This is a genomic window from Ignavibacteriales bacterium, from assembly GCA_016700155.1.
Lineage (GTDB): Bacteria > Bacteroidota > Ignavibacteria > Ignavibacteriales > Ignavibacteriaceae.
The window spans coordinates 2,652,888-2,768,230 of sequence record CP065001.1; the positions used below are offsets into that span (position 1 = coordinate 2,652,888).

Below are 115,343 nucleotides of genomic sequence, written 5' to 3' on the forward strand. Positions count from 1 at the left end.
ACCCAATTGAAATCCGTTATACTCATATCATAGTTTGTTTACTTCAACTTTTTTATTCAGGATGTGAAAAAACAATTGAACCGGATAATTCTTTTAATGTCCAAGGTACGGTTTATATAAAAGTTGGTGCTGCTGAACTGCCGATTTCAGGTGCAATTATTTCCATCAATAACAAAGTTGACACAACCGATGATCAGGGGCATTTCACTTTTTCAGAAATACCTGCAGGAGAACAAACTATCCACATAACACATACTGACTATGCCCCCAAAGATACAGTTATAACACTAACCCGGAATCTGAATGTTAAATTGCCAATGTTTGAAGTTTCTGACTATATTCTGCCAAACTCAATGGGTAATAGCTGGACTTATTTAATTGCGGATTCATCAGGAACGGTAACAGATACGGTTTATTCCAATGTAATAGGAAAGGTGGTTGGACCTAATCAAGAATTAATAACACAAATCCGTTACGGAACACGTTCTGAAATGTGGTACGATGAATTGCTTTCATTTAATAACAGAAAAATATATAAACACAGGGATGCTGTAAGTCTCTATAAAGTGAAGTTGTGTGAAGAAAATTTAAGTGTTGGACAAGCATGGAATTCACAATATCAGAATGTTCTGTTTGATACTGTTCGTGTTGAAGAAATTCTTGATGTCGTAGGTTACACTGAAACTTACAATGACTGTTACAGAATCAGGCATACTTCTTATATTTTTAGTTTTGAAATAGTTGTAGATGTTACTGACTACTACTTAAAACCAGGAATAGGGTTTGTAAAGATATATCACTTCAATGATATTTTTCCTTTTAATGACCCACAATATTATTGGATGAAATTGTTATCGTATTCTATAATAATTGTTGATTAGAATTTTTGAAACATTGTTGATTCTTTTTTCCATCTCAACCTTTCTTGCAGAGTGAGTAGCAGCCTTTCTAGAAAAATGAACCACAGGAATATTTTAACATCTGTCATAGTAAATTTTTTCGTTTCAACCCTTACTGTTTTATATTTACACACACATTCACACTAACTATGAGGCTAAAATGAAAATTAAGATAATACTTGTTGTTATTCTCTGTTCAGTTGCTCTTACTGCACAACATAAAAAGCGCGACAAGCATAACGACGATCGCGTTATGTCCCCAAAGGTAAAGATGACAAAGATCATCTCCGCACTTGAAACACTCGAACGGGATTTTCTTACCAAATTAAGTTACCGTGATTATTCAAGAAGTAAAGATTTACTGATCGAAATTCACGACCTGCTTCTCTCCTTACCAATTGAAGATGAACAATACGACCCCGTTGAACCAATGGCTATGAATGAAGTGGACTTTCAACAACTATACAACAGTGTTAAGAATGAATCTTATGAGTCAGATCAGTTATCAATCATAGAAATATCTGCGCGCTACAATTATTTTTCAGTTGCACAATTGGTGCGACTCTTAGAATTATTTTCATACTCAAACGGAAAAGTTGAGATGGTAAGAATTCTCTATCCCAATGTTATTGATAAGTATAACGCGCATCAGCTTATCAATGCCTTAACTTATTCATCAGACAAAGAAAAAGTAAAAGCAATCATTGATTCAAACCCGTAAAAGTGAAATCAGTTGAGTTAGTTTTCAGATCATAAATCACCACAATTATCAGTCAGATCAGTGTACTATTGCCTCATCCCGCTAGTGAAAAACTGTGCGGGATTTTCTTTATGTTTGAAGAAGATATTATTAAACTTTTTTTATGAGGAATTAAGTAAATGAAAATCTTCATCGCATTAATTATAATTATGACACAACTAAATTTTACTCAGACAATTTCTTCCCCGGATTCAAAACTCTCACTTTCCGTTTCACTTGATAACAACGGTAGACTTTTTTACGAAATGGAACGCAGCAATAAAAATGTTATAAACAAAAGCGGACTTGGCATTGAACTCTCAGGTTTACCGGATCTTGTTGATGGATTTAAAATTACTTCGGCCGAGACATCAACATTTTACGAGGAATGGAATCCTGTCTGGGGTGAAGTGAATACTATCGTCAATCATTATAATGAATTAAAAGTTCACCTTAATCAAACCGGAACAGAAAGAATTGTAATAGTCATTTTCAGATTGTTCAACGACGGACTTGGCTTCCGGTATGAATTCCCTTCACAGGATAGTCTGAAATACTTTACAGTGATGGAAGAAAAATCCCAATTTGCTTTAACTGGAGATCACAAAGCCTGGTGGCTTCCCGGTGACTATGACAGCCAGGAATACACCTATACAACCTCAAAACTTAGTGAAGTTGATGCGACCAAAGGAAGAAATTTTGATGATATAATTGTAAAGTCTATCACTGAACCGAATATCGTTCAAACACCTTTGATGTTGAAAACTACAGACGGACTTTATATCAACATTCACGAAGCTTCGTTATTAGATTATCCTGCTTACTATATGGTTATCGATCAGAAGAGTTTTACGCTTACATCTCATCTTGCACCGGATGCTGTCGGAAACAAAGCATATTTACAGACACCTTGTAAAACACCGTGGAGAACTTTCATTGTAAGTGATAAAGCTGAAGATATACTTACATCGAAATTAATTCTTAACCTAAATGAACCGACAAAGTTTGAAGATGTAAGCTGGATTAAGCCCGTTAAGTATATCGGTATCTGGTGGGGAATGCACGTTGGTACGATGAGCTGGAATTATGCAAACGTGAGCAACATAAAGTTAGATGATACTGATTGGAGTAAGTTAACTCCTAACGGCAAACACGGCGCAACAACTGAAAACACAAAAAAGTATATCGACTTTGCAGCAAAACATAATATAGACGGAGTTCTTGTTGAAGGCTGGAATGTAGGTTGGGAAGACTGGTTCGGTCAATGGAAGGAAGAAGTTTTTGATTTCGTAACTCCATACCCTGATTTTGATGTTGAAGAACTTCAAAAGTATGCTAAAGAAAAAAGCGTGAAGTTAATTATGCATCACGAAACATCTGCTTCGGTTACAAATTATGAAAGAAGAATGGATGAAGCTTTTACATTCATGAAGAAGCATGGTTATGACGCTGTTAAAACAGGTTACGTTGGAAAAATAATTCCACGCGGTGAGCACCACGATTCACAGTGGATGATACAACATTATACAAGAGTACTTGAAAAAGCCGCGAAGTATAAGATCAGTATTGATTCACATGAATCCGTAAGACCAACAGGATTACACCGCACATACCCAAACTGGCTTGCAGCAGAAGCAGCACGCGGAAATGAATTTAACGCCTGGAGCAGCGGTAATCCGCCAGAACATGAAACAATTCTTGCATTCACAAGATTTATGGGTGGACCAATGGACTACACTCCGGGAATTTTCCAGATGAAGATGGATGTTTATGATCCAAACAAAAAAACTGAACAGGTTCATACAACACTCGCAAAACAGTTGGCGCTTTATGTTACGCTGTACAGCCCGCTTCAAATGGCTGCTGACCTTATAGAGAATTATGAAAAATATCCCGATGCATTTCAGTTCATTGAGGATGTTCCTGTCGATTGGTCTGATTCAAAAATAATTGATGCAGAACCCGGTGATCATATTATCACAGCAAGAAAAGACAAAAACTCTGATGACTGGTATCTTGGTGCAATAAGTGATGAAGAGCGCAGATCATTCAATATCAAACTTGATTTTCTCAGTAAGGATAAAAAGTTCGTCGCAGAAATTTATCGTGATGGCGATAAAGCTGATTGGTTGAATAATCCTCAGGATTATAAAATTGAAAAAAAGAATGTAACAAATTCATCAACACTTGAAATCAAACTTGCACCCGGTGGCGGTCAGGCAATAAGATTTAAAGTAGTTCAATAGCACTTTTTTTCTATCACCCTTATTAGAGATAATAAGGGTGATAGTTTTATTTATCTAAATATTCTTTCTTCCGAAACTTTTTTTGTCCCCGATCATCTGCCAGTTAAACAGAGATAAAATTTTATAATGCAATTGACTCTTAAAATAATAGCTGTATTTCTTGCAATTTATTTTTCCGCCTGTACTGCAAGCGATCACTCACTTTCAGAAAGTGATAAACAGCTTCAAAAAAAAATTGTTGGAAGTTGGGAAGCTAAAAACAGGGGTATGATTCAATTAAATTCTGACGGGACTTTCACTGATACTTTACTTACTCCCCTCTTGTTTGCAGAAAACACATACGTTGTTAATTATGTATTAAGTGGAAAGTTTGAAATCAAAGATGGTAATCTTCTTTTTTATGAAGCAGGTATTGAATACTCACGTGATATTGTTAATAAACCGTTAAAAGATTTGGTTTACATCTTTGACCCGAGACGTATTTCTTTTGAAGATAATTTTTTGATGCTGCAGGAATTCAGAATGTTTTTTTCAGATTCAATCGGACAGAAAAGTATTTACGGGAAATGGGAACATGAAAATTATGCTTGTGTTTATGAACATAACTCAAAGCAGAACTATAAATGCGGTAAGATAAATGAGACTTTCATTTTTAACTCTGATTTAACCTGCAGATACGAAAGGAAGTACTTGTTTAATACTTCATTGAATGATGAATCAAACTCTAAATCATATTATTACAAACATCCTCACCTGGAAATTGATTCTCTTGAAAATGCTCTTGTAGTATTTAATGAAAATAAAATGATATGGTTCCAGAATGATCCCGTATTTTATACGAGACGGAATGAAGAGAAAGAATAAGAATAAGACAAAGAAATTAACAGACTTTATTTCAATTCAACTTTAGCTGCAAATACCTGTTTTTGAGATTGTGTATTGACTCCCTCAACAAATGTTATAAGTTCATTTTCACCTGGAGAAATATTCACTTCAATTTCATCACCGTAAAAGCTTTCTGATAAGAAAGAGACTGTTATACTTTTTATAGTATGAGAAGCATACTGTTCCAATGTAAAAGCATCAAGTACCATCTCAACATACTTAACATTATTCACGTGATGATTAATATCAAGATCATTGTACCTGAATTTTTTAGCAAACAGAATTTGTTTTAGTTGAGGAATTAAAATTTTTGATGGCTGTTCATCAACACCAATGAGTTCAGGATTATAAGGAATCGGAGCTGGCAGATTCTGAATACCTGTGACACGTTTTGTTTTCATATTGATGGGAAGCCAGGCTGTTGTAGCACGACACATTATTTTTTCATTCATATCCTTAATTCTGAAATCACGAATCGAATACAACTTGTAGCTGCATTTGGGCCACGTATTCAAAAGTAACTCCTGACCATAAACAGGATACTCATCTATCTCAACTTTAACCCAGGATAAAATCCATGCCAATTCAAGCGGCAGAAGGTGTTCATAACCCAAACCAAGCTGATCAGCGTTTGAAGCCGCTGTATCCTGCATGTAATTGAATATGCTGCTTATCTTTAATTGCTTTTGAAAATCCGAATCGTATGTACTGACAATTCTTTTTTCTTCATATAGTTTGTGCACGTAATGCCTCGTTTCAAAGTCTATCAGAAAATTAATTTTATGATGAATAACATTGCAACCGGGTGCTTTAAATTACACATAATTTTCAAATCATCTTTTAGAATTATTTGCTGTTGCATCGACAGGATCTCAAATCTTTTCCTTGCAGATTAAAACACCCCGCGTTATATTCGACCGTCATTCCAAACAATAACTCGACAACTGATGATTAAAATGAGCAAACTGCTGCTGATCTTTTTGTTGATTGCAATGCAATCAGGCGTTGAATTATATGGTCAGAACAGCCATGCAAAGTTTAAAAGAATTAATATTGAAGATGGTCTTTCACAAAACCAGATATTCTGTATTTACAAGGATAAACTCGGGCTGTTATGGTTCGGAACCCAGGATGGATTGAATCTCTATGATGGTTATAAATTTAAAGTATTTAGGCATCAACCCGGTAATGTGAATAGTCTTCCCGACTATGCCGTAAACACAATTTGCGAAACTGATACAGGAATTTTCTGGATTGGCACGAGGGAAGGTATGAGCCGGTTCGATCTAAGGACTGAAACTTTTCTGCATTTCAGACATAACCCCGACTCCTCAAATTCACTGGTTGATAATATTGTCTGGCAAATTCTTCCTGATGAAAAAGGAAATCTTTGGATTGCCACACGGAATGGACTAAGCAGATATAATCCTTTGAAAAATAAATTTTCAAATTTTAAACACCAGAAAACAGGAAATATTTCTTTAAGCAATAATTTTGTTTTCAGCCTGGCGAGAGACAGTCAAAACAATATCTGGATTGGCGGAAGAGGCGGACTGGATAAATATGATCCTGTTACTAACAGAATCTTTAACTACAAGATAGATCCAGAAAATCCGGATAACATTGTCGCTAACGGAATTGTGTCATTGCACTTGCAGGAAAAGATTCTTTGGGTTGGTTCTTATTCAGGATTTTACTCTGTTGATACCGAACAGGAAAATATTTCATTCAGAAAACATCTTTCACAGGAAAGTCATCTTACAGTCAGAAGTATTTTTTCAGGAAGCGACGGTACTGTATGGGCAGGTTCAATTGAGGATGGATTGATTCGCTATAACCCTTCAACAGTAAAGCAAATAACTTATAAAGCATCCCGTAATCCCGAAAGCATCAGCGAACAATACATCACTTCCCTCTTAATGGATGATGACTACGTATTATGGATCGGGACTTATACAACGGGAATAAACAAATACAATATTTCTTCAGAGAAGATCAGGACAATTGAATTCAATCAAAGTATAAATGATGAATACCCTGAAGTTTCCGCAGTGCTAGAAGATAAAAACAAAACGTTATGGATTGGTACAGGCAGCGGAAGAATTTTTAAAGTAACAGATCAGTTCAGCAGTGATTATAAGATTCATCAGCAAATTGCCACGCAAGACCTGATATCATACTTCGGCGGAGTCGAAGTAAGATCCATGATCCAGGCAAAAGATGGAACAATATGGGCTGGTACATTTGGCGATGGCATATATCTGTTTCGCGATGATGGGACAAAGAGTTCGCATATTAATTTTGATCCGCAGAATAAAAATTCAATCCCCAATAATTTTATTCACTCAATTTTTGAATCCGAGGATGGTCATATCTGGATCGGAACAGGTGCCGGTGGTTTATGTGAATATAATCCTGAAGCGAAAAAATTTATTCTTTACAAAAACATACCAAATGATTCAACCTCTCTTTCCAGTAATGAAATAGCGGCAATATGTGAAGATGGATATGGCAGCATCTGGGCGGGTTCAACAACGGGTGGTTTAAATCGGCTTAACAGGCAAACCGGAAGATTTGAAAGATTCACACATGACGTTACAAATTTAAACTCACTTACTTCAAACAGAGTTATTTGTTTGTATGTCGATAGCAAAGCACAAACATGGATAGGCACCTTCGGAGGCGGATTAAATTTATGGAAACCGGAGACAAAATCTTTTACGCACTTCACGACAATGCATGGTCTTCCAAGTAATATAATTAACTCAATTGTAGAGGATACAGACGGCAATTTATGGATCAGTACGGACAAAGGGATTTCTAAATTTATTGTATCAGAAAATCTATTCAAGAATTACGATGTGAATGATGGACTGCAGGGAAATGAATTTATACAAAATGCCGGTTATGCAAGTAAAATTACCGGTATGCTTTATTTCGGAGGCAAAAACGGATTAAACATTATCGACCCAAAAAATCTTAACACAAAAACAAAACCCGCGAATATTGTACTGACTGATTTCAGAATATTTAATAAATCAATTGCGCCGGGCGTGGAATCAGAGCTTAAAGAAAATGTTTACTACACAAAAGAAATAACTTTATCTCACGATCAGAATTTTTTCACATTTGAATTTGCATCACTTGATTTCAGCAATCCTGAAAAAAATCTTTATGCATATAAGATGGAAGGGTTTAACAGGGATTGGGTGCAGGCAGGAAATCAGAGGTTTGCTACATATACTAATCTGGATCCGGGTGAATATACTTTTTATGTTAAAGCTACTAACAGCAGCGGCGTGTGGAATGAAGCAGGGCTTTCTGTAAAAATTATTTTACTGCCTCCCTGGTGGCAAACGTGGTGGGCTTATTTACTATACGGTGTATTTTTCATAACCATATTGTATTCATTCAGGCAGTATGAAATGAAACGCGTCCGGTTAAGGAATGAACTCAGGCTGAAAGATTTTGAAGCGAACAAACTTCAGGAAGTTGATCAGCTTAAGTCACACTTCTTCGCAAATATATCTCATGAGTTCCGAACCCCTTTGACTCTGATCCTTGGACTGATTCAAAATTTTGAACAGCGATTAGTAAACAAGAATGACATCAATGACCTTGGTGTAATGAAGCGGAATGCTTACAGGCTTCTTCAATTAATAAACCAGTTGCTTGAGTTATCAAAAATTGAAGCAGGAAAATCTAAACTCACAGCATCTGAAAAAGATATTGTAAGTTTTGTGAAAAGAGTGTTTGTATCATTTGCCTCTTTAGCCGAACAGAAAAAAATAAAATTATCTTTTAACAACTCACCCATTAACAGTGCTTCGACAGATGTTATTAATCTTTTCTTTGATCAGGATAAGATGGAAAAAATTATATCCAACCTGATTTCAAATGCAGTTAAATACACACCGGAAGGAAATGAAATTGAAATCAAAGTAACATCACTGAACAATTCGGCTTTAATAAGTGTATTGAATACCGGTATAACAATATCGAAAGCTGATCTTAGCCATTTGTTTGAGCGATACTACAAAGTGCATAAAGCAGAAGAAGGTTTGTTTGAAGGGACAGGTATAGGGTTGGCTTTAGTAAAAGAGCTTGTCGAGATGCACAAAGGGACAATCAGTGTTTCCAGTGAATATGATATCACAGAGTTTAAACTATCATTCCCAATGGGAAGAAATCACCTAAGTAATAATGATATTTCAGACGAAAAGATTATTGAAAATATTAATGAGCAATTCTCTTCAATAGAAAAATCTGCGATTAATACTAACATCGAAGAAGTGTCTGATAAACTAAAAACTGACCGTGACGTTATACTTGTGGTTGAAGATCATTCCGACCTGAGAAAATATATTAAGGATAATCTTTCATCATCATTTAAAGTCATAGAAAGCATAGATGGCAAAGATGGACTTGATAAAGCATTAGAGTTTATTCCTGATCTTATCATTTCTGACGTGATGATGCCGAAAATGGATGGCTTCCAGTTATGCAAAAAAATCAAAACTAATGACAAGACAAATCACATACCTCTGATATTACTGACTGCAAAAGCCGCAATGGAAGATAAACTTGGCGGGTTGGAACTCGGCGCAGATGATTACCTGATTAAACCATTTAACCCGGAAGAACTCAGGTTAAGAGTTAAGAATCTGATCACGACAAGAGAACAATTAAGAACTAAATTTACTTCTGAGATGATCCTGAAACCTGCCGAAGTAATTGTACCTTCATCACAGGTTCAGTTTATTGAGAGATTAAAATCTATAATCGAAATAAATATGGAAGATGAATCTTTCAGTGTCGATAAATTAGCTTCAGAAATTGGGATGAGCCGATCACAGCTTCATAGGAAATTAAAAGCTGTAACAAACCAATCAACAACAGAATTTATAAGAAATTTCAGATTACAAAGAGCGGCGCAATTCATTTTACAGGATGCAGGTTCAATGGCTGAAATTGCTTACAAGGTCGGATTCAACAGCCAGGCATATTTTAATAAATCTTTTCACGAACTATTCGGATGCTCACCCTCTGAGTATAGAAGCAGACAAAATGAACAACATAACAACCTTAGCTGACCATTAAAAAGAATGATGCAACGATAGTTAAAACTATTACAACATCTGTTAAAACCCATCTAAATCTGCATTTTCTTTGCATCAATAATTAAAAACATTGCAACCATTCTGAAATATTAGCTCTCCTTCAGCCACTAAATTTGCAGCCGTAATTTTTCTGGGTTCGATGATTTGTGGATCCGAAACAAACACAGCAAACGTCTCTCAGAAATTCTAAATCAATATAAATCAATCATTAATTCAGGAGGTTTCTATGAAACGCCATCTCGTTTTTCTCTATGGAGTAGTCAGTTACTTCATTTTCTTTGGAGTCTTTTGCTATCTGCCGGGATTCCTTGGAAATTTTTTAGTTCCCAAATCAATTGATTCTGCTGCGTCAGTTCCTTTTGCAGAAGCACTATTAATTAATTCGGGATTACTTGCACTCTTTGCTGTTCAGCATAGTGTTATGGCAAGAAAAGGTTTCAAACAAATGATAACTAAGTTAATCCCAAATGCAGCAGAGCGCAGTACTTATGTGCTGTTCTCAAGCATCGCTGTTATTTTATTGTACTGGTTATGGCAGCCGATGGGAGTAACTATCTGGAATGTTCAGGATCCCGTGTTTGCTGTAGTACTTAACGGTCTGATGCTGTTTGGCGGACTAATGGTATTGGTAACAACTTTTCTAATCAATCACTTTGATCTGTTTGGATTAAGACAGGTTTGGTTTTACTGGAGAAAGCAGGAATACAAACCATTGGGATTTGTTACACCCGGTCCCTACAAACTTGTTCGTCATCCTCTCTATCTCGGTTGGCTGATTATGTTCTGGTCAACACCTGTTATGACAATTGCTCACCTTGTGTTTGCCATTGCAACAACTTCATATATTCTTGTAGCTATAATCCTTGAAGAAAAAGACCTGCTTAAAGAACATGGAAAAAAATATGAGAACTACAGAAAGTCCGTCCCGATGTTATTTCCTGTCGGGAAAAAAACTAAAACAACCTCACCGGCATTTGGTGAAGTTGAATAAACATATCATAATCAAAAGTAGTGAGGCTGTAAGTGATTTGCAGCTTCACTCGGTTTAATGAGGTATTAATGAACCAGATAGAAGCGGCACTTGAAAAATTATCTTCCAGAAATTTTATCATAAGATTTTACAAGTACTATATAATTGACAGCATACTAATTGCAAAACGTGAGGGATTTAAATCTCTTTTAAAACAGCGGGGCTGGAAAGTTTTTGCAGTAATCGTTTCGTACTACACAATCAGGGATACGATACTTTATATACTGATTCCTTTACTGATAGCACACAATATTCTTTAACAAAAAATTATTATAACTTAGGAGAAGTCATGTTCGCATTAAATAATTATGATCCCTTTATCGATACGGAGACAAATACAATGAATAATAATCCATATCCTGATTCAGAAGATGAAAGAGATGATCAGCTTGCAAGCCTGCTCGGTTTAACAAAAGAATTCAGTTTGGAATATTTGACTGGACTCAATGAAAGAAATGTTTATCCTGACCAGGAAGCTTTAAACAATCTTGAAAAGTTCAATGAGCCTTTACAGGAAGACCCGATAGATCCTGCACAAACAATAGAGATGCTTCACAAACTCGGATCGCCGGCAACAACTGCAAATGCCGGAAGAAGATATTACGGATTTGTAATAGGTGGAAGTCAACCGGCAGCATTAGCCGCAAACTGGCTTGCCGGTGCATGGGATCAAAATGCAGGTCTTAATGTAACATCACCGGTTAGTGCCAGACTGGAAGATATTGCTGCAAAATGGTTGGTAAGGATTTTACCTGTTGCAAGTGAATCAGCCGTTGGTTTTACGACCGGAGTGACAATGGCAAACTTCTGCGGACTTGCCGCAGCCCGTCATTATGTACTAAAGAAACATGGATGGGATGTACAGGAATTCGGATTGAATGGTGCCCCGCAGATAAAAGTTGTAGTCAGCCAGGACGCACACGGCAGTCTGATGAAAGCAATAAGTCTGCTTGGACTTGGAAGAGGAAGAGTAATTAAAGTTCCCGTTGATGACCAGGGAAAAATCATAGCAGAAAAATTTCCTGATGTTGATGCAAATACAATTGTTTGCCTGCAAGCCGGTAACGTCAATACAGGTTCATTCGATCCTGCAGACAAGATAATCCCTGTTGCAAAATCTAAAGGAGCGTGGATACACGTTGACGGAGCTTTTGGTTTATGGGCGGGTGCATCAAAGTCTTATTCTCATTTAACCAACGGGTATGAACTTGCTGATTCATGGGCAACAGATGCACACAAATGGCTTAACGTGCCTTATGATTCAGGACTCGTTTTCTGCAAGCGTTCAGATGATCTGAGAGCAGCGATGTCAGTTTCAGGAGATTATTTAGATCAAACGGGTGGAAGAATCCCTTATCAATTCACTCCTGAACTTTCACGTAAAGCCCGCGGAGTAGAGATATGGGCAGCACTAAAAACTCTTGGTATTAGCGGGATTGATAATCTTATTACCAGAACATGCGACTTCGCAAAATTATTCAGTGATATCTTGCTTTCGAATGGAATTAAAATACTTAATGATGTTGTATTGAACCAGGTACTTGTATCTTTTGGAAGTGATGAAATTACAAGTAAGGTAATGAAATTAATTCAAAGTGACGGCACCTGTTATTGCAGCGGCACTAACTGGAATGGAAAGTCTGCAATGAGAATAAGTATTTCATCATGGGCTACAACCCAAAAGGATATTGAGCAGAGCGCTGATGCTATTATCAGAATATTCAATTCAGTTAAGTCATAACCTGAAAATGAAAAGAATAATTAATCCTGTATCAGATTCAATCAGATCTATCGAATCAATTAAGATGAATCCATTTACATTATCATTCGATTCGACAGAGATGAATAAGACTTTTGCGAATTACCAGTCATGCAAATCACTAAAACTTTTTCGACTAAGTATGCTGCTTGCAATTGTTCTTTATGTTGTATTCGGATATCTGCGCGATAACTTTATTACTTCTTCTGAAACAGAGTTCCGTATCATACAAATTTGCGGTATAATTTATTTTACTGCCGCGACGCTTATCAGCTTTACAAAATTTTTTATTAAAAATTATCAGCCTGTTCTGCTGGTACTGATGCTTGGCGGCGGATTAAATGTGATGCTATTCTCAATTTATGGCGGGCATTCTCTTTATGTGGGAATTATTCTTTCAGTGATGTACGCGCACAGTCTTCTGCGAATGAGATTTATATTTGCCTCAATTGCAACATGGGTTATCGCAATCAGCTATGAAATAATACTATTTAATTTTATTTCTCTGCCAGCAGCCGAAGTTTTCACAAGTTCATTTTATGTGTTATCTGCTAACCTGCTTGGAATGTTTGCAAGTTATGGCATTGAGTATTATATGAGAACAGTATTTTTAAAGTCCAGCCTGCTTGAAGAAAAATCAAAAGAACTGGAAAAGGAGTACCTAAGAAAAACTAATGAACTTGAATCTGCCAGACGATTACAATTATCTATGCTTCCTCAAACAATACCACAGCATCCGGAACTTGATATTGCGGTAATGATGAGTACTGCTTCTGAGATAGGCGGAGATTATTATGATTTTCATTTAAGTGATGACGGCGTACTTACTTTTGCAATCGGTGATGCAACCGGGCACGGTGCGCAGGCAGGTGCAATGGTAACAGCAATTAAATCATTATTCTCTAACTACTCGATGTGCATGGATCCTGCAGAGTTTTTAAGGAAAGCAAATCATTTTTTAAGGCAGATAAATTTACCTAAACTTTATATGTCACTAGCAGTCGGGAAAATAAAAGATGGCGCTCTCCATCTTTCAGCAGTCGGTCTTCCACCATTGCTACACTATTGTTCTGAAACAAAACGCATAAAAAAAATTCCAATGAAAGGTCTGCCGCTTGGCAGTGTTGGCGAGATACGGGTGCTGAAACACGAAATAAGATTAGCACCAAATGATACAATTTTACTTATGACTGACGGTTTGCCTGAACATTTCAATTCGAAGCGTGAAATGTTTGGGTATGAAAGAATATATCGAATGATGGAATCATCAAGCTATAAACACGTTGATGATTTTATGAAAGAATTTAAATACAGAATTAAAAAATGGAATGAATCCGATCAGCATGACGACATTACAATGATACTGATTAAGAAAAAAAGTTCGATAGTGAAGTTTAACGCTGATACTTCTTCGGGAAAAACTCAGCAAGCCTCCGGTCATTTTCCAGAAATAAATTTTGAACCTGATGCTGTTGTGATATAAATTTTTCTTACGATGCTTATTCCAAATGGTATGTATTTAATATAATTTTAGAATAACTAATAAGAGAAATTTATGTTTATCACATTGCTGCTTGTAACATTTGGTATAGCCTTACTTGTTTCCTTCCTCCTCGTCAAAATTTTCACTTCACCGATCAATAAAATCCTTGAGCGGATAATCGCTGATACAATAAGCATCGCGTGGTCAAAGTATCTTCGCTTTGCTATGTATGTAACAGGCATTTCAAGCGGGGTAAGGATATGGCAGCTTGAAGTATATATAACACCGGAAGACGGAACATCTGTCCGCGCTTTGACTTCAGAAAGATGGATACTGGAAGTCTACCGCACAATCATAGAAACCATGCAGGGAATTGCCTGGATGCTGCTGGTATTCTTTATTTTTGCACTTATCGCATTTGTAATAGTCAGAGTCTTTGAGCTTAAAAGAAAACTAAAAGATGAGAAAGTATCTGACTAATATTTACTCAACAATTACCCGTATACCTTCTGAGTGACTTGAAAACTCAGGTGCATACATACATTGAAGAGTGGTAATCCCATTTGAGAAATCTCCTTTATGATTTACTCTTAACGGATACTCAAATACATAAGTACCTTTTGGCATTCGTTCAATAAAGAAGTTTGTGGCAAAATCTCTTGTGTTTTCATAATGCCAAAGTCCATCCTGGTATTTATGTGTCGATAAAACATTAATAGGTTCAAACCCTGATGCGCGCATATCTTTTAGATGAACATATTCCATATCCCTGTCAACACGTATTTCAATTCTTACAATTATTTTATCACCGGGTTTTAATTTAGTTGACTCATCAACAGGAGTAATTTTCTTTCCGGCTTCTGAATCAAGTTCAAGAAATAGTTTTTTATTTACTTTAAGTTTTGTATCTGCCTGCGTTATCTTATCAAGCTGCTCAAAATATTGCCAGTATAATGAGCCCCAGGCAACTACATCGTTATTATTCGTCACGGTTACATTTGACATCTCAGGTTTTATCTCATCACCTTTCCACGAAGTTTTGAAATATCCTGTCCCATCTTCAATGTGAATGTCAGGATTATTCTCAAGCAATAATTTTTCTCCGCCAATTATTATATCCGGTAATTTAGTTTCTGCAAGCCAGTCTGATCCTCTCAACAAAAGTGCATAACAAGCTTCGGCAGTTGCTTTGGTTGTCTTCCAATCCTGTACCTGTTTTTGTTTCAACAGCCAGGTTTTCATCTGATCGACTGAGTTTTGATCGTTCGTAATTTCATTGAAAGCTTCAATCAACAGTGCCTGCGATTCAATTGGTGATTCGTACCAGTACCATCCGTATTCCTGTTTGAAGTACATCCCCATTTCATCATTGTACACTGCGTTCTCTAAAATAGATTTAATAATATCCTTTGAAGTTTGTACTTCATTAAACCTGTATAAAGCAAGCGCGATCATTCCCTGCATATACTTGTTATTTGGCAGCCAGTATTTGACTGCCTGTGATTTCCAGTACTCAAATGCATCCTTATGCTGATCCATAACAGGAAGATCAATAAAATAACTTCTTCCATATAAGTACTGAATAATTATCTGGGTTAAATTATCCGCACTCAACATGAACTTGTACTTTTTAAGATTCATATAGTACTCATGCATTCTTGCATCAGTATAATAAACTGCTTTTCTTACCATCTCCCACGTGGATGGATTCTGGCGGAAATTTTTAATTCCAAGCTTATCCAGATGTCCCATTCCTGAAACAATATATTGGGTGATATACCAGCTATCCGGACACCCCTTAAACCAGGACCAGCCTCCGTTTGAATACTGATTTAGTTTTAAAATCTGCTCAGCTTTGGTTTTTTCTGCAGACATTTTATTAAGATCAAACAGTAATGCAATTCTTTTTTTCCGTTCAGATTCATTTTGCGCATGAAGCACCCAGGGTGTTTCTTCAAGTAGAATATTTTTTAGCTCCTGGTTCTTCTCAAGGTTAGAAAGTAAAGCATCTTTATCAATCGTCTCCCACGATTTAAAAACTTCTTTAATCTTAGGATCAGTATTAACAATGTGCGAAGCAATACTGTTTGCATAATACTTGCTGAATGTTTGTTCATTGCATTCATACGGGTATTCCATAAGATATGGAAGTGCCTGAATTGCATACCAAGCAGGGTTTGAAGTGAACTCCAGTGACAAATTATAATTCTGTAATGTTGATGAAGTATTATTCTTCATTTTTTCCAGTACGAATGTTTTAGTCTCTTTTCCTTTAACCGGTAAAGGCAGTGTTTCTGTAACTAACATCCTGTTTGGTATTATTGGTAAGGAATTTTCTTCGCCGTCAGAAAAGTCCCCCGACTTTGCGAGCACACGATATACTATTGCATCAGTTTTTCCAACGGGAATTTTTAGTTTCCATTCCAAACCCTTACTCATTGCTGAATCAACATTGAACGATTTTATGTTATCAACATTCCCGAATACATTGTCAACCGGCTGCATAGTAAATGCGTCAAACAATTGAAGAGTTGCTGCCCCGGTTATATTACCTTTAGCGAGATTTGTTACTCTGGCTGTGAAAAATATTTCATCCCCTTCTCTTAAAAACCTTGGCGGGTGAGGCAGAACCATTAAATCCTTTTGAGTGATAGCTTCTGCGGTGACGAACTTATTTCGCATATCCTTGGTATGTGCAAACGCCATAAACTTCCATCGGGTTAGTGCTTCGGGAGATGTGAATGATATTATTACTTCGCCATCTTCATTTGTTCTTAATTCAGGATAGAAGAACGCAGTTTCATTCAGATTTGTTCTTACTTTTATATTATCAAAATTTGCTTCCGGTGGAGGTGGTGGTATGATACCTGTCTGCGAGGAAACAACTGAACTTACTCCTCTAACGGGAAGGTTTTCAATTTCATCAGCAACAATTATTGAACTTGCGTTGGTGACATTTTTGTTAATCTCTCCTCTCGCCCCTCTGACATAAATTTCATCAAGATCTTCAGATGATTTAAGATAACCACTGTCATCAACCTTTATTAAAGATACTTTTCCTTTTTTCTTTTTCTTCTTCGGGATGTCAACATATAAGTACCTGTTTTTGTAGTCGAATCCGTCAAAAGAAAAGCCAAAGCGATTAAGTGTCGGATATGGAATTACCAGGTTTAACGTAAATGGTTCATTAAAATTCTTTTGATAGAGAAATGAGTTTATTTTGGTAAATGAATTATTGCTTCGCCATTCAAGAATCGAATAATAAGTCCTGAAATAGTGTGAGCCCCAGTTGTGAGAAGTGAATTTATCCAGGGACATATCATACATTGATGCTAAAACTTCAGCAGAGACCTCATCTCCATCTGCATCACTGATTTTTAATTTCCACTCTTCAGGTTTACCGGGAATCATTTTATTCCTGAATGTTTCAAATGAGATGTTCAAATTTTTATTTGTCCATGGCACAAAAACAGTATTTGAGAATTGATGGAATTCGTTATCTGCTGTAAACCAGAATTGAACTGCAATATTTCCACGGTGTTCTTCTTCAATTTTAATTTCAATTTCTTTCTGTTCATCATTTAAGAGTATTTTGTCACTCTCAAGGATGATTCCATTTTGTTCAAGCTCATAGTAAACATTAACATTATTAAGTGCAGAACCAAAATAAAAAGCAGCAGTTTCACCTGGTTCATATTGTCTGTTATCAAAATAAAACCAGGATGCTTCTCTTAATGGAATTTTTTCGGAGTCCGGATTAAATAGTGTAAAGTATTTGTTTAACTTAATCGGTGTTCCGTTCTTATCATTTGCAGACAGAATCAGTTCATATTTTCCGGGCTTCCAGTTTTCAATGTTATCAAAATTAATCTTCGAATTTTCTTTGGTCAGAAAACTACTTTCAAAAACTATTAATTCTTTTTCCCAGTTATAAAATTCAGCTTCATCACTATAAGAATCATTATCGAATGTACTATAATATTCATCCTTTGAATAAATATAAGTATCCGGTTTCTCCCACAATCTTTTTCTGAAAATTCTTTCGGGAGTTTTTAATTTATAAACTTCCACCTTCACCGTTGCGGGTTCAAATGTACCATTCAGATTTTTTGTTGATACTCCGCATTCTGAGTTACTTTCCTGATTTATTATTTCCGGCAGCTCCACATCAGCCATCAATGATATATATCCGGCAATTACATTTGTTTGTGCTGAATGTGTTTCTCCGGTTACATCCACTACATCAGCAGTAATGGAAAAACTGAATTCCGGATTGGTTTCTCGAAGAATTGCTAAGTCAGGTACAGTTTCAAACTCTATTGTATAACGACCTTCAGCATCTGTTTTTGTAATGCCATTAATAATTTCAGTAGCGGGTCTGTTACTTCTGCACCAGATATAATAGTTTCTCCACCTCCAACTGTAATATGGAAATGAAGTATTTCTTACAACCCTGTATTTGACTTCAACATCATTAAGATTTGCCCCGGAAAATGTTTGTGCGACACCTGTTACTTTTACTTTATCATTTAACGAATAACTTCCTTTGACCGGTTCAAATTTTACTTCGAACTTTGGTCTTTTGTATTCTTCAACTCTGAATCTTGCCGCATATTTTTCATCAACCATTAAAGTGTAAAACCCACCAATCTTACCAAATGGAATAACAAACTTACCGTTAAATGTTCCGAACTCATTTGTAGTTAATGTGGTATCAGTGATCTTCTGCATGTTTGCGTCATAAAAACTTACTACTGATGAATGATTCTCTAAAACTCCCTGTTCTTTATCACCATTCGTTTGATACATCAACCCTTTAAAATATACTGTCTGTCCGGGACGATATATTGATCTATCTGTAAAGAACATAGACTGAGTATACGTTTTAACATACTGATCTTTAAAACGATAGTAACTGTCATAAAGATCATCGGAGGCAAACCGGTCGTTGTCTTTTAGAAAAAACAATTTAAATGGTCCTGATGATTTTTTACTTAAGTCGAATTCTGTTTCGCCATTATCGTTAGTTAATAGACTGTCAAGTAACAAGTATCTATACTTCCTTAAAGAATCATCATAGTATTGTGAATAGACTTTAATTTTAACTCCGCCTATTGGGAGCCCTCTTTTTCTATCAAAAGTAAAAATGCTTAGCTTGCCATCGAGTAATTCACGTTTAAGAAACCCGATGTTTGTAACCCAGGTCCGTGCATAGGCGATTGCATTCTTTTCAACTACAAAATTGTTGTCAGTCGCAGCCAATATCATGTATCTTCCTGCTGGTAAAGCCGGAATGATTACCTCTGCTCGATGTTTTTGATAGTCGCCCGGGTTGGGCAGAACCTGAGTCCATTCTTTCACTCTTTGATAATTAAGATAATTTTCTATTTCACGATAATATTCATAAGAAATACTTGTTAACTCTTCTGCTTCATCCAATTTGATTACTCTGAAAAAAAGTTTGTGAACATTCTTGTAGGTTATCAATGCTCTGAATGGCTGTCCTTCAATGTTTGCATTTTCAACCTGGAATTCTATTGACTTCTGAAATATTTCTCTTTTAAGATAGTCACATTGTGTAGTGCCATAAGAATCGGGGAATGTTGAGATGATACTGTCGCAAATTTCCAACGCGCGTTTGGTGTCCCATTTATGCTGGTCAGATGCAGATGCATCATATTTTGCACCTTCTTCTTTATAGTACTTTGCTATGTTGTACCAGATTATCGATGAATGAGGAATTCCCGCAAATCGTAATGACATATTCTGCAGTGAAGCAAAGTAATAGGTTCTTTTACTTGTGTATACACTATTTCGTAAAACAAAATTTAATCTTGCTACATCAATATCTAATAGTGCTTCCCTATTGCCAGTGGCAAGATGAAATTGAATTAGGTCCTGGTATAATTTTATGGCATAATACTTAAGTGATAGCGAGTCCTGTGTACTATAATTTATTTTGATGAATTCTTCCGCATCGGAAAAATCATCCGGGCTATTAAGTATGAATTTATAAACAGGTTGTGTTAAAGAAGATTCTTCATTATTAAAAAATATAAGTGCTTCGTGTGCAAGCACATCATACAGGGTCGGACGAAGATTTGAATACTGAGTATCGCTGTAGTCCAGAATATCTTCAAAAGTAAGTACAGGAATTTTTTGAAGCTTTTCTTTTTCACTGATTGCTTCCAGGTAAAGCCTGGTAATTTCTTTAACAATCCGATTAAGATCCCAGGTTAAGAAATCTTCATTATCAAAGTTTACTGTTTCGGTTCGTTGTTGATATTTATAGCGATTGTTCCTGTAATATTGCCAGTACATATCAGCAAGAATTGATTTGAGAATAGCTTTAGATGGAAATTCAGAATCGCTGATCTCTTTCTTTACATCATTAACAATTTTAACCTGGCTGTTTTCTTCAGTGTAATTTGCAAATTTAAGCTTGTACAAAACTGATTTGATAAATTGTGGATGTACATTTTCTTTTTTTGATCGTTTATAAATCTTTTCAACTATTTCCAGGGCTGAGCGCGATAACCCTGACTGTTCAAGAGAATCTACCTTCTCCCATAATCCGTCATAATCCGTTTTCTGCGGCTTTTTTATACTATATACACTCTTTGTGTTTGTGAAATCAAGTTGTGAGCTAAATGTGAATGAAAAGAAAATTACCGGAAGGACGACGATGAGTATTCTTTTAAACCGCATACTTCTCTCCCTATTTATTACCCGTGTATTATATAAATTCCGCTAATAACATGAGCGGAAAGTTCAGTAAAGTCAAGCCCTGATTAAAGCAATCATTTCTTTAACCGCCTCATTCATTCCAACAAAAACTGCGCGGGCTACAACAGCCTGACCAATACTTACTTCATCTATATCAGTAAGTTCGCGAAAAATTTTGATGTTGGAATAATTAAGTCCATGCCCGGCATTTACACCAAGCCCGAGCTTTTTTGCATGCTTTGAAGCAACCCTGATTTTTTCAAGTTCATCAAATTGTTCTTCTTCTGATAATGCATTTGCAAAAACTCCGGTGTGAATTTCTATATAATCACTTTCAATCTCTGCTGCTGCGTCTATCTGGTTTATTTCAGGTTCAATAAAAAGTGATATTTCTATTTCATGCTTATGAAGTTGTTTTATTGTATCAGAAAGAAGCTGAATGTTATCAAGAACATTTATTCCGCCTTCAGTAGTTAGTTCTAATCTTTTTTCCGGAACTATTGTGGCGAGTTCAGGTCCAACATCACATGCAATTTTTATAATCTCTTCAGTTGCTGCCATTTCAAGATCAAGTTTTGTTGTGATGAGTTCACGCAGCAATCTTAAATCTCTTTCATTAATATGTCTTCTGTCTTCCCTGAGATGAACAACAATTCCATCAACACCCGCCTGCTCTGCTATAAGTGCGGCAGTAACAGGATCAGGCTGCATTTCTCCTCTTGCATTCCTTAATGTTGCTATGTGATCAACGTTCAATGCGAATCTCATTTTATCCTCAGAAAATTTTTGAAAGAATATTAATGAATGAACTTATCCCGATTCCATAATCATCAGCTCTGAATCTTAATGATGAAAATAAATCGATACTAAAAATTACACTCATATGAACTATAACACAATACAGAAATGATCTTGTTCGTAATGCGAGTATCCCTAATGCAATTCCCGCGATGATTGAGCCGAATGTTTCCGGTGCAGGTTTGCCATTGTGCAAAATCAGGAATGGTATCATCTGAATCAAAACGGAGTAGTATCCAAATTTCGGCTCAAGTCCGAAAAGCATGAATCCTCGCCAGATAAACTCCCACGAAAACATATACATCAGCATTCCTGCTTCGAAGATGAGGAAAATTTCCCAGCTAGATTTTGCTGATGGCAAATGAGGATATGTTTTACTGAATTCCGGGAGAGATGAAGCAATCCAGACTAACGGAAGCATTATTACTAAAAATAAAAATGTAATCTTTAGTCCAATCTTATAATCACCCGGAATGAATCCGTAATCTTTTATTTTCTCTTTCAGAAAAAGTTTGATGATGATTAAAGGGAGTACAAAAAAAGTAAAGAAGTCGCCAATGAACCAGTAAAGGTATTCAATCAAATAAACATGTTGATGAAACTGGTAATCACTGAACAGGTTTGCTCTGAAAAATTTTCTGGATGTGAAATACCATGATACTGTTTGAAGAATTGCGACAGAAAGAAAGACTATCACAACCTTCCTATCCAGTTGTTTTATGATCAGCCAGAGTTTTTTTAATTCATTTTTCATTTTTTTGAACTTTTTACGTAGAGGCATCATACATTGCCTTAACATCTGTAAATATAAGCAAAATAAGACGTTAAAGATATGAGACAATCCCAGGGACTTGACATCTTCCACTGACAATATTAAATTAGCACTCGCTTTTTAAGAGTGCTAACATTTCAAATTAAAACAATAAAAAGGAGTAAAAAATGGGTAAACTAAAGTTAAATCCATTAGCTGACAGGGTTATTGTAAAACCAAATGAAGCTGAAGAAAAAACCAAGGGCGGAATCATCCTTCCAGATACTGCTAAAGAAAAACCGGTTGAAGGAACCGTAGTTGCTGCCGGTTCTGGTAAAGTTGCCGATGATGGAAAACAGGTTAAGATGGAAGTAAAAGTTGGTGATAAGGTTCTGTATGGAAAATACAGCGGAACAGAAGTAACAATTGACGGCGAAGAATATCTCATCATGCGTGAGAGTGATATTTTCGCAATTATCGGTTAATAATTTTTTTTTGAATAAATCTAAAGGAGAAATAAAATGTCTTCAAAATTAATTGAGTTTGATAGCGAAGCGCGTGGTAAGATAAAAAAAGGTGTAGATAAATTAGCTAACGCAGTTAAGGTTACCTTAGGACCAAAGGGTCGTAATGTAATCCTTGAAAAGAAATTCGGTGCGCCTACTGTAACCAAAGACGGTGTTTCAGTTGCTAAAGAAATTGAACTCGAAGATGCTGTGGAAAATATGGGTGCCCAGATGGTTCGCGAAGTTGCATCCAAAACTAGTGATGTTGCGGGTGATGGAACAACAACAGCTACAGTTCTTGCTCAGGCAATTTATCGTGAAGGATTAAAGAACGTTACAGCAGGCGCAAATCCAATGGATCTGAAAAGAGGAATTGACCTGGCTGTAAATAAAGTAATTGATTACCTGAAATCTGTAAGCAAAGAAGTTGAAGGACGCAATGAGATTGCACAGGTTGGTTCAATTTCAGCAAACAATGATAAGTCAATCGGTGACTTGATTGCAGACGCTATGGAAAAAGTCGGTAAAGATGGTGTTATCACAGTTGAAGAAGCAAAAGGAACAGAGACAGCTTTAGAAGTTGTTGAAGGTATGCAGTTCGATCGCGGATATATCTCTCCCTACTTTGTTACCGATACAGAAAAGATGGAATCAATTCTTGAAGATCCTTTCATCTTAATTCACGACAAAAAAATCTCTGCAATGAAAGACCTTTTACCTGTACTTGAAAAAGTTGCACAGCAAGGACGTTCAATGTTGATCATTGCTGAAGATCTTGAAGGTGAAGCACTCGCTACATTAGTTGTAAACAAAATTCGCGGCACACTGAAAATCGCTGCTGTTAAAGCTCCCGGATTCGGTGACAGAAGAAAAGCAATGCTGGAAGATATTGCAATACTTACAGGCGGAACTGTAATTTCAGAAGAACGCGGATTCAAACTTGAGAACGCAACTGTTTCATACCTTGGAACTGCGAAGAAAATTGTCATTGATAAAGACAATACAACAATAGTTGAAGGTGCCGGACAGACAGATGATATCAAAAAACGCATTAACGAAATAAAAGCTCAGATAGAAAAAACAACATCTGACTATGACAAAGAAAAACTACAGGAAAGATTAGCAAAACTTTCAGGTGGTGTTGCAGTACTAAAAATTGGTGCTTCAACAGAAGTTGAAATGAAAGAAAAGAAAGCAAGAGTAGAAGATGCTTTACACGCAACCAGAGCAGCAGTTGAAGAAGGTATAGTTGCAGGCGGCGGTGTGGCTTTCGTAAGAGCAATTTCAGTTCTTGATAAAGTTACAGGCGAAAACACAGACCAGACAACGGGTGTTAAAATAATCCAGAAAGCTCTTGAAGAACCGTTAAGACAAATAGTAAACAATGCCGGCATCGATGGTTCAGTTGTTCTTGCTAAAGTTAAAGAAGGTAAAGACGATTACGGATTTAACGCAGCTTCAGAACATTACGAAAACCTGATTAAAGCTGGTGTTATCGATCCTACAAAAGTTACAAGAACAGCACTTGAAAATGCAGCTTCTGTATCATCACTCTTAATTACAACTGAAGCAGTTGTTTACGAAAAGAAAGAAAAAGAAGCTCCGGCTCCAGCTATGCCAGGCGGTATGGGTGGAATGGACGGAATGTATTAAAATATATTTCGTGATAAAGTTAAAGGCGGATACCATCTCCGCCTTTTTCTATTTTAAATCATGAACTCAGTAAGATTCAATATTCTGCAGTTCATTAATTTTTTTCTCAACCGCTCTTATTTCATTTAACTCATCAAGGATCATTCTTCTCTTTAAATAGAAATCTTCCTGAAGATAACTGGCAATGCTTGTATCATGAGATGAGGGACATCTTAAGATCATTCCGGCATTATGAATCGCAGCTTGTGAATCCCCCGTGTTGCTGATAATTATGTCATCCGCAATATCAACAGTACCTATATCCTGTAACGAAGGAATCTGTTCGAGCAGATTTTTATACTCAAAATATTTTTCAATTTGTCTTCTTGTAACTGCATAGATTTGGTGAAGTATTTCAACCTTCCGATCCGCCTTATCAACAAATTTCTTAAAGTTTATGCTGCCGGCGAGGCCATGCGGTATTCTCTTATTTTCTATTAATTCTTTGAAGAGTTTTCTTAATTGTCCAGGTTTAATAAAAATATCATCATCAATTATTATAAAATTATTGTTGCTATCAGAGAGTGCTATTTCCCAACGGTTGCCTACTCCTTCCCTTTTCGATTGCTCAATCAGCATTACCCTGCTGTCCTTGAATTTCATGTAGTCAGTCAATTTGTAGTCAACGGGATTGTTATTTGATATGATCACCCTGCTTATAAAAGAGCATTTAAGCGCGGACTTAACAATCGGTTCAATATTCCGGATCCGTTTATACGATAGTAAAACCAGTGTTATACTTTCCCTGGAAGCAAAGTGAACTTTTTTTCCAAAGTGAATTCTTAGAATCCATACCCAGTACAGTAACCACTTGCCCAGAAATTTAGCTGAGTCCTTCATTTTCACTGGATTTAATTTTCCATACGAAAGCTTGTAATTGTACTTAATGATCCTGAACATTTGATACCTGTCAATAAATTTCAGCGTTTGGAACTTTTCCTTTGTGTAACTCGATTTAATTGAAAACTAATTTGCTGTAATATTTTGAACCATTCTTCTCAATTATTCTCAAACGAATGAATTGAAATACTAATTAAGTATATTAACTATTGAATTTAATTGTTTTTACAGGGCATAAATTTTGTTTAACTAACCAAACTAAATTTATTGATTTTATAGTTCATTTTATATGCCACATTTTATCCAGAAAAAAATCTTTAATTGAAATCAGTGGAAAATTCTTTCGCCAAAGCTATATATCAAAAGGTCGATGATCTGATTGAAAATTCTGAAAAGAAAACTCTGAAGATCAGATTACTACTTTATTTACGATGCATCCGGATCAAAGAAGTAATACTCATAGGCGGTGTAACTTTTCTGGGACTCCTTTTCTCAGTTCAAAATCTTTCATTTGCGCTGCTAATGGATTGGGCTCTTGTAATGATCTCCACATATCTTCTGCTGGGACATGTTTATCTTTACAATGACTGGCAGGGTTATGCTTATGATAGAAATGATCTGAATAAACAGGACAAACCTGTTGTGAGCGGAAAAATCTCTTTAACAGAAATAAAAATTCTGGCTATAATATTACTTCTGGTTTCGTTATCCATTGCGTTATATTTTTCTGTCTGGATGATGATCGTTGGACTCACTATAGCCTTTCTGAATTTTATATACAGCAACAATAAAATATTTCTTAAAAGTGTACCGGTTATGTCTTCAATGCTTCATGGAGTTGGGGCAACACTCGGATTTAAATTCGGTACATTATACCAGGGTGAATGGACTGCGTCAGCAACTCTGTTCGGTATATATTTCGGAATAGTTTATGCAGCCGGACATTTAAATCACGAAATCACAGACTTCGAATCTGATAAGAACTCAGGTGTCCCGACACACGCTGTGGTATTCGGAAAAACCAAAGCGTTCAAGGCAAGTTTTATTCTGTTTTCAGTTTCATTCCTTTACATTACTGCACTTTCATTTTACAATATACTTCCAAGGCTTCTTATAGCCGGAGTCTCTCTAGCTTATCCTATTTATGTGTTCTTCTACATGAATACGCTAAAACAAAATTTGAGTCACGGTTCAATGATAAACTTCAGAACACAATACCGTATGCTTTATTTGCTGTGGGGTATTTTTCTGGCAATTTGTATCGCCATATAATTCTGAATATTAAAGAGCTTTAACTTGACCCATCAATCAAAAAATATCCGGAATGAAGTGCTATTTATTATTGGATTTGTGATTGCACTTCATATCCCCTTCCTATCACAGGCATATCACGTAGATGACTGGGTTTATCTTACTGCCGCACAAAAATTTTTGGAAAAAGGATATAGCTCCTTCCATGGATTTAGTGAGCAGATGGGAATCAGTGTACCCAATTTTTATATTACTCATCCGTTGTTATGGCCATGGATAGTGTCGGTTTTTCTTGAGATTGTACAAACACTCAATGAAAATTATATACATCTCCTCGTTATACCATTTTCAATTATAGCTGCGTTATCAGCCCTATCGATTGCAAAACGGTTTACCGAAAATTATTTGATTGTAACGATACTCCTTATTGTCAGTCCTGCGTTTATGTTAATGTCACATGTTGTTATGACGGATATTCCAACACTTGCGTTTTTCCTGATGTCGGTTGGATTTTTTCTTTATGGAATTGAAAATGAATCAACCTCGCGATTAATATTATCAGGATTTTCTGCCACAATGGCGTGGGCTGTTTCCTACCAGGCACTTTTTCTTATTGTGTTGTTCCCTGCCTATCTTAAGATCACAGGCAAAAGTCTCAATTTTAAAAATCTTATTCCAGTTTTTATCCCAGTTTTCTTTTTTGTTTTATGGTGTGTTGATACTGCAATTACTTTTGGTATCCCGCATCCATTCGTCTCCATACTATGGGGTGAAGCAAAAGATGTTTACAGCATCGGGAATTTTCTTCCGAAATTAATTTCAAATATAAATGCGATCGGTGCAGTTGTCATTTTCTCTTTGAGTATTCTGCTCGTCTATTCATCACAAAAGTTTTACAGAGCAATCATACTTTTATTTCTGCCAATGATTTTTCTGTTAACACTCTTGTTTATGGAAGGATATTACATTTCACATAAAATATTATTTTCATTCTTTCTTACGAGTGGAATAATAATTTTTATACGGACTATCATTCTTTTGAAGAAATCAATTTCAGAAAAAAACACAGCGCACCTATTTTTAGCTTTTTGGGCACTAAGTTTTTTTACCGCTATTGCTGCAATTCTGCCGTTGGGAATTGCCAGATATCTTTTACCTGGAGTACTTCCATTGATCATAATTTTTGTAAATGACATTCGGGAATATTTTCCTGTCGGCTATAAAAAAGTGGCATTGTCAGGAATTGCATCAACTTTAATCCTTGCAATCTTATTATCGATGGCTGATTACAAGTATGCAAATGTTTATAAACAATTCGCTGATGAGATAAAGGATAAGTTTCCGGAAAAAAATATCTGGTTTTCGGGGGAGTCAGGATTTCGTCTTTATATGCAAAACAAGGGATTCAGATACTTGCTTATAAATGATGAGCGACCTGTGAAGGGAGATATAATTGTAATCCCGACAGAAATATGGCCGGTAAAGCTTGCGGTAATAAAGGACAGGTCTATACTCCTTGAGCGTATAGCCTACACTTCTGAATTTCCTTTTAGAATTTTGAACCAGGAAGCAAGAGCCGGTTTTTATACTCACATCGGGGCTATGCTGCCTTATTCAATTTCCAGAAGCCGGTTTGAAGAATTTTCTATATACCTTGTTGAAAAATCTGCAATTAACTGATGAGTCTTGATTAATGTACATTGAATTAATTGCAGTCGGAGGAATTTTTTGGACAATCACATATATCCTTATAATAATAAAGGGTTTTAAAGATAAGACCTATGGAATGCCTGCCGCTGCACTCGTAGGAAATATTACCTGGGAATTTTTATACACAGTAAAGTACATTCCTCCAGATATTCAATTTTACAACAACATTGTCTGGTTATCATTCGATTGTATAATTCTATATCAACTTTTTAAATACTGGAGAACTGATATTACCGGAATTTCTCCCCGAATATTTTATCCTTCGATGATCCTGTTTCTTATAACCGGATTATTAATTCATTACTTTATTGCAAAAGAGTTTACGCCTGCGATTGGAGCTGCATATTCCGGATTCGGTCAGAATTTATTAGTGTCTATTCTTTTTCCATTTATGCTTTTTAGAAGGCAATCATTAAAAGGTCAATCCTTAAGTATTGCAATTTCAAAAATGATTGGTACAGCAGGACCCGCAATTGCTTTTTATAAATACCCGGTAGACCTTGCCGGTTCCAAACTAATGGCGTTTATGTTCGTGACTATTTTTATTTTTGATTTGCTTTATCTTATTTGTGTTATTTTAGTCAGATATGGAAAGTTATTTTCATCACAAAAAAGAGAAATTGTTTCAGGATATTAAAAGGTTTAATGAATAAAAGAACTCCCATACTCAGCATAATAGTTCCGATTTATAATGAAGAGAAAACTCTTTCTCTCTGCATAGATAAAGTGAGAAAAATTGAAGATGAAAATCTTAGACTGGAAATTATTCTTGTCGATGATTGTTCAACTGATAACAGCCTTGTTGAAGCAAAGGCAATTGAAAAAAAGTACGGGAACATTAAATTAGTCAGTCATACAACAAACCAGGGCAAAGGTGCTGCTATAAGAACCGGTATCGCTCACACCTCAGGTGATTTTGTAGCAATACAGGATGCTGATCTTGAATATGATCCTAATGAATTAAAAAAATTAATTGTTCCCCTTGTAAATGATGAGGCTGATGTAGTTTTAGGTTCAAGGTATCTTACAGGCGATCTTCATCGTGTGCTTTACTTCTGGCATACACAAGGCAACAGGCTACTTACTTTTCTGTCCAATATGTTCACTGATCTGAATCTGACTGATATGGAAACGTGTTATAAAGTATTCAGAGCTGAAGTAATTAAATCAATTGAAATAGAAGAGAACCGGTTTGGCTTTGAACCGGAAATCATTGCAAAGATTTCACAGATGCGTGTAAGAATTTTTGAGATGGGAATTTCTTACAGAGGCAGAACATACGAGGAAGGGAAAAAAATTGGTTTTAAAGATGCGATAAGAACCTTGTATTGTATACTTCACTATAACGGACACTCTGCACCTATTCCACTTCAGTTTATGATTTACGTAGTCCTCGGAGGAATAGCAGCACTAGTAAATCTGTTTGTATTTATAAGTTTATACTCGATAAATTTACCTGTAGAATATGCAGCACCTATCGCATTTGCCGCGGGTGCAATTGTAAACTATTTATTGATCATCGCCCTGCTGTTCCGTCATAAAGCGAGATGGAGTACTCCGGTAGAATTGTTGCTTTACACATTGATTGTCGCACTGGTCGGTCTATTCGACCTTGGAATTACAATTACGCTGATTGAATCAGGCATATCTCCTCAACTATCAAAAATAATCGCGAGTATACTTGGTGTACTTCTGAATTTCAGCGCAAGAAGGTTTATAGTTTTTCCTGAACCGACACCGGGACCCTGGAAGCCGCAGAATCCGTTCGTTACAAAAGGACAGTAGAATGATCAAGGAGCGGGCTGACAGTAAATCACTTCAAAAATTCATTTCAATATCTCTAGTTCTTTTTTTATTAACAAATCTTGTGTTCGCGGTTTTTCAAGTTAACAATTCACCTTATGATCACGACGAACTACAGCATGTTCACATCGGATGGAATGTGCACAACGGCAAAATTATTTATAAAGATTTTTTTGAGCACCACGGTCCTGTATTTGCATTTTTTAATAGTTTCCATTTCGACATCTTTGCATTGCAGCCGGAGACTGATACTATAGTCACATTGCGGTATGCGAGTTTTATTTCTCTGATTGCAATTTTGTGTATTACTTTTTTGATTGGTCGTGAGATATTTCAATCGAATTTTGCTGGTCTCTTTGCATCTGCATTACTCTCCGGTTTGCTATTCATCCGCGAAGCATCGACAGAGGTCCGACCTGATGTACTGCAAAATGTTTTTTGGCTTGGCGGAGTTTTTATATTTCTTCACGCAATGCGTAAAGAAAAAACCTCACTTCCTTTTTTCTCCGGAATCGTACTTGGTTTAGCAGTCACAACGAACTCAAAAGCCTTTGTGGGTGTATTTGCAATCTACATTTATCTTGCATTGAGCTGGTTTCTGTTCAAAGAAAATCGAAACAGAATAAATAAAGAAGGGTTAATGATTGCATTAGGAATTATACTCATGTTTACAGTGATTGCATCCTACTTCATAATTAACAATGCATTTGACGAATATATCTTTTACAATTTTGAATTCAATTTAATCGCGCTGATGGAGTATCACTCCCGAAATTTACGCGAACTTGCGGGAGTGTTTATAAAATCACAAACTGTTTTTGTTCTGTCAGGAATTGCGGCAGTAGCATTTTTATTATCCGCATTAATCAAATCAAGATTTAAGGTAAACGATAAAAAATATTTATTCTTATTTGTTATTACACTTGTCTCTTCAACTACAATTTTTCTTGGTTTGTACAAACAGCAATACATTCTTTTTCTTCCTTTTATATCAATATTAATCTTTTACATTTTTAAGATATTCATCGACAAAGCCCACATAAATAAGAGATATATTTATTACTCAATGATATTTGTTATCCTGTTATACGGTAATATTTTGTATTCCGCTATAGAAGACACTCCATTTAAAAAGACTACTGAACAAAAAAATCAAAACGCATTGACCCGGTTTGTAATTGATAATACTGATAGATCCGATCCTGTCTTTTTTCTCTGGAATAACTGCGGCGGTTACATGTTCAATGAAGATGTTCAGTACTTCTGGCTGGAGAATGAAGGGTTCAAATCTTTTTATAACAGAATAGTTGGATATGAAGTCTTCGGAGACAGATTGATTGAAAAGTTCGAGAAGAAAAATGTCCGGTATATTGTCTCGCCTGAAAAACATTTGAAGAATGTCTTGTCAGAAAAAGCATTCACCTACATCTTAAATAACTTTTCAAATGAAAATGAATTTAATGGGTGCCTGTGGATTAGAAAACATTAATTCACCCTTCAGTTTTTAATTCATTCCATTCATCTTAAATTATACAATAAAAAATTACAGGATTAGCGATGGATGAATTCATATTAGCAGCGATTGCAGAAGCCAGGAAAGGCTCGCGAACGGGAGGAATTCCAATTGGTTCAGTGCTGGTTAAAGATAAAAAAATAATCGGCAGAGGTTATAATAAACGAGTACAGGAAAACAATCCCGTATTACATGCTGAAATCGATTGCCTTACTTCCGCCGGAAGAATAGGATCATATGAAGGAACCATTCTTTACTCAACCTTAATGCCCTGTTATTTATGTGCCGGCGCAATAGTACAGTTCGGCATAAAAAAAGTTATTGCAGGTGAATCAAAAAACTTTCCGGGTGCTGTGGAATTCCTTAAAGCTCATGGAGTTGAAGTGGTTGATATGGAGAATGAAGAGTGTATAGGTATGATGAAGGATTTCATCAGTTATAACGAAAAATTATGGAATGAAGATATCGGGAAAACTTAAAGGCAAAACTAAGATGCAGTTTTATTTCTACTCTATATCTTCTTTATAGGTTGAAACCGAAAGTGTGTCGATGATTTTATCCCTCTCAACTATAACCGCACTAAGTTTATTGCCGGTATAAACTGAAGTATCGATGTAGACAGCATTGTTTGACTTCATAAATGTAACTTCCTGCTGACGGGTATGACCGACAATCTGCAGTTTATCAATATTAAGCAGCTCATCCCGCGTCCACAAAATACCGTGTTCACTCATAAGTTCAGATCTTAAGAATGGATCGAGTGATTCAATTTTATCAAAAAAGTTCTTACCAAGTTTTGATTTATAGTGAGTGGAAATTCCTGCGTGAGAGATGAAACAATCCCGCAGATAATAGAATAATGGAGCATTAATAATTCGATCAAGATGCTGTGAAATGCTGTCGAATCTTCCGCTGTAAGAGTTTATAGTTTTTTCAGATCCATTGTACATCCATATTCTGCCAAGTTCATGGGATGAATCTTTGATAAAATAATAGAACATAAGATCGTGATTGCCAGCCGTAAAATTAATTTTTTCATTTATTATGAATTCAAGGACTTCATAACTGAAGTTACCCCTGTCGACAAGATCACCAACGGTGTAAATATTAATGTACGGATACTTTTTTCTAATCTTTGAAACAAGTTCCTTGAGTGTATTGAGACACCCATGTATATCACCAATTACTGCAACCATAAGGAACTATATAAAGAAATTCTTTTTAGCGTAAAAAGTTAACTCGTCTCTGAAAGAAGGGTGTGCAATATTAATCAATGCCCTTGCCCTTTCCTGAACTGTTTTGCCGAACAGATATGCAATACCATATTCGGTAACTACATAATGTACATCACCTCTTGAAGTAACAACTCCCGCACCCGGTTTTAACTGAGTGACTATCCGTGAAATGGTATTGTCTTTAGTAGCTGAAGGAAGTGCTATGATAGGCTTTCCGCCTTCGGACCTTGCAGCGCCTCTGATAAAATCAACCTGTCCGCCAATTCCGCTGTACAGTCTGCTGCCTATTGAATCAGAACATACCTGACCTGTCAAATCTATTTCTATAGCAGAATTTATAGCTGTCATTTTATAGTTTTTTGCTATTACAAAAGGATCGTTCACATATTCCTGAGGATGAAATTCAATGACAGGATTATTGTGAATGAAGTCATAAGTTTTTCTGGTACCAAGAACAAATCCTGCTATAATTTTTCCGGGGTGAAGTGTTTTTCTTTCGCCATTAATAATTCCGTTTTCGACTAACTCAATCAACCCATCGGAAAACATTTCAGTATGAACACCAAGATCTTTACGGTCTCCAAGATATTTTAAAACAGAGTCGGGAATTGCTCCAATACCCATTTGCAAAGTGGCGCCATCTTCAATCAGACTGGCAACCTGTTCTCCAATTTTATCATATACTTCAATTAATTCTTTTCCTGCATTTGGATCAACCTGTGGAAGTTCCTTAATTGCTTCATCGTGTTCAACGAGATAATGAATTTTATTTATATGAATAAAGCAGTCGCCCAATGCTCTTGGCATTTCACTGTTTATCTGAGCAATAATTATCTTTGCCCTATCAGCAGCGGCTTTAATTGTACCGACATCGACACCATAACTGCAGAATCCATGTTCATCCGGTGGTGAAAGGTTGAGAAGACATACATCAACATCGATTACACCTTTCTTAAACATCAAAGGAACCTCTGAAAGGAAGATAGGAATAAATTCAGCACGACCTTCGTTCACAGCTTTACGCGTGTTTGCACCGATGAAAAATGCTTTGTGTTTAAAGTGTTTTTCCATTCCCTGTTGTGTATACGGCAGTTCTCCAACAATTAGTATGTGGTAAACAGTTACATCCTGCAATTCATCTTTGCGTCTAACCATTGCTTTTACAAGCTCAAGCGGAACAGCACATCCGGGCTGTACAACAACATTGTCGCCGGACTTTATCACTTTAACTGCTTCATCAGCCGTTACCGTTTTTTGATTGTAGATTCTGAGAATATTTGTAGGCAGTGTATGTTTTGTTCTTTTTTCTTCCAAGGTCAGCATAGTTTATTTTATAAAATTTCCTGTTTAAGAATTAATTTGTAGAAAACACTCTGAGTCTTCTGTATTCAATATTAAAAATATTTGCAATAGGTTCATTTGAACAATAGCCGCGGTATGTGCAGACACCTTTTGCTAATCCGTCATCACCAAGCAGGGCTTCCGATAATCCATTATCGGCAATAGTATGAATATAATTTAACGCAGCATTATTAAGTCCATAACTTGCGGTTCTTGCAACCAATGCAGGCATATTCGGCACACAATAATGAATTACATCGTGCATAGTATAAACCGGACTTGATAATGTTGTAATTCTACTGGTTTCTATACATCCGCCTTGATCAATTGAAACATCAACGATCACTGAACCTTTTTTCATCTCTTTGACCATTTCTTCAGTTACGAGGTGCGGTGTTTTTTCACCTTTAATTAATACCGCGCCAATTAAAACATCTGCAAACTTAACACCACGGGTTATGGTGTAAGGATTTGCCATGACTGTGGTAACTCGTTTCTTAAATAGTGAATCTATCTTTCGCAGCCTGCTTAAATCCTTATCAATAACTATTACCTGGGCTCCTCTACCAACAGCAGCGCGTGCGGCAGTAGTACCAACAACACCGGCACCGAGGATAACCACAGCGGCAGGTGCTACGCCCGGAATTCCGCCAAGAAGAATCCCCCTTCCGCCTTTGGTTGAACTTTCCAGATATTTTTCAGAAACCTGAATACATAGCTGTCCGGCAATTTCACTCATTGAATGAAGCACTGGAAGTCCTACTGTATTTTCAATCAGTTCATAAGCAATTGCTGTAATATTTTTTTTGAGAAGCTGATCTATTACATTTTTTTTCCCGACGGCAAGATGTAACGATGAGAAAAGTATCTGGTTATCCTGAAGTAAAGAACACTCCTGTTCACTTAGAGGTGCTACTTTAACCATCATTTCGGCGCGTCCGTATGCTTCTTCCGTGCTGTAAACAATGTTGGCTCCGGTCTTTATATAATCTTCGTCACTGAAATGACTTCCCTCGCCTGCACCACTCTGAATATAAACTGTATGACCTGCCCTGACCAGTGAATCGACTCCTGCCGGGGCTAATGCAATTCTTTTTTCCTCATGAAGTGTTTCTTTGGGGATCCCTATTCTCATCTATAAACTCTCCTTTTAAGTGCTGCAAAATTACCGATAACTGTTGTGACATTCAACCGCGAAGAGCGGCTTATAAGTCGATTTTGTTGTTTCAATTAACTGGAGTAAGTGGTTTTTTACCGGACAGAACCGCCGCGATATTTTTCGCTGCCAGCATAGCCATAGCATTTCGGGCTTCGATTGTTGCACTACCGATATGCGGGAGTAACACAACGTTGTTTAATGCTGATAGTTTCGGGTTTATGTTTGGTTCATTTTCAAAAACATCCAATCCGGCAGCAAAAATTTTATTTTCTTTTAACAATTTAATTAATGCTTTTTCTTCAATCACTTCCCCCCTTGAAGTGTTAATTAGAATTGCGGAAGACTTTAACAATGATAATCTTTCAGCATTAAGCATATATTTAGTTTTCGAATTTAAAGGTAGGTGTACTGAAATAATATCTGCATTCATCAAAAGTTTTTCCAGGGATACTCTCTTTGCCGTGATTTCATTTTCCATTTTTTTATTTGCAATATCTGAGAAATAAATGATACTGCAGCCGAAAGCTTTTGCCCGCTGTGCAACTGCATTCCCGATCCTGCCTGCGCCTATAATTCCAAATGTTTTATTCTTCAGTTCCATTCCAAGCAACAACTCAGGTTGCCAGCCTTTAAATTTTCTTTTAATAATCATTGAATGACCTTCAATCACTCTCCTTGCGCAGGAAAGTACTAATGTCATAGTCAGGTCAGCGGTTGAATCAGTTAAAACATCCGGAGTGTTAGTTACAACGATACCTTTTTTCTTAGCATAATCGATATCAATATTGTTGAAGCCGACGGCATAATTAGCAATCACCTTGCAGCGGGTTAACTTATTGATCACATCCTTATCGAATTTATCTGTGAGCAGTGCAACTATACCATCTGCATCTTTTGATTTTCTAATAAGTTCATCTCTCGAAAGAGGTCTGTTCTTATTGTTTATTAAAATCTCAAATCCGTTTTGCCGCAGAAAGTCTATTGCGACTGATGGTATTTTTCGTGTGACAAGAATCTTCATTTTATCTAAAACAATTGTTTAACAATAAATAATGCCGCAAGGATTCCAATTATGTCTGCAATAAGTCCTGCAGGAAGTGCATGTCTTGTCTTCTTAATATTAACAGCCCCGAAATAAACCGCCAGCACATAAAATGTAGTTTCAGTACTTCCGTAAAAAGTTGATACAAGTACACCCATAAAAGAATCCGCACCGTGAACTGAAATTATTTCTGTCATTATCCCGAGTGAACCACTTCCGGATAGCGGTCTCATCAAAGCCATTGGCAGCGCTTCTGCAGGCATTCCGATCATACTTAAGACCGGCTCCAATAGATCAACTAACCAATCCATTGCACCGCCCGCTCTGAAAATTCCAATTGCCATTAACATTGCTACAAGGTAAGGGATTATTCTGATGGCGATGTTGAATCCTTCTTTTGCACCTTCAATAAACTGCTCGTACACTTTTACTTTTTTTACAGCACCATAGACGATGAAAGAAATTATAAGAAACGGGATAGCAAAAAATGAAATTGTCTGAATAACATTCTTTACAGACTCCGGATTAAATAGCGACGACAAAACCATTAGCAAGCCGCTTCCACCGAAATAAAGAATAACGAAAGCTGCAATGATTATTGCAAGAATGCTAAAAATTATTTTAAGAGTGCCGGTATTCTTCTGCGATTTGAGCGAAGTATTATTAGAAGAAAACTTTTCAAATATTTTTGCAGACGTTACTCCTGCAATTGTGGCACAACAGGATGCAAATAAGGAAGTACCTATAATTATTGCCGGGTCAGAACTTCCTGATGCTGCTCGAATAGCGATTGCCGTTGCTGGAATCAAAGTGATACCCGCTGTGTTGATAGCTAAAAAAGTTATCATCGCGTTTGATGCGGTAGTTTTATCCGGATTAATTTGATTCAACTCTTCCATTGCTTTTAACCCGAAAGGTGTTGCAGCATTCCCGAGCCCGAGTGTATTTGCTGAGATGTTCATAATCATAGAACCAATTGACGGATGATCAGGAGGAACATCTGGAAAAAGTCGCTTGGTTATAGGTTTGACTATCTTCGCAATTAATGAAATGAGTCCGGCTTCTTCAGCTATTTTCATAACCCCAAGCCAGAGTGCCATTATTCCAATTAACCCTAGCGCAATGTTTACAGCTACAGATGCGTAGTTAAGAACTTCATCAGTAACATTCTTTAATTTTATAAAACTAACACTTTCCAGTTTGATTGATGAGACTGCTTTACCTGTTGAATCAAGACTGAAAGATTTTATCGTAGCCGTTATATCATCTTTTTCTCCTGAAGCTTCTGCAATTTCTTTTAGCAGCTTTGTTGCTGAGTCATTCACCCTAAGTATAGCTGCCCAAGTTGTTTTATTTGAATCAGTCTTTATAAAACTTTTAAAAGTTATATCGTTTTCAGACTCATCATTAAATGAATTTTTATATGCACCCGAACCAAGAATAACTTCGTAATTGAGTTTTGGGTTTTCAGAATCAATTTTCCTGACACTGACTTCTATCGATTTGTCGTTAGCGAATTTGTTTTTGTTGCTGTCACTTAAATCAGTGACTAATGCAGTACCAATACCAAGTACAATTAAAGCTAACCAGACATAGTTAAGCATAGTTATCCTTAATAAAGTTTTCGTGTGAATGGGAAAGAATGGTTACCATTCTTGTTCGCTGCAATGATTCTTAATTCAGAATACTTTTTTTCTTTTTTCAAATCTACTGAAAGAACATTTGTTAGAGTATCATAACCGAATTCCGACTTAACAGAATCAGTATAAACTTTGATTGAATTAATATCTATCCCCGACGAATCGGAAATGAAAAAAGTTTCAGTAACCGTTGAATCGTTTTCCGATCTGCTTCTAAATTTAATTTCAGGAATACCTGCTTTAAAATATCTGCATAAACCTTTAAAGATTCCCCAGGCTTCTATTTTATTAAAGAACTCATCAGCTAATTTTTGTTCCTGGATTTTGTGAGTATGAAATCCGCATTCAACAAGCACTGCGGGAATTTCAGTCAGCCTTAACACTGAAAAACCATCGCCGGGATAAACTGAGTAATCAGAGTAAGTTCCATCGAATGAACCCGGTCCGCCGGAATTTCTCATTGCATAAGCAAGATCACGCTGAATGAATTTTGCGATATCCCTTTCACAAGGTTCATAGTTATAATTTTCTGCCAGGGAATGAAAGTAAGTAGAAGTATAATTTGTATAATCATCGCCCTCCAGCGGAGGTGCGTTGTGATGAATGCTTATGAAAATATCTGCCCCGCTTTTGTTTGCCATTTCTGATCTTAACTTTAGCGGAACAGTTTCATCCAGCTCACGTGACATTTGAACAACAGCCCCCGCAAGGATAAATAATTTTTTAAGTTCAAGTGACACACTTAAATTTACATCCGCTTCAATGGCAAGTCCCTGATAGCCCCTGTTTTTACGGTCCTCGCCGCCATGCCCGGGATCAATAAATATCATTTTGTTTTTTATGTAAGGAGAATAGACTTCGATAAAAGCTGATAATTTTTCCAGTGAGTTTAACTCCGGCGGTACATCATAATAAAGCGAACTTACAGACGAACACGATACAAGTGATAGCAAAAAGATCAGGCAGAGAATTTTCAAAGCCTGTTTCAAATCATCCCCCGATTTCTTCAACCGCCTGAATTTCTTCCGTATCTATAATCACGATACGCTCCGTACCACTAAATTCAATTTCCTGCTGAGTGCTGCTGTCAGAAAACTTCTTTATATAATTTTTCTTTAGATCATCAATAAGTTTTACATCATCAACTTTTCTTAAAACACCGGTTATGGTTATTGAGACAAAATGGTAAATAGGAGAATTTTTTGCTTTTGAAGTTTTCCTGTTTTCACCGGGACGAATAATTCCAAAACTAACGAGGTGATCAAACTTAATGCTGTTAAATATCTCTTCCTCATCATTAAAAAAAACGTAGATGTTCTTATCCATGTAAAGATAGTTCGTCGGAAGCTGTATTATCTGGTCTTCATCATTCAATACAGCGAGCAATCCCGCTGAGTTTGAATTAAGTTCTTTTTCTATTATTTCAAGGTCTCGTATTTGTGTGATTTGCTTTTGCATAATCTGTCATCCGGTTTAATTGTACTTGCCGATTTAACTTTTAACACACCTGCCGTTATTTATAGAAAAGTTACAAGATGCACAATGTGTCAGGTTCTTTGAATAATTCCCGGCTCTTGTATTCTGAATAAATTCTTCAATCAGCGTTTGTGTTTTTAGAATTTCTTTCTGATCTATATCAAGCCGTATTTCTTTTTCAGGAAATTTTATGAAGATAAGCCTGCTCTGAATCCGGGTAATCTTCTTAAATAACCTGCTTACAATATAGGAATAAAATTTTAATTGATTTAAATAGTGTTCGGATCGCTGAACAATTTCATCTTCTGTGATATTGTCTGTTTTGTAATCGATAATTTCAATTGAATCATCACTAAAAATTATTTTGTCAATAATCCCGTATAGATAAAAATCTTTTTCTTTAACATAAACCTCGTACTCATTTTCAAATCTATCACTTGCTTTTATTTTTTTATATGATGAAGAGCCAAGATAGTTTTCCAGGACAGGTTTTATTTCAGTATATAAATTATCATTCAAGTATTCATCAGCAGTGTTCCGTTCATTTTGCAATTCCTCCTTCAAGAAAGAATCAGCTTCTGATAAATCTTTTTCAAGTTGTAGAAATTTGTGAATGATCCTTCCGCGCAGCGCTGAATAGTCCTGATCCCGATGTTCCTCCTGCTGATCTTCATATTTTTTATTATTTGTTTCCTCAGAATAATTGAACTCTTGTGTAAATGCTTTTGCGGTATTTCCATAACGCCGGGTTAATGATGCTAACGCCTTGTACCCGATCTCATACATCAGTTCATATTTTACAGGGCACTGCATATACATTGAAAACCTGGATGCGGAAATTATTTCTCCTTCAGTTGAATCGACAATTCTGTCAAGATTAAAAACATGATCGACGCTATCTCTTTTCATTCCTGCTGGTGAGTCAATCATTTTTATATTCCTGGTAATTGGTATTCCGTATTTAAGTTGTTTTGTTTTTGTTGAGTATCCTTTAGAATTTTTTTCAAGAAAAGTCAGATCATTTTTTATTTCAACTTTGTCACCGGTCAGCTCTTTACCAAGACCGTCAGCAATCATTTGCATGAATGAATCGTTAGGGAAACTATAATTTTCATCCGCGGAACAGGAAATTACCAGGTGGTTTTTCGCTCTTGTCGCACCGACATAAAGCAGCCGCTTAAGTTCAGCAGATTCCCGTTTCCTGGCAAGCAAATCCACAAACGGAATTAAAGGCGCGGCAAAATATTCCCCAGAATAATTTTGATTAAGAGGAATTTTAGTGAGTATCCCGAATTCTTTATTGACAGAAACCGATTTTGCTTTTACAGAATCTATCATTGGAGTTGTTTCACATTTGTACAGAACCACAACAGGAAATTCCAATCCCTTCGATTGATGAAGCGTCATAACTTTAACTGATTCCGATTCATCGCTCAATGCCGCCTGTGATTCATCTTCCATCGATTCAAGTGAGTCTTTTAGAAAATCAACATAGTCGTACAAAGTGTTATAACCGTTTTCCGAAAAATCTATGCTAAGCCGGTTTAGTTTTTCAAGATTTGCACGCTCCTGCTCACCGCCTGCTGTTGAATTGATAACCGGAATAAATACGGAGTCATTCAGAATATTTCTTAATGTTGATGTAAGATCATTTGTACGTGAGAACAGAATGTCCTCTTTTATTTTACTTACATGAACCCTGTATTTTTTTTCATGTTCAGAAAACGAAATAAATTTTTGCCATAGATTCGATTCTTCCTCCAAAGATATTTCAAATATTTTTGTATCTGGTATTAAGAAGAAAGGTGATCTCAAAATTCCAAGAAGGGCGGCATCATTATCCTGGTTCAGCAGGAATGAAAAATAATTATAGATATCATAGATGATCTGTCTCTGGTAAAATCCTGTTCCTCCGACAATCGTAAACGGGATCTTATACTTTATAAAAGCAGATTCAAGTTCACTGAAATGTTTCCGCTTCCTTACCAGTATTGATATGTCTTTATACTCAATTTTATTCTCCTGTGAGACATCATTAACCAACGTCAGGATTTTTTTTACAACAAGTCCGGCTTCTGAGTTATCATTACTCTGTTTTTCATTCGCATCCATCGCAATGAGAAATTCAACATTGCCGAAAGGCTTTTCGGGGCGGGCACAAACTAGATCCGTATGGTGTACATCATTATAATATTCAACCGGTGATTCAAATAAATTTTTGAAAATATAGTTCACGAAAAGACACACTGCGGGTGCCATCCTGAAACTATCCGGCAGGCTCAATAAATATTTTTCACCTGCGGATTGTTTAATATCCTTTTGTGTGCGGTTGAATACTTCAAGCTCAGCATCTCTGAATCGATAGATACTTTGTTTTTCATCACCGACAACAAACAGGTTTCCCTTTTTCAGATGATCAAGAATAGGCAGGAAAATATTGTACTGAATTTCATTAGTGTCCTGGTATTCATCAACCATGATATACTTAAACTTCTCACTTAATGCTTTGCGCACACTTTCTGATTCAATAATTTTTTGAGTCAGCAAAAGAATGTCCTCATAGTCTAGCGCACCGACTTCTTTTTTTCTCTCGTTGTAAAGTTCAACTGTCCTTATGATGTGTCCCGAAATATTCTTACCAAATCGTGCCAGTGATAATTCCTTTTGCCTGTCCTCATCAGAAATTGAAACACGAGACAGAACCGTAAGTAATTCTTCAATTATTACGATTTGATCCTGAACTTGTTCACTGAGTTTTTGTGAAAGATACCCTCTTTTTTTAAGAGTAAAACTTTTTGTCGCTATCACATCACACAAATCCAGGAGAAGTTTCAATTTTACTTCTGAGTTTTTAGCCGTCTTAATTTTTTTTAACAATGGAATTGAACTTAAGGCAACTTCATTTTTTTTGTCAGTGCTCAGAACTGTTTCATTAACTTCTTCAATAGACTTAATGGATTCATTAAGGTCATTGATTATAAACCTATCCGCTAATTCTATGAATGACTTGTGAAAGAAGTCCGCAATTTCATCTTCACTTTTTGAATAAAGATTATGTACAAGATTAAAAACGTTCTTCCTGTTTTTCACAAGACCGGAAAGCTCACGTACAAAAATATCTTTCGATGCAAAAATTCTGATTAACTCTTTTAATTTTTCAGGTTCATTGCCGGATAGTGATTGCTTTATAAGATCTTCCACGCAAAGCTCAATCAGTTCGTCTGATTCAATTTCATCAATGGCAGTAAAATTCGCATCTAAACCTGCTTCAACCGGAAATTCTCTCAGGATGTCCATACAAAAAGAATGTATGGTTGAGATGGAAGCTGATACAAGCTGCCGTCTTATTCTTTCAAGACGTTTAAGTATGGTTTGATCTTTTTCTATTGAGACTCGTTCATCGATCTGCTTTACAATCTTTGTATAAAGTTCACTCGCGGCTTTTTCTGTAAAAGTTATTGCCGCAATATTTCTCAAAGGAAGGTCTTCATTTAAAGCTATTTCAAGGTAACGTTTGGAGAGTATAAATGTTTTGCCTGAACCCGCATTTGCAGTAAGTGACAGATGGTTTGAATAATCTAATGCAGACTTTTGATGTGGTGTTAAGATATTAACTTCAGCCATTAGCATCCGCATTTTTATTTTTTATTGGCAGTAAAATTTTGAAAGTAGTGCCTTTGTCTGAATCATCGAGTAAAATACTTCCGCCGATTCCTTCAAGAAATCTTTTTATAAGCTTTAGTCCGATACCCATACCTTTTTCTTTAGTCGTAAAATTCTGTTCGAATATTTTACCTCTGATACTCTCAGGAATTCCGGTCCCGTTATCTTTAAAGTAAACTATTATTTGATCTTCAATACGGATCAGATTAATATTGATTGAATCAGCATTTGCCTGGATACTGTTCCTTACCAGGTTAATAAACATTCTCCTGAAGTTGGATTTGTCGCCCTCGATTATTACGGACTCAAAATTATGTTCAAAATTTATTTTAATTCTTTCTTCAACAAATAAATTAATCACATCGTTTATGACAGGAACAATGTCTATCTGTTCAAGTTTATAGCTGGGCATCCTTGCAAAGCTGGAAAATTCAGAAGCAATAAGATTCAATGTGTCTATCTGATTTAGTATTGTCTGAGATATTTTCTCGAACAATTGATCAAAGTTTTTCTTTTCCCTGAATGATGCCATTAACTGCTGCACAGCAAGCTTCATTGGCGTCAGCGGATTTTTAATTTCATGCGCGACCTGTTTAGCCATTTCCTTCCACGCATTTTCACGTTCAAGTTCTGCAAGTTCAACCTGGTTTTTCTGCAGTTCACCGGTCATCATATTAAACCTGTCAAACAGTTCTTTTATTTCACCTCTTTCGTTCCCTTCAAGCTGAATGCTCAGGTCTCCGTTTGCAACAGCCTCTGCAGCCTTTGTAAGCCTTCGTACCGGTGCTGATATCCTGTTAGCCATAATTGTACTGATAATTATAATTATCAGAACAGCGAATGAATAAACACCAAATAGAAAAACATCTACATCTATTGTACTGAAGGTTACTTTAATTTTATTAAATGCATCCGTTACATTCAGAACATAGTTAGTTCCATTGATATTCACTCTTTTGTAAAACGAGTCATAGGAATAGTTGTCAATCGTTTCCTTAAGAAAAAATTCCCTGTAGCTCAAGTAATTCAAAAAATAATACGCATCTGAATTTATGCGGCTGTTAAACAATCCTGCCCTGTAATAACCCGGCTGGGAATTATAAAAGACAGCGGTTCCGTCAAATACAGTGTAAGATATTTTTAATTCTTTGGATACGTTCTCAAATATAGTTTGGAGGTTTCTGTCTTTGTGTTTGGTTAATTGAGTGTTGATATGATTTTCAATGTAGTTCGTTCTTTCATTCAGTTCATTAATGATCGATGTTGTTGTCCGCTCCTGGACAATTTCCCTGTTATAAAGTGCGAGAAGTCCTACCGGTATAATTGAAACAAATAAAAACGCAACAAGTAACTGATTTTTGAAACTATACCTGAACTCGCTGCGATTGGAAAAAATTATTATCAATAGCAGCAGTAATATGAATATACTTTGTGTTATAAATATTTTAAAGAAATTGAACAGGTTCCATGTAAAATGTTTTTCACGGACGGAAACAGAAATAATATTCGTACTGTTTTCATATTCAGTTTTGTAAGCATAAGTAAGATAATTTTCATCATTCATATTTAAATTAAGCCAGGCTTCATTATCCCCTGTAAAATCAGCTTTAAGTACAGGTTGTGTCTGTTCCCTTGACGGATAGATTTCACCGGAAGCTTCAACCAGTTTTGAATCTGAAAATCTGAAAATATTTAACTGCTCATAGTCTATTACTGAATTGACGAGATTTTTTTTGGATCTCAGGAATTCAGGAATATCCGCCACAGACCTTGTTCCGGTGGCATACTGAATAGAACCTGAAATGTAACCGAGCAATATTCTTCCCTCAGTTACCGGAACAATTCCATCGAACAATTTAAGATTTGTATCATCATCCGGAACATTTTCGGTTAATGTAATTCCTGAAATTTTCTGTATCGAAGTACCTTGAGGTAATTTAGTTATCGCATTCATCCCGGCAGAAAAACTTCCAAGATAATCACCGTTCCTGTCGAATAATGTTATTGCTGAAATCAGTGATTCACGCTGCATCGAGCTCTTACTCCAAATTGCAAAAGCAAGCGCATCAAAATTTGTATTCCGTTTTGGAAATGCACCAACCACATCCGGGTTAGTTGAAGCTTCGCTGAGTGATTCTTCAAGCAGAAATTTTACAAGGTTATCATCCGAACGTGTTATTTCAAATGTTGTGGTCTTTAATGATTCGCGTTCAAGTTCAAGGTTAAAATAATTAAGCAATGAGATGCTGATGATTGAACCGGCAAGCCCGGCATATACATAATTGTAAAGTGAGGTTGTATTAACAAAGCATAAATGATAGGCAAGAAGGTACAAAACAGTTATCAGCACAAACATAAGAAGCGGGGTTAGCAGCGGCTGCTTTTGAACTATTAAAAATACCTGTCCTGAAACTTGCAGGAAAATAAAAATCAGAAGGACTAATATCCCCTGCTTTAAATGCAAAGAAACTTTTATATACCGAAGCACCAGCCCTATCAATGGGCTTATCAAAAAAGCCACTGCAGTCCCAATCAACAGAATGTTGAGACTCATAAGCATTACTTCAGGGGCGGGAATTATTTCAGTACCTCTGAAGTACCGCAAAGCAGAATCGAAAACAACGCTTTTAACACTTGCAGCAAATCCGCGAATAACAAGCAGTGATAGAACTATCGATAAGAAAAGAAAAATAAATCTCAGGAATTTCTTTTTGCTTTGATATGTAAGTTCCGAAAGATAGCCTGTCAGGTATTGAAATGTTTTTATGCCGACGATCAAAAGAAGAATACTTGTTACGAATAATTCCATCGGTGATTTAACGATACCCCATCCAAATGGAGAAGAAAAGTTGGAAGGATCTACAAAAGCTCCCTCTAAAAACCTTGAAGGAAATTCAACCAAAAATAAAATTGCCCTTAATGCTGTAATGTACAGTGTAAATAATATTAATCTTATGAAGCGTGAATTTATTTTTGAAAAGTCTTTCCGGAATCCCAGACCTATGAAAATGCATGCCATCAAAGCCAGCAGAGATTGAATCTGTGAAAAAGAATTGTTGATTGAATTTACTCTGCCTGAAAGGGATGGTTTAAGAAAACTAACCAGACCGATTTTATTGAACTTGTTATTAAGAATGTCGAATGAATACTTTCTGCCGTCTTTAGATTTTTGAGTATATGGCACATAGTCAATTTCGAACTGTGTATAATATTTATCTGAAATTTCTTTTGTAAAACTGATCTCTTTGTAATACTCATTCAGGAATGAATAATGTTTTTCGAACGGAACTGAGAAAGCGACAAAGAAAATATCTGTATCGATGTGCAATGTGTCGATGACGGATAGATAGGTCTGAAGTCCTGACTCATAAAAATAAGTTTCACCAAAGGGATAGCTTAGCGGAAATAATTCCTCCTGCGGAATTGCGATAATTGAATTCCACGCAATAAGTTTAGCGTTAGGGGCAAATACTTCGACTGAATAATCTTCAAATTCTTTATTGTTTACGGTCTTGATTAATAATCCGTATGACTGATTGCCGGGCTTCAAAATACGATGAAGCTTTTTTGTTAACTGTGTTTTAACCTCAATAAGTTGATGCTCTTTCTCCTTAAAACTTTTGAAAACATCATTCTCAATTTCCTGGATGGCAATCGAAAGCTCCTTGTTCCAGTTTGTTTCTGTCTTCTCGATAAGCAATGGCGCTGTAATTCCGGAAACCAGTATCAGGACTAAAACAAAAAAGACGATAGTGAAATATTTTCTATCGCCTTTAAATCTGTTCAGGATTCTTTTTAGCATCAGTTAAATGTTATCTGTGATATTTTCCAGCGGTTGCCTGTTTTTTTAAGTGAGATATATACACGGGCTGTATCGCGTTTACCTTTCAGATCATAACTGTAAACTCCTGTAGCATAAGGTGAAGTTTCATCATTTCTGATATTATTAAACCTGAATGATGTGATCTGGTAAACCTTAAAATATTCCTCGAGTACATAATAAGCCTGGTTAGAACTGTAATAACCGCTGACTCCGTTTGATAAACTCAGGTATGTCTGCGGACTGAAATACCCTGACAGCGCGGCAACATTACTTTCAGAAATACCGGTTTGAATTTCATCAAACACAATTTGTGATTCGGATTTCTGATTATTCAATCGGTTCTTATCAACAAGACTATTCCCCTGCCCAAAAATAATTTGTGCAGGGGATGTAATTAAAAGGATTGTCAATAATATGTGAAGAGTTCTAATCATCATTATCTCTTGATTAAATTTAATCAATAATTAAGATGAAATCTATAAACAACTTTTCAAAAAACTTTTTAACACTCACTGGTTTGAACTTATTTCAGTTCTTGTTCTGTTGCTTCTTGAAAGCGGACCTCTTTCATCCGGAACTGCCTTTAGCTTAAGTTCCCTGTTGCCCTCAACTAACTGATACGCCCAGTCGAATACTATGCGGTCACCTGTTATCGCTTTTACCCTGATCTTTGCATAGTGGTTATCCCAGGTCCAGATTACGTATGTATGTCCGACTCTTGCAATTTCATCCTTTGTTGAAGACCATCCGCTTGTAGGAGCGAAAGGTATATCATAGATATCATTTGTCGGTCCCATATCCCTGATGTCAGTATCATTGTAAACATCCAGGTAAAAAGTGCCCTGGTAATTTTCAAAGAAGAAATCAGCGTCATTATCGTCAAAAGGAACAACAAGATAGTCTGAGAATGAATAACCCGAATTGTCAGGAAATCTCCTGAAGTCGAAAATTGCCTGGTTAAATCCTTCAGGTCTTGGAGTTGCGTAAACAACATCAACGCTCAGTTCACTTTCATTGCCATTATAGTCATATGCGGTTACAGCATAGTAAAGTGTCAGACCGTTACTTGCTCCGTCATCAATAAAATAATTTGAAGATGTTGAGCCGATAAGTGTGTACTTTCCGTCATACGAATAAGCGTAGTAAACGTTGTAACCGGCAAGGTCGCCTTCCCTGTTGTCATCCCAGTAAAGGTCGACGCGGTTATCGCCGTTTAATACAACAATGTTTCTTGGTTCAGCCGGTGGAGTATAATCGAAATATGAATCGTTAATATCACACGCGTTAAATAAAAACAGTGTGGTTAAGATTGACAGGTATAATATTTTGTTTTTCATGATAATCACCTTTATTTAAGTTCTGTTGGTGATTACCCAATTAAGATGCCACTAAAAAACAGCTTTAATGACTGTTAATGCAGGATTTTTCGCAGGGAATTGTATAGATGTTTATACAATATGAATTTTAAAATGAGCAGTTAAATCCAGGTGCTTTTAGCGCCTGCAATTAAAGTACACTAAACTCGCCGCCTATAAAGATCTTTCCTTTATTGATTACTGCAGCGGGTTTACCCGTCAGCAATCTCTTATGGAAAGGTGAATTTATTGAAAGCGATTTGGACTTATGAATATCCGCAGTCCAGACTTCATCAATATCTATAATACTAATGTTTGCTGTTTCACCCTCTTTAATTTGAGGGACAGGAAGATTAAGGATTTTTCTCGGATTGATTGAAAGTTTTTCAATGATCTGTTCAAGTGATAAAACTTTTTTATGGTAAAGTTCTGTGAAAGCCAATCCCACTTGTGTTTCAAGTCCAATAATTCCGTTTGGTGCGTATTCAAACTCAGCTTCTTTTTCTTCAATTGAATGTGGTGCGTGATCACTTGCTATGCAATCAATTGTGCCGTCTTTTAATCCGGCAAGAATCTCATCAACATCTGCCTGAGTTCGAAGAGGAGGATTCATCTTTGTATTAGTATCATAAGTTTTAACCGCATCATCAGTCAGTGTAAAGTGATGAGGTGTTACTTCAGCAGTTACGTTAATGCCTCTTGCCTTAGCTTCCCTTACAAGTTCAACAGACCTCTTTGTACTTATATGTGCGATGTGAACTTTACCACCTGTGTATTCAGCCATCATTATATCGCGCATCACGATCAGGTCTTCTGCAACTGAAGGAATTGGAGGTAAGCCGAGTAACGTCGAGTTTATACTTTCATTCATCGCACCGCCTGCGAGAGATTCATCTTCACAATGTTCAATTACCGGCAGATTATACATTTTAGAATATTCAAGTGCGCGTTTTAGTATTGATGCTGTTTTAATCGCAATTCCATCATCAGAAAAACCAACCGCGCCGGCTTCATACAACTCAGCCATTGGAGAAATCGTTTCTCCTTTTCTTGACATTGTAGCTGCGCCAACAGGATAAACATCAACAAGATGATTCATCGCTTTGTCTTTTATTAATGTTATCACTTCCGCGGAATCAATAGCGGGTTCTGTGTTAGGCATACAGGCGAGTCCAGTAAATCCCCCGTTTGCCGCCGCGTTGCATCCGGTTACGACAGTTTCTTCATCTTCTCTTCCGGGTTCGCGTAAGTGTACGTGCATATCGAATAATCCAGGAACCACATATTTATTCTTCAACTCAAATTCTTTTGCGCCTTCAGATTCTTTCTTTTCAAGCTTACCTATCTTTTGTATAACTCCGTCAACTATCAGAACATCAACATTTTTTTCATTCAACTTCTGATGGGGATTAAAAACATTTACATCTTTAAGAACTATCTTCATTTAAATTCCTGTTTAGTTTAAAGTACCGAGTAAATACAGGACCGCCATCCTTACAGCGACCCCGTTTGTAACTTGTTTTAAAATTATCTGGTTCATTCCGTCAGCAACTTCCGATGATATTTCAACACCGCGGTTAATTGGTCCGGGATGAAGCAGCAAAATATCTTTGCCGTTCTTATCAAGCCGCTGCTGGGTAATACCAAAATATTTTGTGTATTCCCTTATTGATGGAAAATATTCTCTCGCTTTTCGTTCAAGCTGGATGCGGAGAACATTCAACACATCATTCTCCTGTATCGCTTCATCGATGTTGTGGATAACATCCACACCGAGTTCTTCCATATATCTCGGTATCATTGTCGAAGGTCCGCACACGGAAACTTTTGCACCCATAGTTTTCAACCCGAAAATATTTGAAAGAGCAACACGGCTGTGCGCAACATCACCGACTATACAGACTTTAAGTCCGGCAAGCTTGCCTAGTTTTTCTCTTATCGAATACATATCAAGTAAAGCCTGAGTTGGGTGTTCGTGAATTCCGTCTCCCGCGTTGATTATGTTTGAATCACAGATCTTTGTAAGGAATAGCGGAGTACCTGCAGCGGCGTGTCTAACAACCACCATATCGACTTTCATCGCTTCGATATTTTTCATTGTATCTTTCAGTGTTTCACCTTTGCTTACACTGCTTGTCGAAACGCTGAAGTTTACCGCGTCGGCTGATAATCTTTTTTCAGCGAGTTCGAAAGAGATCCTTGTTCTTGTAGAGTTTTCATAAAACAGGTTCACTACAGTTTTTCCCTGCAATGTCGGAACTCTTTTAATAGGTCTTTCAAGAACTTCCCTGAACGTTGTTGCTGTATCAAGTATTAACTGGATATCTTCTTTAGGTACACCCTGCAACCCTAACAAATGCCTGCTGGATAACGACATATTCTCCTTAACTAATTTTGTTTTGCTTCAACAAGGTAGATCGCGTCTTCGCCGTCAACCTCGTTCATTTTAACTTTAATTTCTTCATTGGTTGAAGTAGGAATATTTTTTCCTACATAGTCTGCTCTTATAGGAAGTTCGCGGTGACCCCTGTCAACAAGTATAAAAAGCTGTATTGATGAAGGTCTTCCCATATCCATTATTGCGTTAAGCGCGGAACGGACTGTTCTTCCTGTGTAAAGTACATCATCGATAAGGATAATATCTTTTTCGTTGATGTCGAATGTTATGTCTGATACCGAAACTTCCGGCTGTTTTAATCTTGTCCGGAAATCATCACGGTAAAGTGTTATGTCAAGAACGCCGAGCGGCAGTTCTATCTTTTCAATCTCTTTTATTTTTTCGAAGATGCGCCTTGCAAGGAACTCGCCGCGTGTTCTCATTCCCATAAGCACAAGATTTTTTGAACCTTTATTCTTTTCAAGTATCTCGTGGGCTATTCTTGTGATGATTCTTTGCAGACCGGCTTCGTCGATTACTTTTGATTTTATGCTCATATATAAAAAATCCTCCTTGGAATAGTTCCGTGGAGGTTCCTTTTCTGTTTGTTATTTTTTTTCATCCTTATCGATCTCTCCGGATTGATTTAAAGGTTATCAAATTTTTACTGATGAAACTTAGAAGAAAAGTTGTTTAAAGTAAAGACAGGGGGTGAGAGTTTTACCACAGAGACACGGAGACACAGAGAAGTTTTTGCCGTAGATTGTTATTGATGTGCTTTAGGGTTTGAGTAAGGAAATCATTTTTAACCCGAAGACGCAGGGAATTTGTTTTCTGGGATATCTTTGACTAATTGCAGAAGTTATGTTTTATACGGTAAAATACTCAAATAATCTGGTTTAATGTTCAAATATTTTTCATATAACTTATACAGATCTGATTCTACTAAGAGAGTAGTTAGATCATTTACATTTCTCGATTGTTCGAAAGAAGCAAGTAAAGTTTGCGATTGACCTCTTGAATAATTGCAGAGATCTTTGAAATAATAATTTAAAAAGACCACGGAATTATTAAGTATTTTAACCGCTAACTCCTCATTCCATATTCTAATATCAAATGGAATTTCATTCTTATCATTTCCAAATTGAGCAAGAAGTGCCCCATTCTCAAAAATACCTCGTTCAACCTTTGGGTGTGCATAATTATTTCTAATTCTTATGAGATTTTTAAGAATGCTGTATTCGTTTCGAGATTTATCGATCAAATTTTTTTTTATAGAATACAGATAAAAATTATACTTACCGATGACATCCATTCTTTCAACTTCATTATAAACTTCTAAAGGTAGATTTAATGAACTAATACAAATATTTGCAGCACACTCAATACTTAATATTGTTGAAACTATTGACGCTCTAATTAATGATCCTTTTACAAATTGTGTTGCTTCAGAAGCAGTTTCAATGAGTTTAATTGAATCCCAAAAAAGTGTTAAGTATTTTTTATTTAATGCTGTATCTGAATTTTCCATTTTATTTCGTTTTTTTAATCATAAAGTCGCAATTATTTTTATTTAAATGTTCACCAGCACCTAACTTTTGCTATTTGATTTATTGTTTAAGATTATTGCACTGAATTATTAAAGGAACTCTGCTTATTGAATCGCTCGAACTATTTTTTTTCTATTTACAGTATTGCCTTCACATAAATTGAATAAAAACTTTGAATAAACAATTAACCTCAGGCTTTGGCCCTCTCTACTTCCCTTACAGTTAATAAGTAACCAAGAACATCTAAATAAACATACTTAATTACTCCATATTCAATGGGCACTGCATCACTTTTCAAGACATAGGTGCCAGCAATTTTATCTCTAAGAGTTTGCTTTGTAGATTCACCGGTTAACCAAATCATGTCTAAAATTAATTCCAGCGGACCAATGACTAACAGAGCGAAACGTAGTATCATTTTTAAAATGACGGTCGACTGCCATCTAAACCAACGACTTTTACTTTTAGAATAATATAAGCGAGAGTACCGGTGCCGGAAGCTTTAAGAATTGTAAGATATATAAAGACAACAACGAAACCTGTTATTATTAAATAATTATCAGGTAATTGGAACATCTCAAAAAGTAATAAAATAATTACGCCAAATATTAGAAGAGCCAGGCAATCAATTATAATAATTAGTATTCTTTTCCAAAGACCGATATGATCGTCTTTAGAATAAATTACCCCCATATTTGAGTTTTTAAGTGACCCAGTTTTATTATCAGAGTTTTCCATTTTATAGTCCCCTATCAACTAGTGCTAAGCCATAATACTGTGTTTAGATTAATTAAAAAATTCTATGTATTTAATTTTCTAAAGAACTCTATTCAAATAATCTGTCAAAACTATTTTTTTCTTTTTACGGTATTGACTGTCCGCCTTTGGCGAAACTCTTTGCTTATTAAAGAAGTTAGACGATTTTTAGTTATTACTTTTTATATCCGATATTATTATAACTTCCCTAAAACTTTCTTCATCAACTTCTTTGCATACTTCATATCTATAACCAAATCGCATTCCAGAAGGCACGGCTAAATCTCGAATAAATTCTTCACCAAAAGTTTGTGATAAATACTCACTTGCTGGATATTCAGAAATTTTACATAAACCCAGGAAATGAATATAACAGGTTTCTGTTAATGCTATTAACCGATTATCTTTGATAGCCCATAAACCATATAAATCGTTTACTGCAAAAATGAACACATCAGGATTATCTTCTACATAATCAAGTAAATGTTCTGCCACATAATCATTGCCACCATGATTTGAAGGTAGATATGAGAAACCAAGACTATCGCTTATTCTTTTAATTTCATTTTCTGGATAGGTAACAACTATCCTACCAACTTTTCTTTCAAATTCATTATATAGTAGAACTGATTGGAAATTGAAATCATTTTTGAAATTAATTAAATACTCAAAACTATCCCCACATTTGTATTCCTTGGCATTATCATTTAACCAAAACACAGGAATTGATAATAGTTTTAACTCATCAATTTTATATTTTTCACGACTAAAAGGGTATTCAAAGAACATCTCCTTCTTTTCATACTTTTCTTGTAATTCCTTTTTAGCAACTTTATTATACTCATTCATATTTAATGAGAAATACAAAGTATCTGGTTGAGAATAAAGATTAACATCCAGAATTATAAAAAATGCAAGAATTATTTTCATTTTAGTTTTTTATTGAAACGCTTAACTATTCCTGAGTCCGAATTGATTCTCAATCCGGTCGTTATTCACGAATTATTTTCTGAACTATAAACTCTTAACTATTTTTTTCTCCCGATCCGCTTTCCACATACAAGCCAAACCTGTACAACTGCCTCAAAGCACTGCCCCGGGATTTCTGGATAAACTAACTGGGGGCGACATAAATGCAATAGCAACTTAAAGCAACCCGGAACAAAGGGCAAATGGAAAATGGGAAATGGATGATGTAAGATGTATGAGGGTTGAGGAAAGGAAAGTTTTAGGCAAGAGAGAAGTGGGCGATGAGCAGTAGGCAATAGGCAGTAGGCAAATCTTTTTGAAAGTGATAACAATTTTATTTTAAATGTCTTATCAGTTGAAATCATAATCATCATAAAGCCCGGATGTTGGAGTGCTGATCAGTGTACTATAAGGCATAGGAGAAGGCAAAGGCGGAGGAGGTGTTTGAATGTATGGCTGATTGATTGAATGGACTCCGTCCAGTTCTTCACCAAATTAATTTCTTATTGAGTCATATTATCTTATTGTGTAACTTGAAACAGTTTTTTAAATCACACCATCAATCAACCCGGAGGAATCAGATGTTTAGATTTACTCTTTTGATCTTTTTCACTTTTGCGTTTTGCGCTCAGGTGTTCTCACAGGCAGATATAACCACACGACTCTATGATAAAATGCTGGACAGCAATCCAAATGACTACATCAAAACACTTGTTATGTTAAAAGACCAGGTGGATCTTGAACGATTGGACAAACAATTGTATGAAGAAAAGATACTGCCGGCGGAACGATCCCAGATTGTTATCCGCGCTTTGATGGATAAAGCTGAGAAAACACAATCACAATTAATTGAATACTTCACACAGAAAAGTAATGAAGGAAAAGTATTTTCTTTCAGATCATTCTGGATAGCTAATATGTTTGCCATCGAAGCAAAACGTGAAGTGATCAGTGAACTCTCAGCAAATGCCGATGTAGAACTGCTCGACCTTGATGATGAACTTGACTGGGACAGACCGATAAATGTTTCGCCTTCACCAATTGAAAACTCACTCGCATCAGAGCCGGGTTTAAATATTATCAAAGCAAATCAACTGTGGGCTTTGGGTTATACTGGTGCGGGAAGACTTGTAATGCACATTGATACAGGTGTAAATGTTAATCACGCAGCGTTAGGTCCAAAGTGGCGCGGCAACAACGGCGCGCAATGGTATCATGCATGGTTCGATCCTATTTCTCCGGCAAGCTCGCTTCCTTTTGACTGCGGTTCACACGGCACACATACAATGGGTATAATGTGCGGTATGGTTCCGGGTGATACTGTCGGTGTTGCGCCTGATGCTCAATGGATATCTGCAGGAATTACGGATTGCCCCGGAGCGAATTATCCTTCAATGAACATTGCTGCTTTTCAGTGGGCGATGAATCCGGACAGTAACATTGCTACTACAAATGATATTCCTGATGCGATCAGTTGTTCGTGGCAGGATCCGAATTCCAACCCGCAATGCACAAGTATTTACGTCCAGACGATGAACGCACTTGAGACTGCGGGAATTGGTGTTGTATTCTCAGCGGGAAATTCCGGTCCGGGTGCTTCAACTATTACTCCTCCAAAAAATATTAATACTGATGAAGTTACGATAATGTGCGTCGGCAACATTGACGGCGCTTTGTACCTTGCAGGAAATACAAACCCGATCAGGTCAACATCAAGCCGCGGACCTTCAACTTGCGGCGGTATTGGTTCACTGCTAATAAAACCTGAAGTTGTCGCACCGGGAACAAATGTCCGCTCAACAATACCTACCGGTTACGGAAATATGACCGGTACATCAATGGCTTCCCCTCATGTAGGCGGAGCTATTGCTTTGTTAAAGCAGGTCGCACCGAATTTAACCGGCCACCAGATAAAGATGGCTTTGTACAACACCGCGATCGATCTTGGTACCATTGGTGAAGATAATACATACGGTAACGGGTTGATTGATGTATATGCCGCTTACCAGGTTATCCTGAGTCAGATACCTGTTGAGTTGAGTTCGTTCTCAGCAAATGTAGTCCGGGATGAAGTTCATCTTAACTGGTCAACTGCAAGCGAAACAAATAACTCCGGGTTTATGATCCAGAAAAAATTAAAATCTGAAAATGAATGGAGTGACAGAATATTTATAAATGGCGCAGGCACAACAACAGAGCAGATCGATTATTCTTTTATCGATGAAGAAAAAAATCCCGGGGTTTACCAGTACCGATTAAAACAATTTGATTATGACGGAACAGTTGAGTTGAGTGATCTGGTTGAAGTTGAAGTGTTTTCACCGACTAAATATTCTTTGCTGCAGAACTATCCAAACCCGTTTAACCCCACTACAGTAATTGAATTTTCATTGCCTGAAAAAGCACACGTAACTCTGAACATATACAATGCGCTTGGTGAGTTTGTAAGAACATTAGCAAATGATGAGGCTGAATCCGGGTATTACCGTGCTTACTTTAATGCTATTGATCTGCCGTCGGGATTATATGTTTACCAGATAACAGCAGTCGGTGAAGCATCAACCTTTACGGACAGTAAGAAGATGATGCTTGTTAAGTAATGTACAATGTATAATCCTCCAAAGCAGGTTGTTGCACGACTGTCATTTCGATGGCGCAGCCGAGAAATCTCAGACCTTAGAATGATTGAGATTTCTCAGTCGAGGACTCCTTCGAAATGACATTTTAGAAGTTATGCAACTGCCTGTAAAGGCGGACAGGTACAAAAAAGGCGATTCAATTGAATCGCCTTTTATATTCCAACTATTGCGAACGGACTAAGCCATTCCCATCAATCAAATTTTATTTTACCAGCAGTACACCATCTTTCATCAATAATTTTCCATCAAGATAGACAGTCGGTTTTTTAACTACACCGTCAAGATGAATCGGAACATTTACGCTGCCGCCCATTGATACATTATTGCCAACAGCTATATGAATCGTGCCCATAACTTTTTCATCTTCGAGTAAGATGCCGCTTAACTTTGCGCTGTCATTTGTGCCGATACCAAATTCAGCAATGTTGCGCGCTTCTTTTCCTACAGCATCGAGCTGTTGTTTAAGTTTTTTTGCAATTGTTCCGCCAGTGATTTTTGTAGCATAACCTTTTTCAACTTCAATCCTGATGTTGACATTTTTGATAAGTCCTAATCCTGCCATTGAACCATCAACAACAAACACTCCATTTGATGTTCCTTCAACGGGAGCTAAGAATGTTTCACCAGTAGGAAGATTTCCGCTTTCACCTTTTGCATGAAATAATCCTTTGCTTGCGTAAGATTTTCTTCCTGCAATGCTGAATGAAATATCGGTTCCGGCAGGTGCAGTTACACGAACGTGTTTTCCTTTTTCAAGAATACCTTTAAGTTTTACTGAGAGTTTTGAGATCTTATTATAGTCTGCATTCATCCCGCGAATCATCACATCTTTTGTGATACCGGGAAAAGTTGCAACGCGTACACCCTTTGCTGAAGCGGCTCTCCGTGCGTTTGTGTGTGTAAGTGATTTTGCAGTCGGACAAAAAACCACATCGAACTTTTGCATTAAGTCGGCAACTGCTTCAGGTGGTTCTTCTCCATTAATCTTTCCTGATTTCATTTCGACGAGAAGTGCTTTGTAACCAAGCCTTACAGCATTGGAATAAAGTGAGTATCCGATTTCATGTTTAAGTTCATCTGTGATGACAAGGATTGATTCATTTTTCTTAACGCCCATACAATCTTTAATTGCAATGGTTGAGGCTGAATCTAATTTGGTAAGTTTCATAATTACCCCTCTGAGAATGGTTTAAGGTTTTATAAAGGAAAACCGATGTTCAATTGAATCAGTGCGCTGAATCCGCCTGCTTCAATAAAGTTTTCCATTATTTCATTTGAGTTTTCATTTTTTGTTAGGAAAGTTGTTTCATTCAGTTTCATCCTATCTATTGACAATACGGTATACCCTGCACTTCCTTCAATGCTGATGTATCCTTCAATTATAGAGAAGATAAATCCTGTCCCGACAGAATAACCGAGTGTAGATTCAGATGTATATTTTTTCACATCGGTATCGGCGCCGGGAAAATTTTCTGTGCTTGTTAATGATACATTATTAAAATGAAGTGCCCCATCAACAATTTTCCAGCTAAGTGCGTTTGAGATAGGGATACCGAGATCAATACCGACACCCCAGTTCCTCAATGCAAGATCAAAGGTGGTGTTTTTTATTCCCGTCTGAAATTTTTCAAGTGACTCGTGTTTTTCTTTTAATGATTGATAAAATCCTTTTGCTGTTAATATTACTCCGGTAAACTGTGCCCTGAAAAAATTTATTCCAACCCTGTAGCCGGAAGCTTTGCCGAAACTTTCCATCGGAGAAGTCAGCGAATCACTTCGGAGTTCATTATAAACAACAATATAATCATTCAATCCTTTGGGATTGAAATTCTGAATATTGTAACCTCCGTAACCACCCACAAAACCAAGACATCCAAAGCCGAATGATTGAGAATGCAGTTTCAAAGGGCTAATTACTATAAGGCAAAAGCAAAATATTATCAGTTTATTTATTTTCATTTCTACTGTTTGTTACCTAAAACAATTTACCAATTACAATTAAAAGATAACAGGCTTTTTCAGGTAATGTCTTTTAATTACGCTTTCCCTTTTTCAAGACCATGTCCACCGGGTCCGCTTTCAGATTTTCTTAAAAGGAATGCAAACAACAATCCTAGAAATCCCAGTGAAGAAAATATCCACATGCCAAGATTGTAGCCACCGGGGTTTGTTGCACTCGCACTTGATACATCATTTGCATAACCAATTAATAAATTGAATCCTGCCAGACCGATATTCTGTATCATCGTCATCAACCCATAGGCCGTACCTAGCTTTGGTGAATCCACAATTAATGCAACTGACGGCCACATTACAGCAGGTATAAGTGAAAATGCAATACCCATCATACTCATTGGAAGAATTAAGTAAAGAGGTATTGCTGCATCAATATCAAAAAACTTTATTGTTATGTTGATGAAGTCACCCTCACCCATTACATCTGGTTTACCAAACTGGTAAGCCATCATCAAATAAACAGGAATTATCAGAAGTGAACCGAACATCATTAACAAAGATCTCTTCCCAATTTTATCAGCTAACAATCCAAACAACGGTGTGAATATCATTGCGGCTAATGTAAGTATGCTTGAAAGATTTCCACCGACTTCTCTTGTTGTACCGTGTGCATCCTGAAAAAATTTAATAGCGAAAGTCTGGAATGGGAACATCGCAGAGTAAAACGTTACGCACAGTGCGGTGATGAACCAGAACGATTTTCCAAATTTGAATATCTCTTTAAATTCAATTTTATCCTGCTCACCGTCTTTAGGCATTGAATATTTTTTTACAGCGTAAACATCAACAGCGTAATAAAATAGTATGCAGACTATTGCAAAAACACCGGCTCCAACTGATATCCATAAAGGTGATTGCCAGTATTCGTATAATCCCTTTCCCCATGAAGGAGAATTTAATGCTAGGAATTGTCCCAATCTTGCAACCGTTAAATTAAGACCAAATGCAAAAGATAATTGTTTTCCTTTAAACCATCTGGCAATTATTGTAGTGATTGCAACTATCATTGATTCTGCGCCAAGACCAAAAATTAATCTGCCGGTTGCCATTAGAAATAAATCACCTTTGATTGCAGTTACAAGTGCGCCGACAGCAATCAGTGCAGTGAAAATAAAAACTGATTTTCTTGTCCCGATCCTGTCAATAATAATTCCGCCGATTAACACCATGAAAACATTCGGGATGCTGTAAATAGCATTAAGCAGACCAATATCTGAATCCGAAAATTTTAATTGTGTGGCGAGAAGATCAGCGAGCGGACTAATGCTGTCATAAATATAATAGTTGCCGAACATAGCAAGGCTGACAAGCAGTAATGCAACCCATCTTATCAGTTTAGAAGGTTCTTTCATTTCTGTCGACTGATTCATGTTATTCAATGTTAATGTGGAAAAAGAAAGCAGGCATCATTTTAATCTGATACCTGCTTAATGAATTAAACGGTCGGAATATTTTTTAGAACGGTTGTCAACTGTTCCCAGAATTTTGGAACAGTATCGATCTTTAATCTTTCATCCGGTGAGTGAACGCCGAACATTGTTGGTCCGAAAGAGATCATATCCATATTCGGATATTTTTCTTTTATGATTCCGCATTCAAGTCCTGCGTGAATAGCCTTTACTTCCGGTTCTTTTCCGTAAAGATTTTCAAATGACTGTTTGAACACCTGTAAAACTCCTGAATGAATATCAGGCTGCCATCCCGGGTAACCATCATTATAAACAATCTCAGCACCGGCAAGTGTGAATACTGATGATACCATATTGCGTATATCATTTATTTCCGATGCGACGGAACTTCTCTGACTTGTAACGATGTTTATTCTTTTAGCTTCGGTTGTAATAACTGCAAGACTTGTTGAGGTCTCTACTAATCCCGCAATATCAGGAGACATTTTTATTACTCCGTGAGGCACAGCATACAAAGCATTCAGTAAGTGTCTCTGGAGCTTTTCATCCATAACTTTTTCAGGAGCCTGGAATTTTTCAAGATGAACTATCATATCCGGTTCAACTGAAACATATTCTGCTTTTACTGTTTCATTGTACTTGCCGACATATTTCTTAAAATGTTTTTCATCAGCTTTTGGAACAAGAACTACCGCATAAGCCTCTCTCGGAATAGCATTGTGTTTGTTGCCGCCATTGATCGAAGCAACGCGAACGGTTTTATCTTTTCCGTACATCCATAAAAGTCTTGCTAAGATTTTTATTGCATTGCCAAGACCTGAATGAATTTCCAATCCTGAGTGACCGCCTTTTAATCCTTCAACTTTTAATTCAAAAGCTGAATAATTTCTTGGGGTTTTTTCCTGTTTCAATTTAAAGTTTGCCTGAGTGTTAACTCCTCCTGCACAGCCTATGTAAAGTGAACCTTCTTCTTCAGAGTCCATATTGATAAGGATATCACCTTTCAGCCAGCCTTTTTTCAAACTTGATGCGCCGGTTAACCCGGTTTCTTCATCAAGAGTGAACAGACATTCGATAGGTCCGTGTTCAATATCTTTTGATTCAAGAACTGCAAGTGCTGCTGCTACACCTATTCCGTTGTCAGCGCCGAGTGTGGTTCCTCTTGCTTTCACCCATTCACCATCGATATAAATATCAAGCGGGTCATTTTCAAAATCGTGTTCAACACCGCGGTTCTTTTCGCACACCATATCGATGTGTCCCTGCAGTGTTACTGTTTTCAGATTTTCTTTACCTGGTGTTGCGGGTTTGCGGATAACTATGTTTCCGAATTTATCCTTTTCGGTCTGCAATCCTAAACTTTTTCCAAAATTCACAACATACTCGGCGATTTTTTCTTCCTGTTTTGAAGGACGCGGGTATCTTGTGATTTCTTCAAACTGATTCCAGACGATAGCGGGATTTAGATGACCTAATATGTTTCCCATAATTTTCTCCTATCTGTTTAATTCGTTAAATGATATTAGTCTTTGTTCATAAAGCTGAAACAAAAATTTGCTTACTCTTTCTTCAGCGGGCTGAATTTCATCTTTAAATTTTTCAGATGCTTCCTTAACAATTTGATGAACTTTATTTTTTCCATCCATTTTCATCCATACGAAAGAACCAAGTTTATCAAGCTTAATCCTGAACACATCACTTTTAAGTTTTGGTGAAATAAACTTAACAGCAAATTTATTTTTGAATTTTGGTATAAGCACTGTGACAAGATCCGCTTCATCAACTTCTTCTTTATGAAGTTTGACCGGGGTCATGTCCAGTGTATTGCTGTTTTTTAAAATCTTTTTTCGTTCGCTGAATGAAAGTTCTGACATAAAATTCTGTATAAAAATATTATGTCAGTCTGTGATGCAGACTGACATAATAATAAGTGAACTCAATTTTTATTTTACATTGATACCTGAGGCGGAGCCGGATCATCCGGTTTGCCTGCATTGTTAACAGGTATTTTTATTAAGAGCCATGCAATAAATGCAAACACTACCAGACTTATTATAAATGTCGGTTCAGCAAAGAAACTGAATAACGGAACTTCGAAGAATGCAAATCCTGCAAACAGAAGTCCGATTAATGCTTCACCGGCAATAAGTCCTGCGGCGATGAGTATTCCGTTATTTTCAACTCTTGATTTTTGAGCATCGTTGAATTTCTTCTTTTCATTTATTCTTTCAACAACACCTTTTATTAAACCGCCGACAAATATTGCGAATGTAGTTCCGAGCGGAAGATACATACCAACAGAAACAAGCATCGGGCTTTTAACATTCATCATAATAAAGCCGACACCCATTAACATTCCTGTAAAGATGAGTATCCATTCCATTTGTCCGGCAACAATACCGTTTGATAAGATTGCCATCAAGCTTGCCTGTGGCGCCGGTAGTTTATCTCCGCCAAATCCTGTTCCGCCTGATTTGATATCACCTTCGTGAAGTATCAATAGAGGTATGAACATAATTGCCGCGGAAACAACAACACCTATAATATCACCAAGCTGCATTTTCCATGGTGTACCGCCAAGTATGTGTCCGGCTTTTAAGTCCTGAAGCATTTCACCCGCAACTGCGGCTGCAACGCATACAACGGCTGCAACTCCGAGAACTGCTGCTACTCCCTGCATACCTTTCATACCGAGTGCAACCATAAGGATAGCTGCAACAACTAATGTTGAAAGTGTCAGTCCGCTTATAGGGTTGTTACTTGAACCGATTATACCGACAAGGTATCCTGATACTGCGGCAAAGAAAAATCCCGCGATGATCATAACAATTGTTGCGACAAGCGCTGCAGCAATATCCTGCGCGAAATAATTGTAAATGAAAAATGTAGCGACTGCTGTACCGAGAATTCCGATCATCACCCATTTAAAGCTGATGTCTTTTTCGGTTCTTTGTACATCAACGGAAACACCGGAAGCTGCTTTTTTAACATCACCGATTGATCTTGCGATACCGGTCATTAAACTTTTTCTCATCTTCCAGAGAGTGAATGATGCACCGACAAGCATTCCGCCGATTGCTATCGGTCTTACATAATCTTTCCATACCTGAACCATAGCTGTTGACCAGTCAAAATCAGGTGTAACTTCGGCGCCGTTTAAATATTTGAAGTACGCTATGATTGGTGCAAGTAAACCCCATGCTAAAACACCGCCGCTGAAGTTTAAAGCTGCAAGGCGCGGACCGATAATGTAACCGACACCCATATATGCGGGACTTACATCAGGCGATCTGAAAAGAACGTGACCGTTGCCTAATGTTATAAGTGATGTCCACGAAGTTGCAAATAATTTAAATTGACCGAGTGACTGTATCAGCGCTCCGATACCCATTGCACTGAATAAAAATTTTGAACCGCCTGCTCCATGTCTTCCTGCTTTGTGGATTTCTGCTGCCGCAACTGATTCAGGGAAAGGTAATTCAACATCTTCAACCATTACTCTTCTCAAAAGTGCAACGAACATAATTCCGAGAATACCGCCCGCAACCATAATAGCTGCAGATATCATATAGTTTGCAGTTGTATAGAATGGATTCCATATTCCTGCAATAAAAAATGCCGGTAATGTAAAGATGGCACCTGCGGCGATTGATTCACCGATTGAACCAACTGTTCTTGTAAAGTTTTCTTCTAAGATTGAGCCCTTCATTAATTTGATGAGAGCCATACCTATAACTGCAGCAGGATAAGTTGCTGCTATCGTCATTCCTGCTTTCAGTCCGAGGTATGCATTGGCGGCACCAAGCACCACAGCCAAAACTAAACCGATGATTAAAGCACGAATTGTAAATTCCGCCATGTTTGTCTCAGGGGAAACGAAAGGTACGAAGGGTTTCTTTTCGCTCATATTCACTCCTTCTGATCGTGAGAAAGTTAAAATTTCAGAAATAAAACTATAAAAATTTTATTCAATAAACGCTCAAATATAAAGAGGAATTAACAGGTCTCCAATATCTATTTTCAAAAAGATGGGGTATATCGCTATACTTCAGAACTTTATTTTGCGCATTCCAATGTGACACAAAGCAAAATCATACTTTACAGGATCATCGGCATCAAACTTCTTTAAATTATGAGTTATCTCTTCAGCCATTTTCCAGCTTACATTTTTTTGAGATGTGAGCTTAAGATGTTTGCTGATCTTTGCAATATGCGTATCGACAGGAATGATAAGTTTGTCAGCGGGAATTTCATTCCATATTCCAAAATCGAGTTCATCTTTACGAACCATCCATCGAAGAAATAAATTCATTCTCTTACACGCACTTCCCTTTTCGGGTGAAGGAAACATAAATTTAATTCCGTGAGTGGGTTTTCCAAATAATCTTAAGTATTCTTCTAAAAAATATTGGGAAAAATTTGTAATCCCGTTTTTTACATTTACATCAGATGAGGTATATCCATTAAGAAATAATTCTTTAAGTGAGCCATGTTTTTTGATTGTCTTGTTGAGCAAAATAAAAAGTGCATTAACATCCGCTTCAGAGTAAAACCTATGTTTGAGATTAATTTTATATCGACTGTTTAATGCGATGATATGTTTATAAGGAACCGGTTGTAGAAAACTGTTAAGCGCGTTTAGAGTATTTAAAATCTGCTTTACATTTCCATAAGCAAATATTGATGACAGGAATCCCATTACTTCGATGTCATTTTCTTTTTTATATAGATGAAGAAACTGCAGTGGGTCAGGTTCGATCTGTGTTTTGTCGAAAGCTTTAAAGTGATATTCGAGTTTCTGTTTGAGGGTTTTGTGATTCATAAAATTCGGATGTGAATATAGGAATTGTCAGAGTCAAAACCTTTGATGCAGTCCGGTAGCCGCAGGCTTCAGCCTGCGGACGTTCAACCGGATAATATTCAAAAACTCCCGCACTCTCTCAACCTGAAGGTTGAGGCTACTTCATAGAAAACTATTTCAACAGAATCATTTTCCTTGTCTGTTCAAACGCACCTGCCTGAATTTTATAAAGATAAATTCCGCTGGTTAGTCTGCCAGCATCGAGACTGACCTCGTGTACACCGGAATTTTGTTCCTTGTTTACCAATGTCAGTATTTCTTCTCCCAGTACGTCATATACTTTCAAAGTAACGTAAGAAGCTTCCGGCAGTTGATAGCTTATTGTAGTTACAGGGTTAAACGGGTTGGGATAATTCTGATCAAGTTTAAAACTATTGCCGACTATGAGATTAATTTCTATTTCTTCTGAATAGTTTACATCACCATTATAATCGATTTGCTTTAACCTGTACTTATAAACTCCGCTGTTTTCAGGTTTGTCAGCAAAACTATAAGAGTTATTCTGTGATGTCGTTCCTTTGCCTTCAACAAAGCCTATCGTGATGTATTCAGTTGAACCACCCTGTTTTGATTTTAAGATTGAAGCTCTTTGAACTTCAAATCCCCTGTTATTTAATTCAGAAGAGGTGCGCCAGAATAAATTAACACTACCGTTATCAATACCTGAAGTGAATTCGCTTAACTCAACGGGAAGTATATAACTGGAATCATTTATTATTGCAGTCCACACACTCAGACTGCTTCCGTCAAGCCGCATCCATATAGGGTAAACCATTCCGTTAAATGCGGCAATGTTTGAGTAATCACCAAAGAAAATTCCTGAACTTGGAGTAAATGGAGATTCACTTACTTTAAAGTTCATAAAAGTTTCACCGCCGTCAATTGATCTTGCAACATAAACATCTGTTGCTGATCCTGTTGTGTTTCTCCTGTCATAAAAAACTACATAGATAATTCCGGTTTTGGGATCAACGGTCATCCATGGAAAAAACTGATGTCGATCAGTAACATCATCATTAACTTTTTTCGCTGCTGACCATGTGTTTCCGCCGTCAGTTGATTTGCTCATGAACACATCGGAGTTAGTTGTACCGTTTCTCTGATCTCCCCAGCAGATATAAATATTTCCGCGGTTGGGAGAAAAGCTAATATCACACGCGGTGATTGGCATTCCGTTACAGCGGTAAATTCCGGGAACATTAAAATCCCAGCCGCCCGGCATACTGTTAACAAAAATATCTGAACCGAAAGTAACTCCGCCATTAGTTGATTTATCAAAAACAATTCCTAACGGTCCAGCCCAGCTTACATAAATTTCACCGTTTGGTCCCACCGCAGGAACAGCGCCCTCTACTGTTTCATCGCTGTCAATACAATTGCCACCGCGTTCACTTAGTCTAAGCGGGGTTGACCAGGTAATTCCCTGATCGGTAGATCTTGAAAATAAAATTCGTGAACTGTCTGCAGAGGATGAACTTCCGTAATCATCAAACTCTGTCCACGATGTATAAATATTTCCGCGGTAAGGTGAACGGGTCAAATCAACAGCAAGCCATTCTTTATCCTGGTTTTTAGGATACGTATAACCAACACCCGCGCCATCATTCCAGCTGATACCATGATCCGTTGAGCGCTGGATTACGATTCTGTCAATCCAGTAACCGCTGATAGGATTTGAAAGATGAGAATAGTACAGGTAACCAAGACTATCAAATATCACAACAGGGTCACCCCAAACACCGAGCGTTGAACTAAGTTCATTCTGTATCCAGGTTGTGCCGCCGTTTGTTGAGCGGTAGAAATAATTAATGTTGGCTCCCGCCGCAAGTATGTTGGGATTAACAGGATTTATCGCAATGGTTACTTCTTCCGGATCATTAAATCCAACACTGCTTACACGGACGTTAGGGTATTGCGCAAATATTATTGAAGTGAGGATAAGCGAGAAGCAAAGCACACTAAATGTTGTTTGTAAAAAATTCATCAGTTCACCCTTTTTATATTTAATTAAATTCAACTAGCATAAAAATAAATCAACGCATAATTCACTGAACCTATTCATAGATCATCCGGTCTTTCTTCTGCAAACTTAAAGAATTTTAGAACTTAACTAAACAATTTTCTTTTCGATTATTAATCACTAATACATTGCTAATTACACAGGTAAAAAATATTTTTGAATTGTTGTTCATCGTTACTTTAAACATTTAATGCAAAATAAATTTTTAATATTTTTCATCCTGGTTGGAATTGCCTCAATTTCAGGGCAGACACTAACACAAACTTCTGATGAATTTCAGTACCTGCAGACAAAGTTAAATTTGCAAAATAATCCGAGTGGCACATCACAGATTCAATTCAAGTCATCACTAATGTCATTAAGAAATTTTCGTGGTGATGATTTTAGCCAGAAATTTTTAAAGGATAAAAGATTCTACGATGGCGCAATTCTTAGCGATGGAACAACCTGGCGGGATAATTCTGATGTAAGCAGTACAAAACTTTACAGCATATTCGGAGTGATTGCTTTGGCAGATGCTCTTGGTTATCTGAAATTAAAAGAGATGTGGTACAAGAACGAAACAACAAAATTCCACGCAATAGATTTTCATGCCGATGGTTTAAAATACCAGTTGATGGATAAATACGGTCACGGACTTCATGCATATTTCGTAAGTGATCTTACAACAAAAGCATACCGCTGGGCGGGAGTTTCGGGCAATGAATCAATTCTCTACGGCTCACTTACCGGCTGGTTATGGATGCTGCAGATAGAAGTAATGGACGGATTTTTTGCTGACTGGGGTTTTAGCTGGGGCGATCTTCTTGCTAACACCGCCGGAGCGGGTTTCTCGGCACTCAATCAGATTTATCCGGATGAGTTTGGCGGACTTCAGCCTAAATTCAGTTACCATACGTCAGACGCGTTGAAGAATCATCTGTATAACAATGGCGCTACAAATCCAGTTGATGATTATGAAGGTCTAACTTTCTGGCTCGGAGTAAATCCATATCATTATCTTCCATCTTCAATTAAGGAAGCTGTTCCCGTTTGGCTAAGACCACTTGGTGTTGCAGTTGGTTACAGTGCGGAAGGTATTGCTAACAGTCCGCAAGGCGGAAGAAGAGAAATTTTTATCGGGCTTGATATTGACCTGCGTCAGATAAATGTCGGTGAAAGCAACTTCTTAAAATTTTTATTGACAGAACTTAATTTTGTAAGACTTCCTTTGCCTGCTGTAAGATTAACTCCAACGGGGATTTGGTACGGGTTATATTTTTAGAATATTTTTTTAAGCATTACATCATCTCATATAAACTGTGACTACAGCCTGATTTATTTTTTTTCCAACTGTAACTATTATATCACCGTTCATATCAACACCATAATACATAGTTGTATTTTGAAAACTAAATGGTTCACCAATCTGAACAGCAGTTATTCCATTATGGTGTTGCACACTGCCAAATTCTCCAACTACACAAAAATCATTTTGACTGTTTCCTGATACATCGTGTATGAAGCTGCGCGATGGAAATCCTCCCGGGTAGTTACCTTCAACACCATTAAGAAACCTCCACCTATTATTTCTGTACCTGTAAATAAAACTTCCACCCATTATCACGCTGCCTCCCTCATCCACCCAAAGCCCACTGAATATTCCATACAATTGTGATATAAATAATTTGCTTGTGTCAACCTGATTATCCGAATATCCATCTATTATTTTTTCTGCTGTCTGAACACCGTTCAGTTTTAGTACGATGCTTTCACTTGTTAAATAACTTCCGCCACTTGCATAAACATCACCCTCCGAGTTACCATGAACCTTGATTAATGGCAATGTTGTCCCACTTTCAATCCTTATCCACTGGCTGCCGTTGTAGTAGGCTATCGTACCAAGTGTACCAACAAAATAGATATCTGATGAGGAAGAGCCCCATATTTTAGTTAAATATCCGTCCTGTTGGGTTAGTATTCCCATATCAAACAAATGATATTGCTGCCAGTTTGTTCCATCACCTTTAATTGGTACACCTGAGGATAACCATATTTCACTATTAGCTAGAGCAAATATTCCATATAATGGAGGAGTTATTAAGTTCCCTCTATATAAAACCGAAATCTTTTTGACTTCCCATTCATTACCATCCCAATGCACAGCATTATATGCGTGCGGATCAGGATTCCCAAGTGAGTCATTCATAAAAATTTCACCAACTGCCCAGATATTATTATCATCAATAATAGCTACATCATAAAGTACACTGCTGCTGTGCTGTCCAAACTCAAATGTTTGCCAGGTGTAGTTGTGGCTGGTGGTGTCCATTGTAGTCACGCTAACTTCGTTGCTCGAATGGTTGATTGACTGAATGACTGATTGAAAGTTGTAGGTTTGGTTTGGCAGGAGTGAATCGATGTAGAGCGTTGTATCACTGCTGTTAAATGAGAAGAATGTTTTTATAACTGTGCTGTCTTTCTTCAGTTCAAGATCAACAGGCAGGGTTATGTTTTCTAACTTCAGGTTCAGCCAGGCTTCTGTACAGCTTACATCTTCAACCGCGAGGTTTATTTTTGGTTGAGGTGGCGGAGGAATCACGGCTGTATCTTCTTTGCAGGAAGGGATGCTGAATAAGAGTAAGATAAAGCTTGCCCGCCGCAACATTCGTGGAGGCGGGATTAAGAAAAAATAATTTTTCAGTCTACCCATCGTTTAAATTTTTCTTAATCCAAATTACAAGAAGGAAATGAAAGAATCACGCACTTATTTTTAACTTTGCGATTTCTCTGCGCTACTGAGCCTGGTTTGAATTCAGCTTTGCGATCTTTGCGGTAAAGAAAAAGGCAATGGGACACTGATAATACAGATGAAACTGATTTTCACTGATCTGAGACTTTAACTCATTGTTAATACAACAAATTTTTTCAATTCTTTTTATTCAATTATATTTAGTCTATTCTTGAACAGAAATTGATTCTTTAAATGGATAAAAAATATCTTGTACTAAATCTATTTCCCGAATACAGGCCCGACCTGGAAGATCTTCCATGGAATATTCCGCTTAATGAGTGGACTGATAAACACGCTAAGTTCCTTGATATAAGAAAAGGAGTTTCTAAGCATACTGTCCGTTTCATAAAAACAAAAGATTATGCTTTTGCAATTAAACAGACATCCCCGCTCAATGCATACTTTGAAAGCGAAACTTTTTCACGTCTGCTAGAAAAAGGAATTCACACTCTTATTCCTGCCGGTTATATTTTTTATAAAAAAGATTTGTTCGAAGAAAAGACTAATGAAAAAGATGCTCTGTCATTCCTCGTAACAATACTTGAGGGAAAATCAATCCCGCATTCAATCCTGTTCAAATGGGATTTTTCTGAAACCAGCCGTAAGTCCATTTACAGAGCTGCAGCAGAGCTATTGGCGGAACTTCATTATAAAAATATTTTCTGGGGCGATGCTTCCCTTTCGAATATTCTTATCAAGTTTATTAAATCAAAAGATGAAAAAGGAAAAACAAAAACTGAGTTAAAAGCTTTTCTTTCTGATTCGGAAACTATTCAATTCTTAAAAAATATTTCCGCTGAACTGAAACAAAAAGACCTGCAAAGATTTTTTGAATCAATGAAAAACATAAGCCAGGAACTGCCGGATAAATCTGATTCCGTTGTAAAGGATGACCAGGAGTTTTTCAGGACAGAGTATCAGAATAATTATTCGCTTCTTACAAAAGCGGCTGACTTCGAAAACAAAACCGGTCTGAACATACGGAAACATTTTTACAGGTTTACTGATCAGTACTCAGTTGATTCTATCTTCAAACAAATCGAAGAACATAAATGGTACCTGAGTGAGAAAGCCGGACACGAAATAGATATCAAGGACGCGGCGAATGAATGGGTGAAAAAAATTTATAAGCCAATCATTAATGAATTCAATAAGATTAAGCTGTTCGATTATTTTCCGGATACAAATTCTGTTAAACTTTATGCGGATATAATGGCTCATAAATATTATCTGAGCATTGAAAAAGGTGAAGACATCGGCATTGAAACGGCTATACGAAGTTATGGTGAAAAATATTCAAATAAGGAACAATCGATATTCACCAAATTTATTGAGAGACTTTTAAAACGAATTACCAAAATAGTTCCTCCTAATTACAATCTTTAAAATGAAACATCCGCTATTAATAGACTTTGACGGTGTAATTAATCTGAATGGGAAAATTGCCCCGGATGCAAAATCTTTTTTAGGATATCTTGTAAAAGAAAAAATTCCTTCTTTAATTCTCAGCAACTCAACACTTAAATCTTCGGCAGATATTCAGAAGTATTTGGAAGTGAATGGAATAGATTTAAATATTCCTTCTATCACAACTGTGGATGCTTCAGTTGAATTTCTTAAGAAGCACTATAAAACCGCAAGCGTTTACTGCGGTGAAAAAGTCAAACATCATTTTTCTGATATACCTGATTCAGAAAATCCCGAAGCAATACTTATCGGTGATCTTGAACAAAACTGGACTTATGAAATTCTGAATGAAATGCTTTTGAAAGTTTTAAACGGCGCTGAAATTATTGCGATGCAGAAGAATCGTTATTGGAAGAAAGATGAAAAGATTCTGATGGATGCAGGTTCATTTGTCTCGGCACTTGAATTTGCCTCATCAAAAAAATCATTGCTGATAGGTAAACCATCGGAACTATATTACAGCAATGCTCTTGCCGAACTTGGATTCACAAATAATGAAACTTTTTTTATGCTGGGTGATGCTGTTGAAAGTGATATTGTTCCGGTTCAGCGAATGAATGGAAAAGGTATTTTGATTTATTCTGGCAAAACCAAATATCCTTTTAAAGAGAAAACTGTGAAACCTGACTACGAAACTTTTAATTTAACTGATGTGATTAGAATTTTATCCGAACTGTAAACTCAATCTGAGTTTATTTGCCTGTCATCAAGCCTAGAGTTCCTTCAAAAAAACCATTGCCGTTGTTTCTTTTATTTCTTTCAAGTGCAAGTTCAACAATTCTCTGTAAAGCTGTACCGTATGTAAAACCCGCAGCTTCCGCCGAACGCATAAATCCGGCGCCTTCAGTAAGGTCGGGATTTGGATTGACTTCGAGAACATACAGTTCACCTTTGTGAGACAGGCGCATATCAATCCTCGCGTAATCTCTGCATCCCATAATCTTGAATGCCTTCAGCGCGTTATCTTTGGCTTTAGCTTCAATACGTTTTGGAAGTTTTGCCGGACATATAGGAATTGTTTTATGATAAGATTCATGCAGCGGATCCCATTTTGCCTGGTAGCTTACAATGTTAAAAAGATGTCCGGGCATTTTTTCAAAACTGATTTCACTGATGGGAAGTGTAACCGGGTTTTTATCTCCCAGCACCGCAACATTAAGTTCTCTTCCATCAATAAATTCTTCAATCAAAGATGGCTGTAAAAAATGATGATGCACATATTCAATACGTCTGCTTAGCTGCCTGTCGTTTGATACTATCGATTCATTCTCAATTCCAACACTTGCATCTTCGTATGCCGGTTTAACTATAATTGGAAATTTGAGTTTATGGTTCAATCTCTTAACGGGTTTATTAACAAGCATAAACTCAGGTGTCTTTATGCCTGAAGCTTTCAAAATTCTTTTAGCAAGAACTTTGTTCTGGCAGTTAGCTAACGCATCTGAAGGTGCCCCCGTAAAAGGAATTCCTATCAGCTCAAGTAAACCGACGATATTCATTTCAAGGCGTGCATTATCTTTATAAAGTTCAATGAAATTGAAAAGCACATCCGGCTGATTTTTTTTTATTTCCCTCAGAAGCAGGTTTAGATTATCGCTTATATTTAAAGTATATGCGTCAAGCCCTAACTTCCTTAGTGATTCAGCAATAATTTCAAATTCTTCGATAGGTGTAAGCTCATCGACTTCAAAATATGGAATGAAGTCCAATTCTTTAACTTCATGGTCTACAGATTTGGCGTAAAAATCCGGGTGAGCTTCGTTATATACAATTGCAACTTTTGTTTTTGTTCTCATTCTAAAATAAAAATAAAGAAAAATAGCATTTCAGCAAAATTTTATAGAATTTTATACTCAACTAAAACACTATCAAAATTAAAATTCAGTTTTTAAGATGAGTTTTTATCCACAACCCTACAAATACCAGTGCGGACCTTTCGCCCTGAAATACGGGCTTATAATGCTCGGTCTTTTCGAAAATGAAAAAGAAATTGCAAAACGTGCCGGAAGTACATGGTGGTACGGTACCGATGAAATCGGTTTAGCTAAAGCTGCAAAAAGTTTTGATTGCAGGATGAAATATTTCAGAAGGGAAACTCCTGAGGAAGCGATCAAAGCATTAAATGATCATTTGAAAAAAGGATTACCATGCATATTAAGTGTCGATAACTGGGAACACTGGTTTACAGTTATTAACGCTCAGCATAATAAATATATAACGGTTGACAGCGGGCTTGATAAAGTTATTGTGATTTATTCGGCAAACCAGATATTAAGAAGATGGAAATATGTTGATTCGGAAACGGGGTTTGCAAGTTATGATGGTTACGCACTCTCATCAAACTTTAAATCACTTACAAAGGCAAAGTTCTCATTAGAAAAAGCTAAGTATGTAATGCGGGATCAGAACCGTCATCTTGCGGAACAGTGGGATACTTACTTTAATGATTTAATTACTATCTGCCGCCCACGTACGGCTCAGGCTAAAAGGACAATTTCATTCAATGAATTTTTAAGACGACATGAAAAACTTCTTATTAAGGAAGTAGCAAACTGGCATGGAACACCTACTTACCGTGAGCTGGCAAAAATTTTAAAGAACATGCAGTTCGTTGCTGAAGTTTATGATCTTATTATTCACGCTGAAGATCAAAAGAAAGCACTGATCGACCTGGCTTCTATACTTATGATGTATGCATGCGGTAAATACGGTATGGATCCGATTTATGAATAAACTTTTTATTTAGGAGTCACAATGGAAAATTCAATGAAAAGAAACAGTAAGATCCTCGTAAGGGATACTACTGCCCTGCTGATCATCGATATTCAGGAAAAGATTTTAAAAGTGATGACTGATCCTGATTCTGTTATCATTAATACAATCAAACTTATAAAAGGATTTAAGATTTTAAACATTCCGATTTTCTTTACCGAACAATATCCTAAAGGACTGGGAATAACAGCAGCACCTCTTAAAAAAGAACTTGAAGGATTAAGCGCTATTCAAAAAATGAGTTTCAGTTGTTTTGGTGCGCCCAACTTTTTTACAAGACTTAATGACAATAACGTAACTCAGGTTGTCGTTGCAGGTGTGGAATCACACGTTTGCGTACAGCAGACAGTACTTGATTTAATTGCAAATAATTTCCAGGTTAATGTTGCCGCGGATGCAGTTTCATCAAGAAAAGAAAGTGATTACAAATTCGCACTGGACAGAATGAAAAGCCACGGTGTGGAAGTGACCACCACCGAAGCGATTTTGTTTGAACTGTTAAATGAAAGCGGCACTGAAGAATTCAAACAAATTTCAAAAATTGTAAAGTAGATTTGGAATAATTCAGTTTAGCTTTGAAAGTTTTTGTTTAAGTAGTTTTCAATCTTCCCTCTCCGGATTTTTTAATTATAAAGCGAGGTATTAAATGAACCATAACATAAATGGTATTCACCATATCACAGCTATTGCGGGCAATCCTCAATCGAATTATAATTTTTATGTTAAGAATCTTGGATTACGTTTTATCAAAAAGACTGTGAACTTTGATGACCCGTATACTTATCATCTTTATTATGGTGATGAAGCCGGGAACCCCGGAACCATTCTCACATTCTTTCCATGGTTAAACGCAGTAAAAGGAAAAAAAGGCAGCGGACAGATAACAACAATTTCTTTTTCTATCCTGCCATCTTCAATTGACTTCTGGATGAACAGGCTTCGCGAATTAAACATTGAAACGACAGGTCCGTTCAAAAGATTTAATGAAGATGTAATTATTTTTTATGATGAAGATGAGTTTGAACTTGAACTGGTTGCATCATTAAATGAAAAAAGGAAAGGATGGGCAAACGGTGATATTCCTGTCGAACACTCGATAAAAGGATTTTACGGTGTTACAACATCTTTGACGGAATATTCGCAAACTCAAAAACTTTTAACAGAAGTGATGGGATTCAAAAAGATTTCGGAAGAACAAAACAGGATCCGGTTCGAAAGTAATGATGCGGGACCTAGCTCTTATTATGATATCTTACATCTTCCGGGAAATATTCATGGCAGAATGGGAATTGGTGCTGTTCACCATATTGCATGGAGAACTCATAATGATGAAACACAGTCAGCGGTAAGAAATAATCTGTTATCGTTTGATATGCATGTAACTCCGATTGTTGACAGGAACTATTTCCATTCAATTTATTTCCGTGAACCGGGAAATGTTTTGTTTGAAGTTGCAACCGATCCCCCGGGCTTTACAGTTGATGAACCTCTAGAGCAGCTTGGCAGACAATTGAAACTTCCATCCTGGTACGAAAATGACAGGCAGTCAATTGAGAAAGCCTTGCCGCAACTAATCACGGAATAAAATTATGAACACTGTTCTTACTGATCCACATAAAGATCAGCCTGTTCTGTTTAAAGGTGAATCAAAATCACCCAAAGCAGGAATGATATTGATTCACGGCAGAGGCGCGGATGCAGAAAGTATCTTGACCTTAACCGATTTATTCGACGTGAAAGATTTTATTTATGCTGCCCCTCAGGCTTTTAATAATACTTGGTATCCATACAGCTTTCTAACTCCCATCAGCGATAATGAACCCGGAATAACTTCAGGTCTTAATAAAATAAAAACAACCATTAATTCATTAAATGAAAAAGGCATTGATACAGGGAAAATTTTCCTGCTTGGTTTTTCACAAGGCGCGTGCCTGGCACTTGAATATGCTTCAAGATATCCGCAAAAGTTTGGCGGTGTAATCGGCTTAAGCGGTGGTTTAATAGGACCTGATGGTTTGGAAAGAAAACAAAACGGATCACTTATTAAAACAAAAATATTTATCGGCTGCAGCGATATTGACCCTCACATTCCGTTACAAAGAGTTCATTATACTGCTGACTTCCTTCAACAAGCAGGAGGAGAAGTCATAAAAAAAATATATCCGAATTTAGGTCACACAATAAATGATGATGAACTTCATCACATAAATAAGATTATGAATGAAGTCTGAAATGCGGGCAAAAAAAAGGTTGCCATCACAAAGGAATGACAACCTCATGAGAAAAATCTAATCGAATACCGCTTCAAGTTTCTGATAACTGGAATGCATTTCATCCAGTTTTTGATTCATTATCTCCGGGTCTTCACTTTCAACCGATGATATAAATATTTTTGTGTTACCTATTAACTCGACTACTGCTTTATCAAACTGATCCTGTTTGGCGGATAATCTTGAAGGAAGTTTAGCATCTTTTAATGCTTCTGCTTTTAACATTAATCCGGAAGTTAACCCTTTCACTTTATCTAATTCATTACCCGGAAGGTAGTGATGATAAATCATGTACAAATCTTTATGGTATTCTTCAACTTCCTTTAAAACCGGGCGAATTGTTCGAACAAGATTTTCATAATTTGAATGAAGTACTTCTGCTGCTTTTAACAGACGCGCATCATCATCACCCATGCTTGCGGAAACATATTCCTCAACAGACATTTTGAATTTATTAATTCCTTCACTCCATTTGCTTTCCTTATCCCTAAGGATTCCCGGTAATTCAACCTCATAAATTTTTTGAGCAGAGTTTTTTACATCATCTGAAAAATCTCTGAGTAATTGATAGTTCTTTTCGGGAAATGCTTCGTGCCAGATGGGATAAATAACTTCGTGAAAATCTGATAGCGCCGGAATGTTTTTATCTGTTTCGTGCTCATACTCCTGCGCATAATTACTCTGCAGACACAAAATCAGGATTACAAAAAATGCATTTAGAAATAATGATACTTTCATGGCTCTCCCTTAAATAATATTAATTTATATATGACAAATGAGACAATTAAAGTTCAGAAAAAGTTTTATCTTTTCAAGACTCATACATAGAAAAAAGACAACTATGAGAATGACACAAAATTGATATACATAATTTAGCTTTTTTTTCAATTACACTACGTCTGTTCAACGGTTTGATTTTTGTTAACAGAAAAAAATTAAAGTAACTAAAAATAGATGATCAGAAATATTTTTATAACAGCAATAATTCTAGCAGCTAACTTACCGCTTTATTCACAGGCGTCATCGTTTGCTCCACAAATTGAAATATTAAAATGGAGATGGGGATATAATTCAGCCTTCTCATTTACATTTGATGACGGGTTGCTAAGTCAAACTCAGTATGCTGCGCCCGTTCTTGACCAATTCGGGTTTAAAGGAACTTTCTATGTTCTTCCGCCATTTTTAAAAGAATCTTCACCTGCAATCTGGCGATACGGGTACTGGCCTGATTATCAGGTAGTTAGTTGGAATGGGCATGAGGTTGGATCACATACATTGAATCACCCATACCTCACTTCGTTACCAGCAGGCGATACATTAACTCCAAATACAATTCATTATGAATTATATCATTCTCAACAGCAGATCAATAACAGATTAAATACTCGGTGTGTTTCTATCGCTTATCCTTATTCTGATCATAACCCCTTGGTCGATTCACTGACCAAAATTTACTTTAAATCAGGAAGAAGTGTCGGACCATTCCCCAACCATGACAGTTCGATTCAATTTTATTCCTTAACATCATATCCAGTCACATTTAGTTTACCTCGCAACTCAACTTCAGATGATCTTGATGAACTGAATGATTTTATCTGTTGGACGGAAAACTCAATAACTGATAGTTCATGGGGAATAATCATGATCCATGAAGTTGTTCCGTTCGCGCAAGTCCCGGACCTGCTGAATCAAGGGTTGTATGAACCTATGTCAACTGAGTGGTTATCAGCTTATTGCACCTGGTTGGAAGCTAAGAGCAACAATGCTGAAGTATGGGTGGAAACTGCAGGCAATGTTATCAAATACATTAAAGAAAGAAATAATACAAGCAGCCAGATTATTTCTTCTAATGAGGATGAAATCAAATTCAGATTGATTCACAACCTGGAGCCTGATATTTATAACTACAACCTGACTTTACTCGCGGGCATTCCGGACCAATGGGAAAGCTGTTATTTAAACCAGGCATCAAGATATGACTCACTTGTGGTGTTTCAATCACATTTAGGAAATACTGTGATGGTAGACGCGATTCCTGATGGAACTGAAATTACATTAAGCAGAAATACTTTGACAAATATTGACGAAGCAACACCTGAAAATTTTTCTTTCAAACTAAATCAGAACTATCCTAATCCATTCAATCCGGTTACTACGATCACTTACCAATTGTATTCACCATCGAATATTACTTTAAAGATATACGATGTTCTTGGAAATGAATTGAAGGAATTGTTTGAAGGTTATAAAACTTCTGGTTCATACGAAGTAAAATTTGATGCCCATGAATTTCCTTCCGGCATTTACTTTTATAGACTAAGTGATGGCAATTCAACAAAAACAATGAAGATGATTTTGCTCAAATAGAATTAACTCGGACATATATTTAGCCGGTTATAGTTTTAAGTTTGCGCCTGCCTGAAAATTGTCTCTTTTTCAGAGTCTGCTTCTTTATGTAACATAAAAAAATATTACACTTAGTAAGTTTTCCAGCCTTATTTCTGCAATTATTACCCTGTTTTCAAATGTATTTAAATCCTGAGGTCTTTAATCCCCTTTTAACTTTCTGGCATATCTGTTGCATAAATAATACTTGTTAACTAAGAAATATTAATCAAGAGAATATATTATTCATTAAACTGAAACTCTAAAACCAAAAAACCTCAAGGCATACAGACATTGAATCCCTTTGTCCAAAATAAGGAACGACTATTCGGTGAGATACTTACCACTTATTTCAATCAGCATGAAATAACAGAATTTTCTGAAAAATACCTTACTGAAATATCCATCAAGAAAAAACTCCCTTCTGGTACAAGTGTTTCAAATAAAAACCAGATCCAGCTTGAATTGAAAGATGACACATCTTTCAGAAGTAACGTAGACCTGTTAATTACATTTGCTTCCACAAAATTAGATAATCATAAATTTCTTGAATTCTTGTTAACGGCAGGACAAGCATCAATTACGGCAGGAGAATTTATTCTTGCAGTTGATATCCACGAAAAAATACTTTCAACTACCAGAAAGATCCCCCAGCTATCAGACATAACTGCAAACGCGTATCTCGCTTTAGGCGAACTTTACAGCAGGCAGGCACTATGGAAAGAAAGTAAATTAAACATAAATAAAGCGGATAAACTTTTCAGCAAACTTAGTGACCTTAAAGGCAGATCAAAGTGTGAAAACCTGCTCGGGACAATTTACGGCGACTATGGAAACATGCATAAGTCCAAAGCACATTTTGAAAAAAGTTTGAAGTATCTTGATAAAACAGACGACACAGCCTTGCGGGGGAAGGTTGAAATAAATTTAGGCATTACGCATACAGTACAGGAAAATTTTGATATAGCACTCTCCTACTTTAAACGTGCGATAGTAAATTTTCAACGTATAGGCGACTTGAAAAGAATATCTGAAATTCATCATAACATTGGAATGGTTCATCTCAAAAAAAATTATTATGAAGATGCACTAATAGAATTTGATCAGAGTATTTCCGCGGCACTTCAGGCAGGATTTCTACCTACATTGAGTATCACTTATATAAGCAAAGCTTACCTCTTTACGCTGCTTGAAGATTTTGTTCTTGCCGGTGCCTTTGCAGAAAAAGCAATGGATATTGCTTACAAAATAAATGACAAACTAACCATCGCTGAAGTCTATAAAGTCAAAGGTATAATCGAAAGGAATCTTAATAATTTTGATCTGTCTGAGAATTACCTTTTAACAAGTCTGCGTTTAAACAATGAACTGAATAATAAACTCAACCAGGCAGAAACATCTTACGAACTGGGTGTTCTTTATAAAGATATAAAGAGAAAGAAAGACAGCCATTATTATCTTAACACCGCTCTTCAATACTATAAAAAGATTAATGCCGCGGCAGAAATTGAGAATATCAGGACCTGTTTACAGAATTAACTATCGCACACTGCATTTTATTTCTTCCATCTTATCTACTTAAAATTCCATTATTTAGTTGGTTGCTATTAAGAATTCAGGCTAAGCTTCGATAATATTGTGTTAAGAAATTGTTAAATTTCACATCATTATTTGAGGAGGCTAATTTGAAAAGATTAATTCTGACTATTTGTTTAATCACAGCTCAATTTATTATTAATGTTCAGGCTCAGGATTCATCCCTACTGAAAGAATTAAAGGAAAACTTTAAGAAAAAATATTTTAATGTCGGACTGTTTTTTCAGACAGTTGCAGATTACCAGGGTGAAAGAATATTATCCGGTGGAAATGGTTTTAATCTAACCAACATCAGGCTGACAATCTCAGGTGAACTTGATGAAGGGTTCGGATATTCGATGCAGACTAATTTCATCAACTCAAAACCAATTCTTGATGCTATGATCTATCATAAATTCTCCGATGCAATTCGAGTAGATGCAGGTCAATTTAAAGCGTCATTCAGCAGTGAGTATCTAACCAGTGACCCGCAGCTTGACTTTGTCGGCAGATCACAGGCAACAAGTACGTATTCACCCAAAAGGCAAATAGGTTTCCAGGTAAGAGCTAATGTGGTTGAAAAAGTTTTATCCCTGGTTGCCGGTATGTATAATGGAAATGGTATTAACACAACCAACGATGATGATAAATTTATGTATGTAGGAAGAGTTGTATTAACACCCGAACTCGGTGAAAATACAAAACTGACAGTAGCAGGAAATGCCGCATACAACAGTCTTACAACCTCAGCCTTTGAAGGCAACAGAATTACCGCAGGCGGAGATTTCAGATTGACTGTAAGTGACCTGATGTTATCTGGCGAGTTTATTATAGAAAGTTCTGAACCTGATTCAGGCGAGACAATAAGTAATTCCGGTTTGCAGTTGACAGCAGGATACCATATTACAAAAAATGTTCAGCTTCTTGGAAGATATGATTTACTTAATCCCGATGATATGATTGGTGATAAAAATTCACTGGCAATATTCGGTTGTAACTACTGGCCGACTGAAGCGACTAAAATTCAGTTTAACTATATAGTTAATACGGATAATTCAGAATTAAAATACAATCAGATTTTAGTTGCAGGTCAATTAGCTTTCTAACATTAAACACATCACGGATAAAATTATTTTTATCCGTGATGTTAAAATATACTACTACATCATTCTTGGTAAATCATAACCCGCAAATGCAATAGCACCTACAACTATTCCTATAACAACATAAATCACTATCATAATTAACAGCAGAACCACATAGTATCCCACAAGTTTATCGGCAGGTGAATCTTTAAGTGTTTTCATTCCCAGATAAAGAAGATATAAGGAATACAACCCAAGGATTGACAATATTGATAGAACGGGAAGTATCGAAAAGATTCCTGCAATCCAGGCTGCTGTGGATGAAAATATTGTCACTTTGAGAGAAGCGTTAAAATTTTTTGATGCACCGAATGATGGCGCCAGAGCATCCATAACCAATGCCACTACATAAACACTAACCAACGAAAGTATATAGTATAAAACTGCATAAATTAATCCGCTGCCTATTGGGTACTTGAAATTAATTGATGTGAATGGAACACTCACACCGATCAGTGAATTTCCTATAAAACTTGCAGCAGCCGGAATTGCTGCCAGTATAACTGCATATCCTGTGTACATTTCTGCAGTTGTAAGGTTTTCATTTTTTATTACTTCCCATTCTGTTTTGGGAGTAATAAGAATATTCTTAGCTCTGTCAATTAAGTTCATACTCATCTCCTGAATATTGGTTAATAATAGGGCTGGTTAAATAACTGGGTAATTGTCTGAACATTGGTAAGAATCATACTTGAACACCTGTCTTTCTATACTAAGTTTTAGTTAATGACCCGGTCATGTAGCGGGTAGAAAATAAATAATAGGTTTTTCACAAACAAGAACCATCTTGTAAATACTGCAGGTGTTTGGAAATTCATTCTCAAAAAACTAATTTGAAAATGTAATTACTTTCATAAAATTATGATATAAACTGAGGAAAGCATGAATCCTTTAATAGCTCACATAGAAATTCCATCAACTGATCTTGAACGATCAAAAAAATATTATTCAGATGTATTCGGGTGGGATTTCAGGGATTTTGGAAACGGATATAAGTTATTTAATAATCATAACGGCATAATGGTTGGATTACGAAAAGTGGATTCTGTAGCTAGCGGTAATACAACCGTATTTCATGTTGCGGTGCGGGATATAGAAAAGGTAATGACAAAGTGCAGCGATGCCGGCGGTAAAATTTTTAAATCAAAAACTGTAATACCTGCAATGGGCTGGTATGCACTGATTAATGATATTGATGGTAATGTTGTAGGATTGTATCAAAAAAATTAAAGCCGGAATATACTTCCGGCTTCAACATTATTTCTGTGATTTTATGATCTTATAGCTATGGGTTATATTCACACTTTTGATAAGCATCGCTGTTACTGCACAGTAAGTGTTGATTGACAGGTCTATTGCCCTTTCAACATCTTTTTCCTGGATATCGTCCCCATAAAAAAGATACTCCAGATTGATATCAGTAAATACCTGCGGATGAGTTTCAGCGAGTTCAGCAGTTATATTCATTTCAAATGAATCCATCTTCACTTTTTTCTTGTTCAGTATACTTATAACATCACTGCAAGTACATCCTCCTAATGCAAGTAGAACTAATTCTTTTGGTCTTACTCCTGCACCGCTTCCTCCGAAAGTCTCAGGACCATCCATTGTGATCCAGTGGCTTGAATCGGTCTTGCCTGTTAGTGTAATACCCTTCAACTGTTTGATGAACGCTTTTCTTGTTGCCATTGTTTTCCCGGAATAATTATTTAACAATTTCTGTTTATAAGATGTTTCAATTTAATTTGAGATTCATCTTAACCTAAAAAATAATATTTAACTTTTGTAAGATAAATTTATTTGACATATTCGGTTTGAAATTTGATTTACAATAACGGAGTAAGAATGAATAATCATACTTATAAACACATTGAGCTTACAGGAACTTCATCCGAAAGCATTGAGAACGCAATTCAAAACGCGATAACAAAAGCTTATCAGACAGTTAGAAATATCAGGTGGTTTGAAGTTACTGAAACACGCGGGCATGTTGACAATGGCTTGGTTGCACATTGGCAGGTAACAATTAAAATCGGCTTTACACTTGAAGATTGATTTTTTAGAGATTAGGATTTTTTTAACTGCAATCCATTTTAATTCTCATTAGAGATTTTTAACTTTTAATAGTAGTATAAAATAATTTCGGTTCAATGCGATACTCCTTTCTTATACTGGCTATATTCTCACTACTTCTGATATCCTGCAGCGATATTCCTGAAAGAGGCAAAAAAATATTGGGTACAAATTATAAGTTCACCAACCAAAACGAATTGGAGATAGAACTCGATTCACTTTTAAAAAATAAAATTACTTTAATGGGTTTTATCTATACTCATTGCCCTGATATCTGTCCTATGACCACGCACAATATGTATCTCACTCAAAAATTAATTGATGAAAACAACATTAAGAATTTAAGGTTTATACTTGTTACTTTTGACCCTATTCGTGATAATCCATCCGTACTTAAATCATTTGCATCTGTCCGCGATATTGATACTAATAGATGGAACCTGTTAACCGGAGAGCCTGAATCTGTTAGAAGATTTAATAAGATGATGGGAATTAATTCTATAGCCGCAGATTCAAGTTATTCTGAAGATGGTGAACTTAATTACTACATAATTCACACTGACCGGATCACATTAATTGATAAAGATGGTTTTATAAGAAGTGAGTATAAGGGCAGTTTAGCTGACCCCCAATTGATTTTTGATGATATAAAAAAAATCGGAGAATAAAATGTTTTATAACCTGCTGACTTTAATACTTGGATTACTTGTTTATCAACAATCAGATGAATTGAAAATAAAAGAGCCATGGATAAGACCAGGCGCAAAAGATATGTCGACCGCATTTTATTTTATTGTTGAGAACCAATCCGATAAACCTGATACTCTGTACAAGGTATCATCGGAACTGGCTGGCAAAGTAGAAATTCATGAAACATATATGAAGGATGATATGATGGGGATGCGAGAAGTTGAACAAATCGTAATCCCTCCAAAGTCAGAGTTTCACTTTAAGCCTCGTGCACATCATGTAATGTTAATGAAATTAAAAAATGATCTTAAGAATGGTGATACCGGAAAAATAAAACTCTATTTCAAATCAGCGGGAGAATATGAACTTAGTGTGCAGGTAAAAAGTCCTAAATAAAATTTTACAAAATATTGATGTAATAAAACTGGGGATAAAAAATCTGGTTTGATTACTATTTTTTTATAAATATTAGTATATTAAAAAAAATTCTGGTGCCACTTTAACTTAGGGATGCCAATCCCGCATGTACAATCTGTACATAAACACATTGTAATGAAGACTAACTATTTCAAATGTCCGTAACATAATTCAATTTACCTGCCTGACAAACCAGAGTGGAATTGTTGTACAGGTAAAACTTCTTAATAACTGTTAACAAAACAAATGAATAGGAGGGTCTATGCGGCCTAAAACACTTTCTATTTTTTCACTCATAATTTTCCTGAGTATATGTGTGGGATATGCCCAGGATAACCAGGACTGGAAATGGTCCCATCAATCACCCCAGGGTAACACATTGCGCTGGGTAAAAATGTGGGATGATAACAACTGGTATATCGTTGGTTATAGCGGCACTTTTATGAAAACAACAGATGCAGGTGCAACCTGGACATTCAGTCACAAAAATGGGCAGCTTGATTCTGCCAATGGCAATTATGAAAGCATTTATGATGCACATTTTTTTGACATGAATAACGGCTTTGTAACTGGTGGCGGAGGTCATATTGCTAAAACGACCGATGGTGGAACAACGTGGACACCTATTGTCACAGGTTTTTCAACGGCAATAACCTGGTACCAGATCTATTTTATGGATGCGAATACCGGATATGTGTCCGGCACCACGAGTGGCAGACTCGCTAAAACAACTGATGGTGGAAATACCTGGACATTAAATACTACTATTGCATCAGGTACTTATTATGATGTGTATACTCCTAACGATACAATTGTTGTTGTTGCGACTACATCAGGTAATGTAAGACGTTCAACAGATGGCGGAGTTACCTGGGCAACCGTAAGTACGGGGCTTACATCATCACTCTATGCTCTTCAGTTTATGAGCCCTGATTATGGCTGGGCTGCCGGTTCATCAGGACGTGCAAAATATACCACTGATGTCGGTGCAACATGGACAGATGTAAGCACTGGTTTACCTGCAGAATCATTTTATGATATTGACTTCGTTACTGAATCAAATCAAACTCTTATGGAAGGATTTGAAGGAACTACTTTCCCTCCGGCTGGCTGGAAAGCTGTTGATGTTCTTGGTGCCAATGTATGGAACAGAAGTACAACCCAGGCATATTCTGGTGCTGCCAGTGCTTTTGTAAACTACCAATCAACTGGCGGCGAGGACTGGCTTATAACTCCACAACTTTCAATTGTTGCCGGTGATTCAATAAAATTCTGGGCTAGAAAAAATTTCTCATCTGCGTTTCCGCCTGATTCATTATTGATCCGTGTATCAACAACAGATACTGCGCTTGCAAGTTTCGGTGCACCTATAATTGCTATCGATGTTGCAAATCTTACAGCATCAACATGGATTCAGTTTATGGCGGATCTTTCGGCTTATGCAGGTCAGAGCATTTATATAGCTTTCCATCATAAAGATTCTGATGGAAATGGAGTATGGGTTGATGATGTTGAAGTCGGAACTCCTGTTGTTCAAACAGCTGTCTATTTAACCGGCGATGCATTCAATATTCATAAAACAATTGATAATGGGACAACCTGGACACCGGTTGATTTCCTTGCACCTGTAGGTGACCAGCCCTGGACAAGCACTTATTATTCTACCTCGTTTCTTGATGGTAAATTTGTTACCGTCGGCGCTAATGGTTTGATGAATTCAGTGACAATTGGACAAACTCCTGACGCGCTAACAACATATATCAAGGCTGGAACATTATACGATGTTTGGGCTGAGAGCATTACAGGGAACGCAATTGCTGTTGGCTCTCCCGGTATAACAGGATCCATTTTTGATCAGATAATGTACACAACAGACGGTGGTGCAAACTGGGATATTTCTACCACTACTTTAAGACCTTCACAACACCAAACAACTGAGTATGTTTCTGATATAATTATTGATACTGAAGGTGAGACAGGAGAAATCATTGAAACAGATTTAGTTCCAAATTCATTTGCTACTTTCAGAGCCATCGATATGATTAATCCGACAACAGGATTTATTTCAGGAACACTTGGTGCGGTTTACAGAACAACTAATAGCGGTGTTAGCTGGGATTCTATTCCAACACCTGTTGCATCCACAGTTACTCTTTACGATGTGGATTTTGTCGATGCAAACACAGGATGGATTGTCGGTTCATCCGGTACATGCTATAAAACTACCGATGGCGGAACAACCTGGACTCAGCAAACAGCAACCACCACCAGCATCATTTATTCTATTTCAATGGTGAATGCCAATTTTGGTTGGTTAGGCGGCTCAAGTGGTGTTGTTAACATTACAACCGATGGGGGCACAACCTGGACTGCTCAAACAAGCGGTATGGGAACTTCAACCATTTATGGATTACATGCTGTTGATGTAAACACTGCTTACATTTCAGGAGCCAGCGGAAAAATTACTAAAACCACTGATGGTGGTGCACTCTGGAATCTTTTAACATTACCTTCTGCAGTTGGAACTTCAATATTGTATACCGTTCATTTCAGAGATGCCAACTATGGTGCAGCAGCTGGTTCATTGGGTAAGGTGATCTATACGATGGATGGCGGTGCAACCTGGACATTAGATAATACCAGTGGCAGTACAATTTATGGAGTACGTGTTGCCAGTGAAGGCACTAACACTACGGCTGCTTATACCGCAGGAAGTCTTGCTTATGTACATAAAAACTCAGTCTTTACAGTACCTGTTGAATTGAGTTCATTTACCGCTAATGTTTTAGAGAATACTGTGGTATTGAACTGGTCAACAGCCTCTGAAACCAACAATCATGGTTTCAGTGTTGAAAGAAAAATTAAAAACTCTGACTGGACCAATGTTGCATTTATCGAAGGTCAGGGAAATACAACATCAACTACTGATTACTCATTCAGGGATGAAAATCTTCCTGTTGGAGTTTATGAGTATCGTCTGCGTCAGATTGATTTGGATGGCACATATAAATATTTCAATCTTAGTGAGTCCGTTGAGATAGGATCCCCGGATAAATTTGCTCTCGAGCAGAATTATCCAAATCCGTTTAACCCGTCAACTAAAATAAAGTATAGTATAGCAAAAGCATCTCAGGTTGTTTTGAAGATCTACAATATACTGGGTGCTGAAGTTTATACACTTGTTAACGAGTTCCAGGAGGCAGGTAATTATAATCGTGAATTCTCTGCTGTTCAGGATGGACTTAACTTAAGCAGCGGTGTTTATTTCTACAGGCTTGATGCAGGTAATTTCTCAGAGACAAAAAAATTCATTCTGATGAAATAAGCAATTCCATCTCTCTCATAAAAAAAGCCGTCCGGAATATGGACGGCTTTTTTATTAATTAGTCACAAACACTTTATTCCACCCAAAAAAATAAAATTAATTCAGCTATTTACTTTTTATTTTTCTTACTATATTTAGCCGCACTTGATAACCGAAAATAATTTTCCATTCAAGTTTGATAAATTCAATTATACCTGTTAAGGTAAAACAAAAATTTGTCTCAAATGTTTTTATTAAACACACTCCGTAGTACGTAACACGAGAACCCGGGGAAAAACTAACCGAGTTATTGATTTAACAAACAAAACCAATAAAAGGAGGCTCTATGCGTTTATTGTCACTTCTCGTCATTTCATCCTTTTTATTCCTACTGTCAATTAATATTCGAGCTCAGGAAAATCAGGATTGGAAATGGTCTCACCAAACACCACAAGGCAACACATTGCGTTGGGTAAAAATGTGGGATGCTAATAACTGGTACGCCATTGGATTTGGCGGAACATTTATGAAAACAACTGATGCCGGCACAACCTGGTATTTTCATCATCAGGCAGGTGTACCAAGTACGAATGGTTCAACTAGTGCATTATATGAGGCTCACTTCTTTGATATGAATACTGGTGTCGCCGTAGGAACAGGTGGAGCAACCAGAACAACAGATGGTGGATTAACATGGACAGTAACAACCGGTATACCAACTGCTGCAACAATGTATCAGTTATATTTCCTGGATAATAATATTGGATACTGCGCAGGCACAACTAGTGGCAGATTTGCTAGAACATCAGATGGCGGTCAAACCTGGACAATTAATACTGTACTACCTTCAGGAACATACTATGATTGTTATTCCCCAAATGATACTTTCTATGTTGTATCATCTACATCCGGAAATATTAGAACTTCTACCGATGCCGGATTGACATGGTCAGCTACGATAAATACTGGTGCATCTTTTACAATATATAAATTGGAATTTCGTGATCCATTGAATGGATGGGTTGCTGGCTCAACAGGACAGGCAAGATATACAACAGATGGCGGCGCCACCTGGAATGCTGCAAATACAGGATTACCAACGTCAACTATTTTTTATGATCTTGATTTACAAACAGTAACAGCTCAGACTTTGGATGAAGGATTTGAAGGCACCACATTCCCTCCGGCAGGGTGGAAAGCTGTTGATGTACTGGGTGCAAATGTTTGGAACAGAAGTACAACACAAGCACATTCAGGCACCGCAAGCGCATTTGTTAATTATCAATCCACAGGAGGTGAAGACTGGCTGCTTACTCCTCAATTATCTATTGTTGCAGGTGATTCAGTTAAATTCTGGGTAAGAAAAAATTTCTCATCTGCTTTTCCTCCTGATTCATTGCTTATTCGCGTATCAACAACAGATACTGCATTAGCAAGCTTTGGTGCAGCAATAATAGCAATAGATGTAGCAAACTTAACTGCTTCAACATGGCTGCAATTCTCTGCTGACCTATCTGCATATGCCGGACAAAGTATCTACCTCGCTTTTCATCATAAAGACAGTGATGGAAATGGTGTTTGGGTTGACGATGTTGAAGTTGGAACTCCAACCGTAGTTAATGAAGTTTATTTGACCGGTAACTCTTTTGATATTTATAAAACTATCGATAATGGATTAAACTGGACTATGGTGGAATTTCTAAATCCATCACAACCATGGACAAGCACTTACTATGCAACTGAGGTTAACGGAAACAGTCTGCTTACTGCAGGAGCTTTCGGATTGATTAACTCCGTTTCAAATGGCGGTACACCAACAGCGCATACTCAATTTGTTCGTGCTGGTGCATTGTATGACGTTTGGGCGGCTCCAGGAGGTGACAAAGTTATTGCGGTTGGCGCACCCTCTTCAACAGGTTCCAGCTTTGATCAGATAACCTATACCACCAATGGTGGAGGAAGTTGGAATTCTGCAACAACAACTTTACGACCAAACACACAATTAAACGGAACTATTCATATTGATGAACAAATATCACCTGCAGAAATAACTAAAGAAAATGAGACTGACTTATTAATGGTTGCTAATTCATATTCGACATTCAGAAGCATCGATATGGTGAATCCAGATACCGGATATGTTGTTGGTTCATTAGGTGCTGTTTATCGTACAACGAATGGAGGAACAAGCTGGGACTCATTAACAACTCCAATTGCAGGTACAGCAAGTTTGTATAAGGTTGATTTTGTTGACTACAACACAGGCTGGATTTTTTCAAATACTTCAGATGCTACTGGAACCATTTGGAAAACAACCGATGCCGGAACAACATGGTCACAGCAGATACTCACGGGTGCCGCTGGTAATGATCAAAGAATCTATAATGCCAGTATGCTGGATGCAAACACTGGCTGGATAGTGAATTACACACCGAGACCATACAGAACCACTGATGGCGGCGCAACATGGGAACTTCAAACATTAGTTGATGGATTCGGCGGTTTCTTGTATGATATCCAAATGATTGATGCCAATCTTGGTTTTGCCTGCGGATCATCCCGCAGACTTTATAAGACCACAAATGGGGGTGCAAACTGGGATACTCTTACTGCGCCCACAACTTCTGTAACATTCCAGGCACTACATTTTAGGGACGAAAATTATGGCGTTGTTACAGGAACTGGTGGTGTTACCTTACTTACAACTGATGGTGGATTAACATGGACAGTGGCTCAACTAAACAATGCAGGAGCTACTATGAATTCAATTTATATAGAACCACAGGCAACAAGCACGGCTGCTACTTACACTGTTGGTGCTAGTGGCTTTATATTTAAGAACACAAATGTTACCGTTCCAGTTGAATTGAGTACATTCACTGCCAGTGTTTCTAAAAACAATGTATCATTAACTTGGTCAACTTCTTCTGAAAAGAATAACAGAGGATTCCAGGTTGAGAGGAAGAATGAAAGTGGTGATTGGCATGTGCTGGGATTTGTTGAAGGTAATGGCACAACCACTAACGCAACACATTATTCATTCAAAGATGAGAATGTAGCTGTTGGTCATTATAATTATCGTCTGCGTCAGATAGATTATGATGGAACTTACAAATATTACAATCTGTCTGAAACAATTGAGATAGGTGCTCCATTAAACTTCGCACTTGAGCAAAACTATCCAAACCCATTCAATCCAACTACCAATATCAGATATAGTGTCGCAATTTCTTCACATGTTGTTTTAAAGATTTACAATGTTCTCGGTGCAGAAGTAGCAACTTTAGTAAATGAAATTCAGGAAGCTGGAATTTATACTAAAGAATTTTCCGCTGATCAATCAGGATTGAACTTAAGCAGTGGTGTTTATTTTTACAGGTTGGAAGCAGGAAACTTTACAGATACAAAGAAATTTATTTTAATGAAGTAATCTTTGATCTTAATAAAAAAGCCGTCCAAAAGGACGGCTTTTTTTATGTCTTTTTATTTTTTGAAGAACTCTTTGATCTTATCGCAAACATAACCTATCTGCTCGTCTGTTAACTCAGGAAACATTGGAAGAGAAATCCCGGTTTCGGCGAGCTCTTCAGTAACAGGAAAATCTCCTTTTTTGTATACAAGATTTTTAAAACAATTTTGTTCGTGCAATGGAATTGCATAGTGTAAGCCTGTTCCTATACCTGCTGCTGTTAAAAAGTTCTGTAGTTCATTACGAAGTTTGCTTCTTTCAGCACCACCGGCTTTAACGCGAATCACAAATAAGTGGTATACATGCTTTACATCATTCATTTCTTTTGGCAATACTATCTGCTGAACACCGCTTAATAGTTCGTTATATTTTTTTGCCGCTCTTCTCCTACCATCCGTCCATTTATCAAGATGTTTTAGTTTAACACCAAGTACAGCACCTTGTATTCCTTCCATTCTATAATTGTGTCCGAGCATTTCGTGATAATATTTCTGTGACTGACCGTGTTCTCTTATCATTTTCATTTTTAATGCTAGATCATCATCATCGGTTGCTACTGCACCACCTTCTCCGTACGCACCAAGATTTTTACCGGGATAGAAGCTGAATGAAGTTATAACTCCGAACCCACCAATTTTTTTACCGTGGTACTCAGCTAAATGTGATTGTGCTGCATCTTCAACAAGATAAATTTTGTGTTTATCCGCTATTGCTTTCAGTGCATCCATATCAGCAGGTTGACCGTACAAATGTACTGCAACAATTGCTTTTGTTTTTTTAGTTATCGCTGCTTCTACTTTTGATGGGTCAATATTGTATGATTCAGGATGACAATCTACAAATACAGGAGTAGCGCCGCATAAAGTAGCTCCCCAGGCTGTTGCAATAAAAGTATTCGCCGGAATAATTACTTCGTCCCCGGCTCCGATTCCAAGTGCCCATAATGCCATGTGGTTTCCGTCTGTTCCAGAACTTACTCCTAACACATGCTTTACTGAATGCGCTGAAGCAAAATCTTTTTCAAAGCCTGATACTGCATTGCCTAAAATAAATGCGGTATTTTCAATTACATTCTGAATTGCGGGATTAACTTCGTCTTTTATTGACTGGTACTGAATTTTTAGATCAAGAAATGGAACTTGCATAAATCTTTCCTCGTTTGTGATAAAATATCAGGATTGCAAAAAAACTCGAGAGCTATACTTAAAAATAATACTATTAAACTACTTCAACAAAAAAGATAATGCAGTAAATCTTGGAAATGGTTGTATGACAGATTATTTTTGGGCTGTCAATTTTCGGGGTGTAGCGCAGCCCGGTTAGCGCGCTTCGTTCGGGACGAAGAGGTCGGGAGTTCGAATCTCCCCACCCCGACAGTGAATCACCTGTCTGTTATTTTAAAATCAGTATTCAAAAACAAATCTCAGCTCACCAAAAAGTTAACTCATTCTTGCTCTCTTATTTAATAAAAAAATAATTGACAATATTGAGTTTAGCCCCTGTTTTCAGTAGTGAAACAGATTATCGAAAAAAATATTTTTTTTTAAAGTCGAATTATTACTACACAGTTATAGTATTAATTTCTGATGAATATTTTTCCTTCTGCTTTTGTAACTCTTACCGATCATTGTCTATTCTAAACTCATCTTCATCCTAAAATTTCAAATGAAAAACAAGAATCTTACTTGGCACATTTGCTGTTTAGTAAAGCAAAGGTAACGAAAAAATATTTTTACACTAAGATAAATTATTTGTCAGGGGAGAAATGAAAAATAATCTACTACTCGTCGTTGTTATGGCGCTTTTAATACCATTCGCGTCATACTCTCAAACAGGATATCTTGCACGTTTAGCAAATGGAGTTATAGTTAACTCAAATACTTACGAATTTGATGTCTTGTTAAGATCCACAGGATCTAATTTTCAATTAACTTCTTATCAGGGAGCCTTTACAATATCCCAAAATTTCACAAAAGGCGGAACGATAACATTTAGTTATATCAATTCAACTTCATCCTTCAGTTCTATTCCGCCTTCAGTCGCTATTGGTTCCAACACAATTGATGGTTCACTCGAACTTGCTTTTGCATCAATGCCAGGTAATGAAACAATAACAAGTTCTGAGGTACGTATTGGCAGATTCAGATTGACCAATACTACAGAGTTTGGTTATTGTTCCCCAGCCATAAACTGGGACTTCACAGGTGCAAGCAGCACAATCCTTACAGGTACAGGTTTTACAAATATTACAAATCAACTCAACCACGTTGATCTCGACATTTTTGCAGGACTAATCAAATATAATGCAATGGATGTGATTGCATCGGCAACAACCGATCCCAATACAGCACCGGAAAAAGCTAATGACGGACTTGGTTATTATGATGGCGATCCTAATGCGAGATGGGCTTCAGAACCCATGCCCGAGTGGATTCAATTTGATCTGGGAACATCACGTGAAATTTGTCTTGCCCGACTTTCATTCTATAACTTTCAGTCAGGAAGAATTTATGAATTCACACTTCAGTCATCTATTGACGGCAACAGCTGGTCACCAATACTGAATAATATTTTTTCTGTTGAAGAAGAATGGACTGTTGTTCAGTTTGCGCAAACTACTGCCAGGTATTTACGAATAATTTTTAACGGAAATAATCAAAATACTTGGGCTAATCTGTGGGAAGGCGAAATGTGGGGACCTGATGGTGTATTCCCGGTTGAGTTATCATCGTTTACTGCTCAACTGCTACATAACAAAGTACAGCTTGATTGGTCAACGTCAACAGAAACGAATAACTATGGTTTCGAGATTCAAAGGAAAAATTCAGTTGATGAAAATTCCGACTGGGTAAAGATAGGATTTGTCGAAGGCGCTGGCAACAGCAACAGTCTGAAAGTTTATTCGTTTGTTGATAATACACTATTACCAGGAACTTCTTACTACAGATTGAAACAAGTCGACACAGACGGAAAATTTTCTTATACCGAGGAAATTGAAATCGTTAACGACATCCCATTGAGTTTTGAATTAAATCAGAATTATCCAAATCCTTTTAATCCATCTACTATAATAAAATTCTCTCTTCCTCAGGATATAGTTGTTAAACTAAGTGTATATAATATTCTTGGCGAATTGGTACAAACACTTGTTGATCAACAAATGAAAGCGGGATATCATGAAATTACATTCAATGCTTCCGGACTTTCTTCAGGACATTATTTCTACAGAATAGAAACTGACCAATATGTTGAAATTAAAAAGATGGTCCTGATCAAATAAGCAACCAGTTACCGTGGTTGTTAGTGTAAAAAAAGGCTGGATTGGATCCAGCCTTTTTTTACATGTGGCTAATATTATTCAGAGTAATTTTTACAAAACCGGTAATTGTTATAGGAAATATTGAGTAATTCAGAGCTTTTTGGTCAATTATGCAGTGGCACGTTTATTATGACTAATACAATGAAAGTATTGTAAACTGGACTAAACTTTCAAATACTTCTTTCGATAATGAATATGGAATAACGTATTCAGCGAGTCACCAAAATTAAATAATGGTTAACTTAGGGAGTGTGCAAAATGTTAAACGTAAACAAAGTCCAGGCAGTTCAAAGCAGTCATCTTTTCAATTCAAATATACTTGCTGATTCAGCGATTGAACAAAACATAACAGGTTTTGAAGAGTATCGCCCATTTAGTTTGAGCCACCGAAAGCTTAGTTCAAAAGCAAAATTCAATTTCAGTATAGCTTACTTCGTAGCTTTAACAGCAATGATATTTTTACTGTTTGCCTGAAAAAATAATTCGAGTAGTATTAGTATTCTGATTAAAGTTTTTTAATTACTTTGGCTGGCACTCCGGCAACGATAGTATTGGCTGGAACACTCTTGGTCACAACAGCTCCCGCACCAACAATCGCATTTTCTCCAACCGTAACACCACACAAGATTGTAGAAGAAGATCCTATAGATGCACCTTTTTTTATGAAAGTTTCTTCAACTTTCCAATCAGATTCTGTCTGCATAGAACCATCAAGATTTGTGGCTCGCGGATATTTGTCATTTATGAAAGTAACATTGTGTCCTATGAAAACATTATCTTCTATATGAACACCTTCACATATAAAAGTGTGAGAGGATATTTTACAATTCTTTCCAACGGTAGAGTTTTTTTGAATCTCTACAAAAGTTCCGACCTTTGAATAATCATCAATGGAACATCCATAAAGATTTACAAAATCAAATATTTTAACTTCCTTACCTAATTTAACGTTGTTTATATTCTTTTTTTCCACTTAGTCTCCTGTAACAATATGTTGAGTATTAACTGTAATCTCTGAAAAAGATTTTCCGGTAAGTATAGTTCTTATCTCACCTTTAAAGTTCCATTCCAGAATTGGTTCTGATTTAAATGGTTTTGTCGATTTAATTCTTATTCGCCCTAGTTTCTTTGATGAAGTTGTTATCATTTCATTACCAGGAAATGAACCGAACGCAATTAATGGCAAGTCACCTGAACCATCAAAACTAAAAGCTGCATTTGGCAGAAGAGATATTTCGGAACTGCCTTCTACATATGAACACGATAAAGAATCCGTTTCTTTCAATCTCTCCCAGACATAAAGAGCGCATTGATAAGATGTCAGTTCAAATGAATCTTCATATGCTTGGATTAATAGATCGAATTCAAAAGTGTTTTGATCAACCAGTGAGGAGTTTGTAACAGACACACGATATTCAGGTTTTTGATCCTGGCTTTCAGAAAAAATTATTATTCCTGAAACCAGTCCGATTAATACTATGGTACTGAATATCAGGAGAAATTTATGCTTCACTATAAAACCGGATATTACGATTTGAATTATTTACCTGGTTAAATTTTTAGATAGAAACAAAATCAGAATTTATTTCTACCAGTTCACCTTTGTTCTTAATTGAAATATTACTCGCCTCCAGGATCTTTACAACCATAAGTCCGTCAACTCCGCTTGTCATCGGTTGTCTGTTCTCATCGATTGACTTGATGAATTCATCTGCAGCAAGAGCCAGAGCTTCTGTCTGAGCCACTTTTGGAGAATGCATATCCCCTATCCGATATTGAACTAATGCATCATATTTTTTTTCATCAGTATTAATTTCAACACCGGAGTCATATACTTTTATCTTTTCAAAATTTTCCATGTCATCGAAGACTAACATTTTTTTGTCACCACCAATCATCATTCTTCTGATCTTGACAGGTGATGTCCAGTTAACATGAAAATGAGCGAAGCAGTTATCATCAAAGTAAACTGAAAGATGCGCAATATTTTCGTGTCCATTATAATTAGCTATTCCGGTTGCACAAACTCCTGTTACTTTATGATCGCTGATTACATAATTCATGATGGAGAGATCGTGAGGTGCCAGATCCCACATAACATTTACATCATTCTGAAATAATCCGAGATTAACTCTGACGGAATCAAAGTAGAGTACTTTTCCGAGTTCGCCGCTTGAAACCAATTGTTTCATTTTTCTAACCGCGCCTGTGTAAATAAACGTGTGATCAACAAAGATCTTCAGATTTTTTTTATCAGCGAGTTCAATCAGTTCTTCTGCCTGACGGGAGTTTGATGTAAATGGTTTCTCAACCCAGATATGTTTTCCGGATTCAAGTGCTTTTTTTGCAAAATTGAAATGCGAATCAACAGGTGTTGCGATTACGATTGCATCTGCATCACCTTCAAATAATTCTGAACAATTATTTGTTAATTCTGTACTTGGAAATTTATCCTTAATAAATTTTAGTCTTTCGGGTCTTTGATCGCACCCAATTACTTTGGTTACATTTTTTTGTGCTAAAAAATTCCGCACAAGGTTCGGTCCCCAATAACCTAATCCCAGTACTCCAATTTTCATTTCCGCTTCTCCTTAATCCGCATATAATTATTGAAAATCATTCTGTGTATACTTTTATAAAATCTATTTACCGCCACGTGAAAAAAACATAGTTGGAATAGTTTGAAGTATCAATTGTAAATCAAACCAGGGCGACATATTATTTATGTAGTACAGATCCAGTACTACAGAATCTTTAAATGATACTGAACTGCGACCCCAAACCTGCCATACACCGGTACATCCGGGAATCACACTTACTCTTCGCTTTTGCCATTCGTCATAATTTTCATATTCGTAAGGTAAACATGGTCGCGGACCGACAAGACTCATATCGCCTTTTACTACGTTAAACAACTGAGGCAGTTCATCGAGTGAAGTCTTACGTATAAATTTTCCAATCCAGGTTATTCTGTTTGTGTTAATAATCTTTGAACCCTCGGCTGCAGAGTCGCCATTTTTCATAAACTCTAACATCTTCTTCATCCGTTCCTCGTCTTCGCCTTTACACACTGTCATAGAACGGAATTTATAAAACTTAAATGGCTTTCCATTTCTTCCTATACGTGTTTGAGAAAAGAAAACAGGTCCTGCTGAAGTTGTTTTGATAATCAGTGTAAGCATAATGAAAAGCGGGGAAAGAATTATCAAACCAATAATTGAAGCGAGAATATCACTCGCCCTTTTCATACCAAGTGTCAAACTATTATTATAATGCGGTGCTACATCAAGAACAGGAATATCCGCGTACTTTTCAGTTGAAACCTTGCGTGCAACAATGTCAAACATTTCTGAGGTAAGCCGAACTGTGACGTTAAGAGTTTTACAAAGGTCAAGTGTTTCTAGTAATTTGTCATAACCATCATTATCAATTGCGACTAAAATCTCATCGATATTGTGCTCTTTTATAATTTCTCTTATTTCACTTATTCTTCCAAGAACCTTTTTGCCGCTTACAATTTCTTCTGCAACTTCTTTATCATCATCAACAAAACCTATGATTTCCAAACCTATCGGATTTTCAAATAATAATTTTGTTGCTAATAACTTGCCGGCTTTTCCATCACCAATGATTACAACATTCCTTTTAAACTGGTTGTTCTTTAACCTGATATACAAACCGCGAAGCAATTCGACGCGTACCAGATAAAGGAATGGAAGAGCAATTAGTAAAAATGTAAAAATGATTAATCTTGAATCAATTATGTTAGATGATTTGATAAGAAAAGAAACAAGAACAATATTTAATGCACCATAGTAAAGTGCTTTTATTATTCCGGTAAAGTGTGAAGCTCTTGTAAGTATAACATTTATTCGGTAAAGACTGTTGAACTGAAAGATAAAAAGAAAAATGAATGATAAGAGCAGGCAAATAAACAAGATTGGTTGTGAGACACTTAAGAAATCAACGAAAGAAAGATGTTCATCCATCCTTAGTAGATAAATCGAAATTACAAAAGAAAGAAAGATGACGATAACATCCGCAATACTAAAAAAGTATTTATACTTAGGCGTTTTTTTCATGTTGATTATCTGCATAGTTATTGTCTATTCACTTTAATTAAGAGCAAAAGATGTTGATTTGATTAAGACTAAAACTATGCCACACCAAAAGCATAACTGGCTGCGAATTAAACTAAAATTTATTTTAAATGTCAGTTCCATATTGAGATTAGTTTCTTAAAAGAATCATTATATGACACGATTTTGTAACATTTTGTTAACTTTTTTTATATCAAATTAAAACTTTGAAGAAGAACAAAAATCCAAAACTATAACATGACACTCATCGGATCATAACACAACAATCAGCATTCTCACTACGGAAACATCAACCAATCATTTTCTTTTATTTTTTTTGCGATGACTTCTAACTTGCCCACGCAAATTTAGAAAAGTTTTCTGAAATTAACTTATCATTTCAGTGTTAACGCAAAAAAAAAGTATCATTAATAAATTATTAAATCAAGCTTCCAATCGGACTTTCGATTTATACATGCATTTTTTGAATGTAGTAATTATGTGTACAATCAATACAGATATAAACTTGATTCTTTAAACCTCTTCGGTTACGTTTAACGCATCATTTTTACAAAATTTTATTCAAGGCACTAACATGGCACAAAACCATTCCTTTGATATAGTATCAGAAATTGACCTGCAGGAAGCAGATAATGCAGTTAACCAGGCTATCAAAGAAATACAACAGCGTTATGATTTAAAGGATTCTCTAACTGAAATAGAACTCAACAAAAAAGACAAACTCATAAATATTAATACCAAAGATGACTATTCTCTGAAAGCAAGTATTGATATACTTCAGACAAAATTTATTCGCAGAGGAATTTCCATCAAAGCACTTAAACTCGAAGAACCTGAAACCGCTGCTGGCGGAAGAATAAAACAAAGAATAACTCTTGTCAGCGGTATCTCAAAAGAAAACGCAAAACTGATCACCAAAATGATCAAAGATTCAAAACTAAAAGTCAACGCACAAATTCAAGATGAACAGGTTCGCGTTCAAGCTCCAAAAATCGATGACCTTCAAGCTGTAATAAAACTTGTCAAAGAAGCTGAACTGAATTTTCCTACTCAGTTTGTAAACATGAAATAACTATGTGATCAATTGTCTACTGAAAGAACTTCACAATTCAAATAATTGAATAGCACTTCTCAGTTTTCAATTTCGCCTGAAAATGAATTCGTAGTATAGAATACATTTAGTGAACATTTGTTCACTACATATTTATTACTTTCCTGATTCAGATGCAATAGCCACTCATTATTTATAAGAAATTAATTTTATCCAATATCGATTCGAATTAATCACTCCTGATGAATTTGAGTAAAGTGACGATTTCTAAATTGACTTATTGCCAAAGTATTATAAATTTTGTTCTGAAAATATTTCATATAGTTATAATGAGAACCGACGACGAAATGATCTGGAAGTGCCAGTACTGCGGTCGTGAAAACAGTGTTTGGATCGATTTAACAGTTAATGGAAAACAGGACTTTATAGAAGACTGTAGAATATGCTGCCGCCCCAACAGGGTAATAGTCACTGTTGATGTTGATGATAATGTATTTATCGAATCCAGGTTAAGCGACGAATAATTCAATCGGCACTTCAACACACCGGATAAATAAAGGTGGATGATTTCAGCTATACGAGCTGATTTGGAGAAACCTTTACATCATCTTTGGAATGTGCGGCAGTTAAAACCGCCCAGACTCCAATAAGCAAATTAAAAACGACTACCACAATAAAAAAGAGTCCAAGTAATTCTAAGAAGTTCATAAATACTCCTTTAGATTATTATATAGGTTACTTAATCCTGAACAACATATATCGAACTGTAAATAAAATTTTTAATCCATTATCATTCTTAAAAAGGAAGAACTGTCCTCTTCAAAGCTGTCTTCTTCCTCTTTCTTTTTTGCTTTTTCCCGCGACCAGCCATAACGTGATGCATCAGGATTGAATCCGGTTTTAGGTGTTTCATCCTGATTTTCATCCAGCGATTGTTTTGGTAGTTTCACCCTGATAATTGTTGGCACATCCAGATTATCTTTATCAACATCTTTTGCATCACCAAAATCAAAACCACCGTTGATTATATAACTGTCATTCGATTTTACAGTCTGCGGTTTAGAGTTCTTGGATGAATAAATCTGTTGTGTACCATCAAACCCTGTTGCAATAACAGTGTATGAAACGTAATCATTCATTTCTTCTTTTCTAACGCATCCGAAAATTACATTGGCTTCTTCTCCGGCAGCTTCAAAGATTACATTGTTACCTTCATTAATTTCCTGCATCGTAAGATTGTTCGAGCCGGTAACATTCAGCAATACACTCTTTGCGCCTTTAATGTTTATACCTTCAAGCAACGGACTTGAGATAGCTTTTTGGGCTGCTTCAATTGCTCTGTTCTCACCGCTTGCTATTCCGCATCCCATTAAGGCTTCACCGCTCTGGTTCATAACCGAACGCACATCAGCGAAATCTACATTAATCAATCCTTCCACAGTGATGATATCAGCTATACCACGTGTTGCTTCGTAAAGAACTTCATTTGGTTTATCGAAAGCTGTAAATGCATTAGTGTTTTTGTCAAGAATGCTTAACAGTCTTTCATTAGGAATAACAATTAAGCTATCAACATATTGCTTAAACTCCTGTATTCCCTGCTCAGCATTAAGCATTCTCTTTTTACCTTCCCAACGGAAAGGTTTTGTAACAATACCCACAACAAGAGAACCGATACTTTTTGCTATTGACGCTACAACAGGTGCACCGCCTGTTCCGGTACCGCCGCCCATACCGGCGGTTACGAAAACCATGTCGCTGCCCGCAAGTGCGTCAGCTATACGTTCCCTGTCTTCTTCAATTGATTTTTTCCCAACATTAGGATCCGCACCGGCACCCAAACCTCTTGTTATTCCCGCGCCACATTGAATTTTATGTGTTGCGCTGCTGCTATTTAAAACCTGCGCATCAGTATTCACGGCAATGTACTCAACACCGGTGAGTCCGCGTGCAATCATACTTTCAATTGCATTGCATCCACCGCCACCAACGCCAACAACTTTTAGTACAGCAGAAGATGGTCTCTCTCGGTCTATAGTTGCAAATCGCGACATAGGTCCTCCTTGTAATGGGTTTTATTATAATTCATCAAAAAACTGTCTTACTTTTTTCATGACAAGTGAAAATTTGTTTTTACTTTTCGACTTGCTTTTCTTTATCAATATCTGGTAGTCACTTGATTTACCGCCCGGTATACCGCGAATCAATCCGGCTACGGTAGCAAACTCAGGACTTTCAATTTCATTTGATAATCCTGTTCCAAGTTCCTGCGGCACACCAATCCGTGTGGGCAGTCCAAAAACATCTTCGGCAAGTTCCGTGCATCCTTTTAACAAAGAACCACCGCCCGTTAAAACTATTCCTGCTTTAATTTTGTTTTTGAATCCTGCACTTCGTATTTCATTATCAACTAAACTAAAAAGTTCCCGCATCCTTAAACTTATTATTTGAGTTAATAGGCTGATAGGAATTTTAGTATTACCTCTCGCACCTACGCCTCTTATCAATATGTCTTCTTCTTTTATGATCGCACTTTCAGAAGCATAACCATATTCCTTTTTCAACATTTCTGCTTCATCAGTCACAACTCCGAGTGACTCACGTATATCATTAGTTACCTGGTTACCGGCAACGCCTATTACTTTTGAGTGTTTGATAGCTTTGTTGTGAAATATTGCAATGTCAGTTGTTCCGCCGCCAATATCAATTAAAGCAACACCTAAATCTTTTTCACTCTCTTCAAGAACCGACGAGCTTGATGCAATTGGTTGAAGTATATAATCTTTTACTTGAAGTCCCGCGCGCTCAACAGATTTTTTTATATTCTGGATTGCAGGTATAGAAGCAAGGACAATATGATTAGTTGCTTCGAGTCTTGAACCTGACATCCCTATCGGGCTTTCAATACCTCCCTGGTGATCTACAGAATATTCTTCAGGAATTATGTGAAGTATTTGTCTGTCTGATGGAATTCTTATCGTTCTTACATCGGCTTCAAGTCTGTCAAGATCAGCTTTAGTAATTTCTTTATCTTCACTGCTTATGGTTACATAATTTCTGTGACGGATACTTGTTATATGTTCACCGGCAACACCAACATTTACAACATTGATATCGAACCCGGCTCTGTTTGATGCGATTGATACTGCGGACTTAATTGCTTCGGCAGTTTTGCCTATGTTGGCAACCAATCCTTTGTGCAAGCCTTCGGACGGCGCAACTCCGAATCCAAGAATATCTATTCTGTTTTGCTCATCATTTTTTTCTGCAATGACTGCACAAACTTTTGTTGTTCCTAAATCAAGTCCGACCATTATCTCTTTTTTCATTCAACTGATTCCATATTATGTGACGCACCCAGATAAACAGCATTATCAAATCTGAAATCCAGATACTCACTAACTGCAACAATATCCTGGTTGAGTGTACTCATAATAGCTTTAAGCGCCAGGATCTTTTTTGCTTCTTTGCCTCTTCCAAAAATTACAGGACTATTCAAACCACTAAAGGACAGTATAATATCGCCGCCTTTTCTAAGATTTATCTCCGAAAGTTTTTTTACAAGGTTATGATCTGTCAACGCTGCTGCATCAATAATTTTAAATGCTTCAATTAATTCTTCAGTTCTTACAATTGCCTGTGGTTTTATTCCTTCATCATATTTCATATTATTTATAACCGGCAGATCAACCGCTCTTGTGTTTACAAGTATCGGAAGAAGTTCAAACCTGTTTGTAATAAGAAACGGATCACTCCCGCCAATCAATAATGCTTTGATAGATTTTTCCTGAACATACGCTTTGATTTTTTTTGTGCCCTCAAATAATACATCCGCATTCTGTATGTACGGATGTTTTTCAAGCCTGTCTTTTACAATTGCTGGAGTAATATTTTTAAGCCTGCTCAATTCATTCAGTTTTGCAAAAGCGAGATAATCATTTTCTGAAAGAAGATTACAACCGGTTAACTCAATCACTTCTGCTTTTCCCTCATACTCTTTTTTTGCCGGAGATACTATCAAAATTATTAATAGCAAAATTAATACAGAAAGGATAACTCTTCCTAATTTTGATGAATTTCTTTTTTCGTTTTTATCTGTCATTAATTTTCACTTAACATTTTTACAAACTGCATTCCGAATTTCCAGATATCTCCTGCACCCATTGTAACAAAAATATCACCGTCTTTTTTAATCTCATTTAGAACCTGCGGAACTGAGTTTTTGTCTTTTACATAGATAACGTTCTTATGTCCGAACCTCTTTGCAGCCTCTGAAATCAGCTCTCCGGTGACTCCTTCAATCGGCAGTTCCCTTGCCGGATAAATATCTGTACAAATAAAAATATCTGAATTAAGAAATGATCTGCCGAACTCCTGGTAAAAATCTTTTGTCCTGCTGTAAAGATGCGGCTGAAATATTGCGACCAATCTTCTGTCCCAGCCTGATCTAATTCCAGCAAGCGTTGCACTTGTTTCAGTCGGGTGATGTGCGTAATCATCGATCACTAGAACTTCCTTGTTGTACTTAACTTCGAACCTTCTGTACACACCAGTGAATGATTCAAGAGCTTTTTTAATTACAGAAAAATCTATTCCTAGTTCTTTAGCGATGCATACAGCAACCAATGCATTCTTTACATTGTGAACCCCGGGAATTTTAAGTGTGATCTTCCCGAGTTCTTTCCCAAGATATTTTACAGTGAATGAACTTGTAAATTCGTTGTGAACAATATCAACCGCTCTTATATCTGCCTGAGTAGTTAATCCATAAGTAAAAATTCTTTTGTTGATCTGCGGGATTATATCCTGCAGCGCCGGCTCATCAAGACAAAGAACAACAAATCCATAGAACGGAACTTTATTTGCAAATTCAATGAAAGCAGATTTTATATCATCAAGATCTTTATATGTATCAAGATGCTCACTTTCAAGAGTAGTGATAGCCGCAATTGTCGGAGTAAGCTTTAAAAATGTTCTGTCGAATTCATCCGCCTCAACAACAATAAACTCGCCGTTGCCAAGTCTTGCGTTTGTTCCACCGAGTCCGCTTAACTTGCCGCCAACAATTATTGTAGGATCAATTCCGCTTTCAGTCAATGTTAATCCAACCATTGATGTGGTTGTTGTTTTTCCGTGCGTACCTGCAATGCCGATCCCGTATTTCATTCTCATTGTTTCAGCTAACATTTCTGAGCGTTTAATGATCGGGATCTTTTTTTCAATTGCAGCTTTTACTTCCGGGTTATCGGTTGTTACTGCGGATGAGTACACAAGCACATCAACATCATGAAGATTTTCAGGTGAATGACCTTCAAATATTTCGATGCCAAGATCACTTAACCTGTCTGTTATTTCGGATAATGATTTATCGGAACCGGATATTCTGAATCCCTGGCTTAAAAGAATTTCTGCAATACCGCTCATTCCGATTCCGCCGATACCAACAAAGTGAACTTTTTTAATATTCTTAAACATGATTTTAGCTTCGTTTTAAATTCTGCATTGTTTCGATCAACAGGTTTTCATTTTCATAATCATATGGTCTTAAGATAATCGGTCTGCGTCTGTTAATAAGTTTTATCCTTATTAATCTGAAAGCTCTGTTCCCGTTCTGTCTTTTCGCTGCCGAAATTTTAATATTTGATATATCCTTCAAATTAAATTTCCTTGTTCTGAACCTGTTGACAAAAGCTATACTATCCGTATTTATTTCCAGATGTTTATTCTTATATAAGTTATAAAGCAATGAGATTATTGAAATCAAAACTATAAACGCGAAGAAATAAATTATAGGATCTTTAAATACCAGTTTGAATGAATCTTCGACAAACTCACCTCTGATCACCATATAAATTATCGCAGCAACAAAATAGATTATTGTTGATTGATAGTAGATCGACATATTGTATCTGAAAATTTTAATATTTGTATCAGCATCACTCATATTATGCTTCTGCAAGTTTTATTGCGTTGTCCGCTATTATATCCGCGGCTTCAGGCTTTGCAAGCAGCAGCGAATTATTTTTCAGTTCATCAAGTTTGTGATTATCGTTAATCAGCTTTGACACTACTAACAAAATCTTTTCATGTATTTCAGCATCTTTAATCAGCAATGCCGCATTTCTAAATTCCAAAGACTTTGCATTATAGTACTGATGGTTCTCAGCAACATTTGGAGAAGGCACAAGTACCGATGGAAGTCCGAGTACAGTCAGCTCTGAGATTGTTGTTGCGCCGGCACGGGCAAGTACAAGATCACACGCAGAGTAAGCAAGATCCATTCTTTCTATAAACGCACTTATGAAATTCATTGATGTTGCAAGATTTTTATTCTGTTCAAAATAATTTTTACCTGTTTGCCAGATAACCTGAATCCCCTCTTTCTCAAAATCGGTAAGTGAAGCCGCGATCGCTGAATTTATCGATGCCGCTCCCAGGCTTCCTCCAAGTACAAGTAAGGTTTTTTTAGTATCTATTAAACCAAAGTATTTAAGCGCGTCAGTCCTGTTACTTAAAACCAGTGAATGCCTGACAGGATTACCGGTTGATCTTAACTTTTCTTTATTCTTAAAATATTTTTTTGAATCATCAAAAGTGATATGTATATCATTAGCATATCTTTCAAGGATTCTTGTTGTTACTCCCGGGTAACTATTCTGCTCAAGCAATATTACTTTTGATCCGGTAACTTTAGCGCCAAACACGGCTGGTCCGGCAACGTAACCGCCTGAACCTATTACAACTTTTGGCTTGAATTTCAGGCTGATCAGTATTGATTGAAATACTGATACTACAACCTTTAACGGGAACAATAAATTTTCAATTGTCATTTTTCTTGAAAATCCTTTTATCCAGATTGATTTAAATTTATAACCGAGTTCCGGTATCACTTTTCCTTCTATCCTGGTTTTTGTTCCGACGAATAAAATTTCCGCTTCGGGTTTTTTTAATTTAATTTTTTCTGCAACTGCAACTGCGGGAAACAAGTGTCCGCCTGTTCCGCCGCCTGCTAATAAAAATCTATATGGGTTGCTCAACCGCGCCAACTGCTAATCCGTCTGTTTTGTTCTGTTCAATTGAATTTGCAATCGCAATATTCAGTAAAATGCCGACACCTATACATTGAAAAATTAATGATGTGCCGCCATAACTAATAAATGGTAAAGGCAACCCTGTAGTTGGAACCAATCCTGTTGCTACAGCTATGTTTATAAACGCATTCAGAATAATTGAAAAAGTTATACCGAATGCCAGCAACTGTCCAAACCTGTCTTTAGCTTTTTTTGCGATGAGAATTCCGGCAACAAAAAGAACAAGATAACTAAGAATAATTACCACAGCTCCGATAAATCCCATTTCCTCTCCAAGAATCGCAAAAATAAAATCACCATAAGCTTCCGGAAGGAACAGGTTGCTTTGTTTACTGTGTCCCATACCTATTCCGAAAAGTCCACCGCTTCCTAATCCGAGTAAAGCCTGCTTTACCTGGATATTAATATCACCGCCGTTATGCAAACTATTTATATAAGTAAAAATTCTTTTTTGTGAATGCGGGAAGAGTAACGCGGCTGTTAATCCTGTTCCGATTGCTCCTAATGCTGAAAAGATAATATGTTTTAATCTTGCACCGCCGACGAACAATACAGTCAATCCAGTCAACATCAGGATAACTGCATTACTAATGTTGGGCTGAATCAGCACTAAACCGGAAATGATAATTATCCAGAAGAATAAATGAATAAATGATTCCTTATAACTTGCGACCAGTTCTTTACGTGTTTCAATTAAAACAGCAAGATGAATTATCAATACTAATTTAGCCATATCCGCAGGCTGGAATGTTATGAAGCCAAGATTTATCCATCTGCCGGCACCCTTGATTGTAGGGGCTACAAACAGGGTCATCAAAAGTAAAACTGTCATACCAATTATTGCAGGTTTACTTACGCTTTTGTAAATCTCATAAGGTATGAATGCGAAAAGCACCATAAATCCAAAACCAAGTAAAACTTTGCCGAGATGTGAATTAAATAAATGATATAGACTTTCAAATTTGAAAATACTATATGAACTGCTTGCACTCATCACAATTGCCAGACCAAGCAGCATCAATAATACAACATCAAAGAAAACTGTGAGTGCCAATTTTTTCATTTATAATTCATTCACTGCTTTTTTAAAAACTTGTCCACGGTGCTCATAGTTATCAAACATATCGAAGCTTGCGCAGGCTGGCGAAAGTAGTACAATCTCATTTTCCCTTGCTTCATTAACAGCGCTGACTACTATTTCTTCCATGGATTTTTTTATTTCTACTTTAACAAGACTATGAAAAAAGTTAAATACTTTTTCAGCAGAAGAACCGATTGCGTATATCTTCTGAACTTTTTCGACTACAAGATCTTTTATCTGGTTATAGTCATTCCCTTTATCCTGTCCACCGAGTATAAGAAAAATCGGGGCGTTAAAACTTCTTAGTGCATACCATACTGAATCCACATTGGTTGCTTTGGAATCATTAATAAACTTGACACCATCAATTTCCCTTACCAGTTCAAGCCGGTGTTCAACGCCTTTGAAAGTTTTCAGTCCCTCTAGGATTTTCTCATTCTCAAAACCAAATACTTTTGCCGCACAGATTACTGCCATTGCATTAGCAACATTATGCTCGCCACGAATAAATATATCATCAGTCGTACAGGAAAAATCAGTATTTCCGTTTCTGTTGTAAACGACTGTTTCACCTGTCAATCCGCAGCCATCCTTTATTTCATCTTTCAATGAAAAATACAGGTCACGGCTTTTATGTTGACCTACAGCATCCATAAGACTTTCACTGTCTCTGTTCAATATCAGGAAATCGTTTTCATCCTGGTTTTTATAAATATTCAGTTTTGAAGCGATATAGTTTTCAAATTTATTTTCATACCTGTTAAGATGATCAGGTGTTATGTTGAGTATCATAGCGACAGCAGGTTTGAATTTATCTATCAGGTCTAATTGAAAGCTTGAAACTTCAAGCGATACAAATTCATTTTCTTTAACATCCGGTGCTATTTCTGAAAAAGCCAGTCCTATATTCCCCGCTGTATAAGTTTTGGCTCCGCATACATTAAACAAATGTGAACACAAACTTGTTGTGGTTGTTTTTCCGTTTGTTCCGGTTATAGCAATAATTTTTCCTTTGCAATACCACGAAGCAAATTCAAGTTCACTGACTACTTTTATTTTTTTTGAGATAGCATTCTTTAATACCGGCGCATCTGATGGAACACCGGGACTAACAACCATCAAGTCACATTCATAAACTTTTTCAGAGTGCTGTCCGATCTCAAATGAAATATTTTCTTTCTTCAACTGCTCAACGGATTTTCTTACTTTGTCATTATCGGATGAATCACTCACGAACGGGACAGCATCAAATCTCTTTGCGAGTTTAGCCGCACCAACACCGCTTCTGAATGCGCCGACAATTGATATTTTCTTTCCGTTTATTTTCATTAACGAATCTTAAATGAAGTTAAGCTAACAATAGCAAGAATTATTGCTATGATATAAAACCTTACTACTATTTTCGGCTCGGGCCATCCAAGCATTTCAAAATGATGATGGATAGGTGCCATCTTAAACACTCTTCTTCCCTCTCCGTATTTTTTCTTTGTGTACTTGAAATACAATCTTTGAACTATAACTGAAATTGTTTCCATAAAGAACACACCGCCTAAAATCGGTATCAGCAATTCCTTTTTTACAAGTACAGCGAGTATTCCAAACGCACCGCCAAGTGCAAGTGAACCGGTATCACCCATAAAAACCTGAGCCGGATAAGAGTTGAACCAAAGGAATCCAAGTGAAGCTCCTATCATCGCTGCAATAAAAACAGTAAGCTCACCGGAGCCGGGCAGAAAAATTATGTTCAGGTAATTTGAATAAATCGCGTTACCGCTTACATACGCGATAACCGCAAGCGCAAGCATAACTATAGTAGTTATTCCGATTGCCAATCCATCCAATCCATCAGTCAGGTTAACAGCATTGGAAGTTGCGGTTATTATGAATACAACAACCGGTATATACAAGTATGAAAAATCAAAATTCACATCTTTAAGGAACGGAACAGTTGTAACGGAATTAATTCCTTCAAACTGCGGCGAGAAGTAAATGACGGAACCCACTATAAGCCCGATTACAATCTGACCTAATAGTTTATATCTTGCTATCAATCCGTTGGGGAATTTTTTTACAACTTTTAAATAATCATCAAGAAAACCTACGAGACTTAACCAGAGTGTTCCGGTGAGTATTAATATTATATAAGTACTGTTTATATCAGCCCAAAGCAGAACCGGGATTGCAACAGAAAGTACAACGATTATTCCACCCATAGTTGGTGTTCCGGCTTTTGACCAATGAAATTTTGGTCCGTCAGCTTTTTTTGCTTCACCTATCTGATACTTTTGTAACACGCGGATTATTCTCGGTCCTAAATAGAGTGATAGAAATAATCCGGTTATCGCTGCCAGTGCGGATCTGAAAGTGAGGAACCGGAAAATATCAAACCCCGGAGGACTGAAAGTTTTGTTTATATATTCAAATAGATAGTAAAGCATTATCTGGTGAATCTTTCCTCAATAACTTTTACGAATTCTTCCATCTTCATACCGCGCGATCCCTTGAACAGGATGACTGTTTCATGAAGATCCAGTCCACTAAGAAACATTGCTAGTTTATTTCTGTTCGGAAAATGTCTTTCAGTTAACTGCTTACCTTTCAGTTGTGAATGAACATTCTTCATCAAAGTACCGGTTGTATAGACAGCATCTATATTATTAGAGATAAGAGTATCAGCAAGCTTTGTATGAAGCTTAACACCATCTTTGCCGAGTTCAAACATATCTCCGAGTACCGCAATTTTTGTCTTCTGTTTATCCATCAATGAAAGAAGTTCAATTGAATGATTCATCGATTCAGGGTTTGCATTATATGTATCGTCGATTAAAACAGTACTATTATATTTTTTAATCGCTAATCTCTTATCAACGTTTTTAAATTTCTTCAGTGCGATTGAAATTTGTTTTGGTGTTATACCAAGCTCAAGCGCTATAGCCGCGGCAGAAAGAAAATTTTTGGCTCCCTGTTTTCCGGCTAAAGGCAGTTCATATATGAACGACTTATTTCCGAAAACTAATTCTGTTATTGGACATCCGGTGCTGTTATATCCCAAAATATTTCCTTTTATATCAGGGTTATTCTCGAATCCAAAAGTTCTTTTTGATTTATAACTTCTGCCTTCCTTTTTTAAAAGCGGATCATCGGTATTAATAAAGATTTTACCGCCTTTGTTATTTGTGATTTTCAACAGCGCAGCTTTTTCTTTAAGAACACCTTCTTTGTTTCTGAAAAATTCGATATGTGAGTGACCAATATTTGTTATCATACCATAATCAGGTTGTGCAATTGCTGCTGTATATTCAATCTCGCCGAAGTGATTTGTTCCGTGTTCGAGTATCACCACTTCATGATTATGATTCGCTTTTAATAAAGTCAGCGGTACACCGATATGATTATTATTGTTGGCTTCTGTCTTTACGGTTCTGTACTTCTGACTTAACATTGCTTCAAGCAGTTCTTTAGTTGTGGTTTTACCGGCACTTCCGGTAAGTGAAACGATCCTGGCTTTAAGTTTCGAACGCCAGATTCTGGCTACATCGCCAAGTGCAATTGTTGTATCCTGAACTGAAATCATCGGCAGTTCAAGATTCATAAAGTCTTTTGCTCTGTTTTCTGTTATCATAACTGCTGATGCACCTTTTTTAATTGCTTCGTTAATAAAATTATGTCCATCAAATTTATTTCCCTTTATTGCAATAAAGAGACTCTTCTTATTAATCTTTCTTGTATCGATTGATACAGCCTCAACCGGGTCATAATCATCCGGGTTGTATATCCTTGCTGTCGGCAAATCGAACATATCCTTAAGTGAAAGAACAATTTTTTTCATATCCCCAGGTACTTTTGAGCGATTTCTTTATCAGAGAAATGTGAACGCTTTCCTTTTATTTCCTGGTAAGTTTCGTGTCCTTTACCTGCAATCAAAATAACTGCATTATCTTCAGAAGATTCGATTGCAGATTTTATTGCCTCTTCCCTGTTTTCAATTACTCTAAAATTATTTTTTGAAATTCCCTTTTTTATCTCATCGATTATTGCAAGTGGTTCTTCATCACGAGGATTATCCGATGTAATAAAAATTTTATCACTCAACTCCGAAGCAACTTTACCCATCAAAGGTCTTTTGCTTTTATCCCTGTTACCACCGCATCCGAAGACTGTATAAACAGGTTGATCACTCCCGACAATTTTTCTAACTGCCTGAAGAGCTTTTCTTAAACTATCTTCAGTATGTGAGTAGTCAATTATAACTGTCTTTAAATTTTTACTTACTACTTGGAATCTGCCAGGTACTTGTGGAGTCGTTTTAATGCCTTCAACTGCCTGCTCAGGAGTTATACCTGAAACAATAGTTGATGCAAAAGCGGCTGTCGCGTTATATGCGTTAAACTCTCCTACCAGACCGGTATGGAGCGTGTAAACATCGCCTGAATATTTAAGATTAAATGTTGTTCCCTTCAGATCATATTTTATATCTGATATTTTGAAATCAGAATTTTCGGCACAGCCGTATGAAAATAGTTTTGCGCGGGTATCCGCTATTATCGCCTTGGAATTCCGATCATCAATATTATAAACACAATTAGATGATACTGACAGGGTATCAAATAAAATCTTTTTTGCAGTAAGATAGTTTTCAAACGTATTATGAAAATCCAGGTGATCAGAAGTAATGTTACTGAAAACTGCAGTTGAAAATTCCAACTTATGGACTCTCTTCAACTCTAATGAATGAGATGATACTTCCATCACAGCCGCTGAGCAGCCTTCATTTATCATATCATAAAACAATCGGTTAAGATCATTTGATTCCGGAGTTGTGAGTGAAGACGGTATAACTGTATCACCTATAATAGTTGAAATTGTTCCGATCAATCCTGTTTTGTTTCCGGCTTTCTCTAAAATATTTTTTATAAAGTATGATGTAGTTGTTTTTCCGTTTGTACCGGTTATTCCTATCAGGTTCAATCTTGAAGATGGTTTTCTGTAGAATGAATCTGATAATTCGGCTAATGCTATTCTGCTGTCTCTTACAAGTATCTTCGCTGCGTTTGTGTGATTGTAGATTTCATCCGGAATCACATCGTTAACTTCTGTAACAACTGCCAATGCGCCTTTATTAAGGGCATCAAGAATGAATTTGTGTCCGTCACTTTTATATCCTTTTATGGCAACGAAAACAGAATTCTTAATTACTTTCCTGGAATCGTAAACGATATCGGCAACATCTTTCCGTTGAACTTCGCCAACTACCTGTATAGCACTTACATCATCAAGCAAACGTGTTAATTCCATTTAATAAACTGCAGCTCCTTCAATTGATACTTCAGCACATTGAAGAAAACAAATCATTCCCTTCTTAATTTTTTCTCCTGGTATGATGCTCTGTGTTGAGATAATTCCCGAACCGGTAACCTTATAATTTATTCCGAGTTCAGTTAATGCTGTTATTGCATCACGCAGTGTAGCACCATTAAGGTCGGGCATAATGTTTTTGTTTGTGATTGTCACCTTTTTGTATTTCTTTGGTGAAAATGTTTGCTCACTGTTTTTTGTAAAGACCATTTTAATATCAGCATCGTTTTCCTTGTTCACTTCCGGCGCTTGAAAATCTTTGAGATTGGAAGTGATAATTCGGTCAACAATATTTTTGAAAATCGGTGCTGCTACATATCCGCCGTACTTACCTACTTTAGGAGAATTCACAAGAACCAGGCAAACTACTTTTGGATTGTCTGCTGGGAAAAATCCAACGAAGGAAGAGTTATACTCTGTTTTTGAATACTTGCCGTTCACCAGTTTTTGTGATGTTCCTGTTTTACCACCGACATGAATAAGTTCCGACTTAGCATTTTTTCCGGTTCCTTTTTCCACAACTGAAGCAAGAATTTTTTTCATTTTCTCAGACGTACCGGCAGAAATAATTCTTCTTACTTCCTTAGGCTGATTTTCATAAATGATGTTTCCGTCAGCGCCAATTTCTTTTTTAATAAGCTGAGGTTGATATAAGATTCCGCCATTCACTATTGCACAATAAGCAGCTGCCATTTGAATTGGAGTGACTGAAATTTCATAACCGAATGAAACAAATGCTTTTGTTATATCATTCCACTCAGTTGGTTTTTTCAATCTTCCCTTTACTTCTCCCGGAAGATTTATTGAAGTATAATTACCAAACCCGAAACCGCGGATATATTTATAAAAAATCTCTTCATCAAGTTTTTGTGCAAGTTTTGCCATACCGATGTTACTCGATTGCTCCATAACTCCTGAAGGATTTAACCAGCCATTTTCATGCGTATCGGTTATGTTAACATTTTTGTATCTGTATTTTCCATTTTCACCAAACACCAGTGTTTTATCATTTACAAGATTTTGATCAATCAGAGCTGACATTGATATCGCTTTGAAGGTAGAACCTGGCTCATATGTATCTGTTATAACTTTGTTTCGTCTTTCGGAATCGGAATAGTCCCAATATTTATTTGGATCAAAATCACCAATGCTGGAGAGTGCGATTATCTCACCAGTGTTTGGGTCCATCATTACTCCTACTGCATCACTTCCCTCGTAGAGTTCAATACCTCTTTTGAGTTCTTCTTCAAGAATGTTCTGGTATGATTTGCTGATTGTAAGAACTATGTTATTTCCATTGACCGGTCTCCTCGTTTCTTCTTCGGAGATTGTGATCATCTGGTCAATTGCATTTCTCTCAACAAGTCGGATACCTTCAGTACCAGTTAAATTTTTATCGAAGAATTTTTCAATTCCGTTCACGGAAACATTTTCATTATTCACATAGCCAAGTACATGTGAAGCAAAATTTTCATAGTGATAAACACGGGTTGGATCCTCAGCATAAAAGAGTCCATTAACTTTGAATTGTTTTAACTGCAGGGCTGTTTCTGATGCTACCTTCTTTTCGATACAAATATTTTTCCCTGTGCCTGACATTAAATCGAGATAGTGCGATTTGTTCTTCTTAAAAATTTTACTGAATCGTTCAGCGATTTTTTGCTTATCAGCCTTTTTTGTCATTCTTAGATCGACAAAAAATGAAACATCATTCTTGTTATAAACAAGTAAGGTATTGTCACGATCGAAAATGAATCCGCGTTCGGGATTTATTTTTTCGACTCTGGTCTGCTGTTTTTCTGCGAAGTATCTTAATTCTTCACCCTTAACAAGCTGAATATCCACAAGCTTAACAACCAATGCTACAAAAAAGAGAAATATCAATGCTATTACGACCAGCGCTCTGGAATTATTCATACTTTTC

At 36.7% G+C, this 115,343-nt stretch carries 92 protein-coding genes and 1 tRNA gene (2 of these 93 cut by a window edge); 40 read left to right on the forward strand and 53 right to left on the reverse strand.

All coding sequences use genetic code 11. The features are described from left to right. From IPM56_11255 to IPM56_11270, 4 genes are all read left to right on the forward strand, one after another. Positions 1-881: the 3' portion of a carboxypeptidase regulatory-like domain-containing protein gene (locus tag IPM56_11255; GenBank protein QQS34837.1), read on the forward strand. It extends 34 nt beyond the left edge of the window; only the last 881 of its 915 coding nucleotides appear in the window; its start codon lies off the left edge, out of view; its stop codon occupies positions 879-881. Between the two features lie 178 nt (positions 882-1,059). Further along, positions 1,060-1,620 (forward strand): DUF4476 domain-containing protein, encoded by a 561-nt coding sequence (locus IPM56_11260; protein QQS34838.1) that lies wholly within the window; start codon positions 1,060-1,062, stop codon positions 1,618-1,620. Positions 1,621-1,778: 158 nt separating this feature from the next. Next, positions 1,779-3,884 (forward strand): glycoside hydrolase family 97 protein, encoded by a 2,106-nt coding sequence (locus IPM56_11265; protein ID QQS34839.1) that lies wholly within the window; start codon positions 1,779-1,781, stop codon positions 3,882-3,884. 126 nt (positions 3,885-4,010) lie between these two features. Further along, a complete protein-coding gene (locus IPM56_11270) occupies positions 4,011-4,748 on the forward strand; it encodes a hypothetical protein (protein QQS34840.1) in 738 nt (245 codons plus the stop codon). Between the two features lie 26 nt (positions 4,749-4,774). On the opposite strand, the gene IPM56_11275 is transcribed toward IPM56_11270, so the two are convergent. Then, on the reverse strand, positions 4,775-5,512 hold the full coding sequence (locus IPM56_11275; GenBank protein ID QQS34841.1) for a hypothetical protein: 738 nt from the start codon (positions 5,510-5,512) through the stop codon (positions 4,775-4,777). A gap of 213 nt (positions 5,513-5,725) precedes the next feature. Here IPM56_11275 and IPM56_11280 point away from each other — a divergent pair, with 213 nt between their 5' ends. The 6 genes from IPM56_11280 to IPM56_11305 all read left to right on the forward strand — a co-directional run bounded on the left by IPM56_11280 (position 5,726) and on the right by IPM56_11305 (position 14,641). Then, positions 5,726-9,862 (forward strand): response regulator, encoded by a 4,137-nt coding sequence (locus tag IPM56_11280; protein ID QQS34842.1) that lies wholly within the window; start codon positions 5,726-5,728, stop codon positions 9,860-9,862. 253 nt (positions 9,863-10,115) lie between these two features. Beyond that, positions 10,116-10,880, forward strand: coding sequence for an isoprenylcysteine carboxylmethyltransferase family protein (locus tag IPM56_11285; protein QQS34843.1), 765 nt, complete (start codon positions 10,116-10,118; stop codon positions 10,878-10,880). 68 nt (positions 10,881-10,948) lie between these two features. Then, positions 10,949-11,179 carry a hypothetical protein gene (locus IPM56_11290; protein QQS34844.1) on the forward strand — a complete coding sequence of 77 codons (231 nt, stop codon included), beginning with the start codon at positions 10,949-10,951 and terminating at the stop codon, positions 11,177-11,179. An 80-nt stretch (positions 11,180-11,259) separates the two neighbouring features. After that, on the forward strand, positions 11,260-12,660 hold the full coding sequence (locus IPM56_11295) for an aspartate aminotransferase family protein (protein ID QQS38289.1): 1,401 nt from the start codon (positions 11,260-11,262) through the stop codon (positions 12,658-12,660). Continuing rightward, positions 12,623-14,161 (forward strand): SpoIIE family protein phosphatase, encoded by a 1,539-nt coding sequence (locus tag IPM56_11300; GenBank protein ID QQS34845.1) that lies wholly within the window; start codon positions 12,623-12,625, stop codon positions 14,159-14,161. Before IPM56_11295 ends, IPM56_11300 begins: the two co-directional genes overlap by 38 nt. 72 nt (positions 14,162-14,233) lie before the next feature. Then, the gene (locus IPM56_11305; GenBank protein QQS34846.1) at positions 14,234-14,641 is read left to right on the forward strand and encodes a hypothetical protein; all 408 of its coding nucleotides are present in this window, start codon (positions 14,234-14,236) and stop codon (positions 14,639-14,641) included. 3 nt (positions 14,642-14,644) lie between these two features. On the opposite strand, the gene IPM56_11310 is transcribed toward IPM56_11305, so the two are convergent. The 3 genes from IPM56_11310 to IPM56_11320 all read right to left on the reverse strand — a co-directional run bounded on the left by IPM56_11310 (position 14,645) and on the right by IPM56_11320 (position 22,439). Further along, positions 14,645-20,869 (reverse strand): hypothetical protein, encoded by a 6,225-nt coding sequence (locus tag IPM56_11310; GenBank protein QQS34847.1) that lies wholly within the window; start codon positions 20,867-20,869, stop codon positions 14,645-14,647. Between the two features lie 72 nt (positions 20,870-20,941). After that, positions 20,942-21,655: a pyridoxine 5'-phosphate synthase gene (locus IPM56_11315; protein ID QQS34848.1), complete on the reverse strand. Its 714-nt coding sequence runs from the start codon at positions 21,653-21,655 to the stop codon at positions 20,942-20,944. Positions 21,656-21,662: 7 nt separating this feature from the next. Beyond that, positions 21,663-22,439 (reverse strand): CPBP family intramembrane metalloprotease, encoded by a 777-nt coding sequence (locus IPM56_11320; protein QQS34849.1) that lies wholly within the window; start codon positions 22,437-22,439, stop codon positions 21,663-21,665. A gap of 185 nt (positions 22,440-22,624) precedes the next feature. On the opposite strand from IPM56_11320, the gene groES reads away from it, so the two are divergent. Both groES and groL read left to right on the forward strand, forming a co-directional pair. Then, entirely contained in the window at positions 22,625-22,921 is a 297-nt protein-coding gene (gene groES / locus IPM56_11325) for a co-chaperone GroES (protein QQS34850.1), read from the forward strand. 36 nt (positions 22,922-22,957) lie between these two features. Continuing rightward, a complete protein-coding gene (gene groL / locus IPM56_11330) occupies positions 22,958-24,595 on the forward strand; it encodes a chaperonin GroEL (protein ID QQS34851.1) in 1,638 nt (545 codons plus the stop codon). Positions 24,596-24,661: 66 nt separating this feature from the next. Here groL and IPM56_11335 read toward each other — a convergent pair whose 3' ends face one another. Then, positions 24,662-25,534, reverse strand: a complete 873-nt coding sequence (locus IPM56_11335) for a hypothetical protein (protein QQS34852.1) — start codon at positions 25,532-25,534, stop codon at positions 24,662-24,664. 261 nt (positions 25,535-25,795) lie between these two features. On the opposite strand from IPM56_11335, the gene IPM56_11340 reads away from it, so the two are divergent. The 6 genes from IPM56_11340 (at position 25,796) to IPM56_11365 (ending at position 32,230) form a co-directional block, all read left to right on the forward strand. After that, positions 25,796-26,746 carry a UbiA family prenyltransferase gene (locus tag IPM56_11340; GenBank protein ID QQS34853.1) on the forward strand — a complete coding sequence of 317 codons (951 nt, stop codon included), beginning with the start codon at positions 25,796-25,798 and terminating at the stop codon, positions 26,744-26,746. A gap of 57 nt (positions 26,747-26,803) precedes the next feature. Further along, positions 26,804-28,405, forward strand: coding sequence for a glycosyltransferase family 39 protein (locus IPM56_11345; protein QQS34854.1), 1,602 nt, complete (start codon positions 26,804-26,806; stop codon positions 28,403-28,405). 13 nt (positions 28,406-28,418) lie between these two features. Further along, positions 28,419-29,072, forward strand: coding sequence for a hypothetical protein (locus IPM56_11350; GenBank protein QQS34855.1), 654 nt, complete (start codon positions 28,419-28,421; stop codon positions 29,070-29,072). Positions 29,073-29,080: 8 nt separating this feature from the next. After that, positions 29,081-30,220, forward strand: a complete 1,140-nt coding sequence (locus IPM56_11355) for a bifunctional glycosyltransferase family 2/GtrA family protein (protein ID QQS34856.1) — start codon at positions 29,081-29,083, stop codon at positions 30,218-30,220. 1 nt (position 30,221) lies between these two features. Further along, complete coding sequence (locus tag IPM56_11360; protein ID QQS34857.1) at positions 30,222-31,727, forward strand: glycosyltransferase family 39 protein; 1,506 nt, start codon at positions 30,222-30,224, stop codon at positions 31,725-31,727. Between the two features lie 68 nt (positions 31,728-31,795). Next, positions 31,796-32,230, forward strand: coding sequence for a nucleoside deaminase (locus IPM56_11365; GenBank protein ID QQS34858.1), 435 nt, complete (start codon positions 31,796-31,798; stop codon positions 32,228-32,230). A 27-nt stretch (positions 32,231-32,257) separates the two neighbouring features. Here the strand turns inward: IPM56_11365 and IPM56_11370 are convergent, their stop codons facing one another. The 17 genes from IPM56_11370 to IPM56_11450 all read right to left on the reverse strand — a co-directional run bounded on the left by IPM56_11370 (position 32,258) and on the right by IPM56_11450 (position 54,098). Further along, the gene (locus IPM56_11370) at positions 32,258-32,947 is read right to left on the reverse strand and encodes a serine/threonine protein phosphatase (protein QQS34859.1); all 690 of its coding nucleotides are present in this window, start codon (positions 32,945-32,947) and stop codon (positions 32,258-32,260) included. A gap of 6 nt (positions 32,948-32,953) precedes the next feature. Continuing rightward, positions 32,954-34,309, reverse strand: a complete 1,356-nt coding sequence (locus tag IPM56_11375) for an acetyl-CoA hydrolase/transferase family protein (GenBank protein QQS34860.1) — start codon at positions 34,307-34,309, stop codon at positions 32,954-32,956. Positions 34,310-34,340: 31 nt separating this feature from the next. Next, the gene (gene ald, locus IPM56_11380; protein QQS34861.1) at positions 34,341-35,462 is read right to left on the reverse strand and encodes an alanine dehydrogenase; all 1,122 of its coding nucleotides are present in this window, start codon (positions 35,460-35,462) and stop codon (positions 34,341-34,343) included. 91 nt (positions 35,463-35,553) lie between these two features. Further along, entirely contained in the window at positions 35,554-36,507 is a 954-nt protein-coding gene (locus IPM56_11385) for a D-glycerate dehydrogenase (GenBank protein QQS34862.1), read from the reverse strand. Between the two features lie 5 nt (positions 36,508-36,512). Then, positions 36,513-38,132, reverse strand: coding sequence for a spore maturation protein (locus IPM56_11390; protein ID QQS34863.1), 1,620 nt, complete (start codon positions 38,130-38,132; stop codon positions 36,513-36,515). A gap of 8 nt (positions 38,133-38,140) precedes the next feature. Next, positions 38,141-39,157 carry an N-acetylmuramoyl-L-alanine amidase gene (locus tag IPM56_11395; protein QQS34864.1) on the reverse strand — a complete coding sequence of 339 codons (1,017 nt, stop codon included), beginning with the start codon at positions 39,155-39,157 and terminating at the stop codon, positions 38,141-38,143. 1 nt (position 39,158) lies between these two features. After that, positions 39,159-39,626, reverse strand: coding sequence for a pyridoxamine 5'-phosphate oxidase family protein (locus IPM56_11400; protein QQS34865.1), 468 nt, complete (start codon positions 39,624-39,626; stop codon positions 39,159-39,161). Between the two features lie 33 nt (positions 39,627-39,659). Then, a complete protein-coding gene (locus IPM56_11405; protein QQS34866.1) occupies positions 39,660-43,268 on the reverse strand; it encodes a UvrD-helicase domain-containing protein in 3,609 nt (1,202 codons plus the stop codon). After that, a complete protein-coding gene (locus tag IPM56_11410) occupies positions 43,261-47,109 on the reverse strand; it encodes a HAMP domain-containing protein (protein QQS34867.1) in 3,849 nt (1,282 codons plus the stop codon). The genes IPM56_11405 and IPM56_11410 overlap by 8 nt, the downstream gene beginning before the upstream one ends. After that, positions 47,109-47,564 carry a DUF4783 domain-containing protein gene (locus IPM56_11415; GenBank protein ID QQS34868.1) on the reverse strand — a complete coding sequence of 152 codons (456 nt, stop codon included), beginning with the start codon at positions 47,562-47,564 and terminating at the stop codon, positions 47,109-47,111. Before IPM56_11415 ends, IPM56_11410 begins: the two co-directional genes overlap by 1 nt. A gap of 75 nt (positions 47,565-47,639) precedes the next feature. Next, positions 47,640-48,467 (reverse strand): hypothetical protein, encoded by an 828-nt coding sequence (locus IPM56_11420; GenBank protein ID QQS34869.1) that lies wholly within the window; start codon positions 48,465-48,467, stop codon positions 47,640-47,642. A 169-nt stretch (positions 48,468-48,636) separates the two neighbouring features. Next, positions 48,637-49,929, reverse strand: coding sequence for a dihydroorotase (locus tag IPM56_11425; GenBank protein ID QQS34870.1), 1,293 nt, complete (start codon positions 49,927-49,929; stop codon positions 48,637-48,639). Positions 49,930-49,941: 12 nt separating this feature from the next. Continuing rightward, a complete protein-coding gene (locus IPM56_11430; protein QQS34871.1) occupies positions 49,942-50,862 on the reverse strand; it encodes an aspartate carbamoyltransferase catalytic subunit in 921 nt (306 codons plus the stop codon). A gap of 11 nt (positions 50,863-50,873) precedes the next feature. Further along, complete coding sequence (pyrR, locus tag IPM56_11435; GenBank protein ID QQS34872.1) at positions 50,874-51,419, reverse strand: bifunctional pyr operon transcriptional regulator/uracil phosphoribosyltransferase PyrR; 546 nt, start codon at positions 51,417-51,419, stop codon at positions 50,874-50,876. Positions 51,420-51,724: 305 nt separating this feature from the next. Then, positions 51,725-52,393, reverse strand: coding sequence for a hypothetical protein (locus IPM56_11440; GenBank protein QQS34873.1), 669 nt, complete (start codon positions 52,391-52,393; stop codon positions 51,725-51,727). 439 nt (positions 52,394-52,832) lie between these two features. Further along, positions 52,833-53,150 (reverse strand): RDD family protein, encoded by a 318-nt coding sequence (locus IPM56_11445; GenBank protein QQS34874.1) that lies wholly within the window; start codon positions 53,148-53,150, stop codon positions 52,833-52,835. Between the two features lie 186 nt (positions 53,151-53,336). Then, a complete protein-coding gene (locus IPM56_11450) occupies positions 53,337-54,098 on the reverse strand; it encodes a hypothetical protein (protein ID QQS34875.1) in 762 nt (253 codons plus the stop codon). A 620-nt stretch (positions 54,099-54,718) separates the two neighbouring features. On the opposite strand from IPM56_11450, the gene IPM56_11455 reads away from it, so the two are divergent. Continuing rightward, positions 54,719-56,737, forward strand: a complete 2,019-nt coding sequence (locus IPM56_11455; protein QQS34876.1) for a S8 family peptidase — start codon at positions 54,719-54,721, stop codon at positions 56,735-56,737. A 241-nt stretch (positions 56,738-56,978) separates the two neighbouring features. On the opposite strand, the gene IPM56_11460 is transcribed toward IPM56_11455, so the two are convergent. From IPM56_11460 to IPM56_11495, 8 genes are all read right to left on the reverse strand, one after another. After that, on the reverse strand, positions 56,979-57,944 hold the full coding sequence (locus tag IPM56_11460; GenBank protein QQS34877.1) for an aminopeptidase: 966 nt from the start codon (positions 57,942-57,944) through the stop codon (positions 56,979-56,981). A gap of 29 nt (positions 57,945-57,973) precedes the next feature. Continuing rightward, positions 57,974-58,681: a hypothetical protein gene (locus IPM56_11465; protein ID QQS34878.1), complete on the reverse strand. Its 708-nt coding sequence runs from the start codon at positions 58,679-58,681 to the stop codon at positions 57,974-57,976. Between the two features lie 131 nt (positions 58,682-58,812). Continuing rightward, the gene (locus IPM56_11470) at positions 58,813-60,162 is read right to left on the reverse strand and encodes an MFS transporter (GenBank protein ID QQS34879.1); all 1,350 of its coding nucleotides are present in this window, start codon (positions 60,160-60,162) and stop codon (positions 58,813-58,815) included. A 65-nt stretch (positions 60,163-60,227) separates the two neighbouring features. Then, the gene (locus IPM56_11475) at positions 60,228-61,688 is read right to left on the reverse strand and encodes an aminoacyl-histidine dipeptidase (GenBank protein QQS34880.1); all 1,461 of its coding nucleotides are present in this window, start codon (positions 61,686-61,688) and stop codon (positions 60,228-60,230) included. Positions 61,689-61,697: 9 nt separating this feature from the next. Next, positions 61,698-62,075, reverse strand: a complete 378-nt coding sequence (locus IPM56_11480; GenBank protein ID QQS34881.1) for a PqqD family protein — start codon at positions 62,073-62,075, stop codon at positions 61,698-61,700. 74 nt (positions 62,076-62,149) lie between these two features. Further along, a complete protein-coding gene (locus IPM56_11485; GenBank protein QQS34882.1) occupies positions 62,150-64,108 on the reverse strand; it encodes an oligopeptide transporter, OPT family in 1,959 nt (652 codons plus the stop codon). Positions 64,109-64,249: 141 nt separating this feature from the next. Continuing rightward, positions 64,250-65,023: a TIGR02757 family protein gene (locus tag IPM56_11490; protein QQS34883.1), complete on the reverse strand. Its 774-nt coding sequence runs from the start codon at positions 65,021-65,023 to the stop codon at positions 64,250-64,252. Between the two features lie 151 nt (positions 65,024-65,174). Then, positions 65,175-67,046, reverse strand: a complete 1,872-nt coding sequence (locus IPM56_11495) for a T9SS type A sorting domain-containing protein (protein ID QQS34884.1) — start codon at positions 67,044-67,046, stop codon at positions 65,175-65,177. A 226-nt stretch (positions 67,047-67,272) separates the two neighbouring features. Between IPM56_11495 and IPM56_11500 the strand changes: the two genes are divergently transcribed. Next, positions 67,273-68,346 carry a DUF2279 domain-containing protein gene (locus tag IPM56_11500; GenBank protein ID QQS34885.1) on the forward strand — a complete coding sequence of 358 codons (1,074 nt, stop codon included), beginning with the start codon at positions 67,273-67,275 and terminating at the stop codon, positions 68,344-68,346. A 21-nt stretch (positions 68,347-68,367) separates the two neighbouring features. On the opposite strand, the gene IPM56_11505 is transcribed toward IPM56_11500, so the two are convergent. Next, positions 68,368-69,774, reverse strand: a complete 1,407-nt coding sequence (locus IPM56_11505) for a glucosyl transferase (GenBank protein QQS34886.1) — start codon at positions 69,772-69,774, stop codon at positions 68,368-68,370. 273 nt (positions 69,775-70,047) lie between these two features. Here IPM56_11505 and IPM56_11510 point away from each other — a divergent pair, with 273 nt between their 5' ends. Both IPM56_11510 and IPM56_11515 read left to right on the forward strand, forming a co-directional pair. After that, positions 70,048-71,241: a DUF4032 domain-containing protein gene (locus IPM56_11510; protein ID QQS34887.1), complete on the forward strand. Its 1,194-nt coding sequence runs from the start codon at positions 70,048-70,050 to the stop codon at positions 71,239-71,241. A 1-nt stretch (position 71,242) separates the two neighbouring features. Beyond that, positions 71,243-72,001 (forward strand): HAD hydrolase-like protein, encoded by a 759-nt coding sequence (locus IPM56_11515; GenBank protein QQS34888.1) that lies wholly within the window; start codon positions 71,243-71,245, stop codon positions 71,999-72,001. A 13-nt stretch (positions 72,002-72,014) separates the two neighbouring features. On the opposite strand, the gene IPM56_11520 is transcribed toward IPM56_11515, so the two are convergent. Beyond that, positions 72,015-73,118: an ATP-grasp domain-containing protein gene (locus tag IPM56_11520; protein ID QQS34889.1), complete on the reverse strand. Its 1,104-nt coding sequence runs from the start codon at positions 73,116-73,118 to the stop codon at positions 72,015-72,017. A gap of 97 nt (positions 73,119-73,215) precedes the next feature. Between IPM56_11520 and IPM56_11525 the strand changes: the two genes are divergently transcribed. The 4 genes from IPM56_11525 to IPM56_11540 all read left to right on the forward strand — a co-directional run bounded on the left by IPM56_11525 (position 73,216) and on the right by IPM56_11540 (position 76,325). Continuing rightward, on the forward strand, positions 73,216-74,055 hold the full coding sequence (locus IPM56_11525) for a hypothetical protein (protein QQS34890.1): 840 nt from the start codon (positions 73,216-73,218) through the stop codon (positions 74,053-74,055). A 21-nt stretch (positions 74,056-74,076) separates the two neighbouring features. After that, the gene (locus IPM56_11530) at positions 74,077-74,646 is read left to right on the forward strand and encodes a hydrolase (GenBank protein QQS34891.1); all 570 of its coding nucleotides are present in this window, start codon (positions 74,077-74,079) and stop codon (positions 74,644-74,646) included. A gap of 94 nt (positions 74,647-74,740) precedes the next feature. Next, positions 74,741-75,679, forward strand: a complete 939-nt coding sequence (locus tag IPM56_11535; GenBank protein QQS34892.1) for a ring-cleaving dioxygenase — start codon at positions 74,741-74,743, stop codon at positions 75,677-75,679. A 4-nt stretch (positions 75,680-75,683) separates the two neighbouring features. After that, positions 75,684-76,325, forward strand: a complete 642-nt coding sequence (locus IPM56_11540) for a dienelactone hydrolase family protein (GenBank protein QQS34893.1) — start codon at positions 75,684-75,686, stop codon at positions 76,323-76,325. Between the two features lie 57 nt (positions 76,326-76,382). Here the strand turns inward: IPM56_11540 and IPM56_11545 are convergent, their stop codons facing one another. Beyond that, positions 76,383-77,102 carry a hypothetical protein gene (locus IPM56_11545; protein ID QQS34894.1) on the reverse strand — a complete coding sequence of 240 codons (720 nt, stop codon included), beginning with the start codon at positions 77,100-77,102 and terminating at the stop codon, positions 76,383-76,385. 216 nt (positions 77,103-77,318) lie between these two features. Here IPM56_11545 and IPM56_11550 point away from each other — a divergent pair, with 216 nt between their 5' ends. The 3 genes from IPM56_11550 (at position 77,319) to IPM56_11560 (ending at position 81,430) form a co-directional block, all read left to right on the forward strand. Further along, entirely contained in the window at positions 77,319-78,731 is a 1,413-nt protein-coding gene (locus IPM56_11550) for a polysaccharide deacetylase family protein (protein QQS34895.1), read from the forward strand. A gap of 312 nt (positions 78,732-79,043) precedes the next feature. Continuing rightward, positions 79,044-80,288 carry a tetratricopeptide repeat protein gene (locus tag IPM56_11555; GenBank protein ID QQS34896.1) on the forward strand — a complete coding sequence of 415 codons (1,245 nt, stop codon included), beginning with the start codon at positions 79,044-79,046 and terminating at the stop codon, positions 80,286-80,288. Positions 80,289-80,434: 146 nt separating this feature from the next. Further along, complete coding sequence (locus IPM56_11560) at positions 80,435-81,430, forward strand: hypothetical protein (GenBank protein ID QQS34897.1); 996 nt, start codon at positions 80,435-80,437, stop codon at positions 81,428-81,430. 54 nt (positions 81,431-81,484) lie between these two features. Here IPM56_11560 and IPM56_11565 read toward each other — a convergent pair whose 3' ends face one another. Beyond that, positions 81,485-82,081, reverse strand: a complete 597-nt coding sequence (locus IPM56_11565; GenBank protein QQS34898.1) for a YIP1 family protein — start codon at positions 82,079-82,081, stop codon at positions 81,485-81,487. A 270-nt stretch (positions 82,082-82,351) separates the two neighbouring features. Here IPM56_11565 and IPM56_11570 point away from each other — a divergent pair, with 270 nt between their 5' ends. Beyond that, complete coding sequence (locus IPM56_11570; GenBank protein QQS34899.1) at positions 82,352-82,699, forward strand: VOC family protein; 348 nt, start codon at positions 82,352-82,354, stop codon at positions 82,697-82,699. 27 nt (positions 82,700-82,726) lie between these two features. Here the strand turns inward: IPM56_11570 and IPM56_11575 are convergent, their stop codons facing one another. After that, positions 82,727-83,158, reverse strand: a complete 432-nt coding sequence (locus IPM56_11575; protein QQS34900.1) for an OsmC family protein — start codon at positions 83,156-83,158, stop codon at positions 82,727-82,729. Positions 83,159-83,314: 156 nt separating this feature from the next. Between IPM56_11575 and IPM56_11580 the strand changes: the two genes are divergently transcribed. The 5 genes from IPM56_11580 to IPM56_11600 all read left to right on the forward strand — a co-directional run bounded on the left by IPM56_11580 (position 83,315) and on the right by IPM56_11600 (position 91,383). Next, a complete protein-coding gene (locus tag IPM56_11580; protein ID QQS34901.1) occupies positions 83,315-83,524 on the forward strand; it encodes a dodecin domain-containing protein in 210 nt (69 codons plus the stop codon). 95 nt (positions 83,525-83,619) lie between these two features. Then, a complete protein-coding gene (locus IPM56_11585; protein QQS34902.1) occupies positions 83,620-84,210 on the forward strand; it encodes an SCO family protein in 591 nt (196 codons plus the stop codon). 1 nt (position 84,211) lies between these two features. Then, entirely contained in the window at positions 84,212-84,628 is a 417-nt protein-coding gene (locus IPM56_11590) for a copper chaperone PCu(A)C (protein QQS34903.1), read from the forward strand. A 283-nt stretch (positions 84,629-84,911) separates the two neighbouring features. Continuing rightward, complete coding sequence (locus IPM56_11595; protein QQS34904.1) at positions 84,912-87,974, forward strand: choice-of-anchor J domain-containing protein; 3,063 nt, start codon at positions 84,912-84,914, stop codon at positions 87,972-87,974. Between the two features lie 325 nt (positions 87,975-88,299). Next, a complete protein-coding gene (locus IPM56_11600; protein QQS34905.1) occupies positions 88,300-91,383 on the forward strand; it encodes a choice-of-anchor J domain-containing protein in 3,084 nt (1,027 codons plus the stop codon). A gap of 53 nt (positions 91,384-91,436) precedes the next feature. Here IPM56_11600 and IPM56_11605 read toward each other — a convergent pair whose 3' ends face one another. After that, the gene (locus tag IPM56_11605; protein QQS34906.1) at positions 91,437-92,567 is read right to left on the reverse strand and encodes a DegT/DnrJ/EryC1/StrS family aminotransferase; all 1,131 of its coding nucleotides are present in this window, start codon (positions 92,565-92,567) and stop codon (positions 91,437-91,439) included. 154 nt (positions 92,568-92,721) lie between these two features. Here IPM56_11605 and IPM56_11610 point away from each other — a divergent pair. The 3 genes from IPM56_11610 to IPM56_11620 all read left to right on the forward strand — a co-directional run bounded on the left by IPM56_11610 (position 92,722) and on the right by IPM56_11620 (position 95,215). Then, positions 92,722-92,796, forward strand: a tRNA-Pro gene (locus tag IPM56_11610). A 391-nt stretch (positions 92,797-93,187) separates the two neighbouring features. Next, on the forward strand, positions 93,188-94,702 hold the full coding sequence (locus IPM56_11615; protein ID QQS34907.1) for a discoidin domain-containing protein: 1,515 nt from the start codon (positions 93,188-93,190) through the stop codon (positions 94,700-94,702). Positions 94,703-94,999: 297 nt separating this feature from the next. Next, the gene (locus tag IPM56_11620; GenBank protein QQS34908.1) at positions 95,000-95,215 is read left to right on the forward strand and encodes a hypothetical protein; all 216 of its coding nucleotides are present in this window, start codon (positions 95,000-95,002) and stop codon (positions 95,213-95,215) included. Between the two features lie 31 nt (positions 95,216-95,246). Here IPM56_11620 and IPM56_11625 read toward each other — a convergent pair whose 3' ends face one another. The 4 genes from IPM56_11625 to IPM56_11640 all read right to left on the reverse strand — a co-directional run bounded on the left by IPM56_11625 (position 95,247) and on the right by IPM56_11640 (position 98,823). Continuing rightward, positions 95,247-95,714: an N-acetyltransferase gene (locus IPM56_11625; GenBank protein QQS34909.1), complete on the reverse strand. Its 468-nt coding sequence runs from the start codon at positions 95,712-95,714 to the stop codon at positions 95,247-95,249. Beyond that, positions 95,715-96,254, reverse strand: coding sequence for a hypothetical protein (locus IPM56_11630; protein QQS34910.1), 540 nt, complete (start codon positions 96,252-96,254; stop codon positions 95,715-95,717). A gap of 46 nt (positions 96,255-96,300) precedes the next feature. Continuing rightward, entirely contained in the window at positions 96,301-97,320 is a 1,020-nt protein-coding gene (locus tag IPM56_11635; GenBank protein ID QQS34911.1) for a Gfo/Idh/MocA family oxidoreductase, read from the reverse strand. A 63-nt stretch (positions 97,321-97,383) separates the two neighbouring features. Beyond that, the gene (locus IPM56_11640) at positions 97,384-98,823 is read right to left on the reverse strand and encodes a sugar transferase (GenBank protein ID QQS34912.1); all 1,440 of its coding nucleotides are present in this window, start codon (positions 98,821-98,823) and stop codon (positions 97,384-97,386) included. A gap of 592 nt (positions 98,824-99,415) precedes the next feature. Between IPM56_11640 and IPM56_11645 the strand changes: the two genes are divergently transcribed. Both IPM56_11645 and IPM56_11650 read left to right on the forward strand, forming a co-directional pair. Further along, positions 99,416-99,913 carry a YajQ family cyclic di-GMP-binding protein gene (locus IPM56_11645; GenBank protein ID QQS34913.1) on the forward strand — a complete coding sequence of 166 codons (498 nt, stop codon included), beginning with the start codon at positions 99,416-99,418 and terminating at the stop codon, positions 99,911-99,913. 308 nt (positions 99,914-100,221) lie between these two features. Beyond that, positions 100,222-100,416: a CPXCG motif-containing cysteine-rich protein gene (locus IPM56_11650; protein QQS34914.1), complete on the forward strand. Its 195-nt coding sequence runs from the start codon at positions 100,222-100,224 to the stop codon at positions 100,414-100,416. A 255-nt stretch (positions 100,417-100,671) separates the two neighbouring features. On the opposite strand, the gene ftsZ is transcribed toward IPM56_11650, so the two are convergent. The 13 genes in view from ftsZ to IPM56_11715 are tightly spaced (at most 24 nt apart) and all read right to left on the reverse strand, a layout consistent with a single transcriptional unit that may run on beyond the window. Beyond that, a complete protein-coding gene (gene ftsZ, locus IPM56_11655; GenBank protein QQS34915.1) occupies positions 100,672-101,946 on the reverse strand; it encodes a cell division protein FtsZ in 1,275 nt (424 codons plus the stop codon). Between the two features lie 24 nt (positions 101,947-101,970). Further along, positions 101,971-103,221: a cell division protein FtsA gene (gene ftsA / locus IPM56_11660; GenBank protein QQS34916.1), complete on the reverse strand. Its 1,251-nt coding sequence runs from the start codon at positions 103,219-103,221 to the stop codon at positions 101,971-101,973. Next, complete coding sequence (locus IPM56_11665) at positions 103,218-103,994, reverse strand: hypothetical protein (protein ID QQS34917.1); 777 nt, start codon at positions 103,992-103,994, stop codon at positions 103,218-103,220. The genes ftsA and IPM56_11665 overlap by 4 nt, the downstream gene beginning before the upstream one ends. After that, positions 103,994-105,367, reverse strand: a complete 1,374-nt coding sequence (locus IPM56_11670) for a UDP-N-acetylmuramate--L-alanine ligase (GenBank protein QQS34918.1) — start codon at positions 105,365-105,367, stop codon at positions 103,994-103,996. Before IPM56_11670 ends, IPM56_11665 begins: the two co-directional genes overlap by 1 nt. Before the next feature lie 4 nt (positions 105,368-105,371). Next, entirely contained in the window at positions 105,372-105,836 is a 465-nt protein-coding gene (locus tag IPM56_11675; GenBank protein QQS34919.1) for a hypothetical protein, read from the reverse strand. Between the two features lies 1 nt (position 105,837). Then, a complete protein-coding gene (gene murG, locus IPM56_11680; GenBank protein ID QQS34920.1) occupies positions 105,838-106,938 on the reverse strand; it encodes an undecaprenyldiphospho-muramoylpentapeptide beta-N-acetylglucosaminyltransferase in 1,101 nt (366 codons plus the stop codon). After that, positions 106,913-108,046 (reverse strand): FtsW/RodA/SpoVE family cell cycle protein, encoded by a 1,134-nt coding sequence (locus IPM56_11685; protein QQS34921.1) that lies wholly within the window; start codon positions 108,044-108,046, stop codon positions 106,913-106,915. The genes murG and IPM56_11685 overlap by 26 nt, the downstream gene beginning before the upstream one ends. Continuing rightward, the gene (murD, locus tag IPM56_11690; protein QQS34922.1) at positions 108,047-109,393 is read right to left on the reverse strand and encodes a UDP-N-acetylmuramoyl-L-alanine--D-glutamate ligase; all 1,347 of its coding nucleotides are present in this window, start codon (positions 109,391-109,393) and stop codon (positions 108,047-108,049) included. Beyond that, entirely contained in the window at positions 109,393-110,502 is a 1,110-nt protein-coding gene (locus IPM56_11695) for a phospho-N-acetylmuramoyl-pentapeptide-transferase (GenBank protein QQS34923.1), read from the reverse strand. The genes murD and IPM56_11695 overlap by 1 nt, the downstream gene beginning before the upstream one ends. Beyond that, positions 110,502-111,893, reverse strand: coding sequence for a UDP-N-acetylmuramoyl-tripeptide--D-alanyl-D-alanine ligase (locus tag IPM56_11700; protein QQS34924.1), 1,392 nt, complete (start codon positions 111,891-111,893; stop codon positions 110,502-110,504). The genes IPM56_11695 and IPM56_11700 overlap by 1 nt, the downstream gene beginning before the upstream one ends. Then, positions 111,890-113,359, reverse strand: a complete 1,470-nt coding sequence (locus IPM56_11705; GenBank protein QQS34925.1) for a UDP-N-acetylmuramoyl-L-alanyl-D-glutamate--2,6-diaminopimelate ligase — start codon at positions 113,357-113,359, stop codon at positions 111,890-111,892. Before IPM56_11705 ends, IPM56_11700 begins: the two co-directional genes overlap by 4 nt. Beyond that, complete coding sequence (locus tag IPM56_11710) at positions 113,360-115,336, reverse strand: transpeptidase family protein (GenBank protein QQS34926.1); 1,977 nt, start codon at positions 115,334-115,336, stop codon at positions 113,360-113,362. Further along, positions 115,329-115,343, reverse strand: partial view of a hypothetical protein gene (locus IPM56_11715; protein ID QQS34927.1) — the 3' end only. Its footprint extends 315 nt past the window's final position; 15 of the gene's 330 nt are visible here — the last part of the coding sequence; its start codon lies off the right edge, out of view; its stop codon occupies positions 115,329-115,331. The genes IPM56_11710 and IPM56_11715 overlap by 8 nt, the downstream gene beginning before the upstream one ends.

Bases quoted from the DNA above. Each gene is read 5' to 3' on its own strand.
- IPM56_11260 (QQS34838.1), top strand. From the start codon at position 1,060: ATGAAAATTAAGATAATACTTGTTGTTATTCTCTGTTCAGTTGCTCTT.
- IPM56_11265 (QQS34839.1), top strand. From the start codon at position 1,779: ATGAAAATCTTCATCGCATTAATTATAATTATGACACAACTAAATTTT.
- IPM56_11270 (QQS34840.1), top strand. From the start codon at position 4,011: ATGCAATTGACTCTTAAAATAATAGCTGTATTTCTTGCAATTTATTTT.
- IPM56_11280 (QQS34842.1), top strand. From the start codon at position 5,726: ATGAGCAAACTGCTGCTGATCTTTTTGTTGATTGCAATGCAATCAGGC.
- IPM56_11285 (QQS34843.1), top strand. From the start codon at position 10,116: ATGAAACGCCATCTCGTTTTTCTCTATGGAGTAGTCAGTTACTTCATT.
- IPM56_11290 (QQS34844.1), top strand. From the start codon at position 10,949: ATGAACCAGATAGAAGCGGCACTTGAAAAATTATCTTCCAGAAATTTT.
- IPM56_11295 (QQS38289.1), top strand. From the start codon at position 11,260: ATGAATAATAATCCATATCCTGATTCAGAAGATGAAAGAGATGATCAG.
- IPM56_11300 (QQS34845.1), top strand. From the start codon at position 12,623: ATGCTATTATCAGAATATTCAATTCAGTTAAGTCATAACCTGAAAATG.
- IPM56_11305 (QQS34846.1), top strand. From the start codon at position 14,234: ATGTTTATCACATTGCTGCTTGTAACATTTGGTATAGCCTTACTTGTT.
- IPM56_11310 (QQS34847.1), bottom strand. From the start codon at position 20,869: ATGCGGTTTAAAAGAATACTCATCGTCGTCCTTCCGGTAATTTTCTTT.
- IPM56_11315 (QQS34848.1), bottom strand. From the start codon at position 21,655: ATGAGATTCGCATTGAACGTTGATCACATAGCAACATTAAGGAATGCA.
- IPM56_11320 (QQS34849.1), bottom strand. From the start codon at position 22,439: ATGAAAAATGAATTAAAAAAACTCTGGCTGATCATAAAACAACTGGAT.
- groES (QQS34850.1), top strand. From the start codon at position 22,625: ATGGGTAAACTAAAGTTAAATCCATTAGCTGACAGGGTTATTGTAAAA.
- groL (QQS34851.1), top strand. From the start codon at position 22,958: ATGTCTTCAAAATTAATTGAGTTTGATAGCGAAGCGCGTGGTAAGATA.
- IPM56_11335 (QQS34852.1), bottom strand. From the start codon at position 25,534: ATGTTCAGGATCATTAAGTACAATTACAAGCTTTCGTATGGAAAATTA.
- IPM56_11350 (QQS34855.1), top strand. From the start codon at position 28,419: ATGTACATTGAATTAATTGCAGTCGGAGGAATTTTTTGGACAATCACA.
- IPM56_11355 (QQS34856.1), top strand. From the start codon at position 29,081: ATGAATAAAAGAACTCCCATACTCAGCATAATAGTTCCGATTTATAAT.
- IPM56_11360 (QQS34857.1), top strand. From the start codon at position 30,222: ATGATCAAGGAGCGGGCTGACAGTAAATCACTTCAAAAATTCATTTCA.
- IPM56_11365 (QQS34858.1), top strand. From the start codon at position 31,796: ATGGATGAATTCATATTAGCAGCGATTGCAGAAGCCAGGAAAGGCTCG.
- IPM56_11370 (QQS34859.1), bottom strand. From the start codon at position 32,947: ATGGTTGCAGTAATTGGTGATATACATGGGTGTCTCAATACACTCAAG.
- IPM56_11375 (QQS34860.1), bottom strand. From the start codon at position 34,309: ATGCTGACCTTGGAAGAAAAAAGAACAAAACATACACTGCCTACAAAT.
- ald (QQS34861.1), bottom strand. From the start codon at position 35,462: ATGAGAATAGGGATCCCCAAAGAAACACTTCATGAGGAAAAAAGAATT.
- IPM56_11385 (QQS34862.1), bottom strand. From the start codon at position 36,507: ATGAAGATTCTTGTCACACGAAAAATACCATCAGTCGCAATAGACTTT.
- IPM56_11390 (QQS34863.1), bottom strand. From the start codon at position 38,132: ATGCTTAACTATGTCTGGTTAGCTTTAATTGTACTTGGTATTGGTACT.
- IPM56_11400 (QQS34865.1), bottom strand. From the start codon at position 39,626: ATGCAAAAGCAAATCACACAAATACGAGACCTTGAAATAATAGAAAAA.
- IPM56_11405 (QQS34866.1), bottom strand. From the start codon at position 43,268: ATGGCTGAAGTTAATATCTTAACACCACATCAAAAGTCTGCATTAGAT.
- IPM56_11410 (QQS34867.1), bottom strand. From the start codon at position 47,109: ATGCTAAAAAGAATCCTGAACAGATTTAAAGGCGATAGAAAATATTTC.
- IPM56_11415 (QQS34868.1), bottom strand. From the start codon at position 47,564: ATGATTAGAACTCTTCACATATTATTGACAATCCTTTTAATTACATCC.
- IPM56_11420 (QQS34869.1), bottom strand. From the start codon at position 48,467: ATGAAAAACAAAATATTATACCTGTCAATCTTAACCACACTGTTTTTA.
- IPM56_11425 (QQS34870.1), bottom strand. From the start codon at position 49,929: ATGAAGATAGTTCTTAAAGATGTAAATGTTTTTAATCCCCATCAGAAG.
- IPM56_11430 (QQS34871.1), bottom strand. From the start codon at position 50,862: ATGTCGTTATCCAGCAGGCATTTGTTAGGGTTGCAGGGTGTACCTAAA.
- pyrR (QQS34872.1), bottom strand. From the start codon at position 51,419: ATGAGCATAAAATCAAAAGTAATCGACGAAGCCGGTCTGCAAAGAATC.
- IPM56_11440 (QQS34873.1), bottom strand. From the start codon at position 52,393: ATGGAAAATTCAGATACAGCATTAAATAAAAAATACTTAACACTTTTT.
- IPM56_11445 (QQS34874.1), bottom strand. From the start codon at position 53,150: ATGGAAAACTCTGATAATAAAACTGGGTCACTTAAAAACTCAAATATG.
- IPM56_11450 (QQS34875.1), bottom strand. From the start codon at position 54,098: ATGAAAATAATTCTTGCATTTTTTATAATTCTGGATGTTAATCTTTAT.
- IPM56_11455 (QQS34876.1), top strand. From the start codon at position 54,719: ATGTTTAGATTTACTCTTTTGATCTTTTTCACTTTTGCGTTTTGCGCT.
- IPM56_11460 (QQS34877.1), bottom strand. From the start codon at position 57,944: ATGAAACTTACCAAATTAGATTCAGCCTCAACCATTGCAATTAAAGAT.
- IPM56_11470 (QQS34879.1), bottom strand. From the start codon at position 60,162: ATGAATCAGTCGACAGAAATGAAAGAACCTTCTAAACTGATAAGATGG.
- IPM56_11475 (QQS34880.1), bottom strand. From the start codon at position 61,688: ATGGGAAACATATTAGGTCATCTAAATCCCGCTATCGTCTGGAATCAG.
- IPM56_11480 (QQS34881.1), bottom strand. From the start codon at position 62,075: ATGTCAGAACTTTCATTCAGCGAACGAAAAAAGATTTTAAAAAACAGC.
- IPM56_11485 (QQS34882.1), bottom strand. From the start codon at position 64,108: ATGAGCGAAAAGAAACCCTTCGTACCTTTCGTTTCCCCTGAGACAAAC.
- IPM56_11490 (QQS34883.1), bottom strand. From the start codon at position 65,023: ATGAATCACAAAACCCTCAAACAGAAACTCGAATATCACTTTAAAGCT.
- IPM56_11495 (QQS34884.1), bottom strand. From the start codon at position 67,046: ATGAATTTTTTACAAACAACATTTAGTGTGCTTTGCTTCTCGCTTATC.
- IPM56_11500 (QQS34885.1), top strand. From the start codon at position 67,273: ATGCAAAATAAATTTTTAATATTTTTCATCCTGGTTGGAATTGCCTCA.
- IPM56_11505 (QQS34886.1), bottom strand. From the start codon at position 69,774: ATGGGTAGACTGAAAAATTATTTTTTCTTAATCCCGCCTCCACGAATG.
- IPM56_11510 (QQS34887.1), top strand. From the start codon at position 70,048: ATGGATAAAAAATATCTTGTACTAAATCTATTTCCCGAATACAGGCCC.
- IPM56_11515 (QQS34888.1), top strand. From the start codon at position 71,243: ATGAAACATCCGCTATTAATAGACTTTGACGGTGTAATTAATCTGAAT.
- IPM56_11520 (QQS34889.1), bottom strand. From the start codon at position 73,118: ATGAGAACAAAAACAAAAGTTGCAATTGTATATAACGAAGCTCACCCG.
- IPM56_11525 (QQS34890.1), top strand. From the start codon at position 73,216: ATGAGTTTTTATCCACAACCCTACAAATACCAGTGCGGACCTTTCGCC.
- IPM56_11530 (QQS34891.1), top strand. From the start codon at position 74,077: ATGGAAAATTCAATGAAAAGAAACAGTAAGATCCTCGTAAGGGATACT.
- IPM56_11535 (QQS34892.1), top strand. From the start codon at position 74,741: ATGAACCATAACATAAATGGTATTCACCATATCACAGCTATTGCGGGC.
- IPM56_11540 (QQS34893.1), top strand. From the start codon at position 75,684: ATGAACACTGTTCTTACTGATCCACATAAAGATCAGCCTGTTCTGTTT.
- IPM56_11545 (QQS34894.1), bottom strand. From the start codon at position 77,102: ATGAAAGTATCATTATTTCTAAATGCATTTTTTGTAATCCTGATTTTG.
- IPM56_11550 (QQS34895.1), top strand. From the start codon at position 77,319: ATGATCAGAAATATTTTTATAACAGCAATAATTCTAGCAGCTAACTTA.
- IPM56_11565 (QQS34898.1), bottom strand. From the start codon at position 82,081: ATGAACTTAATTGACAGAGCTAAGAATATTCTTATTACTCCCAAAACA.
- IPM56_11570 (QQS34899.1), top strand. From the start codon at position 82,352: ATGAATCCTTTAATAGCTCACATAGAAATTCCATCAACTGATCTTGAA.
- IPM56_11575 (QQS34900.1), bottom strand. From the start codon at position 83,158: ATGGCAACAAGAAAAGCGTTCATCAAACAGTTGAAGGGTATTACACTA.
- IPM56_11580 (QQS34901.1), top strand. From the start codon at position 83,315: ATGAATAATCATACTTATAAACACATTGAGCTTACAGGAACTTCATCC.
- IPM56_11585 (QQS34902.1), top strand. From the start codon at position 83,620: ATGCGATACTCCTTTCTTATACTGGCTATATTCTCACTACTTCTGATA.
- IPM56_11590 (QQS34903.1), top strand. From the start codon at position 84,212: ATGTTTTATAACCTGCTGACTTTAATACTTGGATTACTTGTTTATCAA.
- IPM56_11595 (QQS34904.1), top strand. From the start codon at position 84,912: ATGCGGCCTAAAACACTTTCTATTTTTTCACTCATAATTTTCCTGAGT.
- IPM56_11600 (QQS34905.1), top strand. From the start codon at position 88,300: ATGCGTTTATTGTCACTTCTCGTCATTTCATCCTTTTTATTCCTACTG.
- IPM56_11605 (QQS34906.1), bottom strand. From the start codon at position 92,567: ATGCAAGTTCCATTTCTTGATCTAAAAATTCAGTACCAGTCAATAAAA.
- IPM56_11615 (QQS34907.1), top strand. From the start codon at position 93,188: ATGAAAAATAATCTACTACTCGTCGTTGTTATGGCGCTTTTAATACCA.
- IPM56_11620 (QQS34908.1), top strand. From the start codon at position 95,000: ATGTTAAACGTAAACAAAGTCCAGGCAGTTCAAAGCAGTCATCTTTTC.
- IPM56_11635 (QQS34911.1), bottom strand. From the start codon at position 97,320: ATGAAAATTGGAGTACTGGGATTAGGTTATTGGGGACCGAACCTTGTG.
- IPM56_11640 (QQS34912.1), bottom strand. From the start codon at position 98,823: ATGAAAAAAACGCCTAAGTATAAATACTTTTTTAGTATTGCGGATGTT.
- IPM56_11645 (QQS34913.1), top strand. From the start codon at position 99,416: ATGGCACAAAACCATTCCTTTGATATAGTATCAGAAATTGACCTGCAG.
- IPM56_11650 (QQS34914.1), top strand. From the start codon at position 100,222: ATGAGAACCGACGACGAAATGATCTGGAAGTGCCAGTACTGCGGTCGT.
- ftsZ (QQS34915.1), bottom strand. From the start codon at position 101,946: ATGTCGCGATTTGCAACTATAGACCGAGAGAGACCATCTTCTGCTGTA.
- ftsA (QQS34916.1), bottom strand. From the start codon at position 103,221: ATGAAAAAAGAGATAATGGTCGGACTTGATTTAGGAACAACAAAAGTT.
- IPM56_11665 (QQS34917.1), bottom strand. From the start codon at position 103,994: ATGACAGATAAAAACGAAAAAAGAAATTCATCAAAATTAGGAAGAGTT.
- IPM56_11670 (QQS34918.1), bottom strand. From the start codon at position 105,367: ATGTTTAAGAATATTAAAAAAGTTCACTTTGTTGGTATCGGCGGAATC.
- IPM56_11675 (QQS34919.1), bottom strand. From the start codon at position 105,836: ATGAGTGATGCTGATACAAATATTAAAATTTTCAGATACAATATGTCG.
- IPM56_11685 (QQS34921.1), bottom strand. From the start codon at position 108,046: ATGAAAAAATTGGCACTCACAGTTTTCTTTGATGTTGTATTATTGATG.
- murD (QQS34922.1), bottom strand. From the start codon at position 109,393: ATGAAAATAAACGGAAAGAAAATATCAATTGTCGGCGCATTCAGAAGC.
- IPM56_11695 (QQS34923.1), bottom strand. From the start codon at position 110,502: ATGCTTTACTATCTATTTGAATATATAAACAAAACTTTCAGTCCTCCG.
- IPM56_11700 (QQS34924.1), bottom strand. From the start codon at position 111,893: ATGAAAAAAATTGTTCTTTCACTTAAGGATATGTTCGATTTGCCGACA.
- IPM56_11705 (QQS34925.1), bottom strand. From the start codon at position 113,359: ATGGAATTAACACGTTTGCTTGATGATGTAAGTGCTATACAGGTAGTT.
- IPM56_11710 (QQS34926.1), bottom strand. From the start codon at position 115,336: ATGAATAATTCCAGAGCGCTGGTCGTAATAGCATTGATATTTCTCTTT.